107 protein-coding genes and 1 pseudogene (1 of these 108 running past the window's edge) are annotated in these 113,610 nt (G+C 65.5%); 55 read left to right on the top strand and 53 right to left on the bottom strand.

The window, feature by feature from the left end; translation table 11 throughout:
* The first annotated feature begins 158 nt into the window (after positions 1-158).
* Positions 159-362, top strand: coding sequence for a hypothetical protein (locus tag QCE83_RS28945; protein ID WP_309819333.1), 204 nt, complete (start codon positions 159-161; stop codon positions 360-362).
* 128 nt (positions 363-490) lie between these two features.
* A complete protein-coding gene (locus QCE83_RS28950; RefSeq protein WP_309819334.1) occupies positions 491-1,942 on the top strand; it encodes an aldehyde dehydrogenase family protein in 1,452 nt (483 codons plus the stop codon).
* A gap of 70 nt (positions 1,943-2,012) precedes the next feature.
* Here the strand turns inward: QCE83_RS28950 and QCE83_RS28955 are convergent, their stop codons facing one another.
* Positions 2,013-2,351 carry a hypothetical protein gene (locus QCE83_RS28955; RefSeq protein WP_309819335.1) on the bottom strand — a complete coding sequence of 113 codons (339 nt, stop codon included), beginning with the start codon at positions 2,349-2,351 and terminating at the stop codon, positions 2,013-2,015.
* A gap of 96 nt (positions 2,352-2,447) precedes the next feature.
* Positions 2,448-3,395 (bottom strand): LysR family transcriptional regulator, encoded by a 948-nt coding sequence (locus QCE83_RS28960; RefSeq protein ID WP_309819336.1) that lies wholly within the window; start codon positions 3,393-3,395, stop codon positions 2,448-2,450.
* A 137-nt stretch (positions 3,396-3,532) separates the two neighbouring features.
* On the opposite strand from QCE83_RS28960, the gene QCE83_RS28965 reads away from it, so the two are divergent.
* The 6 genes from QCE83_RS28965 to QCE83_RS28990 all read left to right on the top strand — a co-directional run bounded on the left by QCE83_RS28965 (position 3,533) and on the right by QCE83_RS28990 (position 8,440).
* Positions 3,533-3,808, top strand: coding sequence for a hypothetical protein (locus QCE83_RS28965; protein ID WP_309819337.1), 276 nt, complete (start codon positions 3,533-3,535; stop codon positions 3,806-3,808).
* Between the two features lie 87 nt (positions 3,809-3,895).
* Positions 3,896-5,242 (top strand): oxalate/formate MFS antiporter, encoded by a 1,347-nt coding sequence (gene oxlT, locus QCE83_RS28970; protein WP_309819338.1) that lies wholly within the window; start codon positions 3,896-3,898, stop codon positions 5,240-5,242.
* 16 nt (positions 5,243-5,258) lie between these two features.
* A complete protein-coding gene (locus QCE83_RS28975) occupies positions 5,259-6,215 on the top strand; it encodes a LysR family transcriptional regulator (RefSeq protein WP_309819339.1) in 957 nt (318 codons plus the stop codon).
* Between the two features lie 155 nt (positions 6,216-6,370).
* A complete protein-coding gene (locus QCE83_RS28980; RefSeq protein WP_309819340.1) occupies positions 6,371-7,384 on the top strand; it encodes a 2-dehydropantoate 2-reductase in 1,014 nt (337 codons plus the stop codon).
* Between the two features lie 113 nt (positions 7,385-7,497).
* Entirely contained in the window at positions 7,498-7,719 is a 222-nt protein-coding gene (locus QCE83_RS28985; protein WP_309819341.1) for a hypothetical protein, read from the top strand.
* Entirely contained in the window at positions 7,709-8,440 is a 732-nt protein-coding gene (locus QCE83_RS28990; RefSeq protein ID WP_309819342.1) for a GntR family transcriptional regulator, read from the top strand. The genes QCE83_RS28985 and QCE83_RS28990 overlap by 11 nt, the downstream gene beginning before the upstream one ends.
* 79 nt (positions 8,441-8,519) lie before the next feature.
* Here the strand turns inward: QCE83_RS28990 and QCE83_RS28995 are convergent, their stop codons facing one another.
* From QCE83_RS28995 to sucC, 3 genes are all read right to left on the bottom strand, one after another.
* Positions 8,520-8,882, bottom strand: a complete 363-nt coding sequence (locus tag QCE83_RS28995; protein ID WP_309819344.1) for a hypothetical protein — start codon at positions 8,880-8,882, stop codon at positions 8,520-8,522.
* A 111-nt stretch (positions 8,883-8,993) separates the two neighbouring features.
* Complete coding sequence (gene sucD / locus QCE83_RS29000; RefSeq protein WP_309819346.1) at positions 8,994-9,866, bottom strand: succinate--CoA ligase subunit alpha; 873 nt, start codon at positions 9,864-9,866, stop codon at positions 8,994-8,996.
* A 13-nt stretch (positions 9,867-9,879) separates the two neighbouring features.
* Complete coding sequence (gene sucC / locus QCE83_RS29005; RefSeq protein WP_309819348.1) at positions 9,880-11,079, bottom strand: ADP-forming succinate--CoA ligase subunit beta; 1,200 nt, start codon at positions 11,077-11,079, stop codon at positions 9,880-9,882.
* Between the two features lie 343 nt (positions 11,080-11,422).
* Here sucC and QCE83_RS29010 point away from each other — a divergent pair, with 343 nt between their 5' ends.
* The 5 genes from QCE83_RS29010 to QCE83_RS29030 all read left to right on the top strand — a co-directional run bounded on the left by QCE83_RS29010 (position 11,423) and on the right by QCE83_RS29030 (position 18,158).
* Positions 11,423-13,189, top strand: coding sequence for a thiamine pyrophosphate-binding protein (locus QCE83_RS29010; protein ID WP_309819350.1), 1,767 nt, complete (start codon positions 11,423-11,425; stop codon positions 13,187-13,189).
* 42 nt (positions 13,190-13,231) lie between these two features.
* The gene (gene frc, locus QCE83_RS29015) at positions 13,232-14,500 is read left to right on the top strand and encodes a formyl-CoA transferase (protein WP_309819352.1); all 1,269 of its coding nucleotides are present in this window, start codon (positions 13,232-13,234) and stop codon (positions 14,498-14,500) included.
* Positions 14,501-14,583: 83 nt separating this feature from the next.
* Positions 14,584-16,791: an acetate--CoA ligase family protein gene (locus QCE83_RS29020; protein ID WP_309819354.1), complete on the top strand. Its 2,208-nt coding sequence runs from the start codon at positions 14,584-14,586 to the stop codon at positions 16,789-16,791.
* Positions 16,792-16,863: 72 nt separating this feature from the next.
* The gene (locus QCE83_RS29025; RefSeq protein WP_309819356.1) at positions 16,864-17,652 is read left to right on the top strand and encodes a fumarylacetoacetate hydrolase family protein; all 789 of its coding nucleotides are present in this window, start codon (positions 16,864-16,866) and stop codon (positions 17,650-17,652) included.
* 11 nt (positions 17,653-17,663) lie between these two features.
* Complete coding sequence (locus tag QCE83_RS29030) at positions 17,664-18,158, top strand: hypothetical protein (protein ID WP_309819357.1); 495 nt, start codon at positions 17,664-17,666, stop codon at positions 18,156-18,158.
* 74 nt (positions 18,159-18,232) lie between these two features.
* On the opposite strand, the gene QCE83_RS29035 is transcribed toward QCE83_RS29030, so the two are convergent.
* From QCE83_RS29035 to QCE83_RS29060, 6 genes are all read right to left on the bottom strand, one after another.
* Positions 18,233-18,487, bottom strand: coding sequence for a CsbD family protein (locus QCE83_RS29035; protein ID WP_309819359.1), 255 nt, complete (start codon positions 18,485-18,487; stop codon positions 18,233-18,235).
* A 95-nt stretch (positions 18,488-18,582) separates the two neighbouring features.
* Entirely contained in the window at positions 18,583-18,939 is a 357-nt protein-coding gene (locus QCE83_RS29040) for a response regulator (RefSeq protein WP_309819361.1), read from the bottom strand.
* Entirely contained in the window at positions 18,936-20,453 is a 1,518-nt protein-coding gene (locus QCE83_RS29045) for an ATPase domain-containing protein (RefSeq protein ID WP_309819363.1), read from the bottom strand. Before QCE83_RS29045 ends, QCE83_RS29040 begins: the two co-directional genes overlap by 4 nt.
* 287 nt (positions 20,454-20,740) lie before the next feature.
* Positions 20,741-21,262 (bottom strand): methylated-DNA--[protein]-cysteine S-methyltransferase, encoded by a 522-nt coding sequence (locus QCE83_RS29050; protein WP_309819365.1) that lies wholly within the window; start codon positions 21,260-21,262, stop codon positions 20,741-20,743.
* Positions 21,263-21,301: 39 nt separating this feature from the next.
* Positions 21,302-21,562, bottom strand: a complete 261-nt coding sequence (locus QCE83_RS29055) for a hypothetical protein (RefSeq protein WP_309819367.1) — start codon at positions 21,560-21,562, stop codon at positions 21,302-21,304.
* On the bottom strand, positions 21,555-22,310 hold the full coding sequence (locus QCE83_RS29060; protein WP_309819369.1) for a DNA/RNA non-specific endonuclease: 756 nt from the start codon (positions 22,308-22,310) through the stop codon (positions 21,555-21,557). The genes QCE83_RS29055 and QCE83_RS29060 overlap by 8 nt, the downstream gene beginning before the upstream one ends.
* 167 nt (positions 22,311-22,477) lie before the next feature.
* Between QCE83_RS29060 and QCE83_RS29065 the strand changes: the two genes are divergently transcribed.
* The gene (locus QCE83_RS29065; RefSeq protein ID WP_309819371.1) at positions 22,478-23,551 is read left to right on the top strand and encodes an alpha/beta hydrolase; all 1,074 of its coding nucleotides are present in this window, start codon (positions 22,478-22,480) and stop codon (positions 23,549-23,551) included.
* Between the two features lies 1 nt (position 23,552).
* Here QCE83_RS29065 and QCE83_RS29070 read toward each other — a convergent pair whose 3' ends face one another.
* Positions 23,553-24,938: an MATE family efflux transporter gene (locus tag QCE83_RS29070; protein ID WP_309819373.1), complete on the bottom strand. Its 1,386-nt coding sequence runs from the start codon at positions 24,936-24,938 to the stop codon at positions 23,553-23,555.
* A 90-nt stretch (positions 24,939-25,028) separates the two neighbouring features.
* Between QCE83_RS29070 and QCE83_RS29075 the strand changes: the two genes are divergently transcribed.
* Entirely contained in the window at positions 25,029-25,349 is a 321-nt protein-coding gene (locus tag QCE83_RS29075; protein ID WP_309819374.1) for a YnfA family protein, read from the top strand.
* Positions 25,350-25,380: 31 nt separating this feature from the next.
* On the opposite strand, the gene QCE83_RS29080 is transcribed toward QCE83_RS29075, so the two are convergent.
* A complete protein-coding gene (locus QCE83_RS29080) occupies positions 25,381-26,400 on the bottom strand; it encodes a DUF2891 domain-containing protein (protein WP_309819376.1) in 1,020 nt (339 codons plus the stop codon).
* Between the two features lie 387 nt (positions 26,401-26,787).
* Between QCE83_RS29080 and QCE83_RS29085 the strand changes: the two genes are divergently transcribed.
* Both QCE83_RS29085 and QCE83_RS29090 read left to right on the top strand, forming a co-directional pair.
* The gene (locus tag QCE83_RS29085; RefSeq protein ID WP_309819378.1) at positions 26,788-28,083 is read left to right on the top strand and encodes an MFS family transporter; all 1,296 of its coding nucleotides are present in this window, start codon (positions 26,788-26,790) and stop codon (positions 28,081-28,083) included.
* A gap of 229 nt (positions 28,084-28,312) precedes the next feature.
* Positions 28,313-28,984 carry a hypothetical protein gene (locus QCE83_RS29090; RefSeq protein ID WP_309819380.1) on the top strand — a complete coding sequence of 224 codons (672 nt, stop codon included), beginning with the start codon at positions 28,313-28,315 and terminating at the stop codon, positions 28,982-28,984.
* A gap of 4 nt (positions 28,985-28,988) precedes the next feature.
* Here the strand turns inward: QCE83_RS29090 and QCE83_RS29095 are convergent, their stop codons facing one another.
* The gene (locus QCE83_RS29095; protein WP_309819382.1) at positions 28,989-29,141 is read right to left on the bottom strand and encodes a hypothetical protein; all 153 of its coding nucleotides are present in this window, start codon (positions 29,139-29,141) and stop codon (positions 28,989-28,991) included.
* Between the two features lie 83 nt (positions 29,142-29,224).
* Complete coding sequence (locus QCE83_RS29100; protein WP_309819384.1) at positions 29,225-30,247, bottom strand: AraC family transcriptional regulator; 1,023 nt, start codon at positions 30,245-30,247, stop codon at positions 29,225-29,227.
* A 177-nt stretch (positions 30,248-30,424) separates the two neighbouring features.
* Between QCE83_RS29100 and QCE83_RS29105 the strand changes: the two genes are divergently transcribed.
* From QCE83_RS29105 to QCE83_RS29115, 3 genes are all read left to right on the top strand, one after another.
* Positions 30,425-31,558 (top strand): acyl-CoA dehydrogenase family protein, encoded by a 1,134-nt coding sequence (locus QCE83_RS29105; protein ID WP_309821166.1) that lies wholly within the window; start codon positions 30,425-30,427, stop codon positions 31,556-31,558.
* 30 nt (positions 31,559-31,588) lie between these two features.
* Positions 31,589-33,295, top strand: coding sequence for an AMP-binding protein (locus QCE83_RS29110; RefSeq protein ID WP_309819386.1), 1,707 nt, complete (start codon positions 31,589-31,591; stop codon positions 33,293-33,295).
* A gap of 173 nt (positions 33,296-33,468) precedes the next feature.
* Entirely contained in the window at positions 33,469-34,179 is a 711-nt protein-coding gene (locus QCE83_RS29115; RefSeq protein ID WP_309819388.1) for a hypothetical protein, read from the top strand.
* Between the two features lie 73 nt (positions 34,180-34,252).
* Here QCE83_RS29115 and ydiK read toward each other — a convergent pair whose 3' ends face one another.
* The 8 genes from ydiK to QCE83_RS29155 form a co-directional block, all read right to left on the bottom strand.
* On the bottom strand, positions 34,253-35,410 hold the full coding sequence (gene ydiK / locus QCE83_RS29120) for an AI-2E family transporter YdiK (protein ID WP_309819390.1): 1,158 nt from the start codon (positions 35,408-35,410) through the stop codon (positions 34,253-34,255).
* A gap of 223 nt (positions 35,411-35,633) precedes the next feature.
* Entirely contained in the window at positions 35,634-36,782 is a 1,149-nt protein-coding gene (locus QCE83_RS29125) for a DUF1501 domain-containing protein (RefSeq protein ID WP_309819392.1), read from the bottom strand.
* A gap of 4 nt (positions 36,783-36,786) precedes the next feature.
* Complete coding sequence (locus QCE83_RS29130) at positions 36,787-38,214, bottom strand: DUF1800 domain-containing protein (protein WP_309819394.1); 1,428 nt, start codon at positions 38,212-38,214, stop codon at positions 36,787-36,789.
* Positions 38,215-38,256: 42 nt separating this feature from the next.
* Positions 38,257-38,772: a periplasmic heavy metal sensor gene (locus QCE83_RS29135; RefSeq protein ID WP_309819395.1), complete on the bottom strand. Its 516-nt coding sequence runs from the start codon at positions 38,770-38,772 to the stop codon at positions 38,257-38,259.
* Positions 38,769-39,203 (bottom strand): hypothetical protein, encoded by a 435-nt coding sequence (locus tag QCE83_RS29140; protein WP_309819398.1) that lies wholly within the window; start codon positions 39,201-39,203, stop codon positions 38,769-38,771. Before QCE83_RS29140 ends, QCE83_RS29135 begins: the two co-directional genes overlap by 4 nt.
* Complete coding sequence (locus tag QCE83_RS29145; RefSeq protein WP_404985819.1) at positions 39,200-39,790, bottom strand: RNA polymerase sigma factor; 591 nt, start codon at positions 39,788-39,790, stop codon at positions 39,200-39,202. Before QCE83_RS29145 ends, QCE83_RS29140 begins: the two co-directional genes overlap by 4 nt.
* Positions 39,791-40,055: 265 nt before the next feature.
* The gene (locus tag QCE83_RS29150; RefSeq protein ID WP_309819400.1) at positions 40,056-40,397 is read right to left on the bottom strand and encodes a YXWGXW repeat-containing protein; all 342 of its coding nucleotides are present in this window, start codon (positions 40,395-40,397) and stop codon (positions 40,056-40,058) included.
* 120 nt (positions 40,398-40,517) lie between these two features.
* On the bottom strand, positions 40,518-41,432 hold the full coding sequence (locus tag QCE83_RS29155) for a LysR family transcriptional regulator (protein WP_309819402.1): 915 nt from the start codon (positions 41,430-41,432) through the stop codon (positions 40,518-40,520).
* A gap of 106 nt (positions 41,433-41,538) precedes the next feature.
* Between QCE83_RS29155 and QCE83_RS29160 the strand changes: the two genes are divergently transcribed.
* Together QCE83_RS29160 and QCE83_RS29165 are read left to right on the top strand one after the other, a co-directional pair.
* Complete coding sequence (locus tag QCE83_RS29160; protein WP_309819404.1) at positions 41,539-42,486, top strand: alpha/beta hydrolase; 948 nt, start codon at positions 41,539-41,541, stop codon at positions 42,484-42,486.
* Between the two features lie 78 nt (positions 42,487-42,564).
* Entirely contained in the window at positions 42,565-43,554 is a 990-nt protein-coding gene (locus tag QCE83_RS29165) for a glutathione S-transferase family protein (RefSeq protein ID WP_309819406.1), read from the top strand.
* 2 nt (positions 43,555-43,556) lie between these two features.
* Here the strand turns inward: QCE83_RS29165 and QCE83_RS29170 are convergent, their stop codons facing one another.
* On the bottom strand, positions 43,557-44,408 hold the full coding sequence (locus tag QCE83_RS29170; protein ID WP_309819409.1) for a 3-hydroxybutyryl-CoA dehydrogenase: 852 nt from the start codon (positions 44,406-44,408) through the stop codon (positions 43,557-43,559).
* A gap of 110 nt (positions 44,409-44,518) precedes the next feature.
* Complete coding sequence (locus QCE83_RS29175; protein WP_309819412.1) at positions 44,519-44,998, bottom strand: 2,4'-dihydroxyacetophenone dioxygenase family protein; 480 nt, start codon at positions 44,996-44,998, stop codon at positions 44,519-44,521.
* 131 nt (positions 44,999-45,129) lie between these two features.
* Here QCE83_RS29175 and QCE83_RS29180 point away from each other — a divergent pair, with 131 nt between their 5' ends.
* The 4 genes from QCE83_RS29180 to QCE83_RS29195 are packed head-to-tail and all read left to right on the top strand — an operon-like array spanning position 45,130 to position 47,975.
* Positions 45,130-46,056 carry an ABC transporter ATP-binding protein gene (locus QCE83_RS29180; protein ID WP_309819414.1) on the top strand — a complete coding sequence of 309 codons (927 nt, stop codon included), beginning with the start codon at positions 45,130-45,132 and terminating at the stop codon, positions 46,054-46,056.
* Positions 46,053-46,814 (top strand): ABC transporter permease, encoded by a 762-nt coding sequence (locus tag QCE83_RS29185; RefSeq protein ID WP_309819416.1) that lies wholly within the window; start codon positions 46,053-46,055, stop codon positions 46,812-46,814. Before QCE83_RS29180 ends, QCE83_RS29185 begins: the two co-directional genes overlap by 4 nt.
* A 56-nt stretch (positions 46,815-46,870) precedes the next feature.
* Positions 46,871-47,353, top strand: a complete 483-nt coding sequence (gene msrB, locus QCE83_RS29190) for a peptide-methionine (R)-S-oxide reductase MsrB (protein ID WP_309819418.1) — start codon at positions 46,871-46,873, stop codon at positions 47,351-47,353.
* A gap of 40 nt (positions 47,354-47,393) precedes the next feature.
* Positions 47,394-47,975, top strand: a complete 582-nt coding sequence (locus QCE83_RS29195) for a hydrolase (RefSeq protein ID WP_309819420.1) — start codon at positions 47,394-47,396, stop codon at positions 47,973-47,975.
* Between the two features lie 245 nt (positions 47,976-48,220).
* Here QCE83_RS29195 and QCE83_RS29200 read toward each other — a convergent pair whose 3' ends face one another.
* The 3 genes from QCE83_RS29200 to gabT form a co-directional block, all read right to left on the bottom strand.
* Complete coding sequence (locus QCE83_RS29200; RefSeq protein WP_309819422.1) at positions 48,221-49,384, bottom strand: metallophosphoesterase; 1,164 nt, start codon at positions 49,382-49,384, stop codon at positions 48,221-48,223.
* A gap of 217 nt (positions 49,385-49,601) precedes the next feature.
* Positions 49,602-51,062 (bottom strand): NAD-dependent succinate-semialdehyde dehydrogenase, encoded by a 1,461-nt coding sequence (locus tag QCE83_RS29205; RefSeq protein ID WP_309819423.1) that lies wholly within the window; start codon positions 51,060-51,062, stop codon positions 49,602-49,604.
* A 55-nt stretch (positions 51,063-51,117) separates the two neighbouring features.
* A complete protein-coding gene (gene gabT, locus QCE83_RS29210; protein ID WP_309819426.1) occupies positions 51,118-52,413 on the bottom strand; it encodes a 4-aminobutyrate--2-oxoglutarate transaminase in 1,296 nt (431 codons plus the stop codon).
* A 145-nt stretch (positions 52,414-52,558) separates the two neighbouring features.
* On the opposite strand from gabT, the gene QCE83_RS29215 reads away from it, so the two are divergent.
* On the top strand, positions 52,559-54,052 hold the full coding sequence (locus tag QCE83_RS29215; RefSeq protein ID WP_309819428.1) for a PLP-dependent aminotransferase family protein: 1,494 nt from the start codon (positions 52,559-52,561) through the stop codon (positions 54,050-54,052).
* 65 nt (positions 54,053-54,117) lie between these two features.
* Here the strand turns inward: QCE83_RS29215 and QCE83_RS29220 are convergent, their stop codons facing one another.
* The 5 genes from QCE83_RS29220 to QCE83_RS29240 form a co-directional block, all read right to left on the bottom strand.
* Positions 54,118-55,659, bottom strand: coding sequence for a methyl-accepting chemotaxis protein (locus QCE83_RS29220; protein WP_309821167.1), 1,542 nt, complete (start codon positions 55,657-55,659; stop codon positions 54,118-54,120).
* A gap of 129 nt (positions 55,660-55,788) precedes the next feature.
* Entirely contained in the window at positions 55,789-55,950 is a 162-nt protein-coding gene (locus QCE83_RS29225) for a hypothetical protein (RefSeq protein WP_309819430.1), read from the bottom strand.
* A 40-nt stretch (positions 55,951-55,990) separates the two neighbouring features.
* On the bottom strand, positions 55,991-56,623 hold the full coding sequence (locus QCE83_RS29230; protein WP_309819432.1) for a glycosyltransferase family 9 protein: 633 nt from the start codon (positions 56,621-56,623) through the stop codon (positions 55,991-55,993).
* 333 nt (positions 56,624-56,956) lie between these two features.
* Entirely contained in the window at positions 56,957-57,472 is a 516-nt protein-coding gene (locus QCE83_RS29235; RefSeq protein ID WP_309819435.1) for a hypothetical protein, read from the bottom strand.
* A gap of 144 nt (positions 57,473-57,616) precedes the next feature.
* Positions 57,617-59,113 carry a UdgX family uracil-DNA binding protein gene (locus tag QCE83_RS29240; RefSeq protein WP_309819437.1) on the bottom strand — a complete coding sequence of 499 codons (1,497 nt, stop codon included), beginning with the start codon at positions 59,111-59,113 and terminating at the stop codon, positions 57,617-57,619.
* Positions 59,114-59,347: 234 nt separating this feature from the next.
* On the opposite strand from QCE83_RS29240, the gene QCE83_RS29245 reads away from it, so the two are divergent.
* Positions 59,348-60,058 carry a glycosyltransferase gene (locus QCE83_RS29245; RefSeq protein WP_309819439.1) on the top strand — a complete coding sequence of 237 codons (711 nt, stop codon included), beginning with the start codon at positions 59,348-59,350 and terminating at the stop codon, positions 60,056-60,058.
* On the opposite strand, the gene QCE83_RS29250 is transcribed toward QCE83_RS29245, so the two are convergent.
* The 8 genes from QCE83_RS29250 to QCE83_RS29285 all read right to left on the bottom strand — a co-directional run bounded on the left by QCE83_RS29250 (position 59,998) and on the right by QCE83_RS29285 (position 67,992).
* Positions 59,998-60,579: a DUF2335 domain-containing protein gene (locus QCE83_RS29250; protein WP_309819441.1), complete on the bottom strand. Its 582-nt coding sequence runs from the start codon at positions 60,577-60,579 to the stop codon at positions 59,998-60,000. The genes QCE83_RS29245 and QCE83_RS29250 overlap by 61 nt on opposite strands.
* Positions 60,580-60,910: 331 nt before the next feature.
* The gene (locus QCE83_RS29255) at positions 60,911-61,498 is read right to left on the bottom strand and encodes a nucleotidyltransferase family protein (RefSeq protein WP_309819444.1); all 588 of its coding nucleotides are present in this window, start codon (positions 61,496-61,498) and stop codon (positions 60,911-60,913) included.
* Positions 61,499-61,609: 111 nt separating this feature from the next.
* Complete coding sequence (locus QCE83_RS29260) at positions 61,610-63,832, bottom strand: xanthine dehydrogenase family protein molybdopterin-binding subunit (RefSeq protein ID WP_309819446.1); 2,223 nt, start codon at positions 63,830-63,832, stop codon at positions 61,610-61,612.
* Positions 63,829-64,818: a xanthine dehydrogenase family protein subunit M gene (locus QCE83_RS29265; protein ID WP_309819449.1), complete on the bottom strand. Its 990-nt coding sequence runs from the start codon at positions 64,816-64,818 to the stop codon at positions 63,829-63,831. The genes QCE83_RS29260 and QCE83_RS29265 overlap by 4 nt, the downstream gene beginning before the upstream one ends.
* 10 nt (positions 64,819-64,828) lie before the next feature.
* A complete protein-coding gene (locus QCE83_RS29270) occupies positions 64,829-65,521 on the bottom strand; it encodes a 2Fe-2S iron-sulfur cluster-binding protein (protein WP_309819453.1) in 693 nt (230 codons plus the stop codon).
* 331 nt (positions 65,522-65,852) lie between these two features.
* Entirely contained in the window at positions 65,853-66,098 is a 246-nt protein-coding gene (locus QCE83_RS29275; protein ID WP_309819456.1) for a hypothetical protein, read from the bottom strand.
* Between the two features lie 60 nt (positions 66,099-66,158).
* Positions 66,159-66,674, bottom strand: coding sequence for an isochorismatase family protein (locus QCE83_RS29280; RefSeq protein ID WP_309819458.1), 516 nt, complete (start codon positions 66,672-66,674; stop codon positions 66,159-66,161).
* A gap of 4 nt (positions 66,675-66,678) precedes the next feature.
* Positions 66,679-67,992, bottom strand: a complete 1,314-nt coding sequence (locus tag QCE83_RS29285; protein WP_309819460.1) for an inositol monophosphatase — start codon at positions 67,990-67,992, stop codon at positions 66,679-66,681.
* Between the two features lie 90 nt (positions 67,993-68,082).
* On the opposite strand from QCE83_RS29285, the gene QCE83_RS29290 reads away from it, so the two are divergent.
* From QCE83_RS29290 to QCE83_RS29340, 11 genes and pseudogenes are all read left to right on the top strand, one after another.
* Entirely contained in the window at positions 68,083-68,508 is a 426-nt protein-coding gene (locus QCE83_RS29290; protein ID WP_309819462.1) for a GFA family protein, read from the top strand.
* Between the two features lie 227 nt (positions 68,509-68,735).
* Complete coding sequence (locus QCE83_RS29295; RefSeq protein ID WP_309819464.1) at positions 68,736-70,310, top strand: S53 family peptidase; 1,575 nt, start codon at positions 68,736-68,738, stop codon at positions 70,308-70,310.
* Positions 70,311-70,387: 77 nt separating this feature from the next.
* Complete coding sequence (locus QCE83_RS29300) at positions 70,388-72,106, top strand: S10 family serine carboxypeptidase-like protein (RefSeq protein ID WP_309819466.1); 1,719 nt, start codon at positions 70,388-70,390, stop codon at positions 72,104-72,106.
* A gap of 409 nt (positions 72,107-72,515) precedes the next feature.
* Entirely contained in the window at positions 72,516-73,976 is a 1,461-nt protein-coding gene (locus tag QCE83_RS29305) for an efflux transporter outer membrane subunit (protein ID WP_309819468.1), read from the top strand.
* A 102-nt stretch (positions 73,977-74,078) separates the two neighbouring features.
* The gene (locus tag QCE83_RS29310; RefSeq protein WP_309819470.1) at positions 74,079-75,248 is read left to right on the top strand and encodes an efflux RND transporter periplasmic adaptor subunit; all 1,170 of its coding nucleotides are present in this window, start codon (positions 74,079-74,081) and stop codon (positions 75,246-75,248) included.
* A gap of 12 nt (positions 75,249-75,260) precedes the next feature.
* The gene (locus QCE83_RS29315) at positions 75,261-78,530 is read left to right on the top strand and encodes an efflux RND transporter permease subunit (RefSeq protein WP_309819473.1); all 3,270 of its coding nucleotides are present in this window, start codon (positions 75,261-75,263) and stop codon (positions 78,528-78,530) included.
* An 18-nt stretch (positions 78,531-78,548) separates the two neighbouring features.
* Positions 78,549-79,214 carry a TetR family transcriptional regulator gene (locus tag QCE83_RS29320; protein ID WP_309819475.1) on the top strand — a complete coding sequence of 222 codons (666 nt, stop codon included), beginning with the start codon at positions 78,549-78,551 and terminating at the stop codon, positions 79,212-79,214.
* A 30-nt stretch (positions 79,215-79,244) separates the two neighbouring features.
* Positions 79,245-81,377 (top strand): annotated as a pseudogene (gene katE / locus QCE83_RS29325) (catalase HPII); the annotation flags it as partial.
* Positions 81,378-81,564: 187 nt separating this feature from the next.
* Positions 81,565-82,098, top strand: coding sequence for a hypothetical protein (locus QCE83_RS29330; RefSeq protein ID WP_309819477.1), 534 nt, complete (start codon positions 81,565-81,567; stop codon positions 82,096-82,098).
* A 246-nt stretch (positions 82,099-82,344) separates the two neighbouring features.
* Positions 82,345-82,611 carry an RNA-binding protein gene (locus tag QCE83_RS29335; protein WP_309819479.1) on the top strand — a complete coding sequence of 89 codons (267 nt, stop codon included), beginning with the start codon at positions 82,345-82,347 and terminating at the stop codon, positions 82,609-82,611.
* Between the two features lie 217 nt (positions 82,612-82,828).
* Complete coding sequence (locus tag QCE83_RS29340; RefSeq protein ID WP_309819481.1) at positions 82,829-84,007, top strand: L,D-transpeptidase; 1,179 nt, start codon at positions 82,829-82,831, stop codon at positions 84,005-84,007.
* Between the two features lie 28 nt (positions 84,008-84,035).
* Here QCE83_RS29340 and QCE83_RS29345 read toward each other — a convergent pair whose 3' ends face one another.
* Both QCE83_RS29345 and QCE83_RS29350 read right to left on the bottom strand, forming a co-directional pair.
* A complete protein-coding gene (locus QCE83_RS29345; RefSeq protein WP_309819483.1) occupies positions 84,036-84,917 on the bottom strand; it encodes a DMT family transporter in 882 nt (293 codons plus the stop codon).
* Positions 84,918-85,007: 90 nt separating this feature from the next.
* Positions 85,008-85,193: a hypothetical protein gene (locus QCE83_RS29350; protein ID WP_309819485.1), complete on the bottom strand. Its 186-nt coding sequence runs from the start codon at positions 85,191-85,193 to the stop codon at positions 85,008-85,010.
* 176 nt (positions 85,194-85,369) lie between these two features.
* Between QCE83_RS29350 and QCE83_RS29355 the strand changes: the two genes are divergently transcribed.
* Positions 85,370-86,149, top strand: a complete 780-nt coding sequence (locus QCE83_RS29355; protein WP_309819488.1) for a DeoR/GlpR family DNA-binding transcription regulator — start codon at positions 85,370-85,372, stop codon at positions 86,147-86,149.
* 40 nt (positions 86,150-86,189) lie between these two features.
* Here QCE83_RS29355 and QCE83_RS29360 read toward each other — a convergent pair whose 3' ends face one another.
* Complete coding sequence (locus QCE83_RS29360; RefSeq protein WP_309819490.1) at positions 86,190-86,960, bottom strand: alpha/beta hydrolase; 771 nt, start codon at positions 86,958-86,960, stop codon at positions 86,190-86,192.
* Positions 86,961-87,248: 288 nt separating this feature from the next.
* Between QCE83_RS29360 and phnS the strand changes: the two genes are divergently transcribed.
* From phnS to QCE83_RS29385, 5 genes are all read left to right on the top strand, one after another.
* Positions 87,249-88,322 carry a 2-aminoethylphosphonate ABC transporter substrate-binding protein gene (gene phnS, locus QCE83_RS29365; RefSeq protein WP_309821168.1) on the top strand — a complete coding sequence of 358 codons (1,074 nt, stop codon included), beginning with the start codon at positions 87,249-87,251 and terminating at the stop codon, positions 88,320-88,322.
* A 1-nt stretch (position 88,323) separates the two neighbouring features.
* Positions 88,324-89,385 (top strand): 2-aminoethylphosphonate ABC transport system ATP-binding subunit PhnT, encoded by a 1,062-nt coding sequence (phnT, locus tag QCE83_RS29370; RefSeq protein ID WP_309819493.1) that lies wholly within the window; start codon positions 88,324-88,326, stop codon positions 89,383-89,385.
* Positions 89,363-90,289 carry a 2-aminoethylphosphonate ABC transporter permease subunit gene (gene phnU / locus QCE83_RS29375; RefSeq protein ID WP_309819496.1) on the top strand — a complete coding sequence of 309 codons (927 nt, stop codon included), beginning with the start codon at positions 89,363-89,365 and terminating at the stop codon, positions 90,287-90,289. Before phnT ends, phnU begins: the two co-directional genes overlap by 23 nt.
* Before the next feature lie 49 nt (positions 90,290-90,338).
* The gene (gene phnV, locus QCE83_RS29380; protein ID WP_309821169.1) at positions 90,339-91,103 is read left to right on the top strand and encodes a 2-aminoethylphosphonate ABC transport system, membrane component PhnV; all 765 of its coding nucleotides are present in this window, start codon (positions 90,339-90,341) and stop codon (positions 91,101-91,103) included.
* 258 nt (positions 91,104-91,361) lie between these two features.
* Positions 91,362-93,815, top strand: coding sequence for a glycogen/starch/alpha-glucan phosphorylase (locus QCE83_RS29385; RefSeq protein ID WP_309819498.1), 2,454 nt, complete (start codon positions 91,362-91,364; stop codon positions 93,813-93,815).
* Between the two features lie 11 nt (positions 93,816-93,826).
* Here QCE83_RS29385 and QCE83_RS29390 read toward each other — a convergent pair whose 3' ends face one another.
* The 3 genes from QCE83_RS29390 to QCE83_RS29400 all read right to left on the bottom strand — a co-directional run bounded on the left by QCE83_RS29390 (position 93,827) and on the right by QCE83_RS29400 (position 96,986).
* Positions 93,827-94,234 carry a DUF6232 family protein gene (locus tag QCE83_RS29390; protein WP_309819501.1) on the bottom strand — a complete coding sequence of 136 codons (408 nt, stop codon included), beginning with the start codon at positions 94,232-94,234 and terminating at the stop codon, positions 93,827-93,829.
* A 114-nt stretch (positions 94,235-94,348) separates the two neighbouring features.
* Positions 94,349-96,445, bottom strand: coding sequence for a TonB-dependent receptor (locus tag QCE83_RS29395; RefSeq protein ID WP_309819503.1), 2,097 nt, complete (start codon positions 96,443-96,445; stop codon positions 94,349-94,351).
* Between the two features lie 166 nt (positions 96,446-96,611).
* The gene (locus QCE83_RS29400; RefSeq protein ID WP_309819504.1) at positions 96,612-96,986 is read right to left on the bottom strand and encodes a DUF2946 domain-containing protein; all 375 of its coding nucleotides are present in this window, start codon (positions 96,984-96,986) and stop codon (positions 96,612-96,614) included.
* Between the two features lie 205 nt (positions 96,987-97,191).
* On the opposite strand from QCE83_RS29400, the gene QCE83_RS29405 reads away from it, so the two are divergent.
* The 6 genes from QCE83_RS29405 to QCE83_RS29430 all read left to right on the top strand — a co-directional run bounded on the left by QCE83_RS29405 (position 97,192) and on the right by QCE83_RS29430 (position 104,340).
* Positions 97,192-97,485 (top strand): hypothetical protein, encoded by a 294-nt coding sequence (locus QCE83_RS29405; protein ID WP_309819506.1) that lies wholly within the window; start codon positions 97,192-97,194, stop codon positions 97,483-97,485.
* Between the two features lie 100 nt (positions 97,486-97,585).
* On the top strand, positions 97,586-97,879 hold the full coding sequence (locus QCE83_RS29410; protein WP_309819508.1) for a metalloregulator ArsR/SmtB family transcription factor: 294 nt from the start codon (positions 97,586-97,588) through the stop codon (positions 97,877-97,879).
* 55 nt (positions 97,880-97,934) lie between these two features.
* Positions 97,935-98,996: an alkene reductase gene (locus QCE83_RS29415; RefSeq protein WP_309819511.1), complete on the top strand. Its 1,062-nt coding sequence runs from the start codon at positions 97,935-97,937 to the stop codon at positions 98,994-98,996.
* A gap of 507 nt (positions 98,997-99,503) precedes the next feature.
* Entirely contained in the window at positions 99,504-101,198 is a 1,695-nt protein-coding gene (gene aspT, locus QCE83_RS29420; protein WP_309819513.1) for an aspartate-alanine antiporter, read from the top strand.
* A 58-nt stretch (positions 101,199-101,256) separates the two neighbouring features.
* Positions 101,257-102,897, top strand: coding sequence for a bifunctional aspartate transaminase/aspartate 4-decarboxylase (locus tag QCE83_RS29425; protein WP_309819515.1), 1,641 nt, complete (start codon positions 101,257-101,259; stop codon positions 102,895-102,897).
* Between the two features lie 39 nt (positions 102,898-102,936).
* The gene (locus QCE83_RS29430; protein ID WP_309819516.1) at positions 102,937-104,340 is read left to right on the top strand and encodes a glutamate decarboxylase; all 1,404 of its coding nucleotides are present in this window, start codon (positions 102,937-102,939) and stop codon (positions 104,338-104,340) included.
* A gap of 118 nt (positions 104,341-104,458) precedes the next feature.
* Here QCE83_RS29430 and QCE83_RS29435 read toward each other — a convergent pair whose 3' ends face one another.
* On the bottom strand, positions 104,459-105,622 hold the full coding sequence (locus QCE83_RS29435; RefSeq protein WP_309819518.1) for a porin: 1,164 nt from the start codon (positions 105,620-105,622) through the stop codon (positions 104,459-104,461).
* Positions 105,623-105,874: 252 nt separating this feature from the next.
* Here QCE83_RS29435 and QCE83_RS29440 point away from each other — a divergent pair, with 252 nt between their 5' ends.
* A complete protein-coding gene (locus QCE83_RS29440; protein ID WP_309819521.1) occupies positions 105,875-106,243 on the top strand; it encodes a nuclear transport factor 2 family protein in 369 nt (122 codons plus the stop codon).
* A gap of 10 nt (positions 106,244-106,253) precedes the next feature.
* On the opposite strand, the gene QCE83_RS29445 is transcribed toward QCE83_RS29440, so the two are convergent.
* From QCE83_RS29445 to QCE83_RS29460, 4 genes are all read right to left on the bottom strand, one after another.
* Positions 106,254-107,369, bottom strand: coding sequence for a M14 family metallopeptidase (locus QCE83_RS29445; RefSeq protein WP_309819523.1), 1,116 nt, complete (start codon positions 107,367-107,369; stop codon positions 106,254-106,256).
* Positions 107,370-107,593: 224 nt separating this feature from the next.
* Entirely contained in the window at positions 107,594-108,388 is a 795-nt protein-coding gene (locus QCE83_RS29450; protein WP_309819526.1) for an ABC transporter substrate-binding protein, read from the bottom strand.
* A gap of 204 nt (positions 108,389-108,592) precedes the next feature.
* Entirely contained in the window at positions 108,593-108,880 is a 288-nt protein-coding gene (locus tag QCE83_RS29455; protein WP_309819528.1) for a helix-turn-helix transcriptional regulator, read from the bottom strand.
* 3 nt (positions 108,881-108,883) lie between these two features.
* Entirely contained in the window at positions 108,884-109,198 is a 315-nt protein-coding gene (locus QCE83_RS29460; RefSeq protein WP_309819530.1) for a type II toxin-antitoxin system RelE/ParE family toxin, read from the bottom strand.
* A gap of 210 nt (positions 109,199-109,408) precedes the next feature.
* Here QCE83_RS29460 and QCE83_RS29465 point away from each other — a divergent pair, with 210 nt between their 5' ends.
* On the top strand, positions 109,409-110,305 hold the full coding sequence (locus QCE83_RS29465; RefSeq protein ID WP_309819531.1) for a ferritin-like domain-containing protein: 897 nt from the start codon (positions 109,409-109,411) through the stop codon (positions 110,303-110,305).
* A 4-nt stretch (positions 110,306-110,309) separates the two neighbouring features.
* On the opposite strand, the gene QCE83_RS29470 is transcribed toward QCE83_RS29465, so the two are convergent.
* Positions 110,310-111,041, bottom strand: a complete 732-nt coding sequence (locus tag QCE83_RS29470) for a TetR/AcrR family transcriptional regulator (protein WP_309819533.1) — start codon at positions 111,039-111,041, stop codon at positions 110,310-110,312.
* A 176-nt stretch (positions 111,042-111,217) separates the two neighbouring features.
* Between QCE83_RS29470 and QCE83_RS29475 the strand changes: the two genes are divergently transcribed.
* Both QCE83_RS29475 and QCE83_RS29480 read left to right on the top strand, forming a co-directional pair.
* Entirely contained in the window at positions 111,218-112,399 is a 1,182-nt protein-coding gene (locus tag QCE83_RS29475) for an isovaleryl-CoA dehydrogenase (protein WP_309819535.1), read from the top strand.
* A 9-nt stretch (positions 112,400-112,408) separates the two neighbouring features.
* On the top strand, positions 112,409-113,610 hold the 5' portion of the coding sequence (locus QCE83_RS29480; RefSeq protein WP_309819537.1) for a carboxyl transferase domain-containing protein. Its footprint extends 406 nt past the window's final position; the window shows 1,202 of its 1,608 coding nt (coding positions 1-1,202); it begins with the start codon at positions 112,409-112,411; the stop codon falls past the right edge of the window.

The raw sequence follows: 113,610 nt of genomic DNA on the forward strand, positions 1-113,610 counted from the left end.
TCCGGTCCGTTCGGTCACGTTCCCGAAACGGCCGGTCACGTTGCCGAAATCGCCGGTCACGATCCCGAAACGGCCGGTCACCTTCGTCCGAAATACGCACCGGGACGGAACAACCCCTTGGACAACAAGCGCTGGAAGCGCTCTACGCCGACAAGAACATGGTCAAGCGCCAGCTACAGGATGTCATCGACAATTTCGCGCCCAAGATGCCGTTCAATCCGGATAGTGTGAGCTTCGTCGTGCTGGGCCTGGCCTATCTCAGGAAAGATCCGGACAACCTGCGCAGTTTCTTCGCCAGCTACGAGAAGTTCATGAGCGGTGAACTGGACTCGCTTGCATGGGATTACCGCTCCCTCTACTGATGTCTTCGGCCCCGCCGTGCCGATGATCCATTCATCCCGCCCTATATGAACGATAAGAATGTCTTGGTTTCGTGAATGATTTTTCTGGCTCACCATGACGGAGTCTGGAAAAGCACATGGAGCGAGACATGGAAAGCAAGACGGACTTGAAGCGCTATGATTTGCTGATCAACGGTGAGTGGGTGCCGCCCGGCGGCGGCGACTATTCCACCAACCTCGATCCCGCCACCGAAAACCCCATTGCCCAGGTTGCGCAGGGCACCTCCGCCGATGTCGATCGCGCCGTACAGGCCGCTCGCGCCGCGTTGAAACCATGGAACGCGATCCGCGCAGCCGAGCGCGGCCGAATCCTGATGAAGTTCGCCGAACTGCTGCGCCAGAATCAGGATGAACTCGCCGCGCTCGAAAGTCTCGACGGCGGCAAGCCCATTGCGGCGGTGCAGCGTCAGGACGTTCCCGCCGCCATCGATACGCTCGCGTACTACGCCGGCTGGTGCGACAAGATCAACGGTCAGGTCGTGCCCGCGCGGCCCGACGCGCTGACGTACACCGTGCGCGAACCGGTCGGCGTGGTGGCGGCGATCGTGCCATGGAACTTCCCGCTGATGATCGGCATGTGGAAGATCGCGCCGGCGCTCGCCTGCGGCTGCACGCTGATCGTGAAGCCCGCCGAAATCACGCCGCTGTCCGCGCTGATGCTCGGCCGCCTCGCGCTCGAAGCCGGTGTTCCGGCTGGCGTGCTCAATATCGTGACCGGCAAGGGCTCGGTCGTCGGCGATTCGCTGGTCGCGCATCCGGGCGTCGACAAGGTGACGTTCACCGGATCGCCGTCGGTCGGACGCGGCATCCTGCAGGGCGCCGCGGGCAACTTCAAGCGCGTCACGCTCGAACTGGGCGGCAAGTCGGCCAATGTCATCTTCGCCGACGCCAACCTCGACGGCGCCGTGCGCGCGGCGGCATCAGGCATCTTCTTCAATGCGGGGCAGGTCTGTTCGGCGGGCTCGCGCATCCTGGCGCAGCGCGCCGTGTACGACGAGGTGGTCGAGCGGCTCGCGCAACGCGCCCGCACCATCAAGCTCGGCGATCCCACGCAGCGCGAGACCAACATGGGTCCCGTCATCTCTGCCAAGCAGATGAAGACGATTCTGGAATACGTCGACATCGGCAAGGGCGAGGGCGCATCGCTCGTGACCGGCGGAAGACGCGTCGGCGAGCGCGGCTATTTCATCGAGCCGACGGTGTTCGCCAACGTCGAGCACGAGATGCGGATCTCGCAGGAAGAGATCTTCGGGCCGGTGGCCAGCGTGATCCCGTTCGACGACGAAGCCGACGCGCTGCGCATCGCCAACGGCACCGCGTACAGTCTGGCGGCAGGCGTGTGGAGCGCGGATATCGGCCGGGTGCACCGGATGGCGGCCGGATTGAAGGCGGGCACCGTCTGGGTCAATACCTACGGCTACACCGACGTGCGGCTGCCGTGGGGCGGCAGCGGCGATTCCGGCTTCGGCCGCGAGCACGGCGATGTCGCGATCGAAAACTTCACGGAGCCGAAGGCTGTGTGGGTGGCGCTGGCGCCCTGAAGAGCCGAACGCAAACGGGCGGCCCGGAGTGTCCGGGCCGCCCGTCTCTCTATAGCAGAAGAAAAGCAGCTCAAAACTGCATCGCTTCCCGATCGCGCGCTCGCCAGAGCCGCGCGCGCTGCGTGCTGTCCTCATACTGGACGGTGTTCTGCCGGCACGCTTCGACCATCGAATTCTTTCGCTCCACGATAGCCTGGCAAAGGAACTCGGCGCTGTACGCCTTCAGGAGATGCGGACAATGCATCTCGATGTACTGCGCGATCCTGCCGTAGTCGCTGTCCGCGGAGGCCAGCGAGCGGTACGTCTGCGCGTCCCAGCGGAACATCAGGTCGAGTTCTTCGAAAGCCGTGTTAAATGCGCAGACCTGCGCCTGAACTTCGCGGTCATCGCCGTGAATTGCCTGGATCATGATCGTCTCCTGTTGGCCGGGGGGCTTCATCGCAGGATAGAAAAATCGATCCATACACGACAGTTAAACTTTCTTCGAGTATGTATTGATAAAGCTTTATGTATTCGGCTTGCCCGTCGTGGCGACGATCTGTGTGATCGCCTCGATCTGCGCGGCGCCTTCCTGGATCAGAAAGTCCTTGAACGCAAGCGCCACCGGCGGCAGGCGCTTGTTGTTGCGATGCACGACGAACCAGTTGAGCATCACCGGAAAGTCCTCGATATCGAGCACGGCCAGCTTGCCCATCTGCAACTCCATGCTGATGGTATGAGCAGACAGAAAGCTCAGCCCCATGCCGGCGATCACCGCCTGCTTGATGGTCTCGGTGCTGGTGATCTCCATCGCCACGTTGAGGTTCGTCAGGCGTCCGGCGAAGCCTTCCTCCATCGAATTCCAGGTATCGGAGCCGCGCTCGCGGACGATGAACGGCTCGTCGGCCAGCGCCTCCAGCGGAAGATCGCGGCGCCCGACGAGCGGATGATCCGGCGGCGCGACGATCACATACGGATGCGGTGCGAACGACACGTTCACGGTATCCATGTCGCGCGGCGGACGCACCATGACGGCCAGGTCAGTGAGATTGTCGGACAACTGGTGCAGCAGTTCCTCGCGATTATGAACGGCGAGATTGAGCCGCACGTCGGTATTGCGCAGCGTGAAGGCGGCGAGCAGTCGCGGAAAGAAGTAATCGCCGGCACTGATGACCGCGACATTCAGCGTGCCTCCGGAAATACCCTTGAGGCGGGCCATGGCGTCGTCGGCTTCGCGGAATTGTTCGAGGATGGCGCGGCTGTGATGGAGCATTTCGTTGCCGGCCGGCGTCAGGTAAATCTTCTTGCCCAACTGCTCGAACAGCGGCAGTCCCGCGTGTTCTTCGAGCTGCTTCACCTGCGTGGAAACCGCTGGCTGCGTGAGGTACAGCTCTTCGGCAGCGCGGGAAAAACTCAGTCGCCTTGCGACGGTTGCGAAGATCTTCAATTGACGCAGGGTGGCGTTGCGGAGCACGGCAATCCCTCATCCATTAACGATACTGAATTTATACAATAATTTTTTCTAACTTTCCTTAATCGTTTTTCTCCTCCACGATGCTTTCACGTCCCCATCAGTTGTAAGGCGGACAGTCCCACCAGGCGCGAGCGGCCATGCTGGCCCCAGGCATCGACCGAACCGCGCGCGACATATCAGAAGCGCCCCGCATCAATCAGCACACGCATCAATCAGCACGCGAAGCCTGCAAGGGCTGGTTCGAATCATCCGGACTCAACTGGGAATCGCTCGACATGATTCTTCGATCGCCTGACGCGGATGTTTGCCCGATGTGCGAATCGATCGCCCGCTTCAGCGCGCGCGCCATGCGCCGCACGCCCGCAGACCGGCGGCCTCCCGCCCACGCCGTCTGGACCGAACCCTTCTCCTGACCGACCGCCCGCCGCCGACGCGTCGCGCCGGCTTCTCGCAGCACATCAAGCGCCGTACGAGCGCTGAGAAACACAACGGAGACAGACATGGCAAGCGCAGACACGGTTGTGTCCGGGCAGTCGCACGGGCGTCATCACAACAGATGGTTCCAGCTGGTGATCGGCATCATCTGCATGGGACTCGTCGCCAACCTGCAGTACGCATGGACGCTGTTCGTCGTGCCAATGGACGCCAAGCACCATTGGGGTCAGGCGGCGATCCAGACCGCCTTCACCATCTTCATCGTCACCGAAACCTGGCTCGTGCCCGTGGAAGGCTGGCTCGTCGACAAGTTCGGGCCGCGGCCGGTGGTCATCGGCGGCTCGATTTGCGCGGCGCTCGGCTGGATCATCGACGCCCACGCGACCAGCCTCGTGCATCTCTACATCGCGGCGGTCGTGGCGGGCGTGGGCGCGGGGTGCGTGTACGGCACCTGCGTGGGCACGGCGCTCAAGTGGTTCCCGGACAAGCGCGGCCTCGCGGCGGGACTGACGGCAGCCGGCTTCGGCGCGGGTGCGGCGGTCACGGTGATTCCGATCTCGAACATGATCCAGCGCTCGGGCTACGAGCACGCGTTCATGTTCTTCGGCATCCTGCAGGGCGTCTGCATCTTCGTGCTCGCGCTGATGCTGGTACGGCCGAAGCCACCGGCGGGCATCGTTCCGGCGAAGCGCATCGTGGCGACGAAGATCGACTACACCACCGGCCAGATGGTGCGTGCGCCGATCTTCTGGGTGCTGTACCTGATGTTCGTGTTCGTCGCGGCGGGCGGCGTGATCGCGACTGCGCAGTTCGGGCCGATCGCGAAGGAATACGGCTTCGCGAAAATGCCGGTGAACCTGTTCGGCATCACCTTGCCGCTGCTCGCGATGACCTTGTCGATCGACAATCTGTGCAACGGCTTCACGCGTCCGCTGTGCGGCTTCATCTCCGACAAGATCGGCCGTGAAAACACGATGTTCATCATCTTCCTGGGCGAGGGCATCGCGCTGCTCGGGCTCATGGAGTTCGGCCACAACCCGTATCTCTTCATGCTGTTCGCGGCGCTGACGTTCCTGTGCTGGGGCGAGATCTTCTCGATCTTCCCGGCAACCTGCGCCGATACCTTCGGCAGCAAGTACGCCGCCGCCAATGCCGGCACGCTGTACACCGCGAAAGGCACGGCGTCGATGCTGGTGCCGCTGGCGTCGGTGCTCGCGTCGATCGGGTCGTGGAACGCGGTGTTCACTGCGGCGGCGGTGACCTCGATCGCGGCGGGGCTGTGCGCGAAGTTCGTGCTCGCGCCGATGAGAAAGCGCTGGATCGACAACACCGTCGCGCAGGCGTCGAGTGAATCGTCTGTGAATGCGTCGTTCCAGGCCGGCTGGGACGGGTCGCACAAGACGGTGCAATAAGCGGGGCGGCGCAGGCATGAGCGATCCGGACGATTCAACCGATCACGTCGCGCCGGCGCTCAGTGTCTCGCTGCATCAACTGAGGTTGTTCGTGACGCTGGCGCGGCATCGCAGTTTCACGCGCGCGGGCGATGCATCCGGTGTCACGCAATCGGCGGTCAGCCGGGGCATCCGCGAGCTCGAAGAAGAAATCGCGCTGCGTCTCTTCGATCGCACCACGCGTCATGTCACGCTCACCGATACGGGCCGCAAGCTGCTCGCGCGGGTCGCGCCGCTCGTCGAGGAACTGGAAGCGACGCTGCGGCCGCACGGCAAATCCGGCGCCGAGCCGGGCGTGGTGAATCTCGCGTGCGGCGGCGGCCTGGCGGCAGGCGTGCTGCCCGCGCTGCTCGCTTCGTGCCGTGCGCGTCTGCCGGATGTCACCGTGGTCGTGCTGGACCGGCCGCAGAACGCCGTGCTGCAGCTGGTGCGCTCAGGCGAAGCCGATATGGGCCTCGTCATCGCGCCCGACACGCTGGATGAACTCTCCGCCGAACCGCTTTATCCCGACGCGTTGGCGGCAGTGGTCCCGGTATCGCATCGATGGGCCGGGGCTGCGGCGCTCGACTGGCGCCAGCTGCGCGGCACACCCTTGCTGCTGCTCGACGACGACACCGGCAGTCTCGCTGCCATCGAGGCCGCGCTGGCGCTGCACGGCGTGAGCGGCGCGGTGCGGCAGCGCTTCACCCAGGCGTCCGCGATCGCGCACATGACCCAGGCCGGCCTGGGCGTCGGCATCCTGCCGATGCACACGCGCACGTCCTGCGATCCCGCCGTGCTCCATCTCCTTCCTTTCATCCCCGCCACCGAGCGCGCGCTGATGCTGGTGCGCCGTCGCGGCCACGCGCTGCGCGCCAGCGCGGCGAGCGTGTGGTCACACGTCATCGCATCGTCGTCGCATACTGTCGGCAGCAGCCAGATCGCCGAAGTCTGACCAGCGTTTTCCATCTTCCTTACAACTCGCGGCGCCAACGGCGCATGCGGGTTTTGGCGTGCCCGTCCGCACCGATTACGCCTTGTTCCTGCTCCATACGGAATGTAGTATCTTGTATATCAGAAGACATCAAGCTACAACTCAGGAGACGAACCATGAAGATGTGCGTGTACGGAGCCGGTGCAATCGGCGGCTATATGGGCGCACAACTGGCGCGTGCGGGAGCCGATGTCAGTTTCGTCGCGCGTGGGCCGCACCTCGCGGCCATGCAGGCGCACGGCGTCAAACTGCGCATCGACGGCGAGGAGCACACCGTCAAGGTGCGCTGCACGAACAATCCCGCTGAACTCGGCCCGCAGGACTTCGTCATCATCGCGCTCAAGGCGCACTCGATTCCCGGCGTCGTCGACCTGATCCCCCCGCTGCTCGGTCCGGACACGGCGATCGTCACCGCGGTCAACGGCCTGCCTTACTGGTATTTCTACAAGCACGGCAACGAACTCGAAGGCACGAAGCTGCAAAGCGTCGATCCAGGCGGACGGCAATGGGACGTGTTCGGGCCGGAACGTGCGATCGGCTGCGTGCTGTTGCCGGCGGCGGAGATCGCCGAGCCGGGCGTCATCGAGCATCACTATGGCAAGAAGTTTCCGATCGGCGAACCGAGCGGGGAGATCACGCCGCGTCTGCAGGCGCTGCACGATCTGATGGCGAAGGCGGACATGGAAGCGCCGATGCGCGACAACATCCGCGACGAAATCTGGCTCAAGCTGTGGGGCAATCTCTGCTTCAACCCGATCAGCGCGCTCACCGGCGCGACGCTCGACGTCCTCACCAGCGATCCCGGCACCCGCGCGCTCTCGAAGGCGATGATGCTCGAGGCGAAGGCCATCGGCGACAGAATCGGCGTGAATTTCAGGGTGGACGTGGAACGGCGCATCAACGGCGCGGGCGCGGTCGGCGCGCACAAGACCTCGATGCTGATGGACTGCGAGGCCAGACGGCCGATGGAAATCGATCCGCTGATGACCGTCGTGCAGGAAATCGGCCGACTGGTGCACGTCGAAACGCCGATGCTCGATGCCGTTCTCGCATTGATCAAGCTGCGCGAGGGCGTAAACCAGGGCACCGCGAAGCCCGCGTCGTCTCCGCAGCCGCAAAAAGCGGCCTAAACTGCATCCATGGCCTCAGCTTTGTTTCTGATATACAAGATGCAAAATATGTTGCGTCCTGTTGCGACGCAGCATATACTCAGGGCTCTTGAGTGATTCGACTGGAGCCTGAAATGAGCATCGCCCTGTTGGTTGTCGTTGGTTTCGCGCTGGTTGCCGTGGGTATGGGTGTTACGTTTATGATTGCATCGGCGGTGCCGCAGAGCATGCTGCAGCGCGCGCAGAATCACGGTCGCTTTGCCGGTCTCGCGGCGGACGACCAGAACGGCGGTTCGGGCAAGCGTATCGACGCTGGCCGTCCGCACTTGGGAAATCAAGCCATCAATGCCATCTGATACTCAATCCGTAGAACGGCCGGAAGCCCGCACCTCGGGACTTACGCTCTCGCTGCAGCCGATCAACGCCACGGTGTCGCTGCGCGACCAGGCGTATGCCAAGCTGCGGCAGGCCATCGCCGAGGCGGACATCTACCGTTCGCGGGAAGAGATCCGTCTCGACGAGAAAGAGCTGACCGAAGCGCTGGGCGTGTCCCGCACGCCCATTCGCGAGGCCATGACGCTGCTGGAGCAGGAAGGTTTTCTGCGCACCGTGCCGCGCCGCGGGGTGTATATCCTGCGCAAGACGAAGCGCGAAATCGTCGAAATGATCCACATGTGGGCGGCGCTGGAAAGCATGGCGGCGCGGCTCGCCACGCAGCGCGCGTCGGACGAGGAAATCGCCCAGTTGCGCCACATGTTCGACAACTTCCGCGATTCCACGCCGGCCGAGCATATCGACGAATATTCGGAAGCGAATATCGCGTTTCACTCGGCGATCGTGCGGCTGTCGAAGTCGGAGATCATCTTCGACACCATCAAGAACATCTTCGTGCACGTGCGCGCCATTCGCAAAATGACGATTGCGCAGAGCGACCGCGCATCGCGTTCGATCGTCGATCACATGCGGATCATCGAGGCGCTGGAGAAGCGCGATACCGAACTCGTCGAGCGGCTCGTGAAGCAGCATTCGCTCGATCTGGCTGCGTTCGTCGAGGCCAATTGCGACTTCCTGGATTGAGAGTCGGACTGCATGGTTCAGTTGTGACGGAAGGCCGCCTGGCGTTTGTCAGGCGGCCTTTGTTTGATGCGCCCCGCCATCAAGGCTTCGGACAACCGGAACTCATCGATTGCGCTTCGAGATCGCCGCGCTTGTCGCGAACGGACTGTGTGACGAAGCGTTGATCGTCGAGTTTGGTGACGTTCACCTCGACCCGTCTGTCGGGCGTTGCCGTCGCGGCGGCAATCGACGACGCCAGTTCCTTGCAACGGGTGCTCATGCCAGCGCGCGACGCCGCGGCGGCATCGGGCGCACGCGTGATGTTGGCGTTGCTGTTGCTGTCGAAGCGCGCGGATGAAGCGCTATCGGTGAAGGAAGGACTGAGGGAAACCGCTGGCGCCTCCCGGCTGATTGCCGAAAGGGCCAGCGCGGCGGCGATTGCAACAGGGAAGAAGAGGGTCATGTCGAAGCCGGGATCGTCGGACGAAATCCGTACGTTACGACTTCCGCTTATCCCGACTGACACAATCTGTGACGGCGGGGTTTGGTAGACCCCGCCGCGCGTCCGGAACGACTAACGCATCGCGCGGAGCATGGTTTCGCCGAGCGCCGCGGGCGAATCCGCCACGCGTATTCCCGCCGATTTCATCGCGTCCATCTTCGCCCCGGCGGTGCCCGAGCCGCCCGAGATGATCGCGCCTGCATGGCCCATGCGGCGTCCGGGCGGCGCGGTCGTCCCGGCGATGAAGCCGACCACCGGTTTCTTCGTGCGCGCGTCCTTGAGAAACTGCGCCGCTTCTTCCTCCGCCGATCCGCCGATTTCCCCGATCATGATGATGCCCTCGGTGGCGTCGTCCTCCAGAAAGAGCGACAGGCAGTCGATGAAGTTCGTCCCGTTCACCGGATCGCCGCCGATGCCGATGCACGTCGTCTGCCCGAGCCCGGCGGCGGTGGTCTGCGCAACGGCTTCATAAGTGAGCGTGCCCGACCTCGACACCACGCCGATCTTCCCCGGCTGATGGATATGGCCCGGCATGATGCCGATCTTGCATTGCCCCGGCGTGATGACGCCCGGACAGTTCGGCCCGACGAGCCGGCTGTCCGAGCCGCTCAGCGCGCGCTTGACGCGCAGCATGTCGAGCACCGGAATGCCTTCCGTGATGCAGACGATGAACGGCACGTGCGCATCGATGGCTTCGAGGATGGCATCGGCGGCGAAGGGCGGCGGCACGTAGATCACGGAGGCATCGGCGCCGGTGCGGGCGACGGCTTCCGCGACGGTGTCGAACACGGGCAGATCCAGATGCGTCGTGCCGCCCTTGCCCGGCGTCACGCCGCCGACCATGCGCGTGCCGTAAGCCAGCGCCTGTTCGGAATGGAAGGTGCCCTGCGCGCCGGTGAAGCCCTGGCAAATCACTTTGGTGTTCCTGTCGATCAGAACGCTCATGTCGGTGTGCTCCTCAGTGACGTGCGCCGGCGACGGCGCTGACGATCTTGTCGGCGGCATCGGCGAGGTTGTCGGCGGGAATGATGGTGAGTCCGGACGTGCGCAGGATCTCGCGGCCCGCATCGACGTTCGTGCCGGCCAGGCGCACGACGAGCGGCACGTGCAGGTCGATGTCGCGCGCGGCCGCGACCACGCCTTGCGCGATCACGTCGCAGCGCATGATGCCGCCGAAAATGTTGACCAGGATGCCGCGCACCTTGGGATCGCGCAGGATCAGCTTGAATGCCGTCGCGACGCGCTCCTGCGTCGCGCCGCCGCCGACATCGAGGAAATTGGCCGGCTCGCCGCCATAGAGCTTGATGATGTCCATCGTGGCCATCGCGAGTCCGGCGCCGTTCACCATGCAGCCGATATTGCCGTCGAGCTTCACGTAGTTCAGCCCGTGTTTCGCCGCTTCGATTTCAGCAGGATCTTCCTCGTCCTCGTCGCGCAGCTTTTCGATGTCCGGATGACGATAAAGCGCGTTGTCGTCGAAGTTGAGCTTGGCATCGAGCGCGATCACGTCGCCCGAACCGGTGACGACCAGCGGATTCACCTCGACGATCGACGCATCCAGATCGACGAACGCGCGGTACAACGCCGCGATGAATGTCGATGCCGCGCCCACCTGCTTGCCCGCGAGCCCCAGCCCGAAGGCGATCTGTCGCGTGTGGAACGGCTGCAGGCCGGTGGCCGGATCGATCGCGACCTTGAGGATCTTGTCCGGCGTGCGTTCCGCGACTTCCTCGATCTCCATGCCGCCTTCGGTCGACGCCATGATCGTGATGCGCGACGTCGCGCGATCCACGAGCATGCCGAGATAGAGCTCCCGGGCGATGTCGCAGCCTTCCTCGACATAGAGACGCTTCACTTGGCGGCCGGCGGGGCCGGTCTGCTTGGTCACGAGCACCGACGACAGCATCTTCCGCGCGTTCTCGCGCACGTCTTCCACCGACTTCACGACGCGCACGCCGCCCTTGCCCTCGGGATCGTTCGAGAAGCGGCCCGCGCCGCGTCCGCCCGCGTGAATCTGCGACTTGACGACCCAGACCGGGCCGCCCAGGGCGCTGGCGGCATCGGCGGCTTCCTGCGCGGTGAAGGCGACGCGACCCTCCGGCACCGCGACGCCGTACTGGCGCAGCAGTGCCTTCGCCTGATATTCGTGAATGTTCATTTCGTCTCCGGAATCCTCTAATGGGAATGGCGCGGACATGGAGCACTGTGCTTCCCGATACGCGCTGAAATACGATATATCACATATCAATCTGTGGCAATCGAGTTCGCCGACGCATTTCGAAGTCACCAAAAGGGACACAGGTTTGCCGCATTGCGACAAGCGCGAGACGGAGAGCCATAAAGGACGGCCTCATCAACCCTTAACGCACCGCATCACAGGGTTTTCGCCGAGCGGGATACAGTTGACTAATACTGTGTGTGGAATATTGTATATCACAGCAACGGCGACCCGATCGAGGTCGACGGAACCGCACACCACTCTCATCGAGGAGGAGACAACAATGTCCGAAGTCGTCAGCAGCCGCCCCGAAACCGCTCCCGCCACCACCACCGCCGATGACACCCTTAAGGCGAAGACGCGCGGCGCCGGCGTGATTTCGGGCGGCCATCTGGTCGCCCGCGCGCTGAAGAACGAAGGTGTCGATACGATCTTCACGCTGTGCGGCGGCCACATCATCGACATCTACGATGGTTGCGTCGACGAAGGCATCCGCATCATCGACGTGCGTCACGAGCAGGTGGCGGCGCACGCGGCCGACGGCTATGCGCGCCAGACCGGCAAGCTCGGCTGCGTCGTGACGACGGCCGGTCCCGGCTGCACGAACGCCGTCACCGGCGTGGCCACGGCGTTCCGCTCCGAAAGCCCGATCATCCACATCGGCGGGCAGGGCGCGCTGACGCAGCACAAGATGGGTTCGCTGCAGGACTTGCCGCACGTCGACATGATGGCGCCCATCACCAAGTTCGCCGCGACCGTGCCGAGCACCGAACGCGTCGCCGACATGATCTCGATGGCCGCGCGCGAAGCCTTCAACGGCGCGCCCGGCCCGGCGTATCTCGAGATTCCGCGCGACGTGCTCGACCGCGAAATCGACCAGACCAAAGCCGTGATTCCGCAGCCCGGCCGCTATCGGGCGTCGACGAAATCCGTCGGCGATCCGGCATCGATCGAGCAACTCGCCGACTTGCTGGTGAACTCGGAGCGGCCCGCCATCCTTTACGGCCAGCAAGTGTGGACCGCGCGCGGTCATGAGGAAGCCATCGCGTTGCTGCGCGGCCTCGATATTCCCGGCTACTTCAACGGCGCGAGCCGCGGTCTGCTGCCGCCGGGCGACCCGCATCACTTCGACCGCACGCGCTCGCAGGCTTTCGCGAAGGCGGATCTGATCGTGATCGTCGGCACGCCGTTCGATTTCCGCATGGGCTACGGCAAGCGCATCAGCAAGGACCTCAAGCTGGTGCAGATCGACATGGACTACCGCACGGTCGGCAAGAATCGCGACATCGATCTCGGTCTGGTCGGCGATCCGGGCGCGATTCTCGGTGCCGCGCTGCAAGCCGCGAGCGGCCGCCTGAAGAACGACAAGCGCCAGGCGCGCCAGGCCTGGATGCGCGAACTCTCGGCGCTGGAAGAAGCCGCGACGGCCAAGCTGATGCCGCTGTTCACGTCGGACGCGAGCCCGATCCATCCGTACCGCGTCGCGCACGAAATCAACCAGTTTCTCTCCGACGACACCATCTACATCGGCGACGGCGGCGATGTCGTGACGATTTCCGCGCAGGCCGTGCGTCCGCGCCGTCCGGGCCAGTGGATGGATCCGGGCGCGCTGGGATCGCTGGGCGTCGGCACGGGCTTCGCGATCGCGGCGGGCTTGGCCAATCCGGAGAAAGAAGTACTCTGTTATTACGGCGACGGCGCGTTCTCCATGACGTCCTTCGACATGGAAACCGCGAACCGTTTCGGCGTGCCGTACATCGCGGTGATCGGCAACAACTCCGCGATGAACCAGATCCGCTACGGCCAGCTCGCGAAGTACGGCGACGAGCGCGGCAACGTGGGCAATTTGCTTTCGGACGTGCCGTATGGCCGCTTCGCGGAGATGCTCGGCGGCTACGGCGAGGAAGTGCGGGAAGCCTCGAAGATTGCCGGCGCGCTGCAGCGGGCGCGCGAAGCGGTCGCGAAGACGGGCAAGAGCGCGGTCATCAACATCTGGGTTGATCCGACCGTCTACGCGCCCGGCACGATGGCGCAGACGATGTACAAATAAACGTCGAACCTACAAACATCGATTGAGTTTCGGAGACAAGCCATGACGGTGAAAGTGAACACATCGGGCAAGGCGCTCGACGGCGTGAAGATTCTCGACTTCACGCACGTCCAGTCGGGACCGACCTGCACGCAGCTGCTCGCGTGGTTCGGCGCGGACGTCATCAAGGTGGAGCGGGCGGGCGCCGGCGACATCACGCGCGAGCAGTTGCGCGACATCCCCGACGCCGACAGCCTCTACTTCACGATGCTGAACCACAACAAGCGTTCGATCACCATCGACACGAAGAATCCCGAAGGCAAGAAGGTGCTGGAGACGCTCGTCAAGCAATGCGACGTGCTGGTCGAGAATTTCGCGCCGGGCGCGCTCGACCGCATGGGCTTCACGTGGGAGCGTATCCAGGAACTGAATCCGCGCATGATCGTGGCGTCGGTGAAAGGCTTTGGGCCGGGACCGTATGAAGACTGCAAGGTCTACGAGAACGTCGCGCAATGCGCGGGCGGCGCGGCCTCCACCACCGGTTTCGACGACGGCCCGCCCACCGTCACCGGCGCGCAGATCGGCGATTCGGGCACGGGGCTGCATCTGGCGCTCGGCATCGTCACGGCGCTGTATCAGCGCAATACGAGCGGGCGCGGCCAGCGTGTGCTCGCCGCGATGCAGGACGGCGTGCTGAACCTCTGCCGCGTGAAGCTACGCGATCAGCAACGGCTCGAACGCACGGGCGTCATGAAGGAATATCCGCAGTATCCGAATGGCAGCTTCGGCGAGGCGGTGCCGCGCGCGGGCAATGCATCGGGCGGCGGTCAGCCGGGCTGGATCCTGAAATGCAAGGGCTGGGAAACGGATCCGAACGCGTACATCTACTTCATCACGCAGGCGCCGGTGTGGGGCGAGATCTGCAAGGTGATCGGCCGTGAGGAATGGATCGATCATCCGGACTACAAGACGCCCAATGCACGCTTGCCGCACCTCAAGGACATCTTCGACGAGATCGAGCGCTGGACCATGTCGAAGACCAAGTTCCAGGCCATGGAGATTCTCAACAAGCACGACATTCCCTGCGGCCCGATTCTCTCGATGAAGGAGATCGCTGAAGAGCCGTCGCTGCGCAAGACCGGCACCGTGGTGGAAGTGGATCATCCGGTGCGCGGCAAGTACCTCACGGTCGGCAACCCGATCAAGCTCTCCGACAGCCCGACCGAAGTCGTGCGCTCGCCGCTGCTCGGCGAACACACCGACGAAGTCATGGCCGAACTCGGCTACACGCCTGACCAGATTGCCACGCTGAAGAGCCTCGGCGCGATCTGAACCCACTGTCATTCACTGACGTCCGCCTTCGAAAGAAGGCGGCGCAGGCCCCTGCACGCCCAAAAGAAATGGAGACACTCGACATGAACAGCACGGTGGTCCACGAACACAGCGCAGCAGCTCGTTCTTCCTCGCAGACGCCCTACGTCGCGCCGCTCCATGCCCCCGATGCGAAACGCCGCGTCGCCGAAGTGCTCGAGCGCGTGAAGGCCGAAGGCCGCACGTCGCTCACGGCGCCCGAAGGCAAGCTCGTCTGCGATGCCTACGGCATCGCCGTGCCGCAGGAAAGCGTGGCAAAGTCCGCCGACGATGCAGCGAAGCTCGCTTCGTTCATCGGCTTTCCGGTGGTGCTCAAGATCGTCTCGCCGGAGATTCTCCACAAGACCGAGGCGGGCGGCGTGCTGGTCGGCGTGAAAAACGAGGCCGAAGCGAAAGCCGGCTTCGACACCATCATCTCGAACGCACGCAAGTACGCGCCCGACGCGACGCTCATCGGCGTGCAGGTCCAGCAGATGGTCGGTGCGGGACAGGAAGTGATCATCGGCGCGGTGACGGATCCGTCCTTCGGCAAGCTGATCGCGTTCGGGCTCGGCGGCGTGCTGGTCGAAGTGCTGAAGGACATCACGTTCCGCCTCGCGCCGGTCACGCATGAAGAAGCTGCGTCGATGCTCGACGGCATCCAGGCCGCCGATGTCCTGCGCGGCGTGCGCGGCGCGGAGCCGGTGCAGCGCGAGGCGCTCGTCACCTTGATCCAGCGCGTGTCGCAGCTCGTCGACGACTTCCCGCAGATCTCGGAAATGGACCTGAATCCCGTGTTCGCGAGCCCGGGCGGCGCGGTCGCGGCGGACGTGCGCATCGTGATGGACTTCGAGCCCGCCACGCCGCGTTATCGCCCCACGCAGGAACAGATCGTCACGCAGATGAACCGCATCATGAAGCCGGATGCGGTTGCGGTGATCGGCGCGTCGAACGAGGACGGCAAGATCGGCAACTCGGTGATGAAGAACCTGATCAACGGCGGCTATCAGGGCGCCATCTACCCGATCCATCCGAAAGCCGACGAGATCATGGGCCGCAAGGCGTACCGCAGCGTGAAGGACGTGCCGGGCGTGATCGATGTCGCCGTGTTCGCGATTCCGGCGAAGTTCGTCGCGCAGGCGCTGGTGGAAGTGGGCGAGAAGCAGATTCCGGGCGCCGTGCTGATTCCGTCGGGTTTCGCGGAGACCGGCAATCACGAGGGACAGGAAGAGATCGTCAGGATTGCGCGCCAGTACGACATCCGCATGATGGGCCCGAACATCTACGGCTTCTACTACACGCCCAAGAACCTCTGCGCGACCTTCTGCACGCCCTATGACGTGAAGGGCAAGGCGGCGCTGTCGTCGCAGTCGGGCGGCATCGGCATGGCGATCATCGGCTTCTCGCGCTCGGCGAAGATGGGCGTTTCGGCGATCGTCGGGCTCGGCAACAAGAGCGACATCGACGAAGACGATCTGCTCACCTTCTTCGAACAGGACGACAACACCGAGATCATCGCGCAGCATTGCGAGGATCTGAAAGACGGACGGTCCTTCGCCGAAGCCGCGCGGCGCGTGTCGAAGAAGAAGCCGGTGGTGGTGCTGAAGGCCGGCCGCACGAGCCTCGGCGCGCGCGCGGCAAGTTCGCACACCGGCGCGCTCGCGGGCAACGACAAGATCTACGAAGACGTGTTCGCGCAATGCGGCGTGATTCGCGCGCGCTCGCTGCGCGACCTGCTCGAATTCGCGCGCGGCATTCCGAAGCTGCCGACGCCCAAGGGCGAGAACACCGTCATCATCACCGGCGCGGGCGGCTCGGGCGTGCTGCTGTCGGATGCGTGCGTCGACAACGGTCTCTCGCTGATGACCATGCCCGACGATCTCGACGCAGCCTTCCGCAAGTTCATTCCGCCGTTCGGCGCGGCGGGCAATCCGGTCGACATCACCGGCGGCGAACCGCCTTCGACCTACCAGAACACGATCCGCCTCGGCCTGGAAGACGACCGCATCCATTCGATCATCCTCGGCTACTGGCACACCATCATCACGCCGCCGATGGTCTTCGCGAAGCTGGTCATCGAGGTGAAGGAGGAGATGAAGGCGCGCGGGATCGAGAAGCCTATTGTCGCGTCGCTCGCGGGCGACGTGCAGGTCGAGGAAGCTGCCGAGTACCTGTACGAGCACGGCGTGCCGGCCTATGCGTATTCCACCGAGCTGCCCGTCGCGGTGCTCGGCGCGAAGTACAAGTGGGCGCGCGGCGCGGGTCTGATCTGAGGAGCATGGAGGAGGGGACGAGAGAGCGCGGGCCACGCATGCCCGCGCTCCTTTTTCCAAAGGGAGACAGCGATGACACACTGGATTCGTTTCCGCGACGCCGACGACCGCATCGGCTTCGGCACGCTCGACCCGCATTCGGGCCGCGTGGTGCAGCATGACGGCGCGATGTTCGACGCGCCGCGCCCGACCGAGATCACCTGGGCCGTCGATGATCTCGCGCTGCTCGCGCCCTGTCAGCCGAGCAAGGTCATCGCGCTGTGGAACAACTACTACGCGCTGTCGCGCAAGCTCGACAAGGCTCCGCCGCAGCATCCGCTGTTTCTCATCAAGCCGCCGATGTCGGTCATCGGCCCGCACGAGTCGATCCGGCGGCCGCGCAGCTATCACGGCAAGATCGCGTATGAAGGCGAGCTGGGCATCGTGATCGGCAGGACGGTGAGCGGGGCGTCGGTGGAGGAGGCCGAGGCGGCGATCTTCGGCTATACCTGCGTGAACGACGTGACGGCCATCGAGCTGTTGCAGGAAGATCCCAACTTCGCGCAATGGTGCCGCTCGAAAGGCTTCGACACGTTCACCTGTCTCGGTCCCGCGATCGTCACGCCGGGCAACGGCTTCGACTGGCGCACGGCAAACGTGGTGACGACGCTCGAAGGCGTCGAACGGCAGAACTATCCGCTCGACGACATGATCTTTTCGCCCGCCGAGCAGGTGAGCCTGTTGTCGCAGGACATGACGCTCGTGCCCGGCGATGTCATCGCGTGCGGCACGTCGATCGGCGTCGGCTCGATCAAGGACGGGGCGCGCGTGGATGTGTCGATTGCGGGTATCGGCACGTTGTCGAACGTGCTGGCGGCCTGAGGGAGCGCAGGATGTCGGATCTTCCGGGCGCAGCGTTGCTCGTGCTGGCGGTGATCGGCTGGCGGCGGCCGCAGGTGTCGCTGCAAAGCGTGCTGGTCACGCTGGCTTTCGTCGCCGCGCAATGGCCTGATGGCGTGTGGGCGATATGCGTCGGCGGCCTGGCGTTAGCGGCATGCTTTCGCGTGCAGGACTGGACACGATGGCGCACGCCGCTGCACCTCGCGATGGCCGGCGCCTGCGCGGCGCTCGCTTATGCGCTCGGCGCGCAGCCGGGCGGGCTCGCGGCGCTGACGGCCGTCGCGATGCTCATGCTGATCGGCGCGCATCTGGCGCTCGCGTTCGGCGTACCCGTGGCGAGCCTGTTGAGCGCGCTGGCGGCGGCGGGGCTTGCCACGGCATTGACTATCGACGGGACGCACGGTGTGCTCGCGATCGCCTGCGCCGTGCTCGGCATCGGTTGCGCGCGGGCTGTGTCATTTGCAGGCTTCGCGCGCGAGGCGCCGTAAAAAACGAAGCCGGTGCAACGAGGCACCGGCTTGCGGGTCCATCTCTTCGGCGCGGGGCGAGCGCGCCGGATGCATCAGCGATCGCGATTCCACAACGCGCCGAGCACGAAGCCCACGGCGGCGGCAATCAGCACGCCCTGAATGGGCTGGCTGGCGACGGCCACGCGCACGTGGTCCACCGTCTGCCCATAGCTTTCCTGAAGATTGCCGAAGGCCTGACGCACCTTGCCTTCGGCCTGCAACTGTTCATCGCCCGTCAGCGCGCCGACCGCGTCCTGCACCTTGCCGGCGACCTTTTGCGCCGCGCCTTCTACCTGATCCTGCACCATGGTGCCTCCATTTCGGTTGAGCGGTTCCTAGAAAACCCTCGTGCATTCCGCCACGAGGGAACGCATGTCAGCAGCACGGTTCGTGCCCAGCATTGTCACGCCGGACCGATGAGCCCCCGGACCGTGTCGATCAGGTCATCGATGGAAAACGGCTTGCGGCGGAACTGCGCGTGCGGATGGCTGATCTCGGGCGCGTGGGCTGCGGCGCTCATCAGGATGACGGGCACGTGCGCCAAGCCGTCGCTGGCGGCGAGGGCGTCGATGAGTTCGACGCCGTTCATGTGCGGCATCATCCAGTCGGTGATGACGAGCGCGGGCGGGCTGGAGCGCGCGGCGTCGAGCGCCGTGCGTCCGTTCGACGCGGTCGACACCTCGTAGCCCTCCATCTCGAGTACGAGCCGCCACGTGGTGAGGATGTCGAATTCGTCGTCGACGACGAGGATCTTTTTCATGACCGCGCGCCGGGATCGGACACGGAGAGCGCGGGCCCGGCCGACGGATGACCGGACAGCAGACCTGTCGGGCCGATGAAGCCGTCGCTGATGTGCAGGCCGCGTGCGTCGATGGTGAGCCTGCGAATGGCGGAATCGTGCGCGCCTTCGCGCTGCTTGACGATCGACACCATGCGGTACAGCGACGAATTCGCCTCGATGTAGCGCAGCAGCACGATGTTCTCGGTCATCGCGGAGGCGCGCAGCGTGGCCGGCTGCCGCGATTCGCCGTAGAGCGGCATTTCCTCGGTCAGGACCGTCGTAACGCCGGCTTCGCGCAGGCGGTGCGACAGCGCGTTCAGGAACAGCCCGAAGCGTTCCACGCGGTTGGCGGACTGATGAAAGCCGTCGATGCCGTCCACCACGAGGCGCGACGCCTTCGCATTCTTCACGGCGCCCAGCAATTCGTTGGCGAGTTCGTCGATGGCCAGTTCCACGGCCGGATGCCAGTGGATCGTGAGCCGGCCGTCCTGCAACGCGGGCTCGAGATCGACGCCGACCGAGCGCGCCTTGGCGATCAGCCGCGACGGCGATTCATAGAAGCCGAAGTAGACGCAGCGCTCACCCCGCTCGATGCCCGATTGCAGGAACTTGAGCGACATCAGCGTCTTGCCGACGCCCGAAGGACCGACGAGCGTCGTGGTCGACCCGCGCACCACGCCGCCGCCGAGCATCTGGTCGAAGTCGGGGAAGGCAAAGCTGAGCCGGCTCGTGAAGTCCGGGATGTCGCCGTCTTCGGCGGCGGTCGCCTCGATGCGCGGGAACGTCACGAGCCCCTGGTCCGTGATCTTAAAAAAGTGCTTGCCGAGCAGATGATCGCGGGCGCGCAGCTTGTGCACCTCGATCTCGCGCGCGCGCCGCATGCCGGTGTTGTAGCGGTTCAGTTCGATGAGACCGTCCACCAGCGTGTGTTCGGGGTGCGGCTCGTTGCCGGAGAGCGGCGCGAGAATCAGCGTGGTGCAGCGCGCGGCGCTGACGAAGGCGGACAACTCGTGGATGAACTGCGACAGTTCCAGTTCCGTCGAGCTGAACTCGCGGGCGCTGCGGAAACCGTCGATCACCATGAAGCGCGGCCGGCTCGTCTTGATCGTCGCGGCGATCAGCGAGAGAAAGCCGGACAGGCCGTCGCGCATCAGTTCGTGATAGCCGGAGACGAACAGCATGCGGTCGGAGATGGCATCGGCGTCGTAGAACGACATGGCCTTCAGATGCGACAGCAGCTTGGTATGCGACTCCGCGATCAGCGTGATGTACAGCACCATGTCGCCCTGTGCGACGCGGTGAAAGCCGATCTGCGACGACAAGATGGTCTTGCCTGCGCCCGCCATGCCTTCGATCAGATACAGGCCGCCTTCGACAAGCCCGCCGCCGAGAATATCGTCCAGCCCCGTGACGCCGGTCGTGACGTTGCCGTTGCGGTCGGGATCGGGCGCGGGTGCGGAGGAGTCGGCGGGCTGGTGGTCGTCTTGAGTCATGGAATGTCGTTTTTACTTGAGCATCGGCGTTGGGCGAACGCGATTATCGCTGACTCTAGTCGGGAAATGTCCGCTGGCTAGGACACGCGCGTTGCTCGCTTCTGCACGCCGATCCTGCTGTAGCGCGGACTTGCGGGCGTCGCGAGCAATTTGCATATCGTGCTGATGCAGCAAGTACGCGAATCTGTCCCAGACAGTGGTGGTCGGATACCGCATTTTTCGCGCCCAGTGTCCGAAGTGCATGGCTCGATGCAGGGCACGGGTTTCGGACATTTTTGCGGCTGCGGTCAGAACAGGCCGAGCTGCTCGCGCCCGGGTCCGCCTTCGAGCGTCAGCAGATGGCGCTTGCGTTCGACGCCGCCGGCATAGCCGGTCAATTCGCCGTCGCCGCCGATCACACGATGGCACGGCACGATGATCGCGACGGGATTGCGGCCGTTCGCGCCGCCGACCGCGCGCGCGGCGCCGGGCGGCAGGCCGAGCCGGCGGGCGAGATCGCCGTAGGTCCAGGCGTCGCCGAACGGAATCTGCTGAAGCAGTTCCCAGACGCGGCGCTGGAACTCGGTGCCGCCGAGCCGTATCGGCACGTCGAAGCTTGCGCGCTGGCCCGCGAAATAGTCGGCGATCTGTTCGCGGGCGGCCGCGATGGCCCGCGAGACCGGCGGGGCGTCGGACAGCGTCTGCTCATGCTCGTGAACATGGGCGGGAAAGTGCTTTTGCCCGATGAAGAACAGCCCCGTCAGTGCGTCGTGCTCGGCGCGGTAAAGGATGTGCCCGAGCGGACTCGGGCCGACATGGCATTCGATCATGTGGGTTCTCCGCGCCGCATGCTCCCGGCGCCTGGCGGCTCAGATGAACGGATTGTCGGCCTTGCCGGCGGGCTTGTCCGGCTCGTCCGGAAGTTTCGCGGGCAAGGATGCGTCGCCTTGCAGCGTCTCGACGATGGCGCCCAGCGCCTTGTAGAGCGCGAGCGCGTTGGCGAGGCCGGTCTTGTCGCGCGCGATCGTCAGGTCGCCGCTGAGGGTCACGCGGGTCGTGCCGTTGACGATGTTGATGGCATCGCCGGCGATGTTCAGGGCGTCGGTATCGTTCGCAAATGGCTTAAACACCTTTCAGTCCTCCGATTCGCTTGTCCTTGAGGCCGGCCGGGCGGCCGGGCCCCGCGAGGCCGCTCATGGCTTCGAGCTCGCGGACGGTTTTCATCGTGTAGGTCTCGGTGGAGGCATTGTCCACCAGGACCGCGAAGGCAATCTGCCGCTGCGGCAGATAGACCACTTTATAGAGTTGCGTCGGCACGAAGACGCGCGATTCGCCGATCGTCTGCAACTGGCGTCCCGAGAACAGCGGCCCGGTGACCACGAAGGCTTCGCCGGATTGCTCCGTCAGGCGGCGCACGGCTTCCTCGATGCGCGCCCAGATGCGCCGGTTGTTCGACGGGTCCTGCGGCACGATGTTGGCGAGCGAGAAGGACTCGGCCATGCCTTTCTTGCTGGCGCGGTCGCCGGCCGGGCTCATGTGGCCGCGATCGAAGCCGCTTTTCTTGTAGTCGGAGAGTTGCGCGCTTGCGCCGGGCGGCAGGCGTTTCTCGACGAAGAAGCGGTTGGTGCGCGTGTTGTTCTTCGCCTGGTCGATGCCTTGCGCCGTCAGGTGCTCCGCCGACCACAGCGGTCCGTGCGTGACACCGGAATGGAGCAGCGCGAAATCGGTGTAGCAAACTTCCTGGGTCGCCGCGCGCATCTTCGCGTTGACGACGACGGGCTCGCGGCCGCCGGGACTGAACTGCGGGCAATCGCTCGCGGCGGCGCTGATGCACACGAGGCCGAGCGCGGCGGCGAGTGCCTTGAAGCGGAATTGCATGCGGGTAGTGTGCCGGGTTGATGCACCGGGGACGGGTGCGGAAAGCGGGCCGCAAAGTATAAGCGCAGGACGCGCTGCGCGGGGGGCATCCGGCGTGCGCAGGAGTGGCGCGCTAGAATGCGTCGGCCTTGAAATTTGAAATCAACCCGTCAGGTCATCCAGCGAACATGAATTCGTCCGTCTTCCGCTCCGTGTTGGTGTCGTTCATGGCGTGTGTCGCGCTATCGTGCGTCGTTCCTGTTTACGCCCATGCCGATGAAGCGTCGGTCGCGCCGTCCGGCAGCAACGACGGCCCGGCCTACGGTCCGGAACTGCAAGGCTTCGATTACCCGTATCCGGTGGCGCGCTTTGCGTTCACGTCGCAACGGCAGGTGGTGCTCACGGCTTATATGGATGTGCATCCGCCGCATCCGAACGGTCGCACCGCGGTGCTCCTGCATGGCAAGAACTTCTGTTCGGCGACGTGGAAGCAGACTATCGACGTGTTGTCGGGAGCGGGTTATCGCGTGATCGCGCCGGATCAGATCGGCTTCTGCAAGTCCACCAAGCCCGAGCGTTACCAGTACAGCTTCCAGCAGCTTGCGCGTAACACGCATGCGTTGCTGACCGCGCTCGGCGTGCCGCGTGCGACGCTCATCGCGCATTCGACCGGCGGCATGCTCGCGGTGCGCTATGCGCTCATGTATCCGCAGGAGACGGAGCAGCTCGTGCTGGTCAATCCGATCGGGCTCGAGGACTGGAAGGCGAAGGGTGTACCGTCGGTGTCCATCGACGACTGGTATGCGCGCGAGCTCAAGACGAGCGCGGACGGCATTCGTCGCTACGAGCAGAACACGTATTACGCGGGGCAATGGCGCGATGCCTACGAGCCGTGGGTGCAGATGCTCGCGGGGATGTATCGCGGGCCGGGGAAGGAGATCGTCGCGTGGAATTCGGCGCTGCTGTACGACATGATTTATACGCAGCCGGTGGTGTATGAGTTCGACAAGCTGAAGACGCCGACGCTGCTGATGATCGGCGACAAGGACACGACGGCGATTGGCAAGGAGTTCGCGCCTGCCGATGTACGGCCGACGCTGGGGCGGTATCCGGAACTGGCGAAGCTCGCGAAGGAGCGGATTCCGAATGCCACGCTGGTCGAGTTTCCGGATGCCGGGCACGCGCCGCAGATGCAGGATCCGGAGGGATTTCATCGGGCGTTGCTGGAGGGACTCGGCGCGCTCAAATCGACGGCGCCCTGACTCAATCGGGCATCGGAGCGCAAAGGGCGCGCTCCACCCCCGGCACCTGCACCGCCAACGTCACCCCTCGCGCGACCATGAAGATGGCAAGCGCGAGCCACAGCCCGTGATTCCCGAGCGTCCCTGCCAGCCCCCACGCGGCCAGCAGAAACACGCCAAGCGACACCGCCATCGCCTGCATGAGTTCCCGCGTCCGCGTAGCGCCGATGAACACGCCATCGAGCAGAAACCCCGCCACCGACACCACCGGCAGCACCGCCGCCCACGGCAGATAACGCACGGCGGCCGCATGCACGACGGCCTGATCGGTCAGCCTGCCGATCATCCACTCCCCACTTAGCGCATACACGACCGAAAACCCCGCCGCGCCAATGACCGACCACAACATCGTGACTTTCACCGCCTGACGGAACGCATGCCGGTCGCGCGCCCCCGCCGCCGCGCCGACGAGCGCCTCCGCCGCATGCGCGAAGCCATCGAGGCCGAACGCCATGAAGGTCTGAAAATTCAGCAGCACGGCGTTGGCGGCGAGCACCGCATCGCCCTGTCGCGCGCCGAGATGCGCGAACCATGCATAAGAACCCAGCAGGCAGATGGTGCGAACGAAGATGTCCCGGTTGATAGCCATCAGACGCTTCAACGCATGCCCGTCGAGCAGCATGCGCCAGGCGGGCGCGTCGAGTCCGCGCGGACGCAGGCGCCACAGGATCGCGACGCCGAGCACGAAGCCGCAGAAGTCGGCGAATGCCGTGGCCGCGCCGATGCCCGCAATGCCCCAGCCGAAGCGATACACGAACAGCAGCACCGCAACGATATTCACCAGGTTGATGAAGATCTGCGTCACGAGCGCGAGCCGCACCCGCTGACAGCCGAGCAACGCGCCGAGCACGACATAGTTGCCGAGCGCGAACGGCGCGGCCCAGATGCGCGCGTGACTGTAGGCGCTCGCGGTGTCCTGCACGGCTGCGCTGCCGCCCAGCGCGGCGAGCGCATAGCGGATGACCGGCAACTGCAACGCGAGGACCGCCATGCCGATCGCGAACGCCAGCAACATTGCGCGCAGGACGCTGGCGCGCAAGGCCGCGTCGTCGTGCGCGCCGAAGGCCTGCGCGACCAGGCCCGTCGTGCCCATGCGCAGGAAGCCGAAACCCCAGAAGACGAAACTGAACACCAGCCCGCCGAGCGCGACGCCGCCAAGATACTGAGGTCCATCGAGATGACCGGCGACGGCCGTATCGACGGCGCCGAGGATCGGTTGCGTCAGATTCGCGAGGACGATGGGAAACGCCAGCGTCAGCACGCGCTTGTGCCAATGCACGGGCAACGCGGCCGGCTTGCCGGGTGGATCTTGCGAAGTTGTCTGCACAGCGGTCGAACGCGCGTTCATGCGCGCGTTTCGTGGATTCGTGGGGAAGGCGTCATTGTCCGGAGCACAAGCCCGCGACGCAACCTTGCTTCACCCCGGATAATGCGCGTCATGAAAACCTTCGCGCTCTATGTCATCACGGCGGTCGCCGAGATCGCCGGCTGCTACTTCCCGTATCGCTGGCTCAAGCAGGACGGCTCGCCCTGGCTGCTCTTGCCCGGCGCGCTGTCGCTGGCGCTGTTTGCGTGGCTCCTGACGCTGCACGCCGCGGCGGCGGGACGCGTGTACGCGGCGTACGGCGGTGTCTATATCGGCGTGGCGATCATGTGGCTATGGGCCGTCGATCGCATCCGGCCCACCGCGTGGGATCTCGCGGGCGCGGCGATCGCGCTCGCGGGCATGAGCGTGATCGCCTTTCAGCCGCGCGTTTGAACCCTGACGCGGCCAGAAGAAGCCAACCCGCTCAGGCCTCGAGCGCCAGCAGCGCGAAGGTTGCGAGCCAGTGCTCGCCCATGTAGTCCCCCGCGACGTGCGCAATCCCCGCCGCAAGATGCTCGTCCGCGCTCGCGGTCAGCACGGCGATGCGCGCATCGTCCGGAGGCAGGGCGCGCGCGAGCGTCCGCTGACACCAGGCGCGGCTCAGGTTCAGACCGTCGAGGTGGGCGAGCTTGCCGTCACTGCGGTCCGTGACCGTAGCCGGCGTGAACAGCGTCGCGGGCTCGCGCGCCGAGATCCGTGGCAGAAATTGGTCGAACCAGCCGACGAAGCGCCCATCCGGCAGCACATGCCGCATCAGCACGGCTTCCATCAGCGAGGGCGAGAGGAATTCGTCGCCGGCCGGTTCCCACGCCTGGCACGCTTCGTCCTTCTCGAACCAGCGCAGCGCGGTCGTGCTCAGCAAGCGTTCGAAGCCCGCGTCCTGTGCCACGCGCGCATAGCCCAGCGCGAGCGTCAGCGCGAACGCCATGTTGAAGTGCGTGCCGACCCTGAGCGGGTAGGTCGATTTCGGCAGGAACTCCACGAAGCGCGCGACGAACGCATCGGCGAGCGGTTGCAGCGTCCGGGCCCAGCGCCGGCCATCGTCGGAGGTCATCGAACGCAGCTGGCCCGCGAGCGCAAGCAGCCACGCCCAGCCGTAGGGCCGCTCGAAGCCGCGCGCAGCGGGGCGCTGCAGATAGGCGACCTCGGCCGCGACGTTCGCCTCGGTGACATGTTCGTCGATCACGGCGCGGATGCGCGGCGCCTCGGGCAGATCCGGAAAGCGCCCGAGCAGCCGCGCGATCAGCCAATAACCGTGCACGCAGGAATGCCAGTCGAAGCTGCCGTAGAAGATCGGATGCAGCGCGCGCGGACTTTGCACGTCGGCTGCGTCGGCCATGACGTGATCGAGCTTGTTGGGATACTCGCGGGTCAGGTGGCCAAGCGCGACCTGGGCAAATTTCGACGCCAAGGCGGCGTCGAGGATCGGAGCGTGTGGATTCATGCGGACCTCACGTGGGCTGTCTCTGGATTCCGAGACTTTATCGATAAATGATGGATAAAGTCTCGAATAAGGGTAATTACCTAAGCCGACATGTAGGACGCGGTCGGATCCTTGCCTGAAAGCCGCCAATCAAACTTCTGCAAGCCGCGCGAATGCCTTTGCCACAAGCCTGCGGGGGCGTTTCAGGGCCGTCGCACGTGCCACGCGAACCGCGCCAACCCGCCGCCCGACCCGCCCGCAATGGGCGTTTGCCCGCCTGTCCGGCACGCGCCGCGGCGCGGATCGTCGTATAAACTGGCGCCCGAATGCCGCCAGGAGCATTCCGCACCGGGGTCACGAGCCCCGCGACGCGTCATTTGCACAACGACCAAGAGATCAAGACACGACATGAATGACTTTCCTGCCTACACCGCGGAGGACACGCGGCGCCGCGTTTTTGCGATCGTCGGCGCTTCGTCGGGCAACCTCGTCGAGTGGTTCGACTTCTATATTTACTCGTTCCTCGCGCTGTACTTCTCGGCGGCGTTCTTCCCGGGCGGCAATCCCACCGTGCAGCTGCTCAACACCGCAGGCGTGTTCGCGGCGGGCTTCCTGATGCGTCCTATCGGCGGCTGGCTGTTCGGCCGGATCGCCGACAAGCATGGCCGCCGCAACGCCATGATGATCTCGGTCCTGATGATGTGCGGCGGTTCGCTCGTCATCACCTTCCTGCCGACCTACGCGAGCATCGGCGCGTGGGCGCCGTTCCTGCTGCTCATTGCCCGGCTGTTCCAGGGCTTGTCGGTGGGCGGCGAATACGGCACCAGCGCGACCTACATGAGTGAAGTGGCCCTGCGCGGCCGGCGCGGCTTCTTCGCGTCGTTCCAGTATGTGACGCTGATCGGCGGCCAGCTCGGCGCGCTGCTGGTGCTCGTGGTGCTGCAGTTCTTCCTCTCGACCGACGAACTCAAGGCCTGGGGCTGGCGCATTCCGTTCTTCATCGGCGCGTGCGCGGCGCTGATTTCCCTGTACCTGCGCCGTTCGCTCGATGAAACCTCGACCGCCGAAACGCGGGATCGCAAGGAAGCCGGCACGCTGGCCGGCCTGATGCAGCACAAGGCCGCGTTCATGACCGTGGTGGGCTTCACGGCGGGCGGCTCGCTGATTTTCTACACGTTCACGACCTACATGCAGAAGTACCTGGTCAACACGGCCGGCATGCATGCGAAGACGGCCAGCAACGTGATGACCGCCGCGCTGCTGGTCTACATGTTGTTGCAGCCGGTGTTCGGCGCGTTGTCGGACCGGATCGGCCGGCGCACCTCGATGCTCTGGTTCGGCGGCCTCGCCACGCTCGGCACCGTGCCGCTGCTGCATGCGCTGTCGGGCGTCACGAGTCCGGTGATGGCCTTCGTGCTGGTGGTGGTCGCGCTGGCGATCGTGAGCTTCTATACGTCGATCAGCGGTCTCATCAAGGCGGAGATGTTCCCGCCGGAAGTGCGTGCGCTGGGCGTGGGCCTTTCGTATGCGGTCGCCAATGCGATCTTCGGCGGCTCGGCGGAATACGTCGCGTTGTGGCTCAAATCGGCGGGCAACGAATCCGCTTTCTTCTGGTACGTCACGGTGATGTGCTTCATCTCGTTCGTCGTGTCCTTCCGCATGCTCGAGCCGAGCAAGGAAGGCTATCTGCGCAACGAACCGTAAGCGTCGCGGGCCGGCTGCCGCGCACTGTGGTGTGGCAGCCGCGCCGCGTCGGGACGGGCCGCGCACACCGACGGGCTTGCCGATGGCGCCAGTATGGTGTTTGATGCGGGTTGTGACGGCGCGCCATGTGCGGCGTGCCAGCGTAATCGGGAACCGGAGTTGCATGCGCGCGCACCCCGCGCGCTACACCGATGGCGGGTTCGAGCCTCGGTCTGCCTGGAGCCTGTTCATGGAAGATTTCGACGAAACGCTGTTTGTCGTCTGGCGCGCCAATCTGAGCGTGCTGGTCGGCTCGCCGGGAGGCGCCGGACGCCTCGCGCGCATGATGAACTTCTCGCCGTCGTTCATGAAGCTCATCGTCGCGGGTCAGCGCGACTTCAATGAGGAATTCGTGCGCGGCATCGAGCTGGTGGCGGGCCTGCCGCCGCACTGGATGGATGAGCGCCACAGCGCGGCTGAAGTGCCGCCGGAAGTGCAGCGCGCGCTCGATGAAGAAACCCCGATGGCCGTATTCCGCGGCACCGCGCATCCGGCGCCGAAGCGCTCGGTGCTGCGCGGCCCGGAACCGCTGCTGTCCCAGACCGAGGCGACGCGCCGCGTCGCCGATCTCGCGCAGCAGCAGGCGGAGAACAACCGGCGTGACATGCTGTTCCGCAAGAACCGCGAACTGCTGTCGCAGGACCTGCGCCGCCTCGAACGCCAGCTCGGGCTGTTGCAGGTCGACGCGATGCAGCCGAAAGTGGATGAACTGATCGCCTCCGACCGCATGAGCGAAGCGGCCAAGGCGGATCTCACCGGACGCCTGGAGCAGATCGACAAGCACGTCAAGCTGCTGCATCAGCATGTCGAGAAGCTCGTGACGCTGCTCACGGCGCCCGACGAACCCGAAACGGGCGATTGATTTTCTACTGCTTTTTGTCCTCGTCGCGGCGTTCCCGCTCGGGATGCACGGCGATCGGATCGCTGGCCGGAAAGCTTTCTTCCAGCGCCTCGTCGAGCAAAGCATCTTCGTCGGGGAGGTCCTGCTTGGCAGGGTCGTCGCGGCTGGGCTTCGTCATGGTGCGCTCCGTGCGGGTCGTCGATTTCATGCCGATAAGGCGAGGCGAAAGTTGAATATAGCAGCCCCGCTGCGCCCCCGCAGTCAGCGCCCCCGACGGTAATCCGCGGGGCGCACGCCCGTCCACTTCCTGAAGGCGCGCCGGAATGCGCTCGGCTCGGCAAAGCCGAGTGCGTCGGCGATCTGCGGAATCGTCTCCCGCGTATGCGCAAGGCGCGCGATGGCGAGATCGCGCTTCAGCGCGTCCCGGATCGCCCGATAGGTCGAGCCTTCCTGCTTCAGCCGCCGGCGCAGCGTCGCCTCCGCCATGTTGAGCGCGGCGGCCAGCGGCTCCGCTTCCGGCCAGTCGGCGGGCGGTGTCTCCCTGAGGTGCCGTCGGATGCGCGCCGTCAATGAATCCGGATTGCGATACTTGACGATGAAGTTGGCCGGCGCCGCGCGCAGGAAGCGTTTGAGCGTCGCGCGCGTCTGCACGACCGGCAGCGTCGCGCAGCCGGCATCGAGATCGACGAACGAACGCGCCGCGCCGAAGCGCATGTCATCGCAGAACATCAGGCGGTATTCGTCGCCGGCTTCGGGTTCGGGGCAGCGCAAATGCGCGGCCAGCACCGGAATGCGCCGGCCGACCAGCCAGCACAGCAGCCCGTATACGAGAATGAAGCCGGTCGCGTAGGCGAACATCGTGCGGGCATCGCCACGGTCGTCGAGCCAGATGCGCACACGCGTGCCGTCGATGTCGGGCGTGAAGCGCAGTTCGTCGAGCACCAGCCGCATGAAGTCCGCGATGCGCGTCAGCGCCTGCGTGCCGTCACGCGACGAGAGCGCCGCGTGACACATCAGGACGAAGCTGCCGCGGCGCATCGGATGGGCGTCCTGGCCGAAGAACTCGTCGTCGAGGGCGTCGGCGACTGCGTGCCACAACTTGCCGTACTGCATCGGCGACACGCGTGCACGCGGCGAGGTGAGCATTGCCGGGGCGATGTCCGCCGCGGCCAGCAAGCCGTCGCGCGCGACCCCGCGCGCCTCGGCGCAGCGCAGCGCGGCTTCGACGAGACTTACCGCGATCGAATCGCGTTCGACGTGCTTGTCAGGACTTGGGGTTGTCACTAGGTGGCCAAAGCGCTCAGTTAGCGTGATCGTTTCGGGCATCGGCCAGGGTCCGGCGATTGCCTAGACTCGAACGGATGACCGCCGACGTCCACCAGCATGGGCGGCCAGCAAGCTTACACGATCGATGCCGCGCGACACGGCGCCGACCTCGAGACCTTTCAGACCAGGACCATGATCGACCCATTCCTCACCGAAGAGCAGCGCATGATCCGCGACGCGGCGCGCCAGTTTGCGACCGAAGTCCTCGCGCCCGATGCGGGCCAGTGGGACCGCGAAGGCGCGCTGCCGGACAGCGTCATCCGGCAACTGGGCGAACTCGGCCTGCTCGGCATGATCGTGCCCGCCGAGCTGGGCGGCACCTTCAGCGACTACACCGCCTATGCCCTCGCGATGGAAGAGATCGCCGCCGGCTGCGCCTCGTGCGCGACGCTGATGAGCGTGCACAACTCGGTCGGCTGCGGACCGATCCTCGCCTACGGCACCGACGCGCAAAAAACCGAGTGGCTGCCGAAGCTCGCGAGCGGCGAGGTGATCGGCGCGTTCTGCCTGACCGAACCGCAGGCCGGCTCCGAGGCCAACAACCTGCGCGTGCGCGCCGTCGAACGCGACGGCCAGTGGGTCCTGTCGGGCAGCAAGCAGTTCGTGACCAACGGCGCGCGCTCGGGCGTGGCGATCGTGTTCGCGGTCACGGACCCGGAACAGGGCAAGCGCGGCATCTCGGCCTTCATCGTGCCGAAGGACACGCCGGGCTTCAATGTCGGCACGCCGGAACACAAGCTCGGCATTCGCGCGTCCGATACCTGCCCGATCACCTTCGACGACTGCGCGATTCCCGCCGCCAATCTGCTTGGCCAGCGCGGCGAGGGTTTGAAGATCGCGCTGTCGAATCTGGAGGGCGGGCGCATCGGCATTGCGGCGCAGGCGCTGGGCATCGCCCGCGCGGCCTTCGACGCGGCCCGCGCCTATAGCCGCGAACGCGTGCAGTTCGGCCGGCCGATCCATGAACATCAATCGGTCGCGAACAAGCTGGCCGACATGCAGACGCAGATCAACGCCGCGCGCCTCCTGATCCATCACGCGGCGCGCATGCGCACGGAAGGCGTGCCGTGCCTGTCGGAGGCGTCGCAGGCGAAGCTGTTCGCCTCGGAAATGGCGGAGCGCGTGTGTTCCGATGCCATCCAGATCCACGGCGGCTATGGCTATCTGGAGGACTATCCGGTTGAGCGGCATTATCGCGATGCACGCATCACGCAGATCTACGAAGGCACGAGCGAAGTGCAGCGGATGGTGATCGCGCGCAACGTCTGAGCGGTGCCCTATAAAAAACACGGAGACGCAATGAACGACGCCACGGCTTTCATCGAAGCACGAGATTTTCTGTTTGCGCATCGCACTGATTACGACACGGCCTATCGCGACTTCAAGTGGCCCGTGCTCGACCGCTTCAACTGGGCGCTCGATTACTTCGATCCGATGGCCCGCGACAATCACGCAGCGGCCTTGCATATCGTCGATGAAAGCGGCGGCGCGACACGCCTTTCGTTCGCGCAGATGAGCGAGCGTTCGGCGCGCGTGGCGAATCATCTGCGCGGGCTGGGTGTCGCGCGCGGCGAACGCATCCTGCTGATGTTGCCGAACCGCGTCGAACTGTGGGACGTGATGCTCGCCGCGATGAAACTTGGCGCCATCGTCCTGCCCGCAACGACGCAGCTCGCGCCCGCCGACCTGCGCGATCGCATCGCGCTCGGTCGCGTGCAGCATGTGATCGTCGATGCCGCCGATACGCCGAAGTTCGACGGCATCGACGTGCCGGGGCTGCGCATCGCCGTGGGCGGGGCGCGCGAGGGATGGCTGGATCACGGCGCCGCTTACGAAACGTCGCCGAAGTTTGCTCCGGATGCCGAAACGAATGCCGCCGATCCTTATCTGCTGTATTTCACGTCGGGCACGACCTCGAAGCCGAAACTCGTCGCGCATACGCACCAGAGTTATCCGGTGGGACATCTGTCGACGATGTACTGGATCGGCCTGCAACCCGGCGACGTGCACTGGAACATCAGTTCGCCGGGCTGGGCGAAGCACGCGTGGAGCTGCTTTTTCGCACCGTGGAACGCGCGGGCCTGCGTGTTCATCTACAACTTCAGCCGCTTCGACGCCGCTCGCGCGCTCGAAGTGCTCGTCGAGCACGAAGTCACCACGCTGTGTGCGCCGCCGACCGTCTGGCGCATGCTCGTGCAGGAGCCGCTGGCGTCGTATGCGGTGAAGCTGCGCGAGATCGTCGGTGCGGGCGAGCCGCTGAATCCGGAGATCATCGAGCGCGTGCACACGGCGTGGGGCCTGTCGATCCGCGACGGCTACGGCCAGACCGAAACGACCGCGCAGATTGCCAACACGCCGGGACAGCGGCTCGTGCCCGGCTCGATGGGCCGGCCGCTGCCGGGCTATCGCGTCGCGCTGCTCGATCCGGACGGCATGGAGACGGAAGAGGGCGAAATCGCGCTGGCGCTCGATCCGCCGCCGCTCGGCCTGATGACCGGCTATGCGGACAATCCGAAGGCCACGGAGACCGCAATGCGCGGCGGCTTCTATCGCACTTCGGATGTCGCGTTGCGCGGCAGCGACGGCTATTTCGTCTATGTCGGCCGGGCGGACGACGTGTTCAAGTCGTCGGACTACCGGCTGAGTCCGTTCGAACTGGAGAGCGTGCTGATCGAGCATGAGGCGATCGCCGAAGCGGCCGTCGTGCCGAGTCCCGATCCGCTGCGCCTCGCGGTGCCGAAGGCCTTTGTCACGCTGCGTCATGGCTATGCGATCGGGCCGGATCTCGCGCGCAGCGTATTCGCGTTTTCGCGCGAACGCCTGGCGCCCTACAAGCGCATCCGCAGGCTCGAATTCGCCGAGTTGCCGAAGACCATCTCGGGCAAGATCCGCCGTGTCGATCTGCGTCGCCAGGAAGCGGGGCGCACCGAAGACGGCGCGCGCGGCGAATTCGAGTTCTGGGAGGAGGATTTCCCGGAGTTGCGTCAGACCAACAAGGCAGGGTGAAACGTTCGGGGGCGCTGTGTCGGCATGATGCGGCGCGCTCGCTGGATAACCCGCGCAAAACGCATTCCCCCGACGATTTTCGCAAGCAAATGTTTCCGCGCCGAACCGTCCTCCGGACCGATGGTCGAATCGCCCTGATTCAGCATCGGACCCATTGAACAGGAGGACGGATCATGTCGAAACCCGCAGCGCGCCGCGCAATCATTGCATCGGGCATTGCATTCTCGTTGCTGGCTCCGGCCGCATCGTACGCGCAACTCAATCTGCAGCAGTTCGGCTTCGGCAGCGCCAAGTCGGATGTCGCCGGCGCGGCTTCTAACCAGGCCGCGCAGCCCGCGGCGCTGGGCTCGCTCGTGCAGAACTATCTCGGCGCGAATCAGCAAGTGCTGACGGGGCAGTCGAGCCTCGCATCGGCGATGGGCATGTCGAGCGCCGCGAGTCAGGCGCAGTCGGCGGCGGGATTGCTGTCGGGTGCAACGGCCGGCAGCGCGCCGAGCACGAGCGTGTTGTCGCAACTCGGCGGCACGCAACAGAGCGTGTCCCAATCGCTGATGCAGGCGTTCTCGAACGGCTCGCCCACGCCGCCCACGGCCGCCAGCAAGCAGACCTTCAGCGACGGTCTCGCGTCACTCGGTCAAGGCGTGAAACAGTACGCGGGCCTGCAATCCGATCTCGGCTCGGTCAAGAACTCGATGAACATGTCGTCGCTGCTGCAGGCCGGCTCGAATCCGGGCACCGCACAGGCTGCCGGCTATATCGCACAGTCGGCGCCGGGGCAGTTGCAGTCGCTGGTGCAGACGCTCACGCAGGCCGTGCAGTACGCGAGGGCCAATAACATCTCGGTGCCTTCGATCGCGACTTCGGCGTTGAGCGGCGTGAAATAATCGCGCGGGGCGTGCAGCATGGTGAAGCAGAGCGGCGGAGCTTTCGGGCTTCGCCGCTTTTTTTACATCGGCGTCAGGGCTGCCTTCGGGCTGCGTCCGCGAGATCGCCCGGAGTCGCGGCGCCGCGCATCGCTTCGACTTGCGGCAGCGGCGGCTGCTCGTTGATCCACGCGTTGAGGATGGTCGACGTCACGGCGAGAATCACCGGGCCGATGAACAAGCCGACGATGCCGAACGCGAACATGCCGCCGAGCACGCCGGACAGGATCAGCAGCATCGAGAGGTTGACGCCGCGCCGGATCAGGATGGGGCGCAGGAAGTTATCGAGCATCGCGATCATGATCGACCACACGAGCAACAGGATCGACGCGACATGCGCGCCATGCCAGAACAGCCACGCGACGCCGCCGAGCAGCGGCAGCAGCGGCCCGATCTGCGCGAGACACAGCATCAGCATGACGGCCGTGATGATGCCCGCGGCGGGCACGCCCGCGAGCGCCAGGCCGATGCCGCCCAGCGCCGATTGCGTAACGGCCGTGACCACGATGCCGAGCGCCACCGCGCGAATGGCGAGGCCGGCGAGCTTGACGGCCTCCGCTCCGCGCTGCGCGGCGATGCGCGTCGCGAAGCGCGTGATGAAGCGTCCCGCCGCTTCGCCGTTCATGTACAGGATGCCCGAGATGATCACCGTGATGACCATATGCACGACGAACACGCCGACCACGGCCGCGTGCGAAAGCATCCAGCGCGCGGCGACGGTCACGTAGGGTTCGAGCTTGGCAAGCAGGCCGCCGGGGCCGGCGTCGGAGAGCATCTGCCACTCTTTCGCGATGCGTTCGCCGGCGAGCGGCACGTCGTGGATCCAGCCGGGCGGCGGAGGCAGTGCGTAGGAAGGCAGGGTCTTGATGGCCGCCATGATTTCGCCGCCGTGCAGCGCGAGCGTCGAGATGGCCTCATAGAGCGGCAGCACGATGACGATCAGGAGCCCGAGCAGCATCACGCTCGTCGCCGCCCAGCGGCGATTCCCGGCGCGGCGCTGCACCGCGACCATCAGCGGCCAGGTCGCCACGACGATGGTGGTGGCCCAGATGAGCCCCGGCAGAAAGGGACGCAGCACATAGAGACTGCCGACGGTGAGCGCCGCGAGGATCGTGATGACGAGCAGGATGCGGGCGATGTCCACGGGTTGACGCGGCGGGGGAGTGTTGGCGGGGTTGGGCGTGGTGGACATGATGGTCAGGAGGGAGATTGGACGGGGGCGCGAGGCATCCGGACGAAGCCGTGCACGCGTGCGCTCGAGACGAACCAGCGATAAGCGAAAGCCGGCGATCCGGCAAGCCTGAGCGCAGAAAAACCGCCGCCATCATAACGGCAGCTCAATCCATACTACTAAAAATGTGTCGCAGCCTTGCCGGACGTCAGGTTCGCGGCGCGTGCGAAAGAATTGGAGCGGTTCAGCTTCTGAGCAAGCGATCTCGCAGCGTTGCGGTGCCGCCTTCGGGAAACAGCGTGGCCGCCACGCGTTGCGGATCGATGCCGAAGCTTTCGCCCGCCGCGTGCGCGATCACGGCATCGAGTCCGATGGTCGGCTTCAGGTCGCGCGCCTGATACAGCGATGCGTTCGCCAGTCCCGGCCAGTCCGCGAGCACGCGTCCGCCCGCCACCGCACCGCCCAGCAGCAGCGCCGCCGACCCCGTCCCGTGGTCCGTGCCGCCCGTGCCGTTGGCCGCGGCGGTGCGGCCGAATTCGGTCGCCACCAGCACAGTCGTGTCGGCCCAGTGCGTGCCGAGTCCATCGCGCAGGGCGCCGAGCATTGCGTCGAGCGCTTTCAGCTGCGTGGCAAGACGCGGGTTCTGCGCACTGTGCGTGTCCCAGCCGCCGGTTTCGATCATCGCGATGCGCGGGCCGTCAGGCTTGCTGAGGAAGGTCGCCGCAAGCTTGCCGAGGCTCGCCGGATCCTGCCGCGCGCCGGCGTCGGCGGCGAGGCCGCGTGCCTGCATCGCGGCGTCCCACAGCGGATGCAGTTGTGCGTCGCCGGCATAGAGCTGCGAGACGCGCGTGATGAGATCGTCCGGAGCCTGCGGCAATCCGGACGGCGCATAGGACGTGACGTCGGCGCGGCCGCGCAGCGCGAGCGGCACGGTCGGCGCGAGCGCGACGGCGTCGGCGCGCGGCGCGGGCAGCATCGACAGGAGGCGATTCAGCCAGCCGTCCTTCAACTGATACGGCGCGCTGCCGCCGGTTTCGAGCACGTTCTGGCCGTCGAAGTGCGAACGCTCGCGATACGGCGACGCCACCGCGTGGACGAACAGGGCCTGCTTGTCGCGATACATCTGCGCGGCCGTCTGCAAGGACGGATGAAGCGCGAACGTGCCGTCGAGCTTGCTGGCCGTCGTGGCGTCGATGGCGAGCGGTCCGCGCAGCGCCGCATAGGCCGGATCGCCATAGGGCACGACGATGTTCAGGCCATCCGCCGCGCCGCGCTGGATCACGAAGACGAAGCGGCGTTCGGTTTCCGCGGACGCCAGCACGAGTTGCGGCGCAATCAGCATCGCGCCGGCGCTTGCGCCTGCGCAGCGAAGAAATCGGCGACGGGTCAGCATGCGTTCATCTCCTCAGAAAATCGGGCGATACCAGCAGCAGCGCCAGCGCGGTCTGCGCGCTTTCGGCGCGCGCCACTGCGCTGCCTGTCGGTTCCGACAGCGAGCCCGCCAGCAGTTGCGGACCGAGCGCGCGGGCGTCGAGCGTCGCGCTGCTGCGCGCGGCAAAGCGCTGCGCGATCTCGACGCGGCGCACCAGCGCATCCGGCGCGGCCCAGCTCGCGGCGGCATCGTCGTAGCCGGCGGGCGAGCCGGGCCGCCATACCGGCTGCCCGAGCTGTCGCAGCAACGGCGCGGCGTGCATGTTTTCCAGGCCAGTGCGGCCGAGTCCGCGCAACGAGGAAAGCGTCCAGTCCCATGGCGACTTGAACTTGGTCGGCGTCGCGGGCCACGCCTCCGGCGCTTTGACCAGCGCGCGATAGACCGCGGGCAGATCGCCGCCGGTATCGCCGAAAACCTTCGCGAGCCGTTCGACCAGCGCGGGCGGCGGCGTATCGGCGACGAAGTGACGCACGAGCTTGTCGGCGATGTGCCGCGCCGTCGCCGGGGATGCGGCCAGATCGTGCAGCACCGCGAGCGGCTGCGCTTCGCCGTCCTGTGCGTACTGACGGCCCATCACCGTGCGCACGCCCGGTTCGTGCAGGCGCGGGCGGAAGGTGTACTGGCCGGGCGGCGTCGGATCGGCGGGATTGCTTGCAGCCTGCGCAGCCCGTGCGGACATCGCGCCGAGACTCCAGCCGGTCAGCGCGCGGGCGAATTCGGTCACGTCGCCCTGCGTATAGCCGGTGCGCGCGCCGAGCGTATGCAATTCCATGATCTCGCGCGCGAGGTTTTCGTTGAGGCCGCGCTTGCGGGCGGGATCGCGCATTTCGGCGCGTTCGGCGGCAGGGCTGTCGGGGCCGATCGAACGCGGCTGGTCCAGGAAGATCTGCATCGCCGGATGGCGTTCCACCGCCACCAGCATGTCCTCGAAGCGCCCGAGCACGTGCGGGCGGATCGCTTCGTTCTCGAACGAGCCGGCGAGCAGCGCGACCGGCGGCTTCTCGATCGACACCGCGAAGTGGTTCGCCCAAAAATGCACCAGACGTTCAACGAAGGGCGTCCCGGTGGTGAGCGCGCTCGTCACGCGGGCATCGACGGCGCTGACATACACCTCGCGGATCATGTCGCCGTATTGCTTGCGCAGCGCGGGCCGGTCGGCGTCGCTGGCATCGCGCAAGGCGCGCTGGCGTTCCGCGAAACGTTCGGCGAGCGCCGCGCTGGCCGGCTGACTGGCCAGCGCGGCAGGCATCGGCACATACGCGCCGCGGGCGGGATCGAGCTGCTGCGTGAGCCAGCCGTGCGGGTCGGCGGGCAGCGGTTCGCCCGGACGCGCGCCCAGGCCGAAGCGGTTCACCGCGATGGCGGCAGGCGTGAGCGGCGGCGCAAGGCTCATGGTCGTCTCCGGGGGCAGAGTGCTATCGGCGGCGCGCAGCCGTCAGGGCTGCCGTGGGGGCTGCGGCTGCGGCTGAAGTTGCGGCCGGTCCTCGGGCGGCACGGCGCGCAGCGGGCCGTAGCGCTCCATCGCGCCGACCAGCTTCAGGCGTTCGTCCAGCGTGAGCGTCGAGGCGAACTCGGCCACCGTGCCTTCGGTCAGCGCGCGCATGGTGACATCGGCCTGACGGGTGCGGGCGAGGGCGTTGTCGAGTGCCTGGCGGTCGAAGGTCTGCGCGGCGAGAATGTGCGCGATGTCGATCCGGCCTTCGCGCGATTCGCGTATCAACGGCTGGTTCGCAAGGCGCATCTGGCGCAAGGCCTGGTGCAGCTGCTTGCGCCTGTCCGGGGAAAGATCCGCCGCCGCGAAGCCGATGCCGCGCTGCAGCGTCACCCCCTTGCAGAACTGTTGCTTGAGCGGACCGGACAGGTAGTACACGCCGCCCACCAGCAAGCCGAGCAGGAACACGTTGAGCACGATCGACACGCCAGTCAGCGCCTTCAGCGCGCGTGAACTCATTCATCGCTCCAGTCCGAAGCGCCGCCGAACGCGGTGCCCGATAGGGTTTGTTCAAATCCGCCGTGTACGTGTTCATACGGTACGGATGCGGGTGCAAGCAGCGTCACCAGCAGCGCGCCCGCCGCGATGCCGGCCGCGCCCACGCCGACAAAACCCACGCCCGAAAACCACAGGCGCGGATTCAGCCACGGCGCGCGCGCAGGCCGCGGCGGCGCGGAAGCGATGATGCGCCGCGCGAGTGCCGGCGCAGGTCGGGCAACGGCGTGGGCGTCGAGCATGCCGTCGAGCGTGCGTGCCAGGGCCAGCGCCGCGTGCGCGTCGGCGTTGCCGTCGGCGAGGAGGGCGAGGGCGGCGTTGCGTTCACCGGCGGGCCAGCGTTCCGGGGACGCCCCATAAGCTTCAGTGAGGTAACGAAATCGGTCGGGGGTCATCGTTGCTCCTTCGGGGCTCTGTCATCGGGTCCGCTCTGACCGCGCGCAAGGTCCGTAAGAGCGGTCCTGAGATTGCGGCGCGCACGGACCAGCAGACTTTCGAGCGCTTCGACGCTCACGCCCATCAGATCGGCGGTCTCCGCGTTCGACAATTCCTGGTAGTACTGCAGCACCAGCGCCTCGCGCTGGCGCGCCGGCAAGCGTGCGAGCGCCGACGTGAGACGCTGGTTGGTGTCGCTCGTTTCGATGCGCTCGTCGGGCAGCGGCGCGGCATCTTCCTGTTCCGGAAGTTCGTCCGACATGGTTGTCTCTCGATTGCGCCGCAGCCGGTCGTAGCACAGGTTCAGCGTGACGCGATGCAGCCAGGTATCGAAGCGCGCCGCGCCGGGCACCCAGTCCGGCGCGGCTTTCCAGATGCGCATGAAGGCTTCCTGGGCCACGTCGTCCGCCTCGTCGCGATCGCCGAGCATGCGCGTTGCAAGCGCAACGATGCGCGGCAGCTTCTTCTCGACGATCTCGCGAACGGCGCCCGATTCCCGCTTGCCGACGCGGGCGATGAGGCGGGTATCCGGATCTGGTTCGTTCAAGGTCGTGTCGGTTCCTGTTGCGCGCGGTGAGCGGCCGGAATGTCATGGTTGTTGCCATCGTCAGTAGACGACGACCGGTCCGCGATAGTAAGCGGCGTGCGCCGGATACACGACGCACCCGGCGAGCGTCACGGCGGCGAGCGCCGCGGCCAGCAGTGCTTTCAGCATGATGCAGTCCTTCAATCAGATGATAGGTGCTCACGGCGGCAAGGGTTGACGTGCTGCGCGCGAGATGTATCGCGGCGCGGGTTTCAGGGCGCCAGACTCAGGCCCAATGTCCTTCGACCCAGAAATAGTTCGGCCCGCGCCGGGCCCAGTGTCCCGGGACCCAGTGGTGGCCCACGCGTACCGCGTTCCAGTGGCCAGGTACCCAGACATAGCGGCCGGGTCCCCAGCGCCAGTGGCCCGGATCCCATGCATAGCCCACGCGGGGCGGCGGCGGCGGTTCGACCTGGGGCGGCGGCGGCGGGGCCACCGGCGCCGCAACGACCGCCGGCGCAACGACAACAGCCTGTGCATGTGCGGGGCTGCTGTGCAGCGCGCCGAAGGAAACGGCCAGGATCGGTGCTAGCAGGGCGGCGCGCAGGGGCAAGGATCGGCTGGTCATGAATGTTCTCGTGTTTTCAGAGTGGTAACGAGAACTTGAACGCAGCGGGCGCCGAAAATCCGTCGCGATTCGCGCCCGAGAAATGTAACGATGTTTTACGGCGGAAGGTCAGGCGAAAAATCAGGCGAAGGCGTCGAGCCCGTCGACGAGATGCTTAGCGAGACGCGGCTGACGCAACTGTTCGATCCACCATTGCAGTGCGCGTCCTTCGTGATCGCCGCGCCATGCTACGTAGAGCACGTTGGGCTCGCGCGGATCGGCGGTCTTTTTCTCGATCAGCTCGCCGCGCGCCAGCAGCGTCGCGACGCGATGGCGCGGCAGCCAGCCCGTGCCGAGCCCCTGGCGCTGCACAAGAATCTTCGCCCGCATGCTGGGCACCGCGAGCGCCGCCTGGCCGCCGAGCACACCATAGGCGCGTCCTGCCGCGCGCGACGAATCCGCCACCACCACCGCCCGATGCGCCGCGATCTCCTCCCGCCGGAGCGGGCCGGCCGCGCTGGCGAGCGGATGGCGCGCCGCGACGGCGAATACCCACTCCATCACGCCCAGTTCGAACCAGCGCAGGCCCGGGATGGCGGGCGGCTCGTTGGTGGCGCCGACGATCAGATCGGCGCGGCCGTCGCGCAGGGCTTCCCAGGTGCCGCTCAACACCTCGTGCGTCAGGCGCAGCGTGACGCCGGACCCGAGCGCGTCGAACGCCTGCACGACGGGCAGCATCGTTTCGAATTCGAGGATCTCGTCGCACACGATCCACAGCCGGTCTTCCCAGCCGCTCGCAATCTGCTTGACGCGCTGCGCGAGCCGCCCGACGTCGAGCATCAGGCGCGCGGCTTCATCGGCGAGCAGATGGCCGGCGGGCGTCAGTTGCAGGCGGTAGCGGCGGCGGTCGAAGAGCAGGGCGTCGAAGCGCGTTTCCAGTTGCCGCGCCGCGTGGGAGACCGTCGACGGCGCCCGTCCAAGGCGTGCCGCCGCGCGCGAGAGGCTGCCGGTTTCGCGGATGGCATCGAGCAGTGCGAGTTCGTCCTCCGACAACATGTTCGACTCCATCGAACGAGTTCATCCGCGGCATCGTACGGCAAAAGCGGGCGGTGCGCCGAAGATTGGAGCCATCGGATAACACCACTTTCGACGGAGCTGAACGATGAACTCATTCCTGCCTTTCCTGCGCCGTACGGTCGGCGCACTGCTCGCGGCGGCCGCGTTGCTGCCGGCCGCGCAGGCTGCATCCGCCTCGACGGCGATCCAGTCGCGCATGATCGAAGCGAACGGTATCGAACTTCACTATCTGCAAGCAGGGAGCGGCGACGCGACGACGCCCGTCGTGCTGCTGCACGGCTACACCGAGACCAGCCACATGTGGCAGCCGCTGATGACGCGGCTGGCCGCCGACCGCGTCGTGCTGGCGCCCGATTTGCCGGGTGCGGGCGAGTCCGCGATGCCCGCCACGGGCTACGACAAGAAGACGCTGGCGCAGGACATTCATGCGATGGTGCGCGCGCTCGGCTATCGCAAGGTAAAGCTGGTGGGGCATGACATCGGGCTGATGGTCGCCTATGCCTACGCCGCGCAGTATCCGGACGCTGTGGACAGCATCGTGCTGATGGACGCTTTCCTGCCCGGCGTCGGCGACTGGCAGAAGGTTTGGCTGCTGCGTGACAAATGGCACTTCAATTTCTACGGCGACACGCCGGAAAAACTTGTGCGCGGGCGGGAGCGTGTGTATTTCGAACACTTCTGGAACGACTTCGCCGCCGATTCCACGCATTCCCTGAGCGATGCCGACCGCCGCTATTACTCGGCACAATACGCACGCCACGGCCGCATGCGCGCGGGATTCGAGTATTTCCACGCGTTCCCGCAAGATGCGGAAGACTTCGCCGCGTTCGCCCGGACGCCGCTGCCGATGCCGATGCTCGTTCTTGCCGGCGAGCGGGCTTCGGGCACCTTCCTGATCGACCAGGCGAAGCTCGTGGCGACGAACGTGCAGGGCGTGGTCGTGCCGGGCAGCGGACACTGGCTGATGGAAGAAGCACCGGACGTGACCATGGCGCAACTCGTGCGTTTCATCGACACATCCGCATCCAACTAATCCACCCGATGCCGCGGCGCGCGTCTTGCACCGCGCTGCGGGAACACCGCTGCGAAAACACTACAGGGAGCGTGCGAAATGGGACTTCTGGTCGATGGCAAGTGGCAGGACGCGTGGTACGACACGGCATCCACGGGCGGGCGCTTCGTGCGCAAGGAAGCGGCCTTCCGCAACTGGGTCACGGCCGACGGTGCGCCCGGCCCGAGTGGCGCGGGCGGCTTCCGCGCCGAAGCGGGCCGCTATCACCTGTACGTGAGCCTCGCGTGTCCGTGGGCGCACCGCGCGTTGATCATGCGGGCGCTCAAGGGCTTGCAGGGGATGATCGATGTTTCGGTCGTCCACTGGCTGATGCTCGAGAACGGCTGGACCTTCGCGGACGGTCCGGGCGTCGTGCCCGATCCCATTCACGACGCGCGCTTCATGCATCAGGTCTACACCGCCGCGGACCCGAACTACAGCGGCCGCGTGACCGTGCCGGTCCTGTGGGACAAGGCGCGCGGGACGATCGTCAACAACGAGTCGTCGGAAGTCATCCGCATGCTGAATTCCTCGTTCGACGGCATCGGCGCACTGCCCGGCGACTACTATCCGCACGAACTCCGCGAGGACATCGACGGACTCAACGCGCGCATCTACGACACGGTCAACAACGGCGTCTACAAGGCCGGTTTCGCGACCACGCAGGCCGCTTACGAAGAAGCGGTGATGCCGCTCTTCGATACGCTCGACTTCCTCGAAGCACGCTTGCAGTCGCGCCGCTATCTGACGGGGCCGCGCTTCACGGAAGCCGATATCCGCCTGTTCACCACGCTGGTGCGCTTCGACGCGGTCTATGTCGGGCACTTCAAGTGCAATCTGCGGCGCATTGCCGACTATCCGAACCTGTCGAACTACGCGCGCGAGATCTACCAGATGCCCGGCGTGGCGGACACGGTGAATTTCATGCACATCAAGCGGCATTACTACGAGAGCCACCGAACGATCAATCCGACGGGCATCGTGCCCGCCGGACCGCTGCTCGATTTCAGCGCGGCGCACGACCGCGCGCGGCTGCCCGCTGCGGCCTGATTTCAGTCGTACCGGTACACGCCGTGCTTCGTCTTGCGGCCGAGCCGGCCCGCCGCGACCAGTTCGCGCAGCAGCGGACACGCGCGGTATTTCGAATCGCCGAAGTCCTTGAGGAACACGTCCATCACGGAGAGGCACACGTCGAGTCCGATCAGGTCGGCCAGCGCAAGCGGGCCGATAGGATGATTGGCGCCGAGCTTCATGCCGGCGTCGATTTCCTCGGCGCTCGCCACGCCTTCGTACAGCACGAAGAACGCTTCATTGATCATCGGTACGAGGATGCGGTTGACGACGAAGCCCGGCGAATTGCGCACGCCGATAGGCGACTTGCCGAGCTTCTCCGTGAGTTCGCGCACGGCGGTAGCGGTGGCGTCGCTGGTCTGCACGCCGCGTATCACCTCGACGAGTTGCAGCAAGGGCACCGGATTGAAGAAGTGCATGCCGATGAAACGCTCGGGCGTGGCAAGCGTCGCGCCGAGCGCGGTGATGGAGATGGACGACGTGTTCGACGCGATGATCGCGTCCGGACGCGCCGCTTCCTCGATCTGTTTCAGGATGCGGTTCTTCAGCTCCGTGTTCTCGGTCGCGGCTTCGATCACGATGTCGGCCTCGGCCAGCCGCCCGTAGTCCGTGGACGTGGCAATGCGCTTGAGCGCGGCATCGCGCGCGGAAGCCTCCAGCTTGTCCTTCGACACGAGCCGCTCCAGGCTGCCGGTGAGCGTGGCGACGCCCTTGGCGAGCGCGGCCTCGGTGACGTCGATCAGCACGACCTCGAAGCCCGCCACGGCCGCGACCTGCGCAATGCCGTTGCCCATGGTTCCCGCACCGACGATGCCGACGGTCTGAATCTTCATGCTGCTGCTCCCTGTGTGTGCGCCGGCTCGGGCAGCCGGCAAGCCTGAATGGTCGATGGCGCGGCGCGCGCCGGAGGGTTCGATTCTAACCAGCGAGCAAACGGTCGGTCCTAGCCGAATGCCGTCAGGTCCCTGGTTTCAATGCCATTTACCTGACAGTAGGCCGCATAGCGATCCCAGCCGGTCTCCCAGTTTTCGCTGGCGAGCACCTGGCCGCGTTCGTTCACGAAGAGCAGTTCGCCCTGGATGATGTTGAGCGTGACGATGTCGTCCTGCGCGGCGTCATCAGCGAGCGCCTCGGGCGTATGGCTCGATCCGGCGGTCTCGTACACGATGCTGCCCGGCGCGGCGATCCAGTCGTGCTCGCGATACTTCCAGCGCCCCTGCACCGTATAGACGATCACCGTGCCCGTGTGGCGATGCCGCGGCATCTCGCCCCGCGGCGGCGCCTTCATCAGCGCGATGACTTCGCCGCGGATCGGGTCGAGCTTGAAGTACTTGACCAGCACGCGCTCGCTGTAGGGCGTGAACGGCACCCAGGGCAGGTCCGCGTCATTGAGGCAGGTGGTGTGAATCTGTTCGAACAGCATGATGTCGGCTCCGTGCAATCAGCAGTGCATTGTAGGCAGCCCGAGATGCGCTGAACATCGGCCGAACGGACGACCCGGGTCGACCCCCGCGGACCAAGCCGGATCGCGCCCGATCTGCTATCGTCCGTGCCATGCCAACCATCATCACCGTTTCCAATCTGTCCAAGACCTACGGGTCGGGCTTTCACGCGCTCAAGAACGTCAATCTCGAGATCCGGCGCGGCGAAATCTTTGCGCTGCTCGGGCCGAACGGCGCCGGCAAGACCACGCTCATCAGCACGGTCTGCGGCATCGTGAATCCGAGCGAAGGGCAGGTCACCGTGGCCGGTCACGACATCGTCACGGACTACCGCGCCGCGCGCGCCATGATTGGCCTCGTGCCGCAGGAACTCACCACGGACGCCTTCGAAACCGTCTGGGCCACCGTGTCCTTCAGCCGCGGGCTGTTCGGCCGGCCGAAGAATCCGGCCTATGTCGAGAAGGTGCTGAAGTCGCTGTCGCTGTGGGCGAAGAAGGACAACAAGATCATGACGCTCTCGGGCGGCATGAAACGGCGCGTGCTGATCGCGAAGGCGCTGGCGCACGAACCCGAGATCCTGTTTCTCGACGAACCCACCGCCGGCGTCGACGTCGAACTGCGCCGCGACATGTGGAATCTCGTGCGCGAGCTGCAGCAGAACGGCGTCACGATCATCCTGACGACGCACTACATCGAGGAAGCGGAGGAGATGGCGGACCGCATCGGCGTCATCAACCGTGGCGAGATCGTGTTGGTGGAAGAGAAGCGCGAACTCATGTGCAAGCTCGGTCAGAAGAAGCTCACGCTGCAACTCGACACCCCGCTCGACGCCATTCCCGCGCCGCTCGCGCCGTATGGTCTCGCGCGTTCGGCGGACGGCAGCGAACTCACCTACACCTACGACGCCCACGACGAACCGGGCCGCATCATCGCGCTGCTGCGCCATGTGGACGAAGCCGGCGTGCGTTTCAAGGATCTGCAAACGACGCAAAGCTCGCTTGAAGACATCTTCGTGAGCCTTGTCAGGGAAGCCAAATGAATCTTCATGCCGTTCGCGCAATCTACCGTTTCGAGATGGCGCGCGCCGGACGCACGCTGATGCAGAGCATCGTGTCGCCGGTGATCTCCACCTCGCTTTACTTCGTCGTGTTCGGCGCGGCCATCGGCTCGCGCATCCCGGAAGTGGACGGCATCAGCTATGGCGCGTTCATCGTGCCGGGCCTCGTGATGCTGTCGCTGCTGACGCAGAGCATCGCGAATGCGTCCTTCGGCATCTACTTTCCGAAGTTCACCGGCACCATCTACGAACTGCTGTCCGCGCCGGTCTCGTACTTCGAACTGGTCGTGAGCTACGTGGGCGCGGCGGCGACCAAGTCCATCATCCTGGGCCTCATCATCCTGCTGACCGCGCGCCTGTTCGTGCCGCTCAGGATCGACCATCCGTTCTGGATGATCGTGTTCCTGCTGCTGACATCGGTGACCTTCAGCCTGCTGGGGTTCATCATCGGCATCTGGGCGGACGGCTTCGAGAAGCTGCAGATCATTCCGCTGCTCATCGTCACGCCGCTCACGTTTCTCGGCGGCAGCTTCTACTCGATCAACATCCTGCCGCCGTTCTGGAAGACCGTCGCGTTGTTCAATCCGGTCGTGTATCTGATCAGCGGCTTTCGCTGGAGCTTCTACGGGCTCGCCGACGTCCAGGTGGGCGTGAGTTTCGGCATGACGCTAGTATTCCTGGCAGTGTTCATCGCGATCGTCGCGTGGATCTTCAAGACGGGTTACCGGATCAAGACCTGACCGGGCGCGTCGGTTGCGGCCAGAACGGGTTGTCCGGAATTGAGGGCGTTCATCGGATGAAAATCATGAAACGCACGAAGCGGCATGTTCTGGGCGCGATGACCGGCTTCTTCGCGAGCGGCGCCGCGCGTTCCGCGCCCGCGCTGGCCTACGAGATCGATCACGGCGCGGCCGGCTGGCGCCGCCGTCTTTCCGCCGAGCAATTCCGCGTGCTGCGGCGCGGCGGCACCGAAGCGCCGTTCGCCAGTCCGCTGCTCAAGGAGCGCCGCGAGGGCACCTACCGGTGCGCGGGCTGTGCGCTCGAAGTGTTTTCATCGGCGACCAAGTTCGACAGTGGCACCGGCTGGCCGAGCTTCTGGAAGCCGCTCGACGGCTCGGTCGCGACGCACGCCGATGCCGCCGGCCACATGCGCAACGAAGTGCATTGCCGGCGCTGCGGCGGCCACCTCGGCCACGTGTTCGACGACGGCCCGAAGCCCACCGGGCTGCGCTATTGCATGAACGGCGCGGCGCTCGATTTCAGGCAGGAAGACGCCTGACATCGCGGATTCACTCCATTCTTCCTTCTTGCTCCCTTTCATGAACGCACCCGAACTCAAGCTTGTCGCCGCGAAAACCGCGCTCGTGCTGATCGATCTCCAGGCGGGCATCGCCGCCTTGCCCGTGCAGCCGCACGATTCGCCCAGCGTGCTGGCCAATGCGCGCGCGCTCGCGGACCGCTTCCGCGCGCTCGGCGCGCCGGTCGTGCTCGTCAAGGTGGCATTTCCAAACGGGCCGGGCGGCCTGCGTCCGATCACCGATGCGGGCCAGGCGCAGGAGGCACCCGAGCCAGCCGGCTGGAGCGAATTGTGTCCGGAACTCGCCGTGCAGCCGTCCGACATCATCGTTACCAAGCGGCAGTGGGGCGCCTTCTACAACACCGATCTCGATTCGCATCTGCGGCGGCGCGGCATCGAGACGATCGTGCTGGGCGGGATCGCGACAGCCATCGGCGTCGATTCGACCGCGCGCGGCGCGCACGAGCGCGGCTATCAGCAGATCTTCGTCGAAGACGCGATGAGCGATCTGAACGCCGCGACGCATGAATCGACCTGTCGTTTCATCTTTCCGCGCATGGGCCGGATTCGCTCGACGCAGCAAGTGCTGGCGGCGCTGGCGTGAAGTTGGCGGCTTGAGGAAGGGCGCCGGCTGTTTTTAGGATTATTCGTATGGCCCTGACACCGGCGTTCCCGTAACTTGCCATAACCGGTTGACGGGACCCCGCCTGTCAGTCGGGCGCATTCGTTCTACCCCTGTTCGAATGCAGCGCTTTCCCCGAGCGCAGGACGCGCGTCGCACCATGCGGCGCGTGTCCACCTTCACATTGTTTAACTTGTCACGCCTTTCCGAGCGTCAGGCGTCAAGCATCACGTCGCTGCCGAGGGAACCAGTCGTATCCGCGTGATTTCCGAAGGTGCGCCCAGGCGCTTCGGCGGTCCCCAGTAGCCGGTTCCGCGGCTCGTATAGACCCACAGTCCGTTGAACTTCACCAGCCCGGCAACGAAGGGCTGCTGCAGGCGCACGAAGAAGTTCCACGGCAGGAACTGTCCGCCGTGCGTGTGTCCGGAGAGTTGCAGCGTGAAACCTGCGTCGGCGGCGGCTGTCGCGCTGCGCGGCTGGTGCGCCAGTAGCACGCGTACGGCGGCGTCGGCGGGTGCGCCGCTGATCGCCTGGGCCGGATCGCTGCGGTGCGCGGGATCGAAGCTGCCCGCGCCGTAGTCCGTCACGCCGGCGACCACGGCCTGCGCGCCGTCGTGGTCCAGCACCACGTGCTGGTTGAGCAGCACGTTGAGGCCGAGGCGGCGGAACTCCGCAATCCATTTGTCGGCGCCGGAGTAGTACTCGTGGTTGCCGGTCACGAGGAACGCGCCATGACGCGCGCTCAGTTTGGCCAGCGGGCGGGTGTGGTCGGCGAGATGGGGCACCGAGCCATCCACCACGTCCCCGGTCACCGCAATCAGATCGGGTTGAAGTCCGTTCACGGCGGCGACAATGCGTTCCACGTAGTGCCGCTTGATCGTCGGCCCGACGTGGATGTCGCTGATCTGCACGATGGTGAAGCCATCGAGCGCGGCGGGCAGATTCTCGATGGGCACGTCCACGTCCACCACCGGCGCGCGACGGCGCGCATTGTAGAAGCCGATTGCCGAAGACAGCACGGCCAGCAGCGGAACGATCAGCGCGCTGCGGGCCACCAGCGTGGGCGAGCCGACCGGCACGCCGCGCAGCCAGTCAGCAAGGTGGACACAGAACAGCATGACGTCGCGTGCGAACGTCAGCAGCAGTAGCGAGGAAAAGAAGCCGAGCGCGGTGAGGCCGAACCAGGCGAGACGATCGGCGAGCGGCTGGGTTTCGAGCGAGCGCGCGGCCATGCCGATGGGAATCAGGATCACGGACGCCACCAGCAGCGCCGCGGCCAGCACCTTGAGCGGCAGGCCGACCGGCGCGTCCGGGATGAGCCGCACGCCGACATAGATGTGAAACAGAATGCCGATGCCAATGAAGCGGATGAAGAAAGCCGAGCGTCGCATAGCGCCCCTGGAAGATCGATGAAGCGGCGGGCGTGGGCTATTGAGCGCCCGCGCCGCCGGGCACGAGTGCCCGCGCCGGATAGGGAACCGATTCTACCGGTTCGGTGCGCGGGACGCCGTCCGGCGCGGCGGGACGCGCCATGTGGGCCGTGCAGAATAGAAAAACCCCGGCACCGGAATGCCGAGGCTTGCGCGCATCGAATTGACCGGCGTGCGATCAGACCGCCATGCACAGATACTTGATGACGACGTAGTCATCGATGCCGTAGTGCGAGCCTTCGCGGCCGAGGCCGGATTGCTTGACGCCGCCGAACGGTGCGACTTCGTTCGAAATCAAACCGGTGTTGATGCCCACCATGCCGTATTCGAGCGCTTCGGCCACGCGCCATACGCGGCCGATGTCGCGGCTGTAGAAGTAGGCGGCCAGACCGAATTCGGTGTCGTTGGCCATGCGCACGACTTCTTCGTCGGAGCTGAACTTGAAGACCGGCGCGAGCGGCCCGAAGGTTTCTTCCTTCGACACCTTCATGTCCGGCGTGACGTTCGTGAGCACGGTCGGCTCGAAGAAGCCGTGGCCGAGTGCGTGGCGCTTGCCGCCGGATATCAGTGAAGCGCCTTTCGAGAGCGCGTCCTCGATGTGCGATTCAACCTTCTTCACGGCCGCTTCGTTGATCAGCGGTCCGAGCACGACGCCGCTTTCAGTGCCGTTGCCGACTTTCATCTTGCCGACTGCCGCAGCGAGTTTCTGCGCGAACGCATCGTAGACTTTTTCGTGGACGTAGAAGCGGTTGGTGCAGACGCAGGTCTGGCCGCTGTTGCGATACTTCGAAGCGACGGCGCCTTCGACTGCGGCATCGATATCGGCGTCATCGAACACGATGAAGGGCGCGTTGCCGCCGAGTTCCAGCGTGACCTTCTTGACCGTCGGTGCGCTTTGCGCCATCAGCAACCGGCCGACGGCGGTGGAGCCGGTGAACGAAAGCTTGCGCACGATCGGATTGCCGGTCATTTCCTCGCCGATGGCTTTAGGGTCGCCGGTGAGGATGCTCAGCACGCCCTTGGGAATGCCGGCGCGTTCGGCCAGCACGGCCATCGCGAAGGCCGAGAACGGGGTGGCTTCTGCCGGTTTCACGACGATCGGGCAACCGGCCGCCAACGCCGGACCGACCTTGCGAGTAATCATTGCCGCAGGGAAATTCCACGGCGTGATCGCCGCGCACACGCCGATGGGTTCCTTCGTCACGACAATGCGCTTATCCGCTGCCGGCGTGGCGAGCGTATCGCCGGCCACGCGCTTGCCTTCTTCCGCGAACCATTCGATGAACGACGCCGCGTAGCCGATTTCGCCTTTGGCCTCGGCGAGCGGCTTGCCCTGTTCGGTGGTGAGGATCAGCGCGAGATCGTCGGCGTTTTCCGTCATCAGGTCGAACCACTTGCGCATCAGAGCCGCGCGTTCCTTCGCGGTCTTCTTGCGCCATGCGGGCCAGGCGGCGTTCGCTGCATCGATCGCGCGGCGCGTCTCGGCCGTGCCCATCTTCGGCACGGCGCCGAGCGATTCACCCGTCGCGGGATTCACCACGTCGAAGGTCGCGCCGTTGTCGGCCTGTTGCCATTCGCCGTCGATGTAGGCCGCGTGACGCAGCAAGGTCGGGTCTTTCAGTTGATCTTTCAGGCTCATTTCTGCGAATCCGTTGCGATTGATCGGGAGCGTGTGTCAATCATGCGTTCGATCGTCAAACCGTGGCGCCGACCGTTTCCGTCAGCACGTCTTCCAGGATGCCCAGCGCTTCGTCGAACACTTCGTTCTGGATCGTGAGCGGGAACAGGAAACGCACCACGTTCGAATACACGCCACACACGAGCAGCAGCAAGCCACGCTCCAGCGCGCTCGTCTGCACGTGCTTGGCGAAGGCGGCGTCGGCGTCATGCGTGCCGGGCTTGCAGAACTCGACGGCCACCATCGCGCCCGGGCCGCGCACATCGGCGATCTGCGGGACGTCGGCCTTGAGCGCTTCCAGCTTGGCCTTCAGCTTGTCGCCGAGCGCCGCGCCGCGCTCGCACAGCTTTTCTCCGTCGATGATGTCGAGCACCGCGTGCGCCGCCGCCACCGCCAGCGGATTGCCCGCATAGGTGCCGCCGAGACCGCCGGGCGCGGCTGCGTCCATGATCTCCGCGCGGCCGACCACACCCGACAGCGGCATGCCGCCCGCGAGCGACTTGGCAATGGTCATCAGATCCGGCGCGACGCCGTAGTGCTCCATCGCGAACAGCTTGCCGGTGCGTGCGAAGCCGGTCTGCACTTCATCGGCGATGAGCAGGATGCCGTGCTCGTCGCAGAGGCGGCGCAGCGCGCGCACGAATTCCACCGGCGCCTGATAGAAGCCGCCTTCGCCCTGCACGGGTTCGAAGATGATCGCGGCGACGCGCGCGGCTTCGATGTCGGCCTTGAAAAGATGTTCGATGGCGCGCAGCGAGTCTTCCACCGAGACGCCGTGCAGCGGATTCGGGAACGGTGCGTGGAATACGTCCGACGGGAACGGTCCGAAGCCGATCTTGTACGGCGCGACCTTGCCGGTCAGCGCCATGCCCATCAGCGTGCGGCCGTGGAAGCCGCCGGTGAAGGCGATCACGCCCGGACGGCCGGTCGCGGCGCGCGCGATCTTCACGGCATTCTCGACGGCTTCCGCGCCGGTCGTGAAGAATGCGGTCTTCTTCGGATATGCGCCGGGCGCGCGGGCGGCGACCTTTTCGGCGAGCGACACATACGACTCGTAAGGCACGATCTGGTACGCGGTATGGGTGAAGCAGTCGAGCTGGGCGCGGATCGCCTCGACGATCTTCGGATGGCGATGCCCGGTGTTGCAGACGGCGATGCCCGCCGCGAAGTCGATGAAGCGGCGGCCCTCGACGTCCCACAGTTCCGCGTTCTCGGCGCGCGCCGCATAGAAATCGCACATGACGCCGACGCCGCGCGGGGTCGCGGCGTTCTTGCGGGCTTGCAGGTCTGCGTTCTTGACGGGGGTGCTCACGGGGATCTCCTTGGACGGACGGGGCGTTTCGGCTGCGAGGGGACAGTCCGGCAGGCCAGATGGCCTAAGGGACGATGCGATGACTATAGTAAGATTTGGCCCTTAAGTTCAGAGCCATTTCAATAAATCTATAGGGGCCAATCGGATGTCCAATCGTGCCAGCGTGTTGTCGGACTGGCTGGCCCAGCGTATCGAGCGGGGCAATGGCCAGCCTGTGTACCGGCAACTGCACCGGCTGCTCCAGCAGGCGATCCTCACGCGCGAGCTCGCGGCGGGCGCGAAGGTGCCGTCGTCGCGGCTGCTGGCGGCGGAGCTGGGCATCGGGCGCAATACGGTGACGCAGGTCTACGAGCAGCTGGCCATCGAAGGCTATGTGTCGTCGGCGACGGGGCGCGGCACTTTCGTCACCGACGGCGCGCCCGACGAAATCCTCTTCGACGACGCGCCGCCCGCCGCCATGCCGTCCGCCATCGAGGCTGAGCAACCGGCGCTTTCAACGCGCGGTGCGCGGCTGATCGCGGGCGCGGGCGTCTCGAAGCGGCAAGGCGGCGCGTTCATGCCGGGCGTGCCGGATGTGTCGCGGTTTCCGTCGCGTGTATGGAACCGGCTGCACGCCAAATACTGGCGCCGTCCGCAGGCCGATCTGCTGACATATGCGCCCGGCGGCGGCCACGCCGGTCTGCGCCATGCGCTCGCGGACTATTTGCGTACGTCGCGGTCGGTGCGCTGCACGCCGGAACAGATCGTCGTGACGACCGGAATTCATCAGTCGATCGATCTCGCCACGCGCCTGCTCGCCGACGCCGGCGACACCATCTGGACCGAAGATCCCTGCTATTGGGGCGTGCGCAGCGTGCTGCAGGTTTCAGGACTGGACCTGAAGGCGATTCCAGTCGATGCGGAAGGCATCGCGCCGACGCCCGCTGATCTCACCGCGCCGCCGCGTCTGATGCTCGTCACGCCGTCGCACCAGTATCCGCTCGGCATGGTGATGAGTCTCGCGCGCCGCCGCATGCTGCTGGAATACGCGCGCCAGCACCGCTGCTGGATCATCGAGGACGATTACGACAGCGAATTCCGCTACGGCAGCCGTCCGCTCGCCTCGCTGCAAGGCATGGACACGGGCGGGCAGGTGATTTACGTCGGCAGCTTCGGCAAGACGCTGTTCCCGGGATTGCGCGTGGGTTACGTGGTCGTGCCGGAAGCGCTCGCGGAGAGTTTCGCGACCGCGAGCGCCGAGCTGTATCGCGAGGGACAGCTGTTGCAGCAGGCCGTGCTGGCCGAGTTCATCGAACAGGGACACTTCACGTCGCATATCCGGCGCATGCGGGTGCTGTATGGCCAGCGCCGCGACGTGATGCTCGCCACCATCGCCGCGCGCTATGGCGAGACGCTTGCCATCGCCGGCGGCGATGCCGGGCTGCATCTGGTGCTCAGGCTGCCGAAGGAAATCGACGATCGCGCCGTGGCCGCGGCGGCGCTGGCCGCGAATATCGTCGTGCGGCCGCTGTCGGGGTATTACGCGCATCGGCCGGAAGCGGAGTCGGGCCTGCTGATCGGCTATGCGTGCGTGCCGGACGAGGACATCGCGCCGGCCTTCGACGTGCTCGCGGACGTGATCGACCGCTTCCTGCGCTGAACGAAAAAAAGCGCACGACATGTCGTGCGCTATTCACCGATCTGATTCGCCTCAGGCAGGCAGCCTCAGGCAGGCAGCCTGAAACTGCCGATCGCCTCACGCAGCACATCCGCCTGATCCTTCAGCGAATGTGCGGCGGCGGCCGCCTGTTCGACCAGCGCGGCATTTTGCTGCGTGACCTGATCCATCTCGACCACCGCGCGGTTCACCTGCTCGATGCCCGCGCTCTGCTCGCGCGACGCGTGGCTGATCTCGTCGAGAATCTCGTTCACGCGGCGCACCGACTGGACGATCTCGCCCATCGTCGCGCCCGCGTTCGACACCAGCGACGCGCCGCGTTCCACCGTCTGCGTCGAGGTTTCGATCAGCGCCTTGATTTCCTTGGCGGCGGTGGCGGAACGCTGCGCGAGGCTGCGCACTTCCGCCGCGACGACCGCGAAGCCGCGGCCCTGTTCGCCCGCCCGCGCGGCTTCCACGGCCGCGTTGAGCGCGAGGATATTGGTCTGGAACGCGATGCCGTCGATCACGCCGATGATGTCACCAATCTGCCGCGAGCTGGCGGTGATGCGCGTCATCGTGTCGATCACGTCATCGACGACGCCGCTGCCGCGCGTCGCGACGTCCGCTGCCTGCTCGGCGAGGCGCGCGGCCTGTGCGGCGCTTTCGGCGTTGTTCTTCACGTTGGCGGTCATCTCGTCCATGCTCGACGCGGTCTGCACGAGCGCGGCTGCCTGTTCTTCGGTGCGCTGCGACAGATCCGTGTTGCCCGCCGCGATTTCGGAGGCGCCGACGTTGATGTTCTCGGTGCCGTTGCGCACGCGCGAGACGGTTTCGACCAGACCGCGCTGCATCAGGCCGAGCGCGTGCAGCAGGCTGGTGGTGTCGTTCGGATGCACGTCGACGGCGCTCGTCAGGTCGCCCCGTGCGATGCGGTGCGCCGCGCCGACCGCGAGTTCCAGTTCGCCGCCGAGATTGCGCCGGATGCTGCGCAGGACGATCAGCATCGCGGCTGTCGCGATGCCGCCGAGCACGGCCGTGATCGCGAGCCAGCGCAGTGCGCTTGCCCAGAAGGCGCTTTGCACGTCGTCCATGTACATGCCGGTGACGATGTACCAGTCCCACGGCGCGAAGCGCTGCGAGTAGGACATCTTGCCGACCGGCTTGTCGTTGCCCGGCTTCGGCCACAGGTAGCTGATGAAGCCGCCGCCCGGCTGATCGCCGGCCTTGACGATATCGACGAACAGGCGGTTGCCCGCCGGGTCCGTGTAGCTCGACAGGTCCTGTCCGTTCATTGCCGGCTTGATCGGATGCATCACCATTTTCGGATGCGAATCGTTGATCGAGAGATAGCCGTCCGCGCCGTAGCGGATCGCGCCGACCACGTCCAGCGCGCGCTTCTTGGCTTCTTCTTCGGTGAGGGTCTTGTCGGCCGCGAGCGTGGCGTAGTGCGCGGTGATGGCGTGCGCTTCGTTGACGAGGGTCTTCAACTGTTCCTTGCGGTCCTCGATCATCGACGACCGGTTCTGCCACGCCCCGATAACCCCGATCGCGATCAAGCCGATCCACAGCACGGCGATCAGCGAGCCGAGCTTCCTGTTCAACGTCATTCTGTTCATATGTGCGCCTGCCGCCTCTTGGTGTTGTCGGTTGCGACGGCGCGTGCCGCCGCATGCCCGCTTTACGGCAGGCGCGGCGGCGTCATGAGGGCGGGGAAAACCCGCGGGCTCCGGGCGTGTTCAGAAGCGGCGGATCGGATCCTTGTCCGGCGGAGCGTCGGGATGCTGCGGTTCGTCCGGACGATGTCCCGGCGACGGCGGCGTCAGCGGATCGGCTTCCGGATCGCGGTTCGGGTCCGCGACAGGATCCGGAACGGGATTGGTCTGCAGGTCGATTTTCATGATGTCCCTCGAAAGACGGTTCGGCGCGCGGACGGCCTCGTCACGCGGATTGAGGTGCAACCGGCATGTGCAGCGTGAAAGGCGCGCCCGGATGCGCGCCGCCCGCGTCCGAGAGGAGGGCGCGGGCGTGCGTCGTGATGGCGTCGCTGGCGGGGTCGCCGGTCTCGGCGCGCGGGTGCTCCGCGAGCACGATGTGCGGCGTGCCGAGCGCGCGGGCCATGGCGACCGGCGACGCGGCGGTCGAGGACGCCGGCGCGGCGTCGTCCGACACCAGCAAACGCGCATGGGCGATCAGGCGCGGCAGCACGCGCGGCGCGACCGCGCCCGCCAGGAACAGCGCGGCCGTCTGCATCGCGCCCAGCACGCCGGCCGTGCGCACGGGATCGGGCGCATCGCCGACGATGGCGATCTGCCAGCCATCGGCGGCGAGCTGGTCGGCGAGATCGGCGTAACGCTCGGCGGGCCAGGCCGGCGGCGCGCCGTGACTGCCCGGATGGAGCAACACCAGGCGCTCCTGCTCGATGCCGTGGAACGCGGCGAGTTCGTCATATTCGGCGTCGGGCGGGAGGGCCGTAACCTCCTCGCGGGATCTGACATGGGGCGCGCCCGGCGTGTCGGGCAATAACGTCGGGATGAGTTCGTCGCTGATGATGGAAAGGGGATTGGCTCGCATCCTGGCTCCTGCAAGTGGCGTGGCCTCGTTGGATCGTCCGCAATGACGCGGTGGCGGGAGCGGGGCAAGCACCGTCCATGCCCGTGCCGGCACGTGCGCGCGGCGTGTGCCGATGCCTTTGAACGCACGTCTCGACGTGTACGAAGTGCAACGGCGCGCGTGACAGTCTGGTCGTCGAAGACGGGTTCTGACAGGTATTGAAGGAGCAGCGGCGGCGCGCGTCAAGGCGGGCCGATGTGGAGCGGGCGTCAGTCGTGGAGCTTAAAAAAGCCGCCGCCTCGTCTTGGCGAGGCGGCGGCTTTCAGGATGACGTTGCGCGGCGGAGGCGGGGAATCAGGTTTCGGTGTTGCCGTCGTCGGCGGGCAGGGTTTTCGGCACGAACGCTTCGGCGCGGCGGCGGATGCCTTCGATTTCGCCGGTCACGAAAGTGCGGTTGTCGGCGGCGAGCGCTTCCTGATACGACGTGCCTTCGGGCACGCGGTGCAGTAAGGCGCGCAGTTCACCCTGGGTGGTCTGCTCGACGGGTTCGTAGTCGTAGAGGCCCAGCGAGAGTTCGGCGCGCTCATGCAGGATGAACAGGCAGGACGCGAACACCGCGACCCCGAGCACTTCCTGCACGCCGAAGCGGAATTCATGCGGCACCGGCGAGAACGGCAGCCACGCGATGAGCGCGGCACCCGCGAGCGCCACGGCGATGGTGAGATTCAACAGCCACTGCGCGCGGATGACGAGGCGTTCGCGCTCGGTCTTCAGCTGCCCGGCCGATTTCGGCACGAGCGCCAGCAGCGATTGTTGACGGTGGAGTTCCTGGAGCGGGAGAGCGGCCATGTAAGTTGTGGTCGTAACCATCGGTGAGCGCCGGGATCGACGCGACATCGATATTAACGCGCGGCTTACAGGATCGTTGACGGCTCTTTCGTCTTGTTTCTCCTGTTGCTTCCTGTTGCACTTCGCCTCGGTCTGCGCTGTGTTCCCCGTGTGCCCGAGGCGCCGTCAGCGCGCGCGCTCCTTGACCGGCGTGCGGATCGTCGCGGAGCCGTCCGCGATCTGCTGCGCGAACACCAGCGCCTCGACAATCGTCCCGAGCACTTCCGCGCGCACTTTTTCGTCGGTCAGGCGCAGCAGATACGACGGATGATAGGTCGGCACGATGATGCGCCCCTTGTGCTCGATGGTCTTGCCGAGATACTCCGACAGCGCCGTGCGATGCCCGGTGAGCGCCTTCAGCGCGGTGGCGCCCAGCGCAACGACCACTTTCGGCCCGATGCGCGCCAGTTCCTCGTCGAGCCAGAAGCGGCAGGCTTCGCGCTCACGCTGGGCGGGCGCGACATGCGCGCGCTCGTCGCCGTGCGCTTCCCACTTGAAGTGCTTCACCGCGTTGGTCAGATACAGCGAGTCGCGCGCGAGCGACGCCTCGGCGATCGCTTCGTCGAGCAGCTTGCCCGACGGCCCGACGAACGGCTTGCCCTCGCGATCTTCCTGGTCGCCCGGCTGTTCGCCCACCAGCATCACCTTTGCGCCGGCCGGACCGACGCCCGGCACCGGCTGCGTGGCGTTGCGCCAGAGCGCGCAGCGCCGGCAGGCGTCGAGCGACGGCGGCGCGTTCAGGATCGTGCCCTTCACCGGCTCCCGGTCGGTATTGAGCGCCACTTCCATGTCGGGCGGCACGTTGCGCGGATGGCCGTCGCGCCGCGAGTACGGATCGGCGCGGGCAATCAGCGCGGGATCGGCGCGTTCGTTCGACGGGCTTTTCCAGTAGCGCACCGGCATGTGCGAGGCCATTTCGGCGGCATTCGCCTGGGCCGGCGCGAAGGTGCTCTCGTAGTACGCAAGCCAGAGCGCCTCGATGGCGTCGCCGCTGACCGCCTCGCCGCTCATGGCGGTGTCGCCGAAGTCCATCGGCTTTTCTTCCGGCTCGCTCGTGCGGTCGACGCGCAGCAGCGCGCCGTCCCAGAAGGCGGCGCCGTGCGGCGTGGCGATCATCCAGGTGGCGCTGCCCATGCGGGTCGCGAAATGCATGGCGGCATGCTCCAGCAGGTCGTGCACGGGCTCGAACCAGCTGATGAACTCCGGCGGCCCGAGCGACGAGTCGCGATGCCTGAAGCGCAGCACGCGGCGCATCGTGTTTTCCTCGGCTTCGACCGCTTCGATCATCCGGTGCAGGCGCAGGCCGTCGGCATCCTCCCGGGACGCGATGGCGCGGTCGCCCTGGGTCCAGCGCCACAGTGCCTTGTACAGGAACGGCCAGCGGTCGGGCGCGCGATAGCACGCGGCCGTCTCCAGCATGGCGAGGAATTCGCGGGCAATCCTGACCGGCTGCTTCGCGTCCGGACCCGTGGCGCCGGCCGGCGACTGGATCGTGCCGAACACCGTGGCCGATGCGTCCGATTCGCACCAGAGCACTTCCTCGGGACGCAAGCCTTGCGTGAGGAGATTGCGTGCTTCGGTGCGCCACGCGGCAAACGACGGATCGAGGATGACGCTTTTCATCGGCGGTCAGAATCGGAAAAGTACTGTATATCCATACAGTAATTCTAGCGACGACCACTGGCTCCAGGCAACTATTTGGCAACTATTTAGGGACGATCGTGCCCTTTGCCGACGCCGCGTCCAGGCAGGACGGGGCCATGGGTACGGTCATTGCTGAAATTGATCTGCCGCGGCGTTCGATTGTTTTTTCGACGCTTGGGCTTGCCGCGCCACAGATCAACCCACGGAGCCGTCATGCTGGCCATCATCATTCCTGCCCACAACGAAGCCGCGCATATCGGCGCCAGCGTGGCGGCCGCATGCCGCGCCGCGACGTGTCATCAACTGTCCGGAGAACCCGTGCGCGTGATCGTCGTGCTCGACAGCTGCACCGACGAGACCGGCGACATCGCTCTCGCGCTCGGCGCGCAGGTGACCTCGATCGATGCCCGCAATGTCGGCCGGGCGCGCGCTCACGGCGCCGCGCTTGCGCTCGACCTGGGCGCGCGCTGGCTGGCCTTCACGGATGCCGACACGACAGTCGCCGAAGACTGGCTCGTGCGGCAGCTCGACTGTCACGCCGATGCCGTCTGCGGCGTGATCGGCGTGCATGACTGGTCGCCGCATGTCCACGCCGTGCGGGAGCACTTCGGACGCACCTATATGGATGCGGATGGACATCGGCATATTCACGGCGCGAATCTGGGCGTATCGGCGCAGGCTTATCTGCGCGCGGGCGGTTTTCCGCCGCTGGAATCGAGCGAAGATGTGGCGCTGGTCGAAGCGCTGATAGCGAGCGGCGCGAAGATTGAATGGAGCGCGATGCCGCGCGTGGTGACGAGCGCGAGAACGGACTTCCGTGCGCAGAAGGGCTTCGGCGCGACCTTGCTCGAAGTCAGCAAGCGCTATTTGCCGGCGGTGTCCGATGCCGGCGATTCAAACGATGCCGCTGCGATTGCCGCCTGAGGAAGCAGCAAGGCCTGATCTTCGGGCTTCCCTCTGAAGACCGCCTGATGCTTGTCCCTCATGACCGTACCGGTGAGGAATGCGGTGAGCACGCTGACGAGCAGCGTGACGGCTACTGCGATGGCAACGCCGTCATGCTCCGTTTCAGCCAGCTTGTAGACGAGTCCGAAACCGATCAGCACGAGGATTCCCGCGATGAACTGCGCGCGGGCATCCTTGCGGATGGAGCCGCGCGCGTTCATGGACTCCATGTTCCGCGTGTGCTGACCGTTCATCTGAAACTCCTCGACGATCATTCGACCCGCACCGGGCACGATCCTGTCGTACTGCGCGAGATACTCGGGCGACGGCATGGGTCCGCGGAACGAATGCGCCTGGACCGCGACCATGACTGAGGCCGGACTCGACACCTGCGCTGACGAATGATCCGGCCCAGACGCCGGTGCCGCCATCTCGCTTCGAGCTGCTTGCGCGACATAGCGAATGCGCGTCTCTTCAGCGGTTTCGCTGACGCTGTCCATAGCCGTTCAAGGTTCTGTCGAAGTCCGACATGGTTCTCTGCCACGCGTCGTCCATCATCTCGGCAGGCGATTTGCGCGGACGATTCGCCAGGTAATCGGTACGCGGATAAATGGAAAAAACGGAGGCGAACGCGTTGGCCACGCGCCGCATTTCGCGCCGGATTGTCATGTGATGCTCCCTTCCCCGAAGGTGTGCGCCGCGCCGCCGGAATGCCGCGCGATTGAAATTGATCCTACCATTTGATAAACGGTCCGAATCAATTCAGCCGAATGGCCAAGCGCTTTTCAGACAACCCGACAGAGGGCGCACACACCCTGGTGCTGGGTCGCTTCAGACGGCTCCGAGATCGCCGGGCACATCGATGTCGCGCAGCACGTTCGGGTCGCCGGCATCCACGATGAAAGGCTCGTGCAGGGCGAAAAGTCCACGCGCGCCGGCGTCGCCGTCGAGCGTCATGAGCGCGTCCCGATGCGCCAGGCCGAAGCCCGCCGGATGACCACGCTGGCCGCGATAGCCGGGCGCGACCAGCGGCTCGCCGCCATCGAGTGCGCGCGCGACCGCTTCATACGTCGCGGCTTCGATCCACGGCATGTCGCCCAGCGCGACGAGCCAGCCCTCGGCTTCCGAAGTGGCGCGCACGGCCGCCGCGAGCGTGGCGCCCATGCCGCGTTCGGCGTCGATGCTGAAGATGACGCCGCAGCCTGCTTCGTTCAGCACGTCGGCCAGTTTCTCCGCGCCGGGCCGCACGACGGCGATGACTTCCGACGCCACCGCCAGCAGTCGCCGCGCCGACTGGAACACGACCGGCGTGCCGTCCGGCAGCGGGGCGAGCAGCTTGTTGTGAATGCCGGAGGCATCGAAGCGGGTGCCCAGGCCCGCGGCCAGCAGGATGCCGGTCGCGCTCGACGAATAGGTCATCGCGGCTGCTCGTATGGGGATCGAACGGCGATTGTGCGGCGCATCGAAGTGCGCCGCAAGCACAAAAAATGCGCGGCGGGCCGAGGCGCTGCCGCGCTTTTCGCTCGGGTATCACGCCTGCGTTGAAGGCAGGAGCGTATCGAGCGTGATCGGCAGGTCGCGCACTCGGACGCCGGTTGCGTGATACACCGCGTTGCCGAGCGCGCCCGCCACGCCCGTGATGCCGATCTCCCCGATGCCGCGCGCGCCGAGCGGATTGATCAGCGGATCGGGATGCTCGACGAAGGCAATGTCGAGCGTGCCGATATCCGCATTCACCGGCACGTGGTACTCGGCGAGATTGGCGTTCGTATAGCGGCCATAGCGCGCATCGAGTTCGCTCTTTTCCATCAGCGCCGAGCCGACGCCCCACACGATGCCGCCCATCAACTGGCTGTGCGCGGTCTTCTGGTTGAGCAGCGTGCCGACGTCATACACCCCGACGATGCGCGGCACGCGGATGATGCCCAGTTCGGCATCCACATGTACTTCCGCGAACACCGCGCCGAAGGAGTGGAACGCGGCCTGTTTTTTCTCGTCGCCGGGGCGCGTGGTGGCCATTGCCTCGATCGCCTTGCCGCCGTTGCGCGCGATGACCGCCGCCGCCGGATCGCGCCGCCCGGGGTTCGACAGGCTCACGACCCAGCCGTTGTTCACCGTGACGTCCTCGCGCGCCAGGCCCGCGACGGGCGAGCCTTGATCCGCGAGCGCCATCGCGATGAGCTGGTCGCGCGCCTGCAGCGACGCCGCCCGCACCGCCGGCGACACGCTCGCCGCTGATTGCGAGCCGCCCGACACCGGCGCTTTCGGCAGCGACGAATCGCCGAGTGCGAAGCGCACGAAATCGGGCGGAAAGCCGAGCGCGTCGGCGGCCACCTGCGTCATGATCGTGTAAGTGCCGGTGCCGAGATCCTGCGTGCCCGAGGCGACCATCGCGGTGCCGTCCGGCAGGATGCGCGCCACCGCCGACGCCTCGCTGCGGTTGGCCGGATACGTCGCCGTGGCCACGCCCCAGCCGATCAGCGTATTGCCCTCGCGCATCGAGCGCGGCGCGGGCTGCCGTTTCGCCCAGCCGAAGGTGTCGGCGCCGCGCTGATAGCACTCCAGCAGCGACTTCTCCGACCACGGCTTCTTTTCCTGCGGCTCCATGTTCGCGTGGTTCTTCACGCGGAACGCGAGCGGGTCCATCTTCAGCTGATACGCCATTTCGTCGATGGCCGTTTCGAGCGCGAACGAGCCGCTCGTCTCGCCCGGCGCGCGCATGAAGGTCGGCGTGCCGATGTCGAGCTTCACCAGCTTGTGCGACGTCGACTGATTCGGCACCGCGTACAGCATGCGCGTGACGATGGCCGAGCTTTCGGTCCAGTCCTCGAAAGTCGACGTGGTGGAGATCACGTCGTGGCGCATGCCGGTCATGACGCCGTCGTCGCGTGCGCTGATCTGGATGCGCTGCTCGGTGAAGGGCCGGTTGCCGATCATGCCGAACATCTGCGGGCGCGTCAGCACGAGCTTCACGGGCCGCCCGGTCTGCTTCGACGCCATCGCGGCCAGCACGACATGCGACCAGACCGAGCCCTTGCAACCGAAGCCGCCGCCGACGAACGGACAGATCACGCGCACGTTGTCATCGGCGATGCCGAAGAACTTCGCGACCGCACTGCGCGCGCCGGAGACGCCTTGGGTCGCGTCATAGAGCGTGAGCTTCGGGCCGTCCCAGCGGGCCAGCGTGGCGTGCGGCTCCATCGGATTGTGATGTTCGTAGGGCGTCGTGTAGACCGCGTTCAGACGCGTCGGGCCTTGCCGCAAGCCGGCCTCGACGTCGCCGCGCTGAGTCGTGATCGCGCGGCCCATCATTTTCTCCGGCTGATAGGCCTGAGGCTTCGCGCGCTCGAAATCGGCGTTGGGCATCGCGGCCTCGTAGCGCACGTCGACGTAACGCGCCGCGTCCTGCGCATGTTCCAGCGAATCCGCGACGACGACCGCCACCGGCTCGTTGCTGTAGCGCACTTCGTTGGTCTGCAGCAGCGTGAGCTTGCGCACGGCGGGCGGCTGCGCGTCGGGGACGCCGTTGTTGGGTAGGCGCAGCGCGTTCTGGTAGGTCATCACGAGCAGCACGCCGGGCATCGATTGCGCGCGGTTCGACTCGATCGACGCGATGCGCCCGCGCGCCACCGTGCTCGTGACGAGCACCGCATGGGCGAGCTTGGCGTCGGTGTTGTCGGCGCTGTAGCGGGCCTGGCCGGTGACCTTGAGCACGCCGTCGGTGCGGTCGAGCGGTTTTCCAATGACAGTCATGCGACACCTCCGGCCTGTTGAACGGCGCGCACGATCGCGCGTTGTGCGAGCGTGACCTTGAACGCGTTGTCGCGCTGCGGCTGCGCGCCTTGGACGGCAAGCACGGCGGCCGCCTGCAGCGTGGCCGGATCGAGCGGCTTGCCGGCGAGCGCCTGTTCGGCCGCGTTGGCGCGCCACGGCTTGTGCGCGACACCGCCCAGCGCGATGCGCGCCTGACGGACCGTGTTGCCGTCCATCTGCAATGCCGCCGCAACGGACACCAACGCGAACGCATAGCTCGCGCGGTCCCGCACCTTCAGGTACTTCGAGTGTCCGGCGAACAACGGCGGCGGCAGATTGACCGACGTGATCAGCTCGCCGGGCTGCAAGGTGGTATCGAGATCGGGCCGTTCGCCCGGCAGCCGATGAAACTCCGCGAACGGAATGGCCCGCTCGCCGTTCGGACCCGTGACGCGCACGACAGCATCCAGCGCGGCGAGCGCGACGCTCATGTCGGAAGGATTCGTCGCGATGCACTGACGGCTCGCGCCGAGAATCGCGTGCATGCGGTTATGGCCGTCGAGCGCCGCGCAGCCGCTACCCGGCGTGCGCTTGTTGCACTGGGGAAAGCCGGGGTCGTAGAAATACGAACAGCGCGTGCGCTGCATCAGGTTGCCGCCGACCGTCGCCATGTTGCGCAACTGCGCCGACGCGCCAGCAAGCAGCGCCTGCGACAGCAGCGGATAGCGCTCGCGGACCCACGTGTGATTCGCGGCGTCGCTGTTGCGCACAAGTGCGCCGATGCGCAGGCCGCCGTCGGGCAGCGTGCTGATGCCGTCGAGCGCGGCGATGTGCGTGATGTCGACGAGCTTCATCGGCCGCATCACGCCGCCTTTCATGAGATCGAGCAGGTTGGTGCCGCCGCCGATGAACATCGTGCCGGGCTGGCTCGCCGCCTGCAGCGCCGTGCCGATGTCGGCGGCGCGTTGATAGGAGATCGCGTCCATGTGCGTCTCCTCAGGCGTTGCCGGACGCGACCGACTTCACCGCCGCGACGATGTTCGGATACGCGCCGCAGCGGCAGATGTTGCCGCTCATGCGCTCGCGGATTTCGTCGTCGGACAGCTGCGCGGGGCGGAAGCGCACGTCGGCCGTGACCGCGCTGGCATCGCCGGCACGGTATTCGGCGATGAGCGCCGTCGCCGAGCACAGCTGCCCGGGCGTACAGTAGCCGCACTGAAAGGCGTCCTTCTCGATGAAGGCGCGCTGGATCGGCGCGAGCGCGTCGCCGTCGGGCGCGAGTCCTTCGACCGTGGTGACGGACTCGCCGTCGTGCATCACCGCAAGCGTCAGGCACGAGTTGATGCGCCGGCCCGAAACTATTACCGTGCAGGCGCCGCACTGGCCGCGGTCGCAGCCCTTCTTCGTGCCGGTGAGGCCGGCGTATTCGCGCAAGGCATCGAGCAGCGTGGTGCGCGCCTCGACGTGCAGTTCGTGGGGATGGCCGTTGATGGTCAGCGTGACGGGCAGCGTCGGCACGGCGGCGGGCGGTAGCGGCGCGGGCGCCGGTGCAGCGGCCTGTTGCTGGGCGTGCGCGAGCGGCGCGGCACTCACTGCGGCGGCGGCCGCCGCGGACTGCAGGAAGCGTCGGCGCGATGGCTGCTGCGCGGTGTCGCTGGTGTCGTGGGAAGGGGTATTGGCTGGGGACATGGCGATTCGATGCTCCTCGCTCGTTCGGAAGGATGCCTGCACAGTCTCCGGTCTTCGTGAAGGCATTCGCCCGCGGCGAAACGCGACATCGTGCGCCGGGTGCTCGAGTGCTGTGCGGTGCATGGGATGCGCGGGGCGTGTGTCCGTTCTTTCGTGATCGAACGTTCGACTCCGCGACGGCTCGCAATCAGCAAGTACGGTGCCATGCGGTGCGTGACGGACCGGCCGTGAAGGGCCGACAGAAAAGGCGCGTAATAGCTGCACGCACCGGTAAATCCGGCACATCACATCATCTGGAAGATGGCGAAATTGCCAGTTTCGTGAGTGACGCTCAACGTCCGGGCGGGTTGCCGTAGCGAGGAATGGAGCCCTCGGCACGGGCCTGGGCGAGCGCCGCGCGGACTTGCGCCCGCGTGAGCGGGGCGCTCGGCGGTGTGACTTCCGACTGGGTTTGTGTTTGTGAAGGCGCTTGCATCTGCATCTGCGGCTGCGGCGGCGCCGTGTCACTCGACTGCGCCACGGCCTGGGCGGCAAGCATGCAGCCGGCACACAAGGCCGGGCGAACTGGGAATGTCATGGCGCGCTCCTTCGACTTCGTGCAACGGCAAGCGAGCAGAAGAACGCCATGGTCGCACGGTCACTTGATCAGCGCGAGCGTCTCCCTGAAGCGCGGATGCGCATAGGTGCCAAGCCAGCCGAACAGCGTGGTTTCGACCGTCGTGAGCCGTGCGCCTTCCTGCTGCGCGCGCGCCAGTGCGATGTCGCGATCGGCGGGACGGCGCGACGCCACGGCATCCGCCACGTACTCCACGCGATAGCCCAGCCGCAGCAGTCCCAATACGGTCAGCAGCACGCAGACATGCGCCTCTGCGCCCGCGATCCACAGCGGGCCGGGCGCGGGCGGCAGCGCGTGGATGAAGGCGGGTTCGAGCGTGGCGTCGAAGGTCTGTTTCTCGATACGGCGGGCCGCATCGCAATGAGCGAGCAAGGCGTCCGCCGTCCCGCCGATGCCGCGCGGATTCTGCTCCGTGACGAGCAACGGCACGTCGAGCAGTTGCGCCGCACGCATGAGCGTCGCGACGCGGCGGGTCAGCTGCTCGCCGCCGTCGAGATGCGGCAGCAGCCGCGCCTGCATGTCGATGACAACGAGCACGGCATCAGGCCTCGCTTTCCATGATCCGGTCGATCAGCCGCGCATTCTCGCCCGCCGAGCCGATGCCCGCATGCCGCGCCATCGGCACGAAGAAATGCGTGGCGATGGGCAGCTTCGAGCGCTCGAGCCAGCCCGTCAGATGCGTGGCGAGGCGTCGCGCGGGCGCCTTCAGTTCCTCGCGCAGCACGGCGGGCAGGGTGTCGAAGTGGCGCATGTCGGTCTGATACGGCTCCGGCGCGACGCACAGCGCGTTCGGCCGGCCATCGACATCGACGGGCAGCCGCTCCAGCGCCTGATGCAGCAGCGCGACGCCGAGCCCTTCGCCGCGCCACGGCTTGCGCACTTCCCACAGGCCAATATAGATCACGCGATGCGCGTTGAACACTTCGCAGAGCTTCTCGGGACCGAGCGCCTCGGTCGCGGCGAGCGCGAGCGACAGCATCTCGCCGGAGTAGGTATCGAGCGTATAGACGAGGTCGGCGCTGCGCTGCAACGGCGGCACCTTGACCAGTTGCAGCTTGACCGCCGCCGCGACGATGTCGCTGCCCGCTTCGTGGAACACGGCGAACGCCGTGCCGAGGCGCTCGTCGTCCACTTGCGGATACTCGTGGCGATAAGTCATCGTGAAGAGAAACGGCCCGATCTTCTCGCGATACGCAAGCGGCCGGTCCACGTCATACACGTCCGTGCCGTCGAGGCCATAGGGATCGTAATCGCGCTTCTCGCGGCGGGCGCCGTCCTGCGCCAGCGCGGCGAGCGGCCGGCGCGACTCGGGCACGAGATCTTCCGGCAGGCCTTCCCAAGTGAGCCGCAGGAACTCGCGGCCGCCGCGATAGTGCGTCTCGAACAGCGCCAGGACGGGATCGGCCGCCACCGGCTCCAGGATGCGCTGCGCGCATTCGGCGGCGCGGTCGAGCAACTGGTCCGCTTCGGCGGGATCGGGCGCGAGGTGCGGTTCGTTGCCGTCCGGCGTGGCGGGCAGGCCGCGCGCGAGCCGCTCCTTGTGCGCCAGTTCGAGCCATTCGTCGGCGGCGCGTTCGGCGATGAAGCCCGCCGCGATCCGGTAACCCGTCAGCACGATCGACTGGCCGGTTTGCCCGAGCGGGAACACGTAGGAATCGTTCATGGCGTCGTCGACCGTGACGCCGCGGAAGGTTTCGCGCGGCGCGTGCGTCTGCGCGGCGGTGTCGAAACGGGCATGCGAGAGAACGTGAGCGACGAGGTCCGTGGCGGCCGGACCGAAGTCCGATCCGGCGCCGGGAAGAAGCTTCAGGAGGGACAAGGTGCGGGTGCTGCCGGCCGTGCTCGCTGTGCTCATGAGTGCCATCTCCGATCGTGAAGGGTTATCGTAACAAACCAGGGGGCGCGGCAGGCGCGCCGGTGCAATGATCATTCCCGGGAGGGCACGATGAATGTCAAACAGGGCGACGAAACCAGCGCGACGGTTCACGAGGGCGGCTGCGCATGCGGCGCCTTCCGCTTTCGCACATCAGGCCCGCACAAGCGCGTCGGCATGTGTCACTGCATGACGTGCCGGCAGGTGCATGGATCGGCCTTCGGCGCCTACGTGATCTATGCGCGCGGCGCCGTGACGATGAGCGGCAGTGTATCGACCTGGCAGAGTTCCGGGCAGGGGCGGCGGCATTTCTGTCCGATCTGCGGCTCGGTGGCGTATATGGAGTACGTGTCGCGCGACGAAATCGATCTGCCGCTCGGCGCCTTCGATCAGACTGGCGTGTTCGAACCGGACTACGAGTTGTGGTGCAGACATCGCGAGCCGTGGCTCCAGCAAGGCGCGCGGCCCGAATATGACGAAGAGCGGCCCGCGCATTAGCCGCTACCACCTCGTTGCCTTCATCATCCGGGATCCTGCGTTCGGAGACATCGTTTGTCTCACTGGAACTGCATGCTCTCGTCAACGGTCCGAGCAATTGCATTCACGCCCGGAAAATAAGACGATGAGCGACGTGCGTGCAGCGCGTCGCGACACGCGCCGCGCCGGGCGAGAGCGGCAGGATCGGTCACCTGTGAACTGCAAGGCCAACGAGGAGTATTGACATCATGGCGAAGCAACCGGTCAGCGGCAGCGACAAGATTCATCCCGAAGGCGCGAAATGCATCGGCGCGTGCGATCCCGGCGAGCAGATCGAAGTGATCGTGATGCTGCGGCGCAAGGACGAAGCGGGCTTCAAGGAGATGATGGCGCGCATCGATGCGGGCGAGGCGCCCGCTCAACCCGTTTCGCGCGCCGAGTTCGACAAACGTTTCACTGCTTCCGACGCAGACGTCGAGAAGGTCAAGGCCTTCGCGAAGCAATACGGCCTGACCGTCGTGCGGGCGGAAACCGAGACGCGCAGTGTCGTGCTGAAAGGCACCATCGAACAATTCCAGAAAGCTTTCGATGTGAAGCTCGAACGCTTTCAACATCACAACATCGGCGAATATCGCGGCCGCGCGGGCCCGGTGAATGTGCCCGACGACATGCACGACGCCGTGACCGCCGTGCTCGGCCTCGACAGCAAGCCGCAGGCGCGTCCGCACTTCCGTTTCCGTCCGCCCTTCAAGCCTGCGCGCGGCGCGGCGCCCGCGTCGTTCACGCCGGTCGACCTCGCGCGCCTCTATGACTTCCCTGATGGCGACGGCGCCGGGCAGTGCATCGCGATCATCGAACTGGGCGGCGGCTATCGCGACAGCGATCTCAGCGCCTATTTCAAGAAGCTCGGCGTGAAGGCGCCGACGGTGATTTCAGTCGGCGTCGACAACGCGAAGAACGCGCCCACCGGCAACCCGAACGGTCCTGACGGCGAAGTGACGCTCGACATCGAAATCGCCGGGGCGATCGCGCCGGGCGCGCGCATCGCCGTGTACTTCGCGCCGAACAGCGACGCCGGTTTCGTCGATGCCGTCAATCGCGCGCTGCACGATTCAAGCAACCAGCCTTCGGTCATCTCGATCAGCTGGGGCGGCCCCGAGTCCAACTGGTCGTCGCAGTCGATCAGCGCCTTCAACGCGGTGCTGCAAAGCGCGGCCGCACTCGGCGTCACCGTGTGCGCCGCATCCGGCGACAGCGGCTCGTCCGACGGCGCCAGCGACGGCGCCGATCACGTCGACTTCCCGGCATCGAGCCCGTATGTGCTCGGCTGCGGCGGCACGAGCCTCACGGCCTCGGCGAGCGGCATCGGCAGCGAGGTGGTCTGGAACGACGGCGACCAGGGCGGTTCGGGCGGCGGCGGCGTGTCGAGTGTCTTCGCGCTGCCGGTCTGGCAGAAAGGGCTTTCGGTGACGCGCAACGGCAGGCATGCGGCGCTCGCGAAGCGCGGCGTGCCCGATGTGGCCGGCGACGCCTCGCCGCAAACCGGCTACGAAGTGCTGATCGACGGCGAAGAGACCGTGGTCGGCGGGACGAGCGCCGTCGCGCCGTTGTGGGCCGCGTTGATTGCGCGCCTCAACGCGCTCAACGGGTCGCCGGCCGGCTTTGTGAATCCGAAGCTGTACAAGGCGGAGACCGCGTTCCACGACATCACCGAAGGCAACAACGGCACGTTCTCGGCCTCGGCCGGCTGGGATGCCTGCACTGGACTGGGCAGCCCGGACGGCGGCAAGATCGCAGCGGCGCTCAAGTCCGCCAAGGGCTGAGTGCTTTTGAGTTCAAGCAGTAGCAGGCAGCACCGACAGTGAACAACAACCACGACGACGATTCTGGAGCGACGACGATGAACTCCGATCCACTGGCAGCGAAGCATCCCTCCGCCGAAGCCGCGCCTGCATCGCAGGCGGCGGCCCCGGCGGTCCCGGCAGCGAAGAAAGCGGCGAAGAAGACCTCGTCCGCGAAGCAGGACCAGCCGTATTTCGATCCTGTCGCCTACGGCAACGGTCCCGACGACGCCGTCCAGGCCAGCGAGGCCGATGAGAACGCGGCCATCACGCATCACAGCGTGACCATCGGCGGGGCGAAGATCGCCTACACGGCGACGGTCGGCCATCTCGTGACGGTCGATCCGAGCAGCTCGAAGCCGAACGCGAAGATGTTCTACGTCGCGTTCACGAAGGACGGCGCGAAGGAAGAGACCCGGCCGCTGATGTTCTTCTATAACGGCGGACCGGGATCGTCGTCGGTATTCGTGCTGCTGGGCTCGTTCGCGCCGCGCCGCATCAAGACCGCCATGCCGAGCTTCACGCCGCCCGCGCCCTATCAGATGGAAGACAATCCGGACAGCCTGCTCGACCGCAGCGACCTGATCTTCATCAACCCGGTGGGAACCGGCTACTCGGCGGCCATCGCGCCGAACACGAATCGCGATTTCTGGGGCGTGGATCAGGATGCGGGATCGATCGCGCAGTTCATCAAGCGCTATCTGACGAAGAACAACCGCTGGAATTCGCCCAAGTTCCTGTTCGGCGAGTCCTACGGCACGGCGCGCAGCTGCGTGCTCGCCTACAAGCTGCACGAGGACGGCATCGACCTGAACGGCGTCACGCTGCAATCGTCCATTCTCGATTACGCCCAGGCGGGCAATCCTGTCGGCGCGTTGCCGACGGCGTCGGCCGACGCGTGGTATCACAAGAAGCTCGGCGTGCACCCGACGCCGACCAACCTTCTCACGTTCGCCGAAGAGGTCGCGGAGTTTGCGCGCACGGACTATCTGAATGCGCTGCGCAAGTTTCCGCAGACGGACGACGAGCTGGTGGAGAAGCTGTCCGAATACACGGGCATCGAGAAGGCCACCTTGCTGGCCTGGAGTCTCGACATTGCCGCCTACGACAGCCGCGGCAATTCGCTGTTCCTGACCACCTTGCTCAAGGCGAAGGGTGAAGCGCTCGGCTCGTACGACGGACGCGTGACGGCCATCTCGACGGGCATCGCGGGCAAAATCGATCCGAATTCCGGCGGCAACGATCCGACCATGACGGCGGTCAGCGGCGTGTACACGACGATGTGGAACAGCTATCTGAACGAGCAGCTGAAGTTCACCTCGACGTCATCGTTCACCGACCTCAACGACCAGGCCTTCCTCAACTGGGACTTCAAGCACACGGACCCGACCGGCGCGCAGAAGGGCCTCGATGCCAAGGGCAACGTGATCCTCTACACGGCGGGCGATCTTGCCGCGGTCATGGCGCTGAACGTGGACCTGAAGGTGCTGTCGGCGAACGGCATGTACGACTTCGTGACGCCGTTCTATCAGACGGTCATCGATCTCCAGCAGATGCCGCTGATCGACAAGACCGTGCGGCAGAACCTGTCGGCGAGCTTCTATCCGTCGGGGCACATGGTCTATCTCGACGGCGGTTCGCGCACGCAACTGAAGGCGGACGTGGCGAAGATGATCGACGAGACCACGGGCAATCATGCGGCGATGACGCGCATCATCGCGCTGCAGAAGGTCACCGCGGACAAGCTCGGCGCGCTGTCGCCGGCTGCGGGCGGCTGAGGGAGATCGTCTCGCTTCCGCTGCGTCGCCGGTGATCGGCTGACGCAGCGGCGTCTGCTGCAAACTCTTCTCTTCGGCATCCTGCCTTCTTCCCGGACGGCGCTTCTCAAATTCCTCCTCCACGTGCGTATCGGTCTTCATCGGTCTTCATGCCGAAAGACCTTGCGTATCCATCGCGTAAAAGAATCGCCGATAGCGAATCTGCGATTCGCATCTGCCTCGTCGAAATCGGCGCGCGACGTCGATAAGATTTCTTCGTCCATGGCGACGAACCACGCGCAGCGCCTCGAAGGCGCCGGACGCGGACATTCGAATCAAGTCGCACTGCACGGCCAATTCAATAAAAAAGAGAATGTGCGTGAAAACAGCTTTCCGGCTCTTCGCACCCGTGCCTGTTGCACGATGCCGCTTGAACTGGCGTCGTGTTGCGGCGCTTGCCGTGCTGCTGCCCCTCGCGGCGTGCATGCTCGGTCCGGACTATCAGCGGCCCGCGATGCAGGTGCCACAGAGCTTCAAGGAAGGCACCGACTGGCAGCGCGCCGACGCGAATCCTCAAGCCGCCATCGACAGCACCTGGTGGCGCATGTATGGCGACGAGCGCCTGAATCAGCTCGTCGAACAGGCCTTGCAGGCGAACCAGTCGATTGCGGTGGCCGAAGCCGCGTATCGCGTCGCGCTCGCGACGGTCGCGGCCAATCGCGCCGGCCTGTTTCCGACCGTCACGGCGGGCTTCGCTGGGACGCGTTCCGGCGGCGTCGCGCAGGCCGCGGGCGCGGCGCGGAATTCAGGCGCGCCCGCCGCCGTGCCGGGCAACAGCGTGGTCATGCTTGGCTCGGTGAGTTGGGAGCTGGATTTGTGGGGCGCGGTGCGGCGGCAGATCGAGCAGGCCAAGGCGAACGCACAGGCTTCCGATGCGCAACTGGCCGGTACGCGCATATCCATTGCCGCGAGCTTGGCCACGACGTATTTCGAACTGCGGCAAGCGGACTACGACCTGCAGGCGCTGAACGCGCAACGGGACATCGACGCCCGCCTTCTCGCGATGACCCAGACCGCCCTGGCCGAAGGCTACGCATCCAGCGACGATGTCCTGTCCGCCCAGCAGACCTTCGAAACGATCACCGCGCTGCTGCAGGCAACCGCCACGGCCCGCGAGCAGGACGAACACGCCATCGCCGTGCTGACCGGCGTGCCGCCCGCATCGTTCAGCATTGCCGCCGATCCGGACTATCGCTTCGTTGCGCCCGCCGTGCCGCTCGCGCTGCCGGCGCAGTTGCTCGAACGTCGCTATGACGTGGTCAGCGCCGAGCGCTCGGCGGCGGCGGCCAATGCGGGCATCGGCGTGGCGGTGGCCGCGTTCTTTCCGACGCTCTCGCTGTCCGCCGACGGCGGTTTCGCGCACGACACGCTCGCGCATCTGTTCACCGTGCCGTACCGCTTCTGGACGCTCGGCCCCGATCTCGCGCAAACCCTCTTCGACGGCGGTGCGCGCACGGCCGCCGAACACGAGGCCCGCGCCCGCTACGACGAAAGCGTCGCGACGTATCGCAATACGGTGCTGGCGGCGTTCCAGAGCGTCGAAGACAGCCTGTCCTCGATCAATCATTTGCAGACGCAGGAGCACGCGGTTGCGAAGGTGCTGAACGACAACCTGCGGCTGTTCGCGAGCAAGCAAGCGCAGTTCGACGCCGGCGCGGTCGGTCAGCAGGACGTGCTCGCGCAGCGCCTGACCTTGATCCAGGCACGGCAGAGCCTGCGCGACACCGAGGCGCTGCTGACGCAAAGCCATGTGCTGCTCGTGAAGAATCTCGGCGGCGGCTGGCAGCAGGATCATGCCGGCGTTGCTGCGCACGCTGCTGCATCCGGCTGATCCGGCGATCCCGCTTGGGCTCCACACGACCGGGCAGCGAGCGGCGGGCGTGACGGGAGGGAGAGGCCGCTCGCATCCGTCACCCGCCAGAGCGGAGTTCATATGACGTCACGCCTTCGACGCGCGACCTTGTCGTGCCTGTGTCCGATCGTGCTTGCCGCCTGCTCGAAGAGTCCGGCGCCGCCCGCGCTGGCGCGCGTCGCGATCGTAACGGTGCAGCCGCGCTCGGTGCCGCTCGAACGAAGCCTGGTCGGGCGCCTGTCGCCGTACTACAGCGCCAATGTCACCGCGCGCGTGTCCGGACTGCTGCTCAGGCGCGATTACACCGAAGGCGCGGCGGTGCGGGCCGGACAGCTGCTGTTCGAAATCGATCCGGCGTTCTACCGCGCGCAGCTCGACACCGCGCTGGCGGTGCTGGCAGAGGACCGGGCCGTGGCCGTCAACAACCGGATCACGGCGGCGCGCGATCGCAGGCTGCTGCCGGTCGGCTCGGTGTCGCAGCAGACGGTCGACAACGCCGACGCCGCCGAGCGCAGCGCCGCGGCCAAGGTACAGGCCGATGAAGCGGCCGTGCATAGCGCGCGCGTGTCGCTCGACTACACGCGCGTGACGGCGCCGGTCAGCGGCATGGCGGGGCAGCAGCAGGTCACGGCGGGCGCGGTGGTGGGCACCGGCACGTCCGACAGCGGCGGCAACGGCACGCTGCTGACGACCATCCAGACGATCGATCCGATGTACGTGAACTTCACGATCAGCTCAGCCGACCTCGCCACGCTGGAACAGCCCTCGAGCCAGCCTGCCATCGAACTCGCAAAGCCTGCCGAGACCACCGTGCGCATCGCGCTGCCCAACGGTGCGCCTTACGGCAGCGCCGGGACGCTCGACTTCTCCGGCGTCACGGTGAATGCCGCGACCGGGGCCGTCAATCTGCGAGCGCGGGTCGCGAACCCGGAACGGCGTCTCCTGCCGGGCATGTACGTGACGCTGACCGTCGACCTGGGGCGGCAGAACGGCGTGTTCCTGATCCCGCAAGAAGCTTTACTGCGCGACACCGAGGGCGCCTACGTGCTGACCGTGGATGCGCACGACACGGTCGCGCGCCGCGATGTGGAGGCCACCGAGAGCCACGGTAATGACTGGATCGTCACGCGTGGGCTTGGTGACGGCGACCGGATCATCGTGACCGGGCTTCAGGCGGCGCACGAGGGAGCGAAGGTCGCGACTGTTGCATGGCAAGCTCCCGCGCCGGCTGCGTCCGGTGCGACGAAGTAGAGGAGGCTGCCCATGCCGAGCTTCTTCATCGACCGTCCGGTGTTCGCATGGGTCGTCGCCGTGCTGATGTCGCTGTTCGGGATCGTGGCGGTGCGCAGCATGGGCATTGCGTCGTATCCCGACATCGCGCCGCCGCAGGTGACGGTCACCGCGCAATACCCCGGCGCGAGCGCCGAGACCATGGAATCGACCGTCACGCAGGTGATCGAGCAGCAGCTCACCGGCATCGACAACCTGCTGTACTTCAGTTCGACATCGGGATCGAACGGGCAGACGCAGATCACCCTCAGCTTCGCGACGGGCACCAACCCGGACATCGCGGAGGTGCAGGTGCAGAACCGGGTCGCGCTGGCGCAGCCGCTGCTGCCTTCGCAGGTCACGCAACAAGGCGTGGTGGTCGCAAAGTCGAGCCCGGACATCCTGATGTTCATTGCCTTGCAGTCGAACAATCCGGGCATCGGCTCAGGGGAGCTGTCCGACATCGTCGCCTCGCGGATCCAGCCGGCCATCGGGCGGGTCACGGGTGTCGGCAACACGACCCTGCTTGGCTCCGAATATGCGATGCGCATCTGGCTCGATCCCGACAAGCTGCAAAGCTACGGACTCTCGACCACGCAAGTCTTCAATGCGGTGGCCCAGCAGAACGCGCAGTTCCCGGCCGGCTCGCTGGGCGCGGACCCGGCCACCAAGGGGCAGGCATTCACGGCGACCGTCTCGGGCGACACGCTGTTCTCGTCGATGAAGCAGTTCCGCGACATCATCGTCCTGTCGAACAGCAGCGGCACGACGGTCAGGCTGAGCGACGTCGCGCGCATCTCGTTCGGGCCGCAGACCGGCGGCCTGGCGGCGTCCTATCGCGGCAAGCCGGCCGGCGGCCTGGCGGTCTTCCTGCTGCCGGGCGCCAACGCGCTGAAAGTGGAGCGCGCCGTGAAGGCCACGATGGACACGCTCGCGCGCGACCTGCCCGCCGGCGTCACGTGGTCCGTGCCGTACGACACCACGCCCTTCATCACGGCATCGATCGAGGATGTGGTCCGCACGCTGGCCGAAGCGATCGCGCTGGTATTCCTCGTCATGCTGGTGTTCCTGCAGAACCTGCGCGCGACGATCATTCCGGTGCTCGTGATTCCGGTCGCGCTGCTGGGCACCTTCATCGGTCTCGCCGCGCTCGGCTTCACGCTCAACCAGCTGACCCTGTTCGGCATGGTGCTCGCCATCGGCATCGTGGTGGATGACGCGATCGTCGTGATCGAGAATGTCGAGCGCATCATGAGCGAGGAGGGCACGCGGCCGCGAGCGGCGACGCACAAGGCCATGACACAGATCACGGGCGCGATCGTCGCCATTACCGTGGTGCTGACGGCGGTGTTCGTGCCTTCCGCGCTGCAGCCGGGCGCGACGGGCATCATCTACGCGCAGTTCGCGCTGACGATCGCCATCTCGATGGGCTGCTCCGCGTTCCTCGCCATGTCCTTCACGCCGTCGCTATGCGCGGCGATCCTCAAGCCGCATCATCGGAAGGAGAAGAACGCGTTCTATCGCGGGTTCGACCGGATCTTCGACTGGACCGCGACACGCTACGTGGCCCAGGCCGGCCGCATGATCCGCCGGGCGCCGCGCTGGATGTCGGCGTTCGCGCTGGTCGCGGTGCTGGCGGGCTTCCTGTATGCGCGGCTGCCCACGGGTTTCGTGCCGGACGAGGACCAGGGCTTCGTGCTCGCCCTCGTCAACCTGCCGCCCGGAGCGACCTTGCAGCGCACCGCGCACGTGATGGACGAAGTGCGCGACACGCTCGCCCGCAGCGACGTGAGCCGCGACATCGCCGGGATTTTCCAGCCGGAGGGTTTCAGCTTTGTCGGCACGAGCGAGAACGTCGGCATGGCCTTCATCCAGCTCACGAACTGGGACAAGCGGTCCGCGACGGCCATGGCGCTGATCCCGCGCATGAACCGGATCCTGTCCGGCATTGCGGACGCACAGATTTTCGTCGTCAATCTGCCGACCATCCGAGGCCTGAGCCAGTTCGGCGGCGTGGACATGTATCTGCAGGCGCGCGCGGGCCAGTCGCGCGCCGAGCTGGGACAGGCGGAGCACACCCTGCTCGCCGATGCCGCGAAAAGTCCCGTGCTGGCAGGCATCCGTCCTAACTCGCTGCCTTACCAGCAGCAGCTGGACATCGCGGTGGACCGGACGCAGGCGCAGGCGATGGGTCTCTCGCTGACGGATGTCTACCAGACGCTCGGGATGGAACTGGCGCCGTCCTACGTCAACCAGTTCACCTACGGCGGCCGCGTGAAGCGGGTCTATCTGCAGGCGGACGCGCCGTACCGGATGGGGCTCGATGCCTTTCAGCATCTGTTCACGCCGGGCACTTTCGCAGTCAACAATGCGGGCAACAGCGCAAGCAGCGCCTCGCGCGGCTTCACGACGCCGGTCGATCCCTCGCCCGCCAACACGTCGATCGCGCCGTACGACATGGTGCCGCTCGCGAGCGTCGTCGCTGCCAGATGGGCCTACGGTCCGACCGCACTGCCGCGCTACAACGGCTATTCGGCGATCGAGATCGTCGGCAATTCGGCGCCCGGCTATTCGACGGGCCAGGCGATGAACACGCTCGATCACATCGTCGATCACGGACTGCCGCACGGCTTCGCGGCGAACTGGACCGGGCAGTCGTATCAGGAACTGCTGTCGGGCTCGTCGGCGACGCTGCTGATGGCGCTCTCGATCGTCGTGGTGTTCCTGTGCCTGGCGGCGCTTTACGAAAGCTGGTCGATTCCCGTCTCGGTGCTGCTCGTCGTGCCGCTCGGCATGCTGGGCATGCTGGTGTTCTGCCGGCTCTTCGGCGTGCCGAACGACATCTACTTCAAGATCGGACTCGTCACCGTGATCGGACTGGGCGCCAAGAACGCGATCCTGATCGTCGAGTTCGCGGTGGACGGCCAGAAAGACGGCCTCACGCTGCGCGACGCGGTGCTGCAGGCCGCACGCCTGCGCCTGCGGCCGATCCTGATGACCTCGCTGGCGTTCATCCTCGGCGTCCTCCCGCTCGTGCTGTCGTCGGGCGCGGGTGCGGTGTCGCGGCATGAGATCGGCACCGGGGTGATCGGCGGCATGCTGTTCGCGACGGTGTTCGGGCTGCTGCTGATTCCGGTCTTCTACGTGAGCGTGCGGCGCATGCTGGGCGACAAGCTCGATGAAGTCTCGCCGCGCATGCTGCGCCGCAGCCGCGATGAAGACGACGAAAACGACGACGCTTCGGCGGAGGGCAAACCGGCCTGACGACCGGTGCGACGGCGGATGAAGCGAACACGACAGGAAGCGCTTGCCACACGCGAGCAGATTCTCGACGCGGCCGAATGCGTATTCTCCGAGCAGGGCGTATCGGCCGCCACGCTGGATGCGGTCGCGTTGCGGGCCGGTTTCACGCGTGGCGCGGTCTACGGCCATTTCCACAACAAGCGCGCGCTGCTTGCCGAGGTGATGCAGCGCGTGACGCTGCCGATGGACGCGTTTGCCAATGCCGTCGCCGATGGCGCCCATCCGGATCCGCTCGGCGAGCTCCGTCAGCGGCTGCTGACCTTCCTGGGCACGGTGGCGGTGGAGCCGCGCAACCGCCGACTGTGCGAGGTGCTTTACACGAAATGCGAGCACACGGACATCACGGCGTGCATCTTCGCCACGCAGCGCGATGCGGCGGTCGATGGCCGGGAGCAGTTCGGACGCCATCTTGCGCATGCGGTCGCGCGGGGACAGTTGCCGCCCGGACTGGATGTCAAGCGCGCGGCCGGCGTGGTCCATGCGTTTCTCGGCGGCGTGCTGCGGGACTGGCTGCTTGAGCGGGACGCGATCGCGCTGCCGCGCGATGCTGCGTATTTGACTGATGTTTGCATCGGCATGCTGAGGCTCGTGCCGCTGTTGCGCCCGGAGTGTGCCGTCGAACAGGAACGTTGCTTGCGCAGGTGAGAGACGAATAGACGAACCTCACACCCGGAGTCCCCACATATGGCAACAAAGAAGCAGCCGGCGAGCGGCGTCGCTCGCGTGCCTTCGCACAGCAACAGCAACGCGAAGGTGGAAGCGCTCGAAACCTTTCGCACCGATGCTACCGGTCAAGCCCTGACGACTAATCACGGCGTCAAGATCTCCGATAACCAGAATTCCCTGCGCGCCGGGGAACGCGGCCCGTCGCTGCTCGAAGATTTCATCATGCGTGAAAAGATCACGCACTTCGACCACGAACGCATTCCCGAGCGCATCGTGCATGCGCGGGGCTCGGCGGCGCACGGCGTGTTCAAGGTGTACGAATCGCAGGCGGCGCTGAGCAAGGCGGCGTTCCTGCAGGATCCTTCGAAGGAAACGCCTGTCTATGTGCGCTTCTCGACCGTGCAGGGTTCGCGCGGCTCGGCGGATACCGTGCGCGACGTGCGCGGCTTCGCGGTCAAGTTCTACACCGAGGAAGGCAATTTCGATCTGGTCGGCAACAACATGCCGGTGTTCTTCATCCAGGACGCGATCAAGTTTCCCGACTTCGTGCATGCCGTGAAGCCCGAGCCGCACAACGAGATGCCGCAGGGCGGCTCCGCGCACGACACCTTCTGGGACTTTGTCTCGCTGGTGCCGGAATCGGCGCATATGGTGCTGTGGGCCATGTCCGACCGCGCCATCCCGAAGAGCCTGCGGACCATGGAAGGCTTCGGCATCCACACGTTCCGGCTGGTGGACGCGCAGGGCAAGGGACGCTTCGTCAAGTTCCACTGGCGGCCGACCATCGGCTCGGCGTCGCTGCTGTGGGACGAAGCGCAGAAGCTCGCGGGCAAGGACCCGGACTATCATCGCCGGGATCTGTGGGAAGCGATCGACAACGGTGACTACCCGGAATGGGAACTGGGCGTGCAGATCGTCGAGGAAGAGGACGAGCACAAGTTCCCGTTCGACTTGCTCGATCCGACCAAGATCATCCCCGAAGACCTCGTGCCCTTGCAGATGATCGGCAAGCTGACGCTCAATCGCAATCCCGACAACTTCTTCGCGGAGACCGAGCAGGTGGCATTTTGTCCGGGACATATCGTGCCGGGTATCGACTTCACGAACGATCCGCTGCTGCAGGGCCGGCTGTTCTCCTACACCGACACGCAGATCAGCCGCCTCGGCGGTCCCAACTTCCACGAGATCCCGATCAACCGGCCGCTCGCGCCGCTGCACAATGGCCAGCGCGACGCGATGCATCGCATGACGATCGACAAGGGTCAGGCATCGTACGAACCGAATTCCATCGACGGCGGCTGGCCGAAGGAAACCCCGCCGGCTGCTGCGGGCGGCGGCTTCGAGACTTACACGGAGCGCGTGGAAGGCTCGAAGATCCGCGTGCGCAGCCCGTCGTTCAAGGACCATTACTCGCAGGCGACGCTGTTCTGGAACAGCATGACGGATCCTGAAAAGGATCACATCGTGGGCGCTTACTCGTTCGAGCTGAGCAAGGTCGAGCGCAAGCCCATCCGCGAGCGGCAGCTCGGCATCCTCGCCAATATCGACGCGACGCTCGCCTCGCGGGTCGCCGACAACCTTGGTCTGCCCGTGCCCAAGAAGAACGCGAGCGCGGAAGAACTGGGCACGCCGTCGGTGAACGAGTCGAAGGCGCTGTCGATCGTTGCCAAGACGCCGCCTTCGGTCAAGACGCGCAAGGTCGCCATTCTCGCCGCACCGGGTGCGGACGCCGCGACCATCCAGGCAATCAAGGACGCACTCCAGGCTGAAGGCGCCCATGGCAAGGTCATCTCGCCGACGCTCGCGCAACCTGCCCAAGGCGTCGAGCCGGATGCAACCATCCTCGGCATGCCGTCGATCATGTTCGACGGCGTGGTCGTCGCCGGCGGCAAGGCGAGCGCGAAGGCCCTGTCCGAATCCGGCGACGCGCGTCATTTCGTGCTCGAGTCCTTCAAGCATCTGAAGGCCATCGCGGCTGTCGCGGATGGTGAAGACCTGCTGGCGGCTTCGCATCTCCCCACGGGCGATGACGGCATCGCCGTGGGCAGCGACGTCAAGGACGTGATGAAGCGCTTCATCGAGGCCATGGGCCAGCATCGCGTCTGGTCGCGCGCGCAGAAGGCGGAATCGGTGCCTGCCTGAGGCCGTCCGCAACGGGAAACGGCGCTCTGACGGGCGCCGTTTTCCGTGTGGTTCGCCTGAACCGTTTCGTGGCGCGCAAACGATCGTTGGCGTGCGGCGCGCCATTCATGTGTTTTAATTGACCCTCCGATCTTCTCCAATAACAAAGCGGCGCCGTCCGGCCGCACGATGGATTGCACCGAGAGGCATGAATCGAAGGGATAAGAAAGTCATCGAGAGGCGCAAGCGGCACGCCGGGCGTGCCCGCTTCTCCATGCGTGCGGCGCTGGCCTGTACCTGCGCGATGTTTGCGTTCGTGCCCGGCATGTCGCGGGCGCAACGCGCGGAATGGCTCGATGCGCGCGTGACCCAGGCGACCATCGTCGACACGATCTGCGTGCCGGGCTACGTGGACCGCGTACTGCCGTCGTTCGAAAGCCAGATGCGGCAGAAGGAGCGTCTGCTCAAGCAGCGCAGCATCGACGCTTCGTTTGCATCGGAATATGCGCTCGATCATCGGATGCCGGTCTTGCTGGGCGGCTCGCCCAATTCGCCCGCGAACCTCGATCTGCGCCGCTGGGAAGGGCGTGCGGGCCAGCGTCGCAAGGAAAGGCTCGCCGTCTATCTGAAGCGCTGCGTCTGCACCGGTGACATCACGCTCAAGGACGCGCAGTCGGCGATGGCGGGAGACTGGCCTAACCGCTATCCGAATCTTTCCAGCATGTCATGTAACGGCGAGTAAGCGTCGAGAGGCGGTCATTGCCGGTCCGCATCCATCCGATTGTGAAGATCAATCGAAAAAGACGGAATGTCGCGGCTCGATGCGAGTCTATCGGAATAGACTGAGTTAACCCGTCACTTGCCGTGGAGCCATCATGATCGTCGTTTATGTGTCTCTCTTCGTTGTCGGCACGCTTGCCGCGCGTCATGTGCAGCAGCGTCGCGCGAAGCCTGTACCGGTTCGTGTGCGTGCCAGAAGGTGACGGCGATGAACCTCCTCGTCTGGAATCTTCCCCCGCGCTGCGCCGCGCGCGATGTGCGGCGCTTCCTTGAACTTGAGCTCGGCGACTACGCGAGCGACATCCAGGTCCATGGCGCAGGCACCGCCGATGCTTATGCCACCGTCCGGCTCGATACTGATGTCCCCTACATCGGCGAGGCGATTGCCCAGAAGCTGTGCCATCTGCGCCTGCTCGACGCGCCGCTGCGTGCCCGCGCATCCGCTTCCGGCGATGCCTCCATCCGGCTGCACTGAGCGCTTTTGATTGCAGCTTGTGCGATCGCCCGGAATGAACCTTGCTGCGCCTTGACTGACGAACCATTGGAATGGCGGCTAAGCCGGTGCCTCGACCCCACCGGCTTTTTCGTCGCTATGTGCGCGTGTCCGCAAGGCGGGGGCGTGCTTCCATCGACCGAAGCGGCGCGTCTGCGGACCGTCCGCGCAATCCAGTCAAAGCGGAACACTCATCTCGATGCATCAGGCAGGAAAGAGCAAGACAAGGAAGAAGAGCATCATCGGCGCACGGTTTCTGGCAGGCGCGCTGATATTGAATGCGGTATCGGCCGTGGCGCAGGGACCGCTCACGCAAGAACGCGCGACGGCGCCCGCCGCGCCCATGCCGCCCATACTGCCCGAGGCGAGCGCACCGGGCGCCGCCAGCGCCCCGGCGCGTGCGCTTCCCGCGATGCCTGTGCCGGTTCCGGAGCCTGCGCCTCCCGCTGCTTCCGGTGCTGCTCCGGCAAGCGCGGCCTCCGAAGCAGCTGGGGCAAGCGCAGCCTCGGCGGCCAGCGCCGCCAGCGCGGCTTCCGAAGCGCAAGTGCCGGAAGTGCCGCTACCGCCGGAACCGCCCGAGCCGAACCTCGCGCAGCGCACCGGCATGCCGCCGGACGGCGCGTTCGCGATGCGTCAGGCCTATGCAAAGGAAGTGAGCCGCCGTCTGACCGTGCCGGCCGTGGACCAGCAGGCCTATGGCCGTCTGCTGCAACATCGGCTGGCTGAAGAAGGTCACGGCGATCTCGCCAACGAGTACGTCGTGCTGGTCGACCGGAGCCCGAACGTGCAGGCGCTCTTCGTCTACTTCCGCGCGCGGCCCGACGACGCATGGTCGATGATCGGCGCATCGCCGGTATCGACCGGCCGCCCCGGCACCTACGATCACTTCCTGACTCCGCTCGGCGTGTTTCAGCACGTGCCCGGCAACATGGACTTCCGCGCCGAAGGCACCTTGAACGAGTACCAGATCCGCGGCTACGGCGCGCGCGACATGCGCATCTACGATTTCGGCTGGGCCGAAGGCGAACGCGGCTGGGGCAAGGGCGGCAAGTCGCCGATGCGCTTCCAGATGCACGCCACCGATCCCGAGAAACTCGAACCGCTGCTAGGCATGCGGCATTCGAAGGGCTGCGTGCGCATTCCGTCGACGCTCAACACCTTCTTCGACCATCACGGCGTGCTGGATGCGCAATACGAGGCGCGCGCCGCCGAGGGGCAGTCGATGTGGATCCTGAAGGCCTCGCGCAAGACGACGCCATGGGCGGGCCATTATCTGGTCGTCATGGATACCGGAAGGAAGGCGCGGCCGGCGTGGTCGCCGGGTCCGGGTAAGGCCGTGCGCGAACACATTCCTGCGGGCGCGGATACGGTCGACTGAGCGCGGCGCGCATCGTACTTCGGGCAGGCTATTTCGAGCGCGCCAGCAGCACGCCGGCCAGCGCCACGCCGAAGCCCGCGAGCTGCAGCGCGCCCAGCGTTTCGCCGAACAGCAGGTAGCTTTCGAGCGCGGCCAGCGGCGGCGCGAGAAACAGCAGCGCAGTCGCGCGCGACGCATCGCCGCGCCGGACCATCCAGACGAGCAGCGTGGTCGCGACGCCCGACAGCATCACGATGCCCCACAGCAGCGAAACCCAGGTGATCGTCGATGCAACGAAGCGGTGCTCGCCGAGCGCGAGCACCAGCACGAGCGCGACCACGGCCGCGCCGGCATTCTGCAGTGCGCTGGCGCTGCGGATATCGGATTGCGAGAGCGAGCTTTTCTGGTACAGCGTTCCTGCCGTGATCGCGAAGATGGCAAGGACCGCCGTCGTCACGACGAACCATTCGGGCGCATGAGCGGCCCCATGTGCTACCGGCGCGCCGCTCGCCGCGATCTTCGGCGCCAGCACGAGCGCGACGCCGAGCAGACCCAGCAGCAGGCCGCCCCAGGCACGCGGGGAGAGGCGTTCGCCGAACAGGCGCGCGGCGACGGCCGCGGTCAGCAGCGGTTGCAGCGCGCCGAGCAGGGCCATGATGCCCACGCCCAGCCCTTGCGCAATCGCCCAGTAACCCGAGCCGAGATAGACGCCTTGCAGCAGCGCGCCCGCGAACAGATGCCGGCCGATATCACGCCCTTTGGGCCAGGGCGCACGCGCGGCCACGGCGAGCACGATGAACAGCAGCGTCGTGCCGGAGAAGCGCACGAGCAGATACATGTTCGGGTCGACGTAAGGCGTGATGGCGCGCGCCACGATGAAGCCCGTCGACCAGAGGAACACGAAGACCGGCGCGGCGAGTAGCGAGAACATGGAGGTGGACGACGAAACGGAATGCCGCAGTATCGTCGCTTCGGCGCGGGCGTGTCTTGTCTGGCCGTGCAACGCGGATCGCGGAACGCTTCAGTCGAGCGAAAAGGTATCGAGCGGCTGGTTGGCGCGCGCCTCGCCGTCGAGACGGCGCGTCAGTTGCGCGTGCAGGCGCCTGGCTTCGTCGAGCGTGAGGTCGATCCAGTAGGGATCTCCGGCGGCGTCGTTGAGCCGCTCGGGCGGAAACTGAATTTCGATGACCACGCCTTTCTTGTACATCCGCCTGCCTCGATCAAATGCTTTGCGAAGCCTGGGAGTCTAGCGGACGAAGCCGCCCGCATTGCCAACGCAGCGGAAACAATCCGTTGCGCGCTCGGGCCGGCGTGCCGCCTTGCCAAGGATTTGCCACATAAGGCCGCTAGACTCCTCACGCTGCCTTATTCCGACCACACACAATGCTCCCCGAACAACGCCATCACTACATCCTCGATGAACTCGACAAGCACGGCGTGCTTGCGGTCGCGGACGTCGTGCGCGCGCTGTCGGTCTCGCGCGAAACCGTGCGGCGCGATCTCAACACGCTCGCCGGGCGCGGCCTGCTGACGACGACCCACGGCGGCGCGCTCTCGGCGGAGCGGCGCGAAGCGCATCTCGATATACGAGAAGGGGAGAACGCGGCGGCCAAGCAGGCTATCGGCGTGCGGGCCGCGGCGTTCGTGCCGGACGGCGCTTCGGTGATCGTCGATTCGGGCAGCACCACGCAGGCCGTGGCGCGGGCGCTCGCGGACCGGCATCGGCTGACGGTGTACACCAACGACTGGCGCATCGCGCTGTTGCTGGCGCGGCGCAACGGCAACCGGGTGACCGTGCTCGGCGGCGAACTCGCCGATGCCGAGGACGCCGCCTTCGGCCTCGATACGCTCACGCAGCTCACGCAGTATCACGCGGATTTTGCTTTCATCGGCGCGGGCGGGATCACGCAGGACGCCCATCTCACCGACTATTCGCGGCTGGCCGCCGAAGTGCGCGGCCGGATGATCGCATCGGCCGCGTGCGCGATCGTGGTGGCGGACTGCTCGAAGTTCGGACGCGTCGCGCCGGTGCGGATCCGCGGCTTCGAAACGGTGCGCTACCTGGTGTGCGAAGTGCCGCCGGAGCGGGCCATGCAGCGCGCCATCGCGTCGAGAGGACCGCAAGTAGTGCCGGTCGTGGAGCCCCGTCCGGCGCGCGCATGACCCCGGGAGCGGCCATGACCGGCCGGGGCCATTGCCTACATCACTCCTTGACGCTCTGCGTCGCGGCGGTTTCGATCAGCTTCGCGACTTCGGCCGGATGCGACATGAAGGGCACGTGGCTCGACTTCAGTTCGATCGTCTTGCTGCCCGCCCGCTGGGTCATCGAGCGTTCCAGTTCGGGATTGATCATGCGGTCCGCGGTCGCGATGACGCCCCAGCTCGGCTTGGTCCTCCAGGCGGCCTGCTTGATCGGCGTGCCGAAGTCCTTCGCGTTGGGCATCACTTGCGAGATGGCCATGAAGTTGGTTTCGGTGACGGGAAGATCGGCTGCGAAATCCGCATGGAAGCGGGCCGGATCCAGATACAGATAGCCGTCCGGCGTGACCTTGATGGAATTGCTCGCGGGCGGCGTCTTCTTCGACAGCGAAGCAGGCGATTCACCCGCGTCCGGCTCGAATGCGGCCACGTACACGAGGCCGGCGACCTTGTCGTGATTGCCGGCTTCGGTCACCACGGCGCCGCCGTAGCTGTGGCCGACCAGGATGGCCGGGCCGTCCTGCTGGTCGAGGACGCGGCGCGTGGCGATGACGTCATCTTCGAACGAGGTTTCCGGCTCCTGCACGACGGAGACCTTGTAGCCGTCGTGTGCAAGGATCTTGGCGACCGGCTGCCAGCCGGAACCATCGGCGAAGAAGCCGTGGACCAGGACGATGTTCTTGATCGGTGTGGCGGGCGCCGCCTGGGAGGCCATTGCGCCGAGTGACAGCATCACGCCGGCTGCGGCGCGGGAAAGGGACAAGGAAACGCGCATGTTCATGCTCCAGATGAGTAGGGAAGCGGCGGTTCTTCGGTACAACGGACGGCATCGTACGTGGGCGCGAAATGCATCGCAAGGCATCGGGGGCGCTTGAAGGGCGAAGTTCGTTCGGCGCGGATGGATCACAGGTTCGGTGCATTGTTTGGGCGCCGCAAGGTTGGCGAAAAGTGCCGATTATTGGCAAATCGTGGTGCGTTCACGTCGATGTCACGGTTATCTGCAATTCTCCGGTTCGAGGTTGAAACCGCCTCGAATCCTCCCGACATGAGAGAGCTCACCACCATGACCCGCGATTTGCGCCTTGCGCGCGCCGTGCTGCCGGCGATCGCCGCTGCAGTCAGCCTGTTTGCCGCGATGCCCGTGCACGCCGCCGAAGCCGTCGTTCTCTATACCGCCGACGGTCTCGAGAACCTCTACAAGGATGTGCTGCCTGCGTTCGAGAAGAAGGAAGGCGTGAAGGTCAACATCGTCACGGCGGGCAGCGGTGAAGTCGTGAACCGCGCGACCGTGGAGAAGGATGCGCCGAAGGCCGACGTGCTCGTCACGCTGCCGCCGTTCATCCAGCAGGCGCAGCAGGGCGGCCTGCTGCAGCCGTACGCGAGCGTGAACTACAAGAACGTTCCGGCGATCGCGAAAGCGCAGGACGGCGCGTGGGCCACGTTCGTGAACAACTACTTTTCGTTCGCGATCAATCCCGACGTCACGAAGAACGCGCCGCGCACCTTCGCTGACCTGCTGCATCCGAACTACTCGGGCAAGATCGCGTATTCGAATCCCGCCACGGCCGGCGACGGCATGGCCGTCATCATCCTGACCTCGGCATTGATGGGCGAAGACGCCGCGTTCAGCTATCTGAAGAACCTCGAGCAGAGCGCCAAGTTCCACACGAAGGGCACCGGCTATCTCGACGTGCTGCTCTCGCGCAACGAGATCGCCTTCGCGAACGGCGATCTGCAGATGGACCTCGACGACGCCGCGAACGGCGGTCTCTCGATCAAGCCGCTGTTCCTGTCGCACAAGGCCGGCGAAGCGCCGACCACGTTCCAGCTGCCGTATGCGATCGGCCTCATCAAGAGCGGTCCTAATCAGGCCGAAGGCAAGAAGCTGATCGACTATCTGATGTCGCCGGAAGTGCAGGCGAAGGTGCCGGACATCTACGGCATTCCGGGCCGCACCGACGTGCCGCTCGCGGGCAAGAACGGCGAGGCCGTGAAGCAGGCCATCGCGGGCGTGAAGCTGATTCCGGTCGACTGGAACCAGGTCATGGCGAAGAAGGCCGGCTGGACCGAGCGCTGGAAGAACGAAGTGATCGGCAACACGGGCAAGCAGACCGAAGTGGTCAAGCCGAAGTCGTAACGTGAACGCGATTCCCCGCCACACAGCGGGCGTCGATGCGACGCCCGGCGTGCAGATCGACCGGCTCACGGTGCGCTTCGGTGCGCGCACCGTGCTGGACGATCTCTCGCTGCATATCGAGCGCGGCGAGTTCCTGACGGTGCTCGGCAAGAGCGGCTGCGGCAAGACCACGCTGTTGCGCTTCATCGCGGGCTTCGTTGCCGCCGATGCGCTGGCCGGCCGGCTGTCGATCGCCGGCCGCGACCTGACGCACGCGCCGCCGCACCGGCGCAATCTCGGCTTGCTGTTCCAGAGCTATGCGCTGTTTCCGCATCTCTCGGTGTTCGACAACGTCGCCTTCGGTCTGCGCGCGCGCCGGCTGGCGGGCGGCGAGATCGCACGCCGCGTCGCCGATGCGCTCAAGCTCGTGCAGCTGTCCGATGCCGGCCATGTGATGCCTGCGCAACTGTCGGGCGGCATGCAGCAGCGTGTGGCGCTGGCGCGTGCGCTGGTCATCGAGCCGGACGTGCTGTTGCTCGACGAGCCGCTGTCCGCACTCGATGCCAACCTGCGCGCATCGGTGCGCAGCGAACTGAAGGCGCTGCACGAGCGCCTGCCGAACCTGACGATCGTCTGCGTGACCCACGATCAGGACGACGCCCTCGTGCTCTCGGACCGCACGCTGTTGATGCGCGATGGCCGCATCGCGCAGCTGGGCGCGCCGCGCGAACTGTATGACGCGCCGAACGATGGCTACGTCGCGCGCTATCTCGGTGCGGCGAACCTGCTGCCGCCGCGCGTGGTGTATCCACTCGGGCATCCGCGCCATGAGGAGCGCGAGCGGCTGGCGTGCATCCGTCCGGAAAGCTTCAGGATCGCGCCGCTGGGCGAAGGCCGCCTGCACGGCACGATTGCGTCCGTCGAATGGTATGGCGCGGCGTTGTCCATCTCGGTCGCGCTCGATGCGTTGCCCGGCGAGCCGGTGCTCGTCGCGATGCAGCGCGGCCACGCCCGCGCGCCGGAGCAGGGCGCGCGCGTCTCTTTGAGTTTCGAGGCTGACGATGTCGTCCTTGTTCGTCCCTGACAGCGTCGCGCGCGACGAGCCCCTCGGCGACGCCGAGCTTTCCGCGCAGTTCGCCGCGCATGCCGCAGCGGCGAAGCGCCGGGCGCGGCGCGCACAGTGGCATCTGCTGTTCATTCTCGTGGTGGTGCTCGGGCCGCTCGTCGTCTATCCGCTCGCGCGCCTCGCGATGCTGAGTGTAAGCGGACCGCAAGGCTTCACGCTGCATGCCTATACGGCATTCTTCGGCAATCCCGAAACGCGCGGCATGATCGGCACGACGCTCGGGATCCTGTTCGCCAGTGCGAGCATTGCTTCGGTGCTGGGCGTCGCGCTCGCCTCGATGCTGTTCTTCAGGCCGTTCGCGGGCGCGCGGCTGCTGACGCGCTTCCTCGAATTGTTTGTCGCGTTTCCTTCGTTCCTCGTGGCCTTCACGCTGATCTTTCTGTACGGCTCGCAGGGTTCGGTGAGCATCGGCCTGCAACGGCTCTTTTCGCTCGATGCCACGCCGCTCGACTTCCTGTTCGGCATCGGCGGCGTGATTTTGGCGGAAGTGGTGTTCTATGCGCCGTTCGTCGTGCGTCCGACGCTCGCGTCCTATGCGACGCTCGATCTGCGTCTCGTCGAAGCGGCCCGCAGCCTCGGCGCGAACGGCTGGATGGTCGCGCTGAAGGTCGTGCTGCCGCTCGCGTGGCCGGGCATCGCGGCGGGCACGGTCCTGTGCTTCCTGCTGACGCTGAACGAGTTCGGCATTCTGCTCGTACTCGGCAGCGCGCATCTGATCACCTTGCCGATCGCCATCTACAGCGCCGCGACCGTCGATCTCGACCTGCCCACCGCGGCCGCCGGCGCGGTCATGATGCTGCTGATGTCGCTGTCGCTGCATGGGCTGTACCGGCGCGCCGAACGCCGCTCGAAAGGACGTTGACATGCAGCTTGCCCTTGCTTCGCGCTTCAGGCCCGGCGCCGTCCTGAGCATGCTGGCGACGGCATGCGTCGCGCTGCTGTGCTTCTGGCTGTTCGTGCTGCCGGTGGGCGTGGTCGCGCTGTCGAGCGTCGCGTCGCACTGGTCCGGCACGATCCTGCCCGACGGCTACAGCACGCGCTGGTTCGCGCGCCTCTCATCCAGCGACTTCGACGCCGTCATCACGAGCCTCGAAGTCGGTGTCGGAGTGGCGGTGCTCGGCACCGCGCTGGGGCTCTGGCTCGCGCTCGCCCTGGAAGGACGCGACCGGCGCGGCCTCGGCGCACTCGTCGATGCCGTCGCGATGATGGGCAGCGGCGTGCCGAGCGTCGTGCTTGGTCTCGCGGTGCTGATCGCGTATCACAAGCGTCCGCTCGACCTCTCCGGTTCGGCGGCCATCGTCGTGCTGGTGCAGCTCGCGCTCGTGCTGCCGTTTTGCTATCGCTGCGCGGCCGCGGCGCTGCGCCCCGAGCTGACGACGCTGCGCGAGGCGGCCGCGAGTCTCGGCGCGCCGCCGCGCATGGTGCTGTTGCGGGTCGTGCTGCCGCAACTCGTGCCGGCGATCCGCGCCAGCCTGGCGCTGGGCTTCGCGCTGTCGCTCGGCGAACTGGGCGCGACGCTCACGGTGTATCCGCCCGGCTTCGCGACGGTGCCTATCGTCGTCGTGGGGCAGGTCAATCGCGGCTACTATCTGCCGGCGTCGGCGTTATCGCTGATCCTGCTCGGCATCTCGCTTGCCGCGCTGCTGCTGATCGCCGCGCGGACCCCGCGTCGTTGAGAAGCATGCCAATCATACGGATGGCGAAGTAATTATTTCCCTCGCGCCAAGCAGGGCGAGGGCGCTGATCAGCAATTCCCGGGCCTCATTGCGGTGCACGAGCCGTCATACCAAAAACAATAAAACTGGCGTAACCTGCACGTTCAGGCGCGACCGCACCCGCGCGGAACGGAGCGATAGCCGGTAAATGCGTCCAGTCGGTGAACTCCGGATGCGCTTTCGCGGTCGCTGCATATGATGCAATAACCGGAGGTTTCGATGACATCCGTCGACCTGGAATTCGACCAGCTCAATAGTACTGTCGATGCGCTCAGGCGCTCCATCTCGAACCGCCTGATGTACGGCGTGGGCAAGGATGCGGTCACCGCGCAGCCGCGCGACTGGCTGCATGCCGTCGAACTGGCGGTGCGGGACCGCCTCGTGGCGCGCTGGATGCGCACCACTCGTCTGCAATATGAACAGGACGTGAAACGCGTCTATTACCTGTCGATGGAGTTCCTCATCGGCCGGACCTTCACCAACGCGCTGCTCGCGCTCGGCATTCACGACGAGGTGCGTGACGCGCTTGCCGGTCTCGGCGTCGATCTCTCCGCGCTGGAGGATCTCGAACCCGATGCCGCGCTCGGCAACGGCGGCCTGGGCCGTCTCGCCGCCTGCTTTCTCGACTCGATGGCAACCGTCGGCGTGCCCGGTTTCGGCTATGGCATCCGTTACGAGTACGGGATGTTCCGCCAGACCATCGTCGACGGCAATCAGGTTGAAATGCCTGACTACTGGCTGCGGGCGGGCAATCCGTGGGAGTTTCCGCGCCCGGAAGTGGTGTACACCGTGCATTTTGGCGGGCGTACCGTGCAGCATGAAGACCGCACTGACTGGATCGATACCGAGCACGTCAATGCGATGGCGTACGACACGGTCATCCCCGGCTTCGCCACGACCGCGACGAATACGCTGCGCCTGTGGTCCGCGCGCGCGACCGACGAGTTCGATCTCTCCGCCTTCAACCAGGGCGATTATCGCCGTGCGGTGGAAGCGAAGAACACGTCCGAACACGTATCGCGGCTGCTGTATCCGGATGATTCGACGCAAGCCGGCCGCGAGCTGCGGCTGCGCCAGGAATACTTCTTCGTGTCCGCGACGATGCAGGATCTGATCCGCCGCTATCAGCGCACGCATACGCATTTCGGGCGGCTCGCCGAGAAGGTGGCGGTGCACCTGAACGACACGCATCCGGTGCTGGCGATTCCCGAACTGATGCGCCTGCTGGTGGACCGTCATCATCTGCCGTGGGACAAGGCGTGGAAGCTGATCCAGCAGATGTTCTCGTACACGAATCACACGCTGATGCCGGAAGCGCTCGAGACGTGGGACGTCGAGATGCTCGCGCGGCTGCTGCCACGGCATCTGGAAATCATCTTCGAGATCAACGCGCAGTTCCTGAAGCAGGTCACCGAGAAGTTCGGCCGTGACGTGGAGCTGATCCGCCGCATCTCGCTCGTCGATGAATACGGCCAGCGCCGCGTGCGCATGGCGCATCTGGCGATCGTCGCAAGTCACAAGGTGAACGGCGTCTCGAAGCTGCACTCGCAACTGATGGTGCAGAACATCTTCTCCGACTTCGCGCGCATGTATCCGGAGCGCTTCACCAATGTGACGAACGGCGTCACGCCGCGCCGCTGGCTGGCGCAGGCGAGTCCGTCGCTGTCCAGCCTGATCGACAAGCGCCTCGGGCCGCGCTGGCGCACCGATCTCTTCGAACTCGGCCGGCTGCGCGAATGGCGCGACGATCCCGAATTCCGCAAGGCATTTCATGACGCGAAGTTCGCGAGCAAGCTGCGGCTCGTCGAACGCGCGAAACGCGATGCCAATGCGATCATCAATCCCGAGGCGCTGTTCGACCTCCAGGTGAAGCGGATCCACGAGTACAAGCGGCAGCTGCTCAACATCCTGTATGTGATCGTGCGCTACAACCGCATCCGCGAGAATCCGGAGAAGGACTGGACGCCGCGTGTGGTGATGTTCGCGGGCAAGGCGGCGTCGGCGTACAAGATGGCGAAGAACATCATCAAGCTCATCAACGACGTCGCGAAGAAGATCAACGCGGACCCGCTGATCGGCGATCGCCTGAAAGTGGGCTTCATCCCGAACTATGGCGTGAGCGTCGCGGAGCTGATCATTCCGGCAGCGGATCTCTCCGAACAGATTTCGATGGCCGGCACCGAAGCATCAGGCACCGGCAACATGAAGCTGGCGCTGAACGGCGCGCTGACCATTGGCACGCTGGATGGCGCGAACATCGAGATCTGCGATGCGGTGGGGCGCGAGAACATCTTCATCTTCGGCAACACGACCGACGAGATCGAGTCTTTGCGCGCGGCGGGTTATCGGCCGCGGCAGATCTATGAAGAGAACCCGGAGCTGAAGGTGGCGCTCGACCAGATCCGCCTCGGGCACTTCTCGCCGGAAGAGCCGCACCGCTTCTACGACATCTTCCACACGCTGGTGGACTGGGGCGATCACTACATGGTGCTCGCCGACTTCGACAGCTTCGACAAGACCCAGACCGAAGTCGATCTCAAGTTCCGCGACAAGGACGCGTGGACCCGGAGCGCCATCGAGAACGTGGCCGGCATGGGCATTTTCTCGTCGGACCGCACGATCGCGGAGTATGCCCGCGATATCTGGCACGTCGAGCCGTTGCAGATCACCTGACTCCGTGACGATCAGCTCTGCGGCTTGACTGCCGCAGAGTTCGCCGCGTGCTTCGCGACCGCCTCGGCGACCAGCGCGGCCACCTTGTCCGCGAAGTCCTGATCCTTGGTGATGAGCACTTCGCGCTCGCCGTCGGGCGTCGCGACCATCAGTTGATAGATGACGTCCTGCGTGATCCAGGTCAGGTAGCCGACCACGACGATCATGATGCCGAGCACGAGCGCCGCGCCCGAGCCGGTGAAGATGCCTGCGCCCAGCACCACGAGCCCGATCAGCGCGAAGAGGATCGGCAGCGGCTTCTGGCGCGGAATCATGACGACGCGCGCCGCGCGCAGTTCGCGCAGCGGGATCATCTGGCCCGAGGCCGACAGGCCCGCGCGCGACAGCGTGACGCCGCGTTCGTTGAAGGGAGTATCCATAAGCGTTGCGTAGAGTATCCGACGACCGGTGAAACCGGGCAGGTTACCAGACCGCGCGGTCCGGCGGCGTGTGCCGTATCGACACGGGCCGCCGGATCCGCCACGCGGAACGGCCTAGAAGGCGTAGCGGACGCCCGCAAAGACGCTGCGTCCCTCGCCCGGATAGAAGATCGCGGTCGATGCGGTGCGAGCGTCGGCGACCGTGCTGATGTCGCTGACATAGCGCTTGTTGGTCAGGTTGCGCGCGTCCAGGAAGACCGACAGCCCGTTTTTGAAGTCCATGCCCGCCTGGAGGCCGAGCAAGGTGTAGCCGGGCACGCGCAGCGTGTTGGCGTCGTCGGCCCAGGCGCCTGCCGGCACCCAGTCCACCGATGCCGACATGTGAAACCCGTTGGGCCGCGAGTAGCCGAGCACCGCGCGCATCACGTTCACCGGCACGCCCGCGATGCGGTTGTTGCCGTACACCGGATCGTCCTTGAAGCGGAAGTCGCTCAGGTTCCACACGCCGGAGAGCGTCACCTTGTCGCCCGCGCCAGGGCTCGTCAGGTTGCGCAGTACGTCCACCGACACGCCCGCTTCGACACCTTGCAGCACGGTCTTGTTCGCGTTGAAGGTGGAGGCGGGGATGTCGGGGCTCGTCGTGTATTGCAGCAACTGATCGCGCACGATCGAGCGATACGCCGTCAGGTCCCAGCTCACGCGGTCGCGCGTGCCGCGCGTGCCAAGTTCCAGCGTCCACGCATGTTGCGCGCTCAGCGGCGTGAATTGCGTCGTGTTCGAGAAGGTCTGCGTCAGGTCGCTGAAGTCGGGCACGTCCTGGCTGCGCGTGATGTCCACGTACGCCTGGATCTCGCGGTTCGGCTGCCACAGCAGGCCGAGCTTCGGATTCACGCCGCTGAAGGTCTCGCTGGTTGACTTGTAGGTCGGGTCGGCGGCGAGTCCGCCATGGTCGACATACTGGCGCACGTCGCGCAGCGCCTTGAAGCCCGCCATCAGCGCGACGGTCGGCAGGAAGAACAGGCGGTCTTCCACGTAGGCCTCGTAGTTGTAGGCGCTTTGCGTGGAATCGAGCGTCTGCGTGCCTTCGTTGCCTGAAACGTTGACGTACTGCCGCGCCTGCGTATTGCCGCCGAAGAAGCGCGCGCCCGCGATCACGTCATTGCGCATGCCGCCCAGATTGAGCGTCGCCGTATAGCGCGGCGCGATGCCGTAGGTCCAGCCGTCCTGATCGAGGACCTGGAAGATCGGGTGATAGAGACTCTTGTGTATCGCCCAGGTGACGACGTCGAGCTGACCGACATCCAGCTTCACGCTCGTCTTGTTGGCGATGCGTTCGGTGCGCGTGTCGCGTGACTGATCGCCGGACAGCGCGCTCGGCGCGGCCTTGGTGGGATTGTTCAGCGCGTCGCTCAGGGAGAGCGTGCCCGGCATGTCCTGATCGACGACATAGACGCCCAAGTAGAAGCGCGTCTCGACCTCCGGCGAAAAGCGGTAGCCGATGTTCGCGTTGAACTGCTCGTATTGCCCGCGTTCGTGATCGCGATAGCCATCCGCATGATTCACCGAAAACGTGCCGATGAAATCCAGCGGCCCCAGCACGCGTGAGAACTGCGCGCTGCTGCGCACCGTGCCGTAGCTGCCGCCTTCGAGTCGCAGGATGTTCGGCGCTTCGGCGGTGCGGGCGGTCGGCGTGATGAAGTCGATCGCGCCGCCCTGCATCGACGAGCCGTACGCGAGGCCGTTGCCGCCCTTGTAGACATCGACGGATTGCAGCGCGATGGGGTCGATCTGATAGTAGTCGCCGCTGCCGTCGGCGAGGTTGGTCGGAATGCCGTCCTGAAGGATTTCGAGTCCGCGCGTGTGATAGGTACGCGCGATGCCCGAGCCGCGGATCGACAGCCGCAGTTCCTGGCCATAGCGGTTCTGCACGAACACGCCGGGAACGTCCTTGAGCACATCGCGCAGGGTGAAGGCGTAGGTGTTCTGGAAGTCGTCGCCATCGACGAAACCGACCGAGCCGACGGTCTCGAAGAGCTTGCGTTTGTCCTGGGCGACGCTCTGCGACGTGAGCGACTGATCGGACTGTCCCTGCACGATCACGGCAGGGAGCGTGGCGGTGGGCTCGGGCGTCGTCTGGGAAAACGCACGCGAGGCAAACAGCAGGCTCACGCCGGTGGCGAAGGCGCTTCTTCTGGCGAGGGCGTATTTCATTGTTTCGCCTCCACGAACGTGGAAGCAGGCGAGGTCGGCGCGCTGCCGCATGGGATCGGGCACAGGTGCATGGTTCTTCTCTGATATCGGTCGTGAAAGATCGCGCACGCGCACAGGCGTGCGAATCCGTTCGATGCCGCCAGGGCATCGCGTCATGGGAACGAGGTCAGATCAGAACGGGCGGGGCGCGTGGCTGCGCCGGTGAGAAGTGCGTGGCGCGCCGCGTGTCGCGCGCAGGCGCGGCCGCGACGGATTGCCGCGCTGGAAGATCCAGCGAGAACGCCAGCCGTGCGGCCGGCAAGACAGGCGCATGCGCGAAGACATGACAGTAGCCGCAGGCCTGGCCGTCGAGGTGCGCGGGGGCGTCGGAGCCGTGAGGCTCGTCCGCCAGTTTCGCGTGCGCCGAGCACAGTTCCGCAGTGAAGTCCGCCGCATGCGCCTGCGCCGCGAGCAACTGCGAGATCGCCGGGGCGAACGTGATCAGCAGCATGGCGAACAACGCCAGCAGTGAACCCGTTCGTTGATGGAGGCGACGGCGCATCGTGATCGGAAGTAAGGAGGGAAATCGTGACGGCGGCGATTATGCCATCGGCTACTTGGTATTACAGAACAAATTGCCCGGAAATTCTTGGAATAAATACGGTGCGTGAAACGGTGCATGCCATTGCATGTGCGGCACAGCGCACCGAGACGTCTGGCTCGCTGTGGCAGCGTGCTCGCAGGAAGCTCACGGCACGGGAGGTCGCATGAACGTGCGCACGGTTTCGTTGTGCTTGGCCATGGCATGCATGACCGGGCAGGCCGCCGCCGACACGCTCACACGCGCGGACGGCGGCCGCTACGTCGGACAGGTCGTGAACGGCAAGGCCGACGGTCAGGGCGTCGAAACGCGTCCTGACGGCAGCATCCTCAAGGGGCGCTTCGCCCGGGACGCCTTCGTCGAGGGCACGATGCGCTCGGGCGGCTGGGTCGTGCCGTTCTCCGCCTGTCATTCGACCAATGCCGGCGCCGCCTCCACGCCTGAGATTGCGGATCGTTGAAGCATCGGCACTTGCATATCGTAAATTCCCGATATAAACTTCGACGCAAGACGATTTCGGACGCATGCGCATCCGTTTCGTCAGACGCAAGAGCACCGAAATGGACATCGACGCAATTCACAAGGCCCTCGCCAACCCCCTTCGCCGCGAGATTCTCGAGTGGTTGAAGGAGCCGGAGCTGCATTTCCCTGATCAGGAACTGCCGCATCTGCACGGCGTATGCGCGGGTCAGATCGATGGGCGCTGCGACATGTCGCAGTCCACCGTTTCGGCGCATCTCTCTGTTTTGCAAAAGGCCGGACTCGTCACCACGAAGCGCGTTGGACAATGGGTGTTCTTCAAGCGCGATGAAGCGGTGATCCAGGCGTTCCGCGATTCCCTCGCGAAGCTCTGAGCAGGGTGTTTCGCCCGGCGCAGTCCAGCTTCAAACTTATTTAGGATGCCATTACATGACGACTCTCTTCGATCCGCTCAAGGTAGGCGCGCTTACGCTCAAGAACCGCATCATCATGGCCCCGCTCACGCGTCAGCGTGCCGGTGTCGAGCGTGTGCCGAACGCGCTGATGGCGCAGTACTATGCGGACCGCGCATCGGCCGGTCTGATTCTCAGCGAGGCCACTTCGGTGACGCCGCAGGGCGTCGGCTATGCCGACACGCCGGGCATCTGGTCGGATGAGCAGGTGGAAGGCTGGAAGCTCGTGACGAAGGCCGTGCACGATGCAGGCGGCAAGATCATGCTGCAACTCTGGCACGTGGGCCGCATCTCGGATCCGGTGTTCCTCGACGGCGAGCTGCCCGTCGCGCCGAGCGCCATCGCGGCGGGCGGACATGTGAGTCTCGTGCGTCCGCAGCGTCCGTTCGTGACGCCGCGCGCGCTCGAACTGGATGAGATCGCCGGCGTGGTCGCTGCCTTCCGCAAGGGCGCGGAGAATGCGAAGCGCGCGGGTTTCGACGGCGTTGAAGTGCATGGCGCGAACGGCTATCTGCTCGACCAGTTTCTGCAGGACAGCACCAACAAGCGTACCGATACCTACGGCGGCGCGATTGAAAACCGTGCACGCCTGCTGCTCGACGTGGTCGACGAGTGCATCGACGTCTGGGGTGCGGACCGTGTGGGCGTGCATCTTGCACCGCGCGCGGATTCCCACACGATGGGCGACAGCGACCGTGCCGCGACCTTCGGTTATGTGGCGCGTGAACTCGGCCGTCGCAAGATTGCGTTCATCGCGGCGCGCGAGCATGAAGCAGGCGACAGCCTCGGACCGCAACTGAAGAAGGCGTTTGGCGGCGTGTATATCGTGAACGAAGGGTTCTCGAAGGCGAGCGCCGAAGCGATCATCGCGCGCGGCGATGCCGATGCCGTGGCCTGGGGCAAGACGTTCATTGCGAACGCGGATCTGGTGCGCCGCTTCGAGCAGGACGCCGCGCTGAACGACTGGGACACCTCGACGTTCTACGCGCCTGGCGCGAAGGGCTATACGGATTATCCGCTGCTCGAAACGGCGGAATGACCACGCATTGAAAAACCGAAGAACGACGGCGCGCCCCGTCGTTCTTCATTGCTCGCGCATCGAGCGCAAGCCAGTTTCATCCTCCCCGCCATTCGGCCTGTCTTTCCGCGCGCATCAGCGTGCGCGTCCCTGCCTCCGCCTCCCCCTCTCCCGAGTAGTTGCCTCAACACCCAAAGCGCTCATCGAAGACCGTCAGCCAATTGCCGCTCGCAAAAAATTGCGGACTTGTTAGGGACAATTTCGAAAATTGGTGTATTGGTGACCCGTCGAGATGAATCCGTGCTCGGCGCAGTCCCACGCCAATGAACGGCTCACATACGCCCGGCAAGACGCAGAAAGATTGCGTCGAGTTGTGCGTGTTTTGTCGTCGGTCAAGCTGCGCTTCATTTCGAGCGGACGGTTGAAACTTCGTCCATATAATTCAGGCGATTCAAATGATCGTGCTGATTTTCTGCCGTTCTTAGTCGAAAAAACGGCAAAGCAGCTTCGACTTGACAAGGAACGCTTATGTCTTGGCTTACTGCAACACTGCGTAGTTATCCTGAAATCGCCGTATTTCTCTCATTGGGCATTGGTTACTGGGTCGGCGGAAAAAGCTTCAAGGGATTCAGTCTCGGCGCGGTGACCGCGACCCTGCTCGCCGCCATTGCCGTAGGCCAGCTCGGCATCACCATCTCACCCAACGTCAAATCCGTTTTCTTCCTGATGTTCCTGTTCGCCGTCGGCTATGGCGTCGGGCCGCAGTTCGTGCGCGGCATCGCGAAGGACGGGTTGCCGCAGGCGTTGTTCTCCGTCATTCAGTGCGTGTTGTGTCTGGCCGCGCCGTGGGTCGCCGCGAAGATCGCCGGTTATGACATCGGCTCGGCGGCGGGACTGTTCGCGGGCTCGCAGACCATCTCGGCTTCAATGGGCCTCGCGACCGATGCCATCAACCGCCTCGGCCTGCCGCCCGAGCAAACCAAGGCGATGCTCGACGCCATGCCTACCGCTTACGCCGTGACTTACATCTTCGGCACGATCGGCTCGGCGCTCATCCTGGCGATGCTCGGGCCACGGCTTCTCGGGATCGATCTGGTTGCGGCGTGCAAGGAGTACGAGAAGCAACTCGGCGGCGGCGCGGAGCTGGGTGGCGACGGCTCGGGCTGGCATCAGTTCACGTTGCGCGCCTATCGCGTGCAGGAACATGGCCGTGTCGCGGGTCTGACGGTCGCGCAGGCAGAAGCGCTGGAGCCCACGGGCGCCCGGCTCTTCATCGAGCGGATCCGGCGCGGCGGGCAGATCCAGGACGCGAAGATCGACGACGTACTGCAGGCCGGCGACGTGGTCGCCGTGGTCGGACGGCGCGATCAGCTGGTCGAGATTCTCGGCGGCGGCGTGGCGACAGAAGTCGACGACGCGGAACTGCTCGCCGTGCCGGTCGAAGGCGTCGATATCTACGTGACGAACAAGGCGCTGGAAGGCAAGACGCTCGGCGAACTGGCGCATTTGCCGGGCGCGCGCGGCGTGTTCATCCGCAGGATCAAACGCGGTGCGACCGAAACGCTCATTCCGGTGCTGGCGAACACGAAACTGCATCGTGGCGACACCGTGACGGTGGTCGGGCGCACGCAGGACACCACGGCCGTCGCAAAGGCGGCCGGCGTGATCGACCGCCCGAGCGACGTCGCCGACATGGCGTTCACCGGCCTGGCGATCACGCTTGGCGCGCTGATCGGTGCGGTCGTCATCCACGCGGGCGGCATTCCGATCACCCTGTCGACCGCGGGCGGCGCGCTGATCGCGGGCATTGTCTTCGGCTGGCTCCGCGCGATTCACCCGACCTTCGGACGGATCCCGTCTCCGACCCTGTGGTTCATGAATTCGGTCGGCCTGAACGTGTTCATCGCCGTGGTGGGCATCACCGCTGGCCCGGGCTTTGTCGCGGGACTCGAGAAGCTCGGCGTGAGCCTCTTTCTGTGGGGCATCTTCGCGTCATCCGTGCCGCTGATTCTCGGCATGTACATCGCGAAATACGTCTTCAGGTTTCATCCGGCGATCCTGCTCGGGATCTGCGCGGGCGCGCGGACCACGACGGCCGCGCTCGGCATGATCTGCGATGCCGCGAAAAGCCAGGTGCCGGGCCTCGGCTACACGGTCACCTACGCGGTGGGCAATACGCTGCTGACCATCTGGGGGATGGTGATCGTCATGCTGCTCTCGTGAGCGTGCCACACGCCTTTTCAAGTTTCATCGAGTTGATTTCTTTTTCTGGGGGTGTTGGATGGCCAAATCTTCAAAGCCGGCTCGCGACGATCGTGCTGCGATGGCAGCGCTCAGCCCGTTCGAACTCAAGGACGAGCTCATCAAGGCCGCGGGCGGCAGCGCGGTCGAGCGGCCCGCCAATCTCGCGATGCTCAATGCGGGCCGCGGTAATCCGAATTTTCTTGCGACGATTCCGCGCCACGGCTTCTGGCAACTGGGCCTCTTCGCGATGCGGGAGTCGGAGCGTTCGTTCGCCTATATGCCGGAAGGCGTCGGCGGATTTCCAAAGCGCGAAGGCATCGAGGAACGCTTCGAAATTTTTGCGCGCGAATTTCACGGAACGCCCGGCATCAGCTTCCTGGCGGGCGCCGTGTCCTACGTTCGCGACCAGCTCGGCCTGAATGCGGCTGATTTCCTGTATGAAATGTGCGAAGGCATTCTCGCCTGCAACTATCCCGTGCCGGATCGCATGCTGACGCTGTCGGAGAGCATCGTCGAGCAGTATCTGCGGCGCGAGATGATCGGCAAGCATCCGTTCGTCGGCGAATTCGACGTCTTCGCGGTGGAAGGCGGTACCGCGGCGATGACCTACATCTTCAACACGATGCGGGAGAATTTCCTGATCAAGCCGGGCGACACCATCGCGCTCGGCCGGCCGATCTTCACGCCTTACATCGAAATCCCGCGCCTGAACGACTACAAGCTGAACGTCATCAACCTCGATGCCGACGTGAAGAATCGCTGGCAGTACTCGAAAAGCGAGCTCGACAAGTTACGTGACAAGAAGGTGAAGGCGTTCTTTCTCGTCAATCCGAGCAACCCGCCGTCGGTGAAGATGGATGAGGCGAGTTTGCAGTACATCGCCGAAATCGTGAAGGAGCGGCCTGATCTGATTCTGCTCACCGACGATGTCTACGGCACCTTCGCCGACGACTTCGTGTCGCTCTTCGCGCTGTGCCCGAAGAACACCATCCTGGTCTATTCGTACTCGAAGTACTTTGGCGCGACCGGCTGGCGGCTTGGCACGATTGCGACGCACCGTGACAACGTGCTGGACGAGCAGATCGCGGCCTTGCCGAAAGATGCGCGGGCGATCCTGCACGAACGTTACGAATCGATCACGACCGAGCCCGACAAGCTCAGGTTCATCGACCGTCTCGTGGCGGACAGCCGGACCGTCGCGCTGAATCACACGGCCGGCCTCTCCACGCCACAACAGGTGCAGATGGTGCTGTTCTCCCTGTTCTCGCTGATGGACACGCCCGATGCCTACAAGAACGCGCTGAAGCGTCTGATCCGCAGCCGCAAGGCGGCGCTCTATCGCGAGATCGGTGTTGCGCAGGAAGCGGAAGACGAGAACCAGGTCGACTACTACACGATCCTCGATCTCGAATACATGGGTGGGCGCGCGTACGGCAAGGAATTCGTCGACTGGGTGCTCAAGAGCGTGCAGCCATCCGAAATGCTCTTCGAGCTTGCGAAGGAAGCGCGCGTCGTTCTGCTGCCGGGACGCGGCTTCGGGACGCCGCATCCTTCGGGCCGCGTGTCGCTCGCCAATCTCAACGAGAGCGACTACATGCAGATCGGCCGCGCGATTCGCAAGCTGATGGATCGATACGTCGAGCGCTTCAAGAAGGAAGGCGGCAAGACGGCGAAGTAATCGACATTTCCAATCCTTATTTGCAGAGGGTGCAAGGCAATGAATGCTGCAACGACCCCGGACGGCACGCCGCCCGAAAAAGTCACGATGTACGACGAGTTCAATCTCGAGGTGCCGGAGGACGCGTTCCCGCGACACGGCATTTCGGCGCGCGCCGCGGACGCGCTGGTCTGGAGCGACGAGTGGACCGACACCAATCCCATGCTGAACATGTCGTCGTTCGTCACGACCTTTGCGGAACCCGAGGCGGTGGAGACCGCGCGGCGCAACATGTACAAGAACTACATCGACCATGACATGTATCCGCAACTCTTCGCGATGGAGAGGCGCATGGTCCGCTGGCTGCACGAGCTCTGGAACGGTCCGAAAGACGTGGAGCCCTACGGTGCGGCGACCATTGGCTCTTCCGAGGCGTGCATGCTGGCGGGACTGGCGCACAAGTGGAACTGGCGGCAGGCGCGCGAGAAGGCCGGCAAGGACGCCTCGCGACCGAACATGGTGACCGGCGGCAATGTGCAGATTGTCTGGAAAAAATTCCTGCGCTACTTCGACGTCGAGCCGCGCATCGTGCCGCTCGAGCCGGGCAACTATCGGCTGACCGCGGATCAGCTGGAAAAGTACGTCGACGAGAACACCATCGCGGTGGTCGCGATCGCCGGACAGACGTTCACCGGCGAAGACGACGACATCCAGGCGATCCACGACTGGCTCGAGGCGTACGAACAGAAGACCGGCATCTCGATTCCGATGCACATCGACGGCGCCTCGGGCGGTTTCGTCAATCCCTTTCTCTATCCGGACTACGCGTGGGATTTCCGTCTGCCGCGCGTGCAGTCGATCAACGCGTCCGGACACAAGTTCGGGCTTACGCCGCCAGGACTCGGCTGGGTGGTGTTCCGCGAGCGCAAGGTCTTCAATGAAGACCTGATCTTCTACGTCAACTATCTCGGCGGTGAAATGCCTACCGCGACCCTCAACTTCAGCCGCAACGCGGCGCCGATCGCGGTGCAGTACTACCAGTTTCTGCGTCTCGGCTTCGACGGCTACAAGCGCATCATGACGCACACGCTCGCCAATGCGGTCAGGCTGCGCGACGAACTGGTCAAAAGCGGCTACTTCACCATCATGAACGAGACGCAGCGCATTCCTGTCGTCGCCGTCACGCTCGATCCCAAGGTGAAGAAATTCAATGAGTTCGATGTGTCGAACAAGGTGCGCGAGAAGGGCTGGGTGCTGTCGGCGTATTCGATGCCGCCCAACGCCGAGGAAGTGAGGAGTCTGCGCGTGGTGGTGCGTCCACACATCAACCACACCGTCGCGATGTCGCTGGCGCGCGACATTGTCTCCGCTTGCACGTATCTCGACGAGCACGGCGGCACCGCCACCGCTCCGGCATTGCATGCTCACGCCGATCCTCACAAGGTCGCCGTGGCGAAATGCTGAGCCGCGTGAGCGTGTGAGCGTGTGAGCGTGTGAGCGCGTAAAAAAACGGGCCGCCCGGAGGCGGCCCGCTTCGTTCAGCAGACGTCCCTCGAGAGGACGTCCGGCGTCGCCGCGATGCTTAGAACTTGTGGCGGATGCCGACGCGGAACGCCAGCTGGTCGTCTTCGCCCAGACCCGACGTACCGAAGTAGCTGGTCGCCGAACCGATCTGCGCTTGCACGTCGTTCGTGCCGTTGCGGCCCGAAGCCTTCTGGTAGATGCCGAGCACGTACACATCGGTACGCTTCGACAGCGCGTAGTCGACCGATGCGTCGAACTGGTGCCAGTGGCCCTTGGCGTTGTCCGTCAGGTTCATGTACGAGTAGCCGAGGCCAGCCGTCAGCGCCGACGTGAAGGCATACTTGCCGCCGATGTCGAACGCGTTGAACTTCGAGCTCGCGCCGGTGACCGGTTCGAAGCGCGTGTTGGTCCACAGGCCGAAGATCGTCGCTGCGCCCAGCGCGTAGTTCGCGCCGATGCCGAACGTGCGCAGGTCCTTGATGTTGGCTTGCGTGATGTTCGCGATGTTGGTCGAGAACGTCGGCGTGGACGAGCCCGGGTAGTGGATGTCCGTGTAAGCCGCGCCGATGCCGAGCGGGCCCGTCTTGTAGTTCAGGCCGAAGCTGTAGGCACGCGACGAACCGGCGGTCGTGCCGACCGTCGGCGAGCCGGCGAAGGCGCCAGCTGCGTTCGAGAAGCCGTACATCGCGCCGAACGTCACGCCGTAGAAGCTGGCGCTGCTGAACTTGACCGAGTTGTTGATACGGCTCGAGGTCAGCTGGTCGACGTCGTTGATGTGGTAAGCGTAGTTGCCCGCGACGGTCTGGCCGCCGATCGAGTACGCGCCGCCGAGGTAGTCGGTCGAGAACGAGTATTGACGACCGAAGGTCAGTGCGCCGACGTCGTTTTTCGAAATACCGACGAATGCCTGACGGCCGAATTCAGCGCCGCCTTGGCCCAGTGCGCCGGTGCCGCTGTTGAAGCCGTTTTCCAACGTGAAGATCGCCTTCAGGCCGCCACCGAGGTCTTCGGAGCCCTTCAGGCCCCAACGGCTGCCTTGCGCCACGCCGTCGTCGTACTTGACGAGCGAGTCGCTGCCGCCGGTGCGTGCTGCGTTGTTCGCGTAGCTGATACCGGCGTCGATGATGCCGTACAGCGTGACGCTGCTTTGCGCGTGCGCGGAGGTGGCGGCGAGGGCGGCAAATGCGGCGAGCGCGGCGGTCGCCAAGAGATTCTTCTTCAAAACAAGCTCCGTGAGTTGGTTCGCGGTGGTGGTGACGATGTCGGTCAAATCCGCGTTCTACGACGTGTTCATTGCGACGGGCGCAACTGTAGCGGTCGCTGAAGACGAAACTGTGACAGTGCTTTCAGCCTGCTTTCGGTGTATCTCAGGTGCAACACCAGTAGCGAAATCACGGCGCTTGTGTTCTCCGTCCACGCGATGCGATGCTCACGCTTCACTCCTCACGCTTCACTCTTTTTAGCGAGCGACACCATGGACGAGACGGGAATCCTTGCACTGGAAGCGCGCCTGAAGCAGGCGATGATGAAGTCGGACGTGGACGCGCTCGACGCGCTGCTCGCCGACGACCTGAGCTTCGTCGACGCCACCGGCAAGGTCTGGACGAAGGCCGACGACCTGAACGGCCATCGCTACGGGATGCAGCGGATCGAGAAGCTGGAGACGGAGGATGTGCGGGTGCGCGTGTATGGCACGTTCGCGGTCACGGTGACGCGCGTGGTCATCACCGGCACCTTCGGCGGCGCCCCGTTCGCGGGCAGCCTGCGCTACACGCGAACCTGGGGCGAGATCGACGGGAACTGGCGCGTGGTGGCCGCGCAATGCGGCCTTGCGCCTTTCTAGGGAGCGATGCTCAGGCGGACAGCAGCGACCCGGTCCGATACGCCTTCGCGCCCGCGATGCGCGCCACTTCGAGACCAGCCGTCGCGAAACGCACGATGTGGCGCGCGTACATGACGCCCGAGGTCGTGCACTTGAGCCTGGTCACGGTGTCGGTCAGCGGATCGATGATATCGGCGACCGGCGCGCCCGCCTCGATGTACTCGCCCACCGGCGCGCGGAACACCAGGATGCCCGACATCGGTGCGACGATCGGCTCCGCGCCCGCAAGCGGCGTGGCCGGGTAGGCGAGCGGCGGCAGCTCGGGCACCGGGGCCTCGATCACGCCGCGCCGGATCAGATAATTGACGATGGCCTGCGCGTCCTTGTCCGCGAGTTCGTAGGACACGTCGTGCTGGCTGCGCAGCTCCACCGTCACCGACACGCCGCCGTTCGGAATCGGGAAGCGCTCGCCGTAACGCTGGCGCAGATCGGACCAGCAGAAGCTGTGGATCTCGTCGAACGGATTGCCCACCGAATTCAGCGCGAGCAGCGACGCGCGGGCGTCGAGATAGCGGGCGAGCGGCTCCACTTCGTCCCAGATGTCCGGATTGGTGTAGAGATGCAGCGCGGCGTCGAGGTCGCAGTGCAGGTCGAGCACGACATCGGCGTCGAAGGACAGCTTCTGCAACGCCAGACGTTGCGATTCGAGCTCGGTGTGCGGCGTCTGCTCGTCGAGCGCTTCCTGCATGGCGGCGCGCACGGCCAGCTTGTTGGCCTCCGCGTCCGCGCCGAGACGCGCTTCGATGCGCGGCGCGATCAACGCGGCGAGATCGTGGAAATTGCGGTTGAAGTTGTGGCCGCTGTTGGTTTCGAAACGGCCCATCAGCGTGCCGTGCAGATGCTGCGACAGGCCGATCGGATTGGGCACCGGCACGATCACGACTTCGCCGCGCAGCTTGCCGGCGGCTTCGAATTCGGCCAGCTGGCGGCGCAGACGCCATGCGACCAGCATGCCGGGCAGTTCGTCCGCGTGCAGCGAGGACTGGATGTAGATTTTCTGGCCGCCGCCGGGGCCGTAGTGAAAGCTGGTGATGGTGCGGGTCGTGCCGAGGGACGGCGAAATCAGGGAGTGGGTTCGGGTTTGCATAGGGGTCGCGCGCACGCGAATGCGTGCTTCTTGCCTCGGATAGTTGCGGGGCGCCGCGGTGTCTCCTTCCGCTGGCGTCTTACCGGACGTTCGATCTTAGCCGAAATCACTGCGGCGGGCGCCCGGACGGCGGCGTCCGCAAGGGATGACGGCAAGGGATGACGCAAACGAAACGGGCTCCGTGCCTTGCGGCGCGGAGCCCGTTTCAGGGAAGACGAGGCGGCTTAGCTGCCGTACACGTCGAAGTCGAAGTACTTCTTCTCGATCTTCTTGTAGGTGCCGTCCTTGATGATGTCGGCGATGGCCTTGTCGATCTTGGTCTTCAGGTCGGTGTCTTCCTTGCGCAGGCCGATGCCGGCGCCGTTGCCGAGCGTCTTCGGATCGTCGAGGTCCTTGCCTGCGAAGTCGAAGCCCGCGCCGCGCGGCGTCTTCAGGAAGCCGATTTCGGCCTGCACGGCGTCCTGCAGCGCGGCGTCGAGGCGGCCCGACGTCAGGTCGGCGTAGACCTGATCCTGGTTCTGATACGGCGTGACCGTCACGCCCTTCGGCGCCCAGTAGGTCTTCGCGTAGGTTTCCTGGATCGTGCCCTGTTCCACGCCGACGTTCTTGCCCTTCAGGCTTTCGGCCGTCGGCATGATGTTGCTGCCTTTCTTCGCGACCAGGCGCGTGGGCGTGTTGAACAGCTTGCTCGAGAAGGCGATCTGCTCGGCGCGTTGCGGGGTCATCGACATCGACGAGAGCACGCCGTCGAACTTCTTCGCCTTGAGGGCGGGGATCATGCCGTCGAAGTCATTCTCGACCCACACGCATTTCGCCTTGAGGCGCGAGCAGATCTCGTTGCCGAGATCGATATCGAAACCGACCAGCTTGCCGTCGGAACCCTTGGATTCGAACGGGGGATAGCTGGCGTCGACACCGAAGCGGATCGTCGAATAGTCCTTCGCCTGCGCGGCGGTGACGGCGGTGAGCGACGTGGCGGCGAGAAGGGACATCGTCAGTGCCGCGAGCAGTTTCTTCACTGTTGTAACTCCAGAAGGTGGTCGGTTCTGCCCGGAAGGTCTCATTGCCAGGCGACCGGCGCGTGGTTGGAGCGCCGGATCAGGTGCATTCCGCGGATCGTGTCCGCTCAGAATCGGCAGAAGGTTACCAAGCCAAAAATGTTGGGGAGCTAGTGAAAGCCCCGATAGCGGGTCTTTGAAGCCTTACGGTCTGAGGAAGGTGCTTCATGCGGCCTTCAACTCGATGTGCGGATGCAAGCCGACGCGCACGGCCAGTGCCAGCAGCATGTCGAGGCTGAACTTATCCCACTTGCTTCGGTTCAGGTCGGAAACACGCGGCTGGGTGATGCCGAGCGCCTGAGCAGCCTGTGCCTGGGTCCAGCCACGGGCTTCGATCACCTGACGCAACGAAGCCATCAGGTCGGCGCGGAGACTGAGCAGCAGAGCCTCTTCCTCGGGAAAGCCGAGGTCGGCGAAGACGTTTCCGCTCGAATCTACAATGGGTTCGTTCATGATTCAGCCTCCAATCAGGCGATAGCGGCGAGCCGCCAGTTCGATATCTTCGCGTCGCGTCTTTTGAGTTTTCTTCTGGAACGCGTGTAGCACATAGACGGCGTCGCTCAGCTTCGCGACATAAAGCACTCGCCATTCTCCTTCGAGGTGGACGCGGATTTCATAAACCCCTGCGCCGACCGACGGCATGGGTTTGAAATCATCCGGCATCAGGCCACGCTGCACGGCGTCCAGCTGAAATCCGGTGTGGCGGCGCGCTTCTACAGGAAATTTGCGCAGATCCTCCAAGGTGGTACCGACGAAGCGTAAGGTTTTCATCGCTACAATATACAAGTATATGTATATTTTCGGCGTTCAAGCAATGTCAAATTTGGTGACGTCTGTGAGTTGACCTGCTCCGTTTGGCATGACGCGCTATGGCGTAGTGGTTGGGGCTTGTCGACTAGTGGCTTCGCGCGCCCACTGCATGTTTGCGTTCCGTATGCCAAACTCCGCAGGACGTACCCGGGCCGAGACCAATCTTCGAATATGTCCGACACGCTCAACCCAGTCGAAGCAGATCATGCGATGCGCCACTGGACCTACCGGTCCACGGGAAAGATTCCGATCGGTTCGGACCTGCACAAGCGCATGTTCTGCGAGATGCTCCTGACGACGCACAACCCGTACAAGCCCGCCGTCATCGACTGGCCGCCGCTCGACCCCGCCGCGCTGAAGCGCGTGACCTCGCTGCCGATCTGGGACATCGCGGTGCAGACGGAAGGGCGCGCATCGATTCGCGTCGCCACCTACGCGGCCACGGTTGCCGACGCGCATCTGCGCGAGGCGCTGCGCATGAACGGCGGCGAGGAGGCGCGTCACAAGCTGGTGCTGTCGAAGCTGGTGGAGGCGTATGGCATCGAACTCGCGCCGGAACCGCCGTATCCCGCCCCCGCCGATCCGTTACGCGCCTGGATGCTGACCGGCTACAGCGAATGCATCGACAGTTTCTTCGCATTCGGGCTGTTCGAGGCGGCGCGGCAGTCGGGCTACTTTCCCGAAGCGCTGGTCGAAACCTTCGAGCCGGTGATCCAGGAAGAAGCGCGTCATATTTTGTTCTTCGCCAACTGGGTGGCGTGGTACCGGCGCAGCCTGCCGTGGTATCGCAAGCCGTGGTTCCTGGCGAAAACCGCGAGCGTGTGGATCTCGCTGATCCGCGACCGCATTTCCCTCGCGCGCGGCTTCGACACGAGCGGTGCCGCGCAGGACGCGAACTTCCCGGCGAATGTCGGCGATTCGGTGGCGGGCGATGTTTCGGTGCGCGCGCTGATCGAAACCTGTCTGAAAGAGAACGACCGCCGCATGGGCGGTTACGACGCGCGGCTCCTGCGCCCCGTCACCGTGCCGAAGCTCGCGCGCCTCGCGCTGCGCTTCATCCGCAAATAAGGCCTCACTCTTCCTGTTTCGGCTTCGCTGCGGCATCGAAGCGCCGCGAGGCTTCCTCGACCTCCTGCCGGAAGCGCACCAGCGCAGCCACCTGCGTGTCCGGCGGCTGCAGCGCCGCCCACAGGACTTCCACGAGTTCGTTCGCCGTCGTCTCGATCTGAGCCTGACTCAAGCGCCGCTTTGCGAGCGTCGCATCCCACAGGACATGCTCCATCGGGCCGAACACGAGCGAGCGCAACAGCCGCAGCGGCACGTCGCTGCGCACGTGGCCGAGCGCCTGGCCGTGCGCGAGCACGTCCATCAGCGGCGCCGTGTAGCGGCGCTGCAGTTCCGTGAGCGCGTCCGACAGATCGTGCTGCTTGGTGCGCCCCTCCGAGAGCACCAGCGAGCAGAGCCCGGTGCCGTTCATCAGCATGAGCCGCATGTGCGTCCGGACGATGAACGCAAACTGCTGATGCACCGTGCCGTCGCGCGGCAGGCCGGTTTCGAAGGCATCGATGATCTCGTCGTACCAGTCGGCGATCACGCGCGCGCACAAATCCCGCTTGCCGCTGAAATAGCTGAAGACCGTGGCTTCGGAGATGCCCGCGCGCTGCGCGATCTCCGCGCTGGTCGCGGCGTCGTAACCCTTCTCGGCGAAGACTTCGCGGCCGGCCTGGAGAATCTCCTTCACGCGCTGCTGCGATTTGATGCCGGCGGGCGCGCGGCGGCCGGGAGCGGTGGTATGCGTCGACATGATCGGAATGCAGCCCTGGAAACGTCACGAATAAATGTGAGCGTAGCTCAAAAACCTATTGACGGCCAGCCAATTTGAGCGTGAAATTGCCCAATCCAGCGGTTACCAACGCGGTGTGAGCCAGACTCAACACGCGGCAACCGCCGAAAACATCCGTATTCACGAGGAGACGCTTCATGAGCAACCTGCCCGGTCTGAATTTCGCGTTGGGCGAAGACATCGACATGCTGCGCGATTCGCTCGCCCACTTCGCGGCGAAGGAAATCGCCCCGCGCGCCGGCGAAATCGACCATTCGGATCAGTTCCCGATGGACCTGTGGAAGAAATTCGGCGACCTGGGCGTGCTCGGCATGACGGTGTCGGAGGAATACGGCGGCGCGAACATGGGCTACGTCGCGCACATGGTGGCGATGGAAGAAATCTCGCGGGCTTCGGCGTCGGTGGGCTTGTCGTACGGCGCGCATTCGAATCTGTGCGTGAACCAGATTCATCGCAACGGCACCGAAGCGCAGAAGCAGAAGTACCTGCCGAAGCTCGTCTCCGGCGAGCATATCGGCGCACTGGCGATGAGCGAGCCGAACGCGGGCTCGGATGTCGTCAGCATGAAGCTGCGCGCCGAAGAGAAGGGCGACCACTACGTGCTCAACGGCACCAAGATGTGGATCACCAACGGCCCCGACTGCGACACGCTGGTCGTCTACGCGAAGACCGACATCGAAGCGGGTGCGCGCGGCATCACGGCGTTCATCGTCGAGAAGGGCATGAAGGGGTTCTCGGTCGCGCAGAAGCTGGACAAGCTGGGCATGCGCGGCTCGCACACGGGCGAACTCGTGTTCGAGAACGTGGAAGTGCCGAAGGAAAACATTCTCGGCCAGCTGAACGGCGGCACCAAGGTGCTGATGAGCGGCCTCGACTACGAACGCGCCGTGCTCGCGGGCGGCCCGACCGGCATCATGCTCGCCTGCATGGACGCGGTGGTGCCCTATATCCACGACCGCAAGCAGTTCGGCCAGGCCATCGGCGAATTCCAGCTGATCCAGGGCAAGGTTGCCGACATGTATTCGACGTTGCAGGCTTGCCGCGCGTATCTCTACGCGGTCGGCCGCCAGCTCGACACGCTCGGCGCCGGTCACGTGCGCCAGGTGCGCAAGGACTGCGCGGGCGTGATCCTCTACACCGCCGAAAAAGCCACGTGGATGGCCGGCGAAGCCATCCAGGTCCTCGGCGGCAACGGCTACATCAACGAGTATCCGGTGGGCCGTCTGTGGCGCGACGCCAAGCTGTATGAAATCGGCGCGGGCACGAGCGAGATCCGCCGCATGCTGATCGGCCGCGAACTGTTTGCCGAGACGGTTTGAGGGCGCGACATGACGATCATCGAATCGAAACTGAATCCGCGCGGCGAGGAGTTCCGCGCCAATGTGCAGGCGCTCGAAGCGCTCGTCGCCGATCTCAAGCAGAAGGTCGCGAAACTCGCGGAAGGCGGCGGGCAGGCCGCGCGCGACCGTCACGTGTCGCGCAACAAGCTGCTGCCGCGCGACCGCATCGCGCAGTTGCTGGATCCGGGCACGCCGTTCCTGGAGCTGTCGCAACTGGCCGCGTACGGCATGTACAACGACGAAGCGCCCGGCGCGGGCATCATCACGGGCATCGGGCGCATCGCCGGGCAGGAATGCGTGATCGTGTGCAACGACGCCACCGTGAAGGGCGGTACCTACTATCCCGTCACGGTGAAGAAGCATTTGCGCGCGCAGGAAATCGCCGAGCAGAACCGGCTGCCGTGCGTGTATCTGGTCGATTCGGGCGGCGCGAACCTGCCGAATCAGGACGATGTGTTCCCCGACCGCGATCACTTCGGCCGCATCTTCTACAACCAGGCGAACCTGTCGGCGCAAGGCATCGCGCAGATCGCGGTGGTCATGGGTTCGTGCACCGCGGGCGGCGCCTACGTGCCCGCGATGTCCGATGAATCGATCATCGTGAAGAACCAGGGCACGATTTTCCTGGGCGGCCCGCCGCTCGTGAAGGCGGCCACCGGCGAGGAAGTGAGCGCCGAGGATCTCGGCGGCGGCGATGTCCACACGCGTCTGTCGGGCGTCGTCGACCACCTCGCGCAGAACGATGCACACGCGCTCGGCATTGCGCGCAGCATCGTCGGCAATCTGAACCGCGTGAAGACGCCCACGCTGGCGCTGAAGGAGCCGCTGCCGCCGCGCTACGACCCGCAGAGCGTCTACGGCGTGATTCCCGCCGATACCCGCAAGCCCTTCGACGTGCGCGAAGTGATCGCGCGCATCGTCGACGACTCCGCCTTCGACGAATTCAAGGCCCGCTACGGCACCACGCTCGTCTGCGGCTTCGCGCATGTGTGGGGGCATCCGGTCGGCATCGTCGCGAACAACGGCATTCTGTTCAGCGAGTCGGCGCTGAAGGGCACGCATTTCATCGAACTGTGCGCGCAGCGCAAGATTCCGCTCGTGTTCCTGCAGAACATCACCGGCTTCATGGTCGGGCGCAAGTACGAGAACGAAGGCATCGCGCGCAATGGCGCGAAGATGGTGACGGCCGT

The sequence above is a fragment of the Caballeronia sp. LZ034LL genome (assembly GCF_031451215.1).
Classification (GTDB): Bacteria; Pseudomonadota; Gammaproteobacteria; order Burkholderiales; family Burkholderiaceae; genus Caballeronia.

Bases quoted from the DNA above. Each gene is read 5' to 3' on its own strand.
- QCE83_RS28945 (WP_309819333.1), top strand. From the start codon at position 159: ATGGTCAAGCGCCAGCTACAGGATGTCATCGACAATTTCGCGCCCAAG.
- QCE83_RS28950 (WP_309819334.1), top strand. From the start codon at position 491: ATGGAAAGCAAGACGGACTTGAAGCGCTATGATTTGCTGATCAACGGT.
- QCE83_RS28955 (WP_309819335.1), bottom strand. From the start codon at position 2,351: ATGATCCAGGCAATTCACGGCGATGACCGCGAAGTTCAGGCGCAGGTC.
- QCE83_RS28965 (WP_309819337.1), top strand. From the start codon at position 3,533: ATGCTGGCCCCAGGCATCGACCGAACCGCGCGCGACATATCAGAAGCG.
- oxlT (WP_309819338.1), top strand. From the start codon at position 3,896: ATGGCAAGCGCAGACACGGTTGTGTCCGGGCAGTCGCACGGGCGTCAT.
- QCE83_RS28975 (WP_309819339.1), top strand. From the start codon at position 5,259: ATGAGCGATCCGGACGATTCAACCGATCACGTCGCGCCGGCGCTCAGT.
- QCE83_RS28980 (WP_309819340.1), top strand. From the start codon at position 6,371: ATGAAGATGTGCGTGTACGGAGCCGGTGCAATCGGCGGCTATATGGGC.
- QCE83_RS28985 (WP_309819341.1), top strand. From the start codon at position 7,498: ATGAGCATCGCCCTGTTGGTTGTCGTTGGTTTCGCGCTGGTTGCCGTG.
- QCE83_RS28990 (WP_309819342.1), top strand. From the start codon at position 7,709: ATGCCATCTGATACTCAATCCGTAGAACGGCCGGAAGCCCGCACCTCG.
- QCE83_RS28995 (WP_309819344.1), bottom strand. From the start codon at position 8,882: ATGACCCTCTTCTTCCCTGTTGCAATCGCCGCCGCGCTGGCCCTTTCG.
- sucD (WP_309819346.1), bottom strand. From the start codon at position 9,866: ATGAGCGTTCTGATCGACAGGAACACCAAAGTGATTTGCCAGGGCTTC.
- sucC (WP_309819348.1), bottom strand. From the start codon at position 11,079: ATGAACATTCACGAATATCAGGCGAAGGCACTGCTGCGCCAGTACGGC.
- QCE83_RS29010 (WP_309819350.1), top strand. From the start codon at position 11,423: ATGTCCGAAGTCGTCAGCAGCCGCCCCGAAACCGCTCCCGCCACCACC.
- frc (WP_309819352.1), top strand. From the start codon at position 13,232: ATGACGGTGAAAGTGAACACATCGGGCAAGGCGCTCGACGGCGTGAAG.
- QCE83_RS29020 (WP_309819354.1), top strand. From the start codon at position 14,584: ATGAACAGCACGGTGGTCCACGAACACAGCGCAGCAGCTCGTTCTTCC.
- QCE83_RS29025 (WP_309819356.1), top strand. From the start codon at position 16,864: ATGACACACTGGATTCGTTTCCGCGACGCCGACGACCGCATCGGCTTC.
- QCE83_RS29030 (WP_309819357.1), top strand. From the start codon at position 17,664: ATGTCGGATCTTCCGGGCGCAGCGTTGCTCGTGCTGGCGGTGATCGGC.
- QCE83_RS29035 (WP_309819359.1), bottom strand. From the start codon at position 18,487: ATGGTGCAGGATCAGGTAGAAGGCGCGGCGCAAAAGGTCGCCGGCAAG.
- QCE83_RS29040 (WP_309819361.1), bottom strand. From the start codon at position 18,939: ATGAAAAAGATCCTCGTCGTCGACGACGAATTCGACATCCTCACCACG.
- QCE83_RS29045 (WP_309819363.1), bottom strand. From the start codon at position 20,453: ATGACTCAAGACGACCACCAGCCCGCCGACTCCTCCGCACCCGCGCCC.
- QCE83_RS29050 (WP_309819365.1), bottom strand. From the start codon at position 21,262: ATGATCGAATGCCATGTCGGCCCGAGTCCGCTCGGGCACATCCTTTAC.
- QCE83_RS29060 (WP_309819369.1), bottom strand. From the start codon at position 22,310: ATGCAATTCCGCTTCAAGGCACTCGCCGCCGCGCTCGGCCTCGTGTGC.
- QCE83_RS29065 (WP_309819371.1), top strand. From the start codon at position 22,478: ATGAATTCGTCCGTCTTCCGCTCCGTGTTGGTGTCGTTCATGGCGTGT.
- QCE83_RS29070 (WP_309819373.1), bottom strand. From the start codon at position 24,938: ATGAACGCGCGTTCGACCGCTGTGCAGACAACTTCGCAAGATCCACCC.
- QCE83_RS29075 (WP_309819374.1), top strand. From the start codon at position 25,029: ATGAAAACCTTCGCGCTCTATGTCATCACGGCGGTCGCCGAGATCGCC.
- QCE83_RS29080 (WP_309819376.1), bottom strand. From the start codon at position 26,400: ATGAATCCACACGCTCCGATCCTCGACGCCGCCTTGGCGTCGAAATTT.
- QCE83_RS29085 (WP_309819378.1), top strand. From the start codon at position 26,788: ATGAATGACTTTCCTGCCTACACCGCGGAGGACACGCGGCGCCGCGTT.
- QCE83_RS29090 (WP_309819380.1), top strand. From the start codon at position 28,313: ATGGAAGATTTCGACGAAACGCTGTTTGTCGTCTGGCGCGCCAATCTG.
- QCE83_RS29095 (WP_309819382.1), bottom strand. From the start codon at position 29,141: ATGACGAAGCCCAGCCGCGACGACCCTGCCAAGCAGGACCTCCCCGAC.
- QCE83_RS29110 (WP_309819386.1), top strand. From the start codon at position 31,589: ATGAACGACGCCACGGCTTTCATCGAAGCACGAGATTTTCTGTTTGCG.
- QCE83_RS29115 (WP_309819388.1), top strand. From the start codon at position 33,469: ATGTCGAAACCCGCAGCGCGCCGCGCAATCATTGCATCGGGCATTGCA.
- ydiK (WP_309819390.1), bottom strand. From the start codon at position 35,410: ATGTCCACCACGCCCAACCCCGCCAACACTCCCCCGCCGCGTCAACCC.
- QCE83_RS29125 (WP_309819392.1), bottom strand. From the start codon at position 36,782: ATGCTGACCCGTCGCCGATTTCTTCGCTGCGCAGGCGCAAGCGCCGGC.
- QCE83_RS29130 (WP_309819394.1), bottom strand. From the start codon at position 38,214: ATGAGCCTTGCGCCGCCGCTCACGCCTGCCGCCATCGCGGTGAACCGC.
- QCE83_RS29135 (WP_309819395.1), bottom strand. From the start codon at position 38,772: ATGAGTTCACGCGCGCTGAAGGCGCTGACTGGCGTGTCGATCGTGCTC.
- QCE83_RS29140 (WP_309819398.1), bottom strand. From the start codon at position 39,203: ATGACCCCCGACCGATTTCGTTACCTCACTGAAGCTTATGGGGCGTCC.
- QCE83_RS29150 (WP_309819400.1), bottom strand. From the start codon at position 40,397: ATGACCAGCCGATCCTTGCCCCTGCGCGCCGCCCTGCTAGCACCGATC.
- QCE83_RS29155 (WP_309819402.1), bottom strand. From the start codon at position 41,432: ATGTTGTCGGAGGACGAACTCGCACTGCTCGATGCCATCCGCGAAACC.
- QCE83_RS29160 (WP_309819404.1), top strand. From the start codon at position 41,539: ATGAACTCATTCCTGCCTTTCCTGCGCCGTACGGTCGGCGCACTGCTC.
- QCE83_RS29165 (WP_309819406.1), top strand. From the start codon at position 42,565: ATGGGACTTCTGGTCGATGGCAAGTGGCAGGACGCGTGGTACGACACG.
- QCE83_RS29170 (WP_309819409.1), bottom strand. From the start codon at position 44,408: ATGAAGATTCAGACCGTCGGCATCGTCGGTGCGGGAACCATGGGCAAC.
- QCE83_RS29175 (WP_309819412.1), bottom strand. From the start codon at position 44,998: ATGCTGTTCGAACAGATTCACACCACCTGCCTCAATGACGCGGACCTG.
- QCE83_RS29180 (WP_309819414.1), top strand. From the start codon at position 45,130: ATGCCAACCATCATCACCGTTTCCAATCTGTCCAAGACCTACGGGTCG.
- QCE83_RS29185 (WP_309819416.1), top strand. From the start codon at position 46,053: ATGAATCTTCATGCCGTTCGCGCAATCTACCGTTTCGAGATGGCGCGC.
- msrB (WP_309819418.1), top strand. From the start codon at position 46,871: ATGAAAATCATGAAACGCACGAAGCGGCATGTTCTGGGCGCGATGACC.
- QCE83_RS29195 (WP_309819420.1), top strand. From the start codon at position 47,394: ATGAACGCACCCGAACTCAAGCTTGTCGCCGCGAAAACCGCGCTCGTG.
- QCE83_RS29200 (WP_309819422.1), bottom strand. From the start codon at position 49,384: ATGCGACGCTCGGCTTTCTTCATCCGCTTCATTGGCATCGGCATTCTG.
- QCE83_RS29205 (WP_309819423.1), bottom strand. From the start codon at position 51,062: ATGAGCCTGAAAGATCAACTGAAAGACCCGACCTTGCTGCGTCACGCG.
- QCE83_RS29215 (WP_309819428.1), top strand. From the start codon at position 52,559: ATGTCCAATCGTGCCAGCGTGTTGTCGGACTGGCTGGCCCAGCGTATC.
- QCE83_RS29220 (WP_309821167.1), bottom strand. From the start codon at position 55,659: ATGACGTTGAACAGGAAGCTCGGCTCGCTGATCGCCGTGCTGTGGATC.
- QCE83_RS29225 (WP_309819430.1), bottom strand. From the start codon at position 55,950: ATGAAAATCGACCTGCAGACCAATCCCGTTCCGGATCCTGTCGCGGAC.
- QCE83_RS29230 (WP_309819432.1), bottom strand. From the start codon at position 56,623: ATGCGAGCCAATCCCCTTTCCATCATCAGCGACGAACTCATCCCGACG.
- QCE83_RS29235 (WP_309819435.1), bottom strand. From the start codon at position 57,472: ATGGTTACGACCACAACTTACATGGCCGCTCTCCCGCTCCAGGAACTC.
- QCE83_RS29240 (WP_309819437.1), bottom strand. From the start codon at position 59,113: ATGAAAAGCGTCATCCTCGATCCGTCGTTTGCCGCGTGGCGCACCGAA.
- QCE83_RS29245 (WP_309819439.1), top strand. From the start codon at position 59,348: ATGCTGGCCATCATCATTCCTGCCCACAACGAAGCCGCGCATATCGGC.
- QCE83_RS29250 (WP_309819441.1), bottom strand. From the start codon at position 60,579: ATGGACAGCGTCAGCGAAACCGCTGAAGAGACGCGCATTCGCTATGTC.
- QCE83_RS29255 (WP_309819444.1), bottom strand. From the start codon at position 61,498: ATGACCTATTCGTCGAGCGCGACCGGCATCCTGCTGGCCGCGGGCCTG.
- QCE83_RS29260 (WP_309819446.1), bottom strand. From the start codon at position 63,832: ATGACTGTCATTGGAAAACCGCTCGACCGCACCGACGGCGTGCTCAAG.
- QCE83_RS29265 (WP_309819449.1), bottom strand. From the start codon at position 64,818: ATGGACGCGATCTCCTATCAACGCGCCGCCGACATCGGCACGGCGCTG.
- QCE83_RS29270 (WP_309819453.1), bottom strand. From the start codon at position 65,521: ATGTCCCCAGCCAATACCCCTTCCCACGACACCAGCGACACCGCGCAG.
- QCE83_RS29275 (WP_309819456.1), bottom strand. From the start codon at position 66,098: ATGACATTCCCAGTTCGCCCGGCCTTGTGTGCCGGCTGCATGCTTGCC.
- QCE83_RS29285 (WP_309819460.1), bottom strand. From the start codon at position 67,992: ATGAGCACAGCGAGCACGGCCGGCAGCACCCGCACCTTGTCCCTCCTG.
- QCE83_RS29290 (WP_309819462.1), top strand. From the start codon at position 68,083: ATGAATGTCAAACAGGGCGACGAAACCAGCGCGACGGTTCACGAGGGC.
- QCE83_RS29295 (WP_309819464.1), top strand. From the start codon at position 68,736: ATGGCGAAGCAACCGGTCAGCGGCAGCGACAAGATTCATCCCGAAGGC.
- QCE83_RS29300 (WP_309819466.1), top strand. From the start codon at position 70,388: ATGAACTCCGATCCACTGGCAGCGAAGCATCCCTCCGCCGAAGCCGCG.
- QCE83_RS29310 (WP_309819470.1), top strand. From the start codon at position 74,079: ATGACGTCACGCCTTCGACGCGCGACCTTGTCGTGCCTGTGTCCGATC.
- QCE83_RS29315 (WP_309819473.1), top strand. From the start codon at position 75,261: ATGCCGAGCTTCTTCATCGACCGTCCGGTGTTCGCATGGGTCGTCGCC.
- QCE83_RS29320 (WP_309819475.1), top strand. From the start codon at position 78,549: ATGAAGCGAACACGACAGGAAGCGCTTGCCACACGCGAGCAGATTCTC.
- QCE83_RS29330 (WP_309819477.1), top strand. From the start codon at position 81,565: ATGAATCGAAGGGATAAGAAAGTCATCGAGAGGCGCAAGCGGCACGCC.
- QCE83_RS29335 (WP_309819479.1), top strand. From the start codon at position 82,345: ATGAACCTCCTCGTCTGGAATCTTCCCCCGCGCTGCGCCGCGCGCGAT.
- QCE83_RS29340 (WP_309819481.1), top strand. From the start codon at position 82,829: ATGCATCAGGCAGGAAAGAGCAAGACAAGGAAGAAGAGCATCATCGGC.
- QCE83_RS29345 (WP_309819483.1), bottom strand. From the start codon at position 84,917: ATGTTCTCGCTACTCGCCGCGCCGGTCTTCGTGTTCCTCTGGTCGACG.
- QCE83_RS29350 (WP_309819485.1), bottom strand. From the start codon at position 85,193: ATGTACAAGAAAGGCGTGGTCATCGAAATTCAGTTTCCGCCCGAGCGG.
- QCE83_RS29355 (WP_309819488.1), top strand. From the start codon at position 85,370: ATGCTCCCCGAACAACGCCATCACTACATCCTCGATGAACTCGACAAG.
- QCE83_RS29360 (WP_309819490.1), bottom strand. From the start codon at position 86,960: ATGCGCGTTTCCTTGTCCCTTTCCCGCGCCGCAGCCGGCGTGATGCTG.
- phnS (WP_309821168.1), top strand. From the start codon at position 87,249: ATGACCCGCGATTTGCGCCTTGCGCGCGCCGTGCTGCCGGCGATCGCC.
- phnU (WP_309819496.1), top strand. From the start codon at position 89,363: ATGTCGTCCTTGTTCGTCCCTGACAGCGTCGCGCGCGACGAGCCCCTC.
- phnV (WP_309821169.1), top strand. From the start codon at position 90,339: ATGCTGGCGACGGCATGCGTCGCGCTGCTGTGCTTCTGGCTGTTCGTG.
- QCE83_RS29385 (WP_309819498.1), top strand. From the start codon at position 91,362: ATGACATCCGTCGACCTGGAATTCGACCAGCTCAATAGTACTGTCGAT.
- QCE83_RS29390 (WP_309819501.1), bottom strand. From the start codon at position 94,234: ATGGATACTCCCTTCAACGAACGCGGCGTCACGCTGTCGCGCGCGGGC.
- QCE83_RS29395 (WP_309819503.1), bottom strand. From the start codon at position 96,445: ATGAAATACGCCCTCGCCAGAAGAAGCGCCTTCGCCACCGGCGTGAGC.
- QCE83_RS29400 (WP_309819504.1), bottom strand. From the start codon at position 96,986: ATGCGCCGTCGCCTCCATCAACGAACGGGTTCACTGCTGGCGTTGTTC.
- QCE83_RS29405 (WP_309819506.1), top strand. From the start codon at position 97,192: ATGAACGTGCGCACGGTTTCGTTGTGCTTGGCCATGGCATGCATGACC.
- QCE83_RS29410 (WP_309819508.1), top strand. From the start codon at position 97,586: ATGGACATCGACGCAATTCACAAGGCCCTCGCCAACCCCCTTCGCCGC.
- QCE83_RS29415 (WP_309819511.1), top strand. From the start codon at position 97,935: ATGACGACTCTCTTCGATCCGCTCAAGGTAGGCGCGCTTACGCTCAAG.
- aspT (WP_309819513.1), top strand. From the start codon at position 99,504: ATGTCTTGGCTTACTGCAACACTGCGTAGTTATCCTGAAATCGCCGTA.
- QCE83_RS29425 (WP_309819515.1), top strand. From the start codon at position 101,257: ATGGCCAAATCTTCAAAGCCGGCTCGCGACGATCGTGCTGCGATGGCA.
- QCE83_RS29430 (WP_309819516.1), top strand. From the start codon at position 102,937: ATGAATGCTGCAACGACCCCGGACGGCACGCCGCCCGAAAAAGTCACG.
- QCE83_RS29440 (WP_309819521.1), top strand. From the start codon at position 105,875: ATGGACGAGACGGGAATCCTTGCACTGGAAGCGCGCCTGAAGCAGGCG.
- QCE83_RS29445 (WP_309819523.1), bottom strand. From the start codon at position 107,369: ATGCAAACCCGAACCCACTCCCTGATTTCGCCGTCCCTCGGCACGACC.
- QCE83_RS29455 (WP_309819528.1), bottom strand. From the start codon at position 108,880: ATGAACGAACCCATTGTAGATTCGAGCGGAAACGTCTTCGCCGACCTC.
- QCE83_RS29460 (WP_309819530.1), bottom strand. From the start codon at position 109,198: ATGAAAACCTTACGCTTCGTCGGTACCACCTTGGAGGATCTGCGCAAA.
- QCE83_RS29465 (WP_309819531.1), top strand. From the start codon at position 109,409: ATGTCCGACACGCTCAACCCAGTCGAAGCAGATCATGCGATGCGCCAC.
- QCE83_RS29470 (WP_309819533.1), bottom strand. From the start codon at position 111,041: ATGTCGACGCATACCACCGCTCCCGGCCGCCGCGCGCCCGCCGGCATC.
- QCE83_RS29475 (WP_309819535.1), top strand. From the start codon at position 111,218: ATGAGCAACCTGCCCGGTCTGAATTTCGCGTTGGGCGAAGACATCGAC.